This window comes from Variovorax sp. 770b2, assembly GCF_900115685.1.
GTDB lineage: Bacteria > Pseudomonadota > Gammaproteobacteria > Burkholderiales > Burkholderiaceae_C > Variovorax.
This window is the reverse complement of sequence record NZ_FOXJ01000005.1, coordinates 57672-171391: the sequence shown is the minus strand read 5'-3', so window position 1 is coordinate 171391 and position 113720 is coordinate 57672. Positions and strand designations below refer to the sequence as shown.

Sequence of the window (113720 nt, the reverse complement as noted above, 5' to 3'; positions counted from 1 at the left end):
TAGAGCTCGGCATTGCGCTTGAGTTCGGCCTGGAAGAGCGAACGCGCCATCGAGGGCTCGAGCCGGCGGCCATCGACGCAGAACAGTGGCTTCTGGCCGCCGCGCCGCGCGGTGTCACTGGCTTCGCGCAGGCCTTCGAGCACGCCCACGAGGTAGTAGCTGGCGTAGGCCTTGCCCTCTTTCTTTTCCTTGACCTCGAGCGTGTGGAACTCGCGGAGGGTCATGGCCTGCGCACCGGTGCCGGCCGCGAGTGCCAGCACGAATCCCAGCATCGACAGACGGGCGGTGCGCTTCTTCATGGCGTTTACTTGCGGTAGCGCGGCGGCGGTGCGTACGCGCCGTCGGCCGGGAAGGCGCTGGGCTGCGGCGGCGTGGCATCGCGGCGCGGACGGCGCGCCTGGGGCTGCTCGAGTTCGAACAGCGCCGCGCCGATCACGCCGATGTTGCGCACGTCGCCGGCCTCGGTGTTCGCCGCGTAGGCGCGGCCCGGCGTGGCGAAGCGGAAGGCCGCGACCTCGCTCTGGCTCTTGCGGAAGCCCTCGATGTTTATCGTCTCCTGCGGACGCAGCACGTAGCCGCCGTTGCGCAGGCTGCCGGACTTGCCGGTGAGCACATCCAGGCCGTCGACGGTGGCGATCACCTCGTAGCTGCGGTCGCTCAGGTTGCGAAAGCGCAGCGTGTAGCGCGCGCCTTCGACGCCGGCGAGGCGGAACATGTCGCTGCTGCTACTGCCGCGGCGGGCGCGCTGCAACGGCAGCGGGCGGTTGCTCTCGTCGAGCACCGACCATTCGACGTCGCCCTGGGCCAACTGCAGGTTGAGGCGGCGTTCGGGGTTGTTGCCCACGTCGCGGCGCACGGCGGACGCTTCGTTGTAGCCCACCGAAGCCACTTCGTCGGGCTGCTCGGACAGCCGCTGGGTCACGATGGTGCGGGTCTTCGACTCGATGCCCTCGCCCCATTGCGTGCCCAGTTGCGCCGGTGCGGGCGCCGGGGATGCGGCGCTGGGCGTTGCGGTCACCGCGGCCGTCTCGGCGCGGTTCTGCGGCATCTGCGAACAGGCGGCCAGCAAGGCGGCACCTGCCACGAGGCCGGTGGCGAAACGGAAAAATCGCGAACGATAGAGACGTTGAATCATCTGGCGTGCTCCTCCCTGAAGCGGGGTTGTTGGAGCCTCAGATCTTACGCAAGCGCATGCGGGCGGCTTCGGCGTGCGCCTGCAGCCCTTCTCCTTCGGCCAGCGTGATGGCAATGGGGCCGAGCACCTGCGCGCCGGCTTCGCTCACCTCGATCAGGCTGGAGCGCTTCTGGAAGTCGTAGACGCCCAACGGGCTCGAGAAACGCGCCGTGCCGCTCGTGGGCAGCACGTGGTTCGGGCCGGCGCAGTAGTCGCCCAGGCTCTCGCTGGTGAAGGCGCCCAGGAAGATCGCGCCGGCGTGGCGCAAGAGCGGTTCCCAGCGCTGCGGCTCGCTGCTGCTGACTTCCAGGTGTTCGGGCGCGATGCGGTTGCTGATCTCGCAGGCCTCTTGCATGCTCTTCGTGTGGATCAGCGCGCCGCGGCCGTTGAGCGAAGCGGCGATGATTTCCGCGCGCGGCAGGGCGGGCAGGAGGCGGTCGATTTCGGCCTGCACGCGGTCGATGTAGGCGGCGTCGGGGCACAGCAGGATGCTCTGGGCCAGTTCGTCGTGCTCGGCCTGGCTGAACAGATCCATCGCCACCCACTCGGGCGGCGTGGTGCCATCGGCCAGCACCAGAATTTCGCTCGGGCCCGCGATCATGTCGATGCCCACGGTGCCGAACACGCGGCGCTTGGCGGCCGCCACGTAGGCGTTGCCGGGGCCGGTGATCTTGTCGACCGCGGGGATGGTGGCGGTGCCGTAGGCGAGCGCCGCCACGGCCTGCGCGCCGCCGACGGTGAAGCCGCGCGTCACGCCGGCCACGTAGGCGGCGGCGAGCACGAGCTGGTTCTTTTCCCCCCTGGGCGTCGGCACGACCATGATGATCTCGGCCACGCCTGCGACGTGCGCCGGAATCGCATTCATCAGCACGCTCGACGGATACGCCGCCTTGCCGCCCGGCACGTAGATGCCCACACGGTCCAGCGGCGTGACCTTCTGGCCGAGCAGCGTGCCGTCGGCGTCGCGGTAGCTCCAGCTCTCGCCGCTCGCCTTCTTCTGGGCCTCGTGATAGCTGCGCACGCGGCGCGCGGCGGCTTCGAGCGCGTCGCGCTGGCCGGCGGGCAAGGCTTCGAAGGCGGCCTTCAGTTCGGCTTGCGTCAGCTCCAGCTCGGGCAGCGTCTTCGCGTCCAGCTTGTCGAAGCGGTTGGTGTACCCGAGCACCGCGTCGTCGCCGCGCTTTTGCACATCGGCCAGGATGTCGGCCACCACTTTTTCGATCGCAGCGTCGGCGTCCGCGGACCAATGCAGCCGCGCCTTGAATTCAGCGTCGAAGCTGGCTGAAGTCGTGGAGAGACGGGCGGGGGCTGCTTTCAGAGTCATGGGGCGGGAGATTGGGCGGGAGGAATGGCTGACGCGAACGCGTCGATGATGCGGCGGATGGGTTCGCGCTTGAGCTTGAGCGCGGCCTGGTTGACGACCAGCCGGGCGCTGATGTCCATGATGCGTTCCACCTCGACCAGGTGGTTGGCCTTGAGCGTGTTGCCGGTGGAGACCAGGTCGACGATGGCGTCGGCCAGGCCCGTGAGCGGCGCGAGCTCCATGCTGCCGTAGAGCTTGATGAGGTCCACGTGCACGCCCTTGCTCGCGAAGAACTCGCGCGAGAGGCCCACGTACTTGGTCGCCACGCGCAGGCGCGAGCCCTGGCGCACGGCCGAGGCGTAGTCGTAGTCGGCGCGCACGGCCACGCTCAGGCGGCAGGCCGCGATGCGCAGGTCCAGCGGCTGGTACATGCCCTGGTTGCCGTTTTCCAGCAGCACGTCCAGGCCGGTCACGCCCAGGTCGGCGCCGCCGTACTGCACGTAAGTGGGCACGTCGGAGGCGCGCACCAGCACCACGCGCACGTCGGGGCGGGTGGTGTCCAGGATCAGCTTGCGCGACTTCTCGGGGTCTTCGGTGACCTGGATGCCGGCGGCGGCCAGGAGAGGCATCGTCTCTTCGAAGATGCGGCCTTTGGAAAGCGCCAGGGTGATCATGCGGCGGCCCCGGTCACGCGTTCGATGTCGGCTCCGAGGCCGCGCAGCTTGGCTTCCATGCGGTCGTAGCCGCGGTCCAGGTGGTAGATGCGGTCGACCAGCGTCTCGCCCTCGGCCACGAGGCCGGCGATCACCAGGCTGGCCGAGGCGCGCAGGTCGGTGGCCATCACGGTGGCGCCCGAGAGCTGGGGCACGCCCTCGACCATCGCGACCTTGCCTTCGACGTGGATGGTCGCGCCCAGGCGCACCATCTCGTTCACGTGCATGAAGCGGTTCTCGAAGATGGTCTCGGTGACCATCGAGGCGCCGCGCGCGATCACGTTCAGCGCCATGAACTGGGCCTGCATGTCGGTCGGGAAGCCCGGGTATTCGGTGGTGCTGAAGCTCTGCGCCTTCAGGTGCTCGCTGGCCGGGGCCTGGGAGCTGATGCGCACGCCGCCCTCTTCCGGCGCGACCGTGCAGCCGGCGTCGCGCAGCTTGTCGATCACCGCGTCCATGTGGTCGGCGCGCGCGTGGCGCAGGAACACGTCGCCGCCCGTGGCCGCGACGGCGCAGAGGAAGGTGCCGGCCTCGATGCGGTCGGCCACCACGGCGTGCTCGCAGCCGTGCAGCTTCTCCACGCCCTGGATGCGGATGTGGCTGGTGCCGTGGCCTTGGATCTTCGCGCCCATGCGAATCAGCATTTCTGCCAGATCGACGATCTCGGGCTCCTGCGCGGCGTTTTCCAGCAGCGTCTCGCCTTCGGCCAGCGCGGCGGCCATGAGGAAGTTCTCGGTGCCGGTGACGGTGACCATGTCGGTCAGGATGCGCGCGCCCTTCAGGCGGGTGCGGCCCGCGGGCAGGCTGGCGATCATGTAGCCGTGCTCGACCACGATCTCGGCGCCCATCGCCTGCAGGCCCTTGATGTGCTGGTCGACGGGCCGTGAACCGATGGCGCAGCCGCCCGGCAGCGACACCTTGGCGTGGCCGAAGCGCGCGAGCAGCGGGCCCAGGGCCAGCACGGAGGCGCGCATGGTCTTCACCAGTTCGTAGGGGGCCTCGGGGTTGGTGAGGTCGCCGGCGTTCAGTTGCACGGTGCCGTTGTCGTCGCGCTCGGCCACGACGCCCATGTTCCGCACCAGCTTGAGCATGGTCGACACGTCCTGCAGGCGGGGCACGTTGTGCAGCGTCACGGGCTGGTCGGTCAGCAGCGCCGCGCACAGTTCGGGCAGCGCGGCGTTCTTGGCGCCGGAAATGAGCACCTCGCCGCGAAGCTGGCGCCCGCCGCGAATCAGAAGTTTGTCCATCGAGGATCCAGCGAAATGGGGTGGCCCGGGGGCCGGAAAGTTACTTTTCCACCGCCGCCCATTCGGCCGGCGTGTAGGTTTTCATCGAGAGCGCATGCACTTCGTCGGTGTGCATTTTCGCACCGAGGGTGGCGTAGACCCGCTGGTGGCGCTGGATGGCGCGCCTGCCCTCGAATTCGGCCGAGACGATGGTGGCGTACCAATGTCGGCCATCGCCCTCCAGCGAGATGTGCTCGCAGGGGAGGTGGGAGGCGATGATGGCTTGAAGTTCTTCTGCGGTCATGGGGTACGTATTCATCGGGAAACACCGCGGAACCGGCTTTGCCGGGCCGCCGTTGTGGCCCCCGGAAGGAGGTTGGCGAAGCGACACGAAGTGCGCGAAGACGGGGGGAGCGCCATGTTAGCCCCGGATCTTGTAGCCGATGCGCAGCAAATGGACAGCGATGGCGCTCACCACCAGCCAGGCGGTGCCGACGATGCCCAGGCTCAGCCAGGGCGAGGCGTCGCTCACGCCGAAGAAGCCGTAGCGGAAGCCGTCGATCATGTAGAAGAACGGGTTCAGGTGGCTCACGCCCTGCCAGAACGGCGGCAGCGATCCGATCGAATAGAACACGCCCGACAGGAAGGTCATGGGCATGATCAGGAAATTCTGGAACACGGCCATCTGGTCGAACTTCTCGGCCCAGAGACCGGCGATGAGGCCCAGCGTGCCCAGCATCGCCGCACCCAGCAGCGCGAAGATCACGATCCAGGCCGGCGCCACGAAATTGGGCATCGCGAAGAAGATGGTGACCACGAACACGCCCAGCCCCACCGCCAGCCCGCGGATGATCGACGAGCCCACGTAGGCGAAGAACCAGCCCCAATGCGACAGCGGCGTGAGCAGCACGAACACCAGGTTGCCCATGATCTTGCTCTGGATGATCGAGGACGAACTGTTGGCGAACGAGTTCTGCAGCACGCTCATCATCACGAGGCCGGGCACCAGGAAGGCCGTGTAGCCGACCGAGCCGTAGACCTTCACGTGGTCTTCGAGCACGTGGCCGAACACCATCAAATACAGCAGCGCGGTGAGCACAGGCGCACCAACGGTCTGGAAGCCGACCTTCCAGAAGCGCAGCGTCTCCTTGTAGAGCAGCGCGCGCCAACCCGTGACAGCCATCATCGTGCAACCTCCAGCGGCGTCTGCTCGCCCGCCATCAGGTCGATGAACACGTCTTCCAGATCGGCCTTGCGCATTTCCACGTCTTCCACCGCGACGCCGGCCTCGCGGATCGCGGCCAGCAGTTGTTCGACTTCATGGGCGTTCTGCGCCGGCAGTTGCACGATGCGCCCGGTGATGCGCGCGTGCTGGGCAATGGCCCAGGGCAGCATCGCGTCGGTCTTGAAGCGCAGCACGTTGCTTGCGGCGGACTTCAGCAGTTCGCTGGTGCGGTCCAGGGCGATCACGCGGCCCTGCTTGAGCATCGCGATGCGGTTGCACAGCGCCTCGGCTTCTTCCAGGTAATGGGTGGTGAGCAGCACGGTGCTGCCCTGCTTGTTGAGCCTGGCGACGAACTGCCAAAGGGTCTGGCGCAGTTCGACGTCGACACCGGCGGTGGGCTCGTCGAGCACGATGACGGGCGGCTTGTGCACCAGCGCCTGCGCCACCAGCACGCGGCGCTTCATGCCGCCCGAGAGCTGGCGCATGTTGGCCGTGGCCTTGTCGGTGAGGCCGAGGCTGTGCAGCAGCTCGTCGATCCAGTCGTCGTTGTTCTTGATGCCGAAGTAGCCCGACTGGATGCGCAACGACTCGCGCACGTTGAAGAACGGGTCGAACACCAGCTCCTGCGGCACGATGCCCAGCTGGCGGCGCGCCTGGGCATAGTCGCGCTGCACGTCGAAGCCATGCACGCTGATGGCGCCGGACGTGGGCCGCGAGAGGCCCGCGAGCATGCTGATCAGGGTGGTCTTGCCCGCGCCGTTGGGGCCGAGCAGGCCGAAGAACTCGCCCGGCTCGATCTGGAAGGAAACCTCGTCGACCGCGCGCAAGCCTTGTTTGCCTTGGGCTTTCTGCTGTCTGGAGGGGGGATAGGTCTTGGAGACCGATTGGAATGAGATCGCGGGCATGGGAGCCCGCGATTTTAAGGGGCGACCCCGTGAGCTGCCGTGCAGCGGCTCGATTGCCCTCATGCCGCCGCCGGGCCGCCCCAAGGCGGGCCGCGCCTCACCCTCGGGGGGTGGCGAATTGCACGCAACGAAGCGGAGTGAAAAGCCGGGGGCTAATTAGTCAGGGCGCGGCGGGCAAAAGGCCCGCGATGCCGTACAGCGCGGCCAGTTCGCGCAGCCGCGGCGAGAGCCCTTTGACCGAGAAGCCGCGGCCCAGCGCGCTGGACTCGCGGCGGCACTCGAGCAGCACCGCCAGTGCCGACGAATCGAACTGGGCCAGCGCGGTGGCATCGACCACCGTGGACGACGAATCCGTCTGGCCCTTGAGCCCCTGCTGCAGCATGCGCATGCAGGCGGGGGCCTCGTCGTGGGTGAGCTTGGTGGGCAGGACCAGCATGTGCGTTGCCGTGGGCCGGTCAGCCCTTGGTGTTGCTCTTGTTGCGGCTGGCCAGCGCGGCAATCAGGCCGTCGATGCCGCTCTTGTTGATTTCCTGCGCGAACTGCGTGCGGTAGGTATCGACCAGCCAGACGCCCAGCACATTGAGGTTGTAGACCTTCCAGCCCGCGCCCTGGCCCGGCGTCTTCTCCAGGCGGTAGTCCAGTTGCACGGGCTCGCCGCGGCCCTGGATCTCGGTGCGGACCAGCACTTCCTTGTCGTCGGCCGAACCGCGGAACGGACGGACGGTGACGGTCTGGTCGACCACCTGGTCGAGCGCGCCGGCGTAGGTGCGAACCAGGAGGGCCTTGAATTCTTCCTGCAGGCGCTTTTGCTGCTCGGGGGTGGCCTGGCGCCAGGCCGGGCCGACGGCCGAGGCCGTCATGCGCTGGAAGTTGACGTTGGGCATGATCTTGCTGTCGACCAGCAGCATGATCTTGTTGACGTCGCCGGCCTTGATCGACGAGTCGGCCTTGATCGTCTCGAGCACGTCGCTCGACAGGCGCTTGACCAGCGCGTCGGGCGCCTCGTCGGCAGCGTAGGCCGGGCGGACGAAGGCGACGGCGGCGCCGAACAGCAGGGCGCCAGCCAGAACCAGCCGGCCCACATCGCGTCGTTGCAAGATCTTGTTGTTCATGGAGAGTCCCTCGAAGTTTTGAAAATGGACGAAGCACCGGAGTCGCGCAAGGCGCCTGAGGTGCTGCGACAAGAACGGATTCGACAGGCCCGAAGCCGACCGGGTTCCTGAAGCGCAGGTGAAGCCTTGCAACCGGATGCAAGCGGCTTCATCGTCCACCGCCGCGCTTTTTACTTGCTTTCCGCGCCGTCGTCGGCCGGGCTGTTGCCCGCACCGTCGTCCGGTGGATTGCCGTCGTAGACCTGGCTGCGGCGGCGCTGCAGGAACGCATCGCGCGTGAACGAATACTTGTCGAGCGCGGCTTCACCGAGCAGGCGGCTCGCGCGCAGGTACTGCGAACGCGTGTCGACGACGCGCAGCACCGAGAGCGAATTGCGCCAGGCCACGTCGTCCATCTGGGAGACCGGGTCGCCAAAACGGTCCACCGGCAGTGCGGCCGTGTCGCGCAGCGTCGAAGACCCGAGCAGCGGCAGCACGACATAGGGACCGGCGCCCACGCCCCAGTGGCCCAGCGTCTGGCCGAAGTCTTCTTCGTGCCGCGGAATGCCCGCCTCGGTGGCCACGTCGAGCAATCCGCCGAGCCCGAAGAAGGTGTTGACGTTGAGCCGCATGAAGGTCTCGGCGCTGTTTTGCACCTTCAGCTGCACCACGTTGTTGGCAAGGTTCCAGACGTCGCCCAGGTTGCCGAAGAAGTTGTTCACGCCCGTGCGCACCATCTGGGGCAATGCACGCTGGTAGGCCGTGGCCACTGGCACGAACACGGCGTCGTCCACCGTGTCGTTGAAGCGCGAAACGCCGCGATTGAAAGGCTCGAACGGATCGGCCGGATTGGCATTGGGCCCGGTGGCACATCCGGCGACGATCGCCAAGGCGGCTGCCGCGATCGCCCAACGGGCACTATTAGCTATGCTTTTCATAGCATTCGACGCAAAGAATCGTGATTTCATTTTTTGTTGGCTGTTGCCGGCGCCGTATTCGAGCCCCCTTCGGCCGCCTTGCTGTAGAGGAACTGGCTGATCAGGTTCTCCAGCACCACGGCCGATTGGGTCGAAGTGATGGTGTCGCCGGCTTGCAAGTTCTTCTCCTCGGCGCCCGCTTCGATGCCGATGTACTGCTCGCCGAGCAGGCCACTGGTCAGGATCTTGAGCGAGCTGTCCTTGGGAAAACTGTAACGGTTTTGCAGGGCCAGCGTGACGTCGGCCTGAAAGGCCTTGTCGTTGAACGCGATGGATTCCACACGTCCGACCACCACGCCTGCACTCTTGACCGCGGTTTGTGGCTTCAAACCACCAATGTTGTCGAACCGCGCGGTGACCGCGTAGGTCTTCTGGAAATTCAGGCTCAGCAGGTTGGCCGACTGCAGCGCGAGGAACAGCAGTGCGGCCGCGCCGATCAGCACGAACAGGCCGACCCAGATGTCGTTGTTGGAACGTTGCATGGTTTGCACTCTCTAGAACGATTGGAGCGATGCCCCTTTAAATACTGAACATCATGGCGGTGAGCAGGAAGTCGAGCCCCAGCACCGCGAGCGATGCCGTCACGACCGTGCGCGTCGTCGCGCGCGACACGCCTTCGGGCGTGGGCTGGGCCTCGTAGCCCTGCAGCAGCGCGATGAAAGTCACGGTGAAGCCGAAGACGATGCTCTTGATCACGCCGTTGCCGACGTCGCGCCACACATCGACGCCGCCCTGCATCTGGCCCCAGAACGCACCCGGATCGACCCCCAGCATCAGCACGCCCACCACGTAGCCGCCCATGATGCCGACCGCGCTGAACACGGCCGCCAGCAGCGGCATGGTGATGACGCCTGCCCAGAAGCGCGGCGCAAGAATGCGCTGCACCGGGTCGACCGCCATCATTTCCATGGCGCTCAATTGCTCGTCGGCCTTCATGAGCCCGATCTCGGCGGTGAGCGATGTGCCGGCCCGGCCGGTGAAAAGCAGTGCCGCCACCACGGGCCCGAGCTCGCGCACCAGGCTCAGCGTCACCAGCAGGCCGAGCGCCTCGGACGAGCCGTAGCGCTGCAGCGCGTAGTACATCTGCAGCCCCAGCACGAAGCCGACGAACAGCCCCGACACGCCGATGATCGCGAGCGAGTAGTTGCCCAGGAAATGAATCTGGTCGCGCACGAGGCTGAAGCGACGCATGATCTGCGCGCCGGGGCCCACGAGGCGCATGAAGAGCTTGGCGCCATGGCCAAGATTCGCCAGATGGCTGCGCACGGCAAAGCCGACGTCGGCGGGCTTCCACCAGGTCATATTTGCCCCCACGTTCGGCACTTCGTGTCCTCACTGCCGCCCGAGGGGGGCTTCGCTTGCTCGGGGCGGCCCAGCGCTGCGCTCATGAGCGCCCTCCTTCGACATTGCCGAAGTCGTCTTCGATGCTGACGCCGGGGTAGTGGAATCGCACGGGTCCGTCAGGCAGCGCATTGACGAACTGATGCACCAGCGGATCGGTGCTTTCGCGCACCTCGGCCGGCGTGCCCTGCGCGGCGATGCTGCCGTTGGCCAGGACGATCACGTGATCGGCGATGCGGAAGGTTTCTTCGAGATCGTGCGACACGATGATGCTGGTCAGCCCGAGCGTGTCGTTGAGCTGGCGAATCAGCCGCGCCGCGGTGCCGAGCGAAATCGGATCGAGGCCGGCGAAGGGTTCGTCGTACATCACGAGGTCGGGGTCGAGCGCGATCGCACGCGCCAGCGCCACCCGCCGCGCCATGCCACCCGACACCTCGCTGGGCATCAGGTCGCGCGCACCGCGCAGGCCGACCGCATCGAGCTTCATGAGCACCACGTCGCGCACCAGGGCCTCGGACAACTGGGTGTGCTCGCGCAGCGGGAACGCCACGTTGTCGAACACGGTCATGTCGGTGAACAACGCGCCCGACTGGAAGAGCATGCCCATGCGGCGCCTGGCCACATAGAGGGTCGCGTTGTCGAACTTGCCGACGTCATGGCCATCGAAAAGCACTTCGCCGCGCTGAGCCCGCTGCTGTCCGCCGATCAATCGCAACGCAGTGGTCTTGCCACCGCCCGAAGCGCCCATGAGGGCCGTGACCTTGCCGCGCGGGACGGCGAAAGAGACGCCGTCCAGGATCGCGCGCGCGCCGTAGCCGAACGTGACGTCGCGGAACTCTACGAAGGGTTGTGGCTGTGCGGCTGGGTCCATCTCAATAAAAAAGCCGGGCGCCTTTTCAGGCATCCCGGCATGCGGTTTCCGCGAATGATAGCGGGGCCGTGACGGCCCCCGCGAAATTGAAACAAAAATCAGCGCGGCAAATCACTGAATCCCATGAGGAATTCATCCACCGAGCGCGCGGCTTGACGGCCCTCGCGCCGTGCGGCCGGCAGGCTGCACGTCACGGAAACGCCCGAAGGGCGATTCGCTCGCTCAACGGGGCAAGTCGCTGAACCCCATCAGGAACTCGTCCACCGAGCGCGCGGCCTGACGCCCCTCGCGAATCGCCCACACCACCAGCGACTGGCCGCGGCGGATATCGCCGGCCGCGAACACCTTCGGCACGTTGGTGGCATAGCCGCCGATGAAGTCGACCGTCGCACGGGCGTTGCCACGTGCGTCCTTCTCGACGCCGAAAGCGTCGAGCACGGTGGCCACGGGGCTGATGAAGCCCATGGCCAGCAGCACGAGGTCGGCCTTGAGGATCTGCTCGCTGCCGGCCACTTCCTGCATGCGGCCGTCCTTCCACTCGACGCGCACGGTCTTCAAGCCGGTGACCTTGCCCTTTTCGCCAATGAACTCCTTGGTGGAGATGGCGAACTCGCGTTCGCAGCCTTCTTCGTGGCTGGAACTGGTGCGCAGCTTGATCGGCCAGTAGGGCCAGGTCAGCGGGCGGTTCTCTTCCTCGGGCGGCTGGGGCATCAGCTCGAACTGCGTGACGCTGGCCGCGCCGTGGCGGTTGCTGGTGCCCACGCAATCGGAGCCGGTGTCGCCGCCACCGATGACGATGACGTGCTTGCCGTCGGCGCGCAGCTGGCCCTTGACCTTGTCGCCCGCGTTGACGCGGTTCTGTTGCGGCAGGAACTCCATCGCGAAATGGATGCCGTCCAGGTCGCGCCCAGGCACCGGCAGGTCGCGCGATTGCTCGGCACCACCGGTGAGCACCACGGCGTCGAAGTCTTTTTGCAGTTGCTCGGGCGTGATGGTTTCCTTGGCGAGATTGGTCACCTTGGAGCCCTTGCCCAGCGGGTCTTTCGCGGCGCCGATCATCACGCCGGTGCGGAAAGCGACGCCCTCGGCCTTCATCTGCTCGACGCGGCGGTCGATGTGGGTCTTCTCCATCTTGAAGTCGGGGATGCCGTAGCGCAGCAAGCCGCCGATGCGGTCGTTCTTCTCGAACAGCGTCACGTCGTGGCCGGCGCGCGCCAGCTGCTGCGCAGCCGCCATGCCGGCCGGGCCTGCGCCCACCACGGCCACCTTCTTGCCGGTCTTGTGCTTGGCCACGCGCGGCGCGACCCAGCCTTCGTCCCAGGCGCGGTCGATGATCGCGTGCTCGATCGACTTGATGCCGATCGCGTCGTCGTTCACGTTGAGCACGCAGGCAGCCTCGCAGGGCGCGGGGCAGATGCGGCCGGTGAACTCGGGGAAGTTGTTGGTCGAGTCGAGCACCGCGAAGGCGTTCTGCCAGTCGTCGCGGTACACGAGGTCGTTGAAGTCCGGAATGATGTTGTTGACCGGGCAGCCGCTGTTGCAGAACGGCGTGCCGCAGTCCATGCAGCGCGCGCCCTGCACCTTGGCCTGCTCGGGGCTCAGGCCGACGACGAATTCCTTGTAGTGCTTGACGCGCTCGTCGATGGGCTTGTAGCCCTCCTCGATGCGCTCATGCTCCATGAAGCCGGTGATTTTTCCCATCGTGCTGTCCTCTGTTCTTCGTGTGTCGTTGCCGCTCAGACTGCGGCGGGTGCAGCCAGTGCGTGCGGCTCGAGGCCGGCGTGCGCGTCGTTGCCGCTGCTGGCCAGTTCGACCTTGCGATCGTGCAGCTCGGCGAGCGCCCGCTTGTATTCGTTCGGGAACACCTTCACGAACCTCGTGCGCGAGACGGCCCAGTTGTCGAGCAACTCGCGCGCGCGCTTGCTGCCGGTCCAGCGGTGGTGCTCTTCGAGCAGCTTCTTGAGCTGGGCCTCGTCGGTTTCGCCGCCGTGCCAGATCTTGCGATGCACGCTCGCCGTTTGCTCGGCCGAGGTCAGCACCTTGTCGAGCGACACCATCGACAGGTTGCAGCGCGTGGCGAACTGGCCGTCTTCGTCATAGACGAAGGCCACGCCGCCGCTCATGCCGGCCGCGAAGTTGCGGCCGGTCTTGCCGAGCACGGCCACGGTGCCGCCGGTCATGTATTCGCAACCGTGGTCGCCCGTGCCTTCGATGACGGCCGTGGCGCCCGAGAGGCGCACCGCGAAGCGTTCGCCGGCCACGCCGCACAGATACGCCTCGCCGGTGGTCGCGCCATACAACGCGGTGTTGCCGACGATGGTGTTGCGCACCGCTTCGCCGCGGAAGTCCAGGCTCGGACGCACCACCACGCGGCCGCCCGAGAGGCCCTTGCCCGTGTAGTCGTTGGCGTCGCCAATCAGGTACAGCGTGATGCCGCGTGCCAGGAATGCACCGAACGACTGCCCGCCTGTGCCTTCGAGCTGGATGCGGATCGAGTCGTCGGGAAGGCCCTGCGGATGCACCTTGGTCAGCGCACCCGAGAGCATCGCGCCCACCGAGCGGTTGACGTTGCGCGCCACCTCGATGAACTGCACCTTCTCGCCCTTGTCGATGGCCGGACGCGACTTCTCGATGAGCTTGACGTCCAGCGCACGCTCCAGGCCGTGGTCCTGGTTCTCGACATGGAAGCGCGGCACGTCGGCCGGCACGTTCGGCAGCGCGAACAGGCGGCTGAAGTCCAGGCCCGAAGCCTTCCAGTGTTCGATGCCCTTGCGGGTGTCCAGCAGGTCGGCGCGGCCGATCAGGTCGTCGAACTTGCGGATGCCCAGCTGGGCCATGATCTGGCGCACCTCCTCGGCGACGAAGAAGAAGTAGTTGACGACGTGCTCGGGCTTGCCCGAGAACTTCTTGCGCAGGATCGGGTCCTGCGTCGCCACGCCCACCGGGCAGGTGTTCAGGTGGCACTTGCGCATCATGATGCAGCCCTCGACCACCAGCGGCGCGGTGGCGAAGCCGAACTCGTCGGCGCCCAGCAGCGCACCGATGGCGACGTCGCGGCCGGTCTTCATCTGGCCGTCGGCCTGCACGCGGATGCGGCTGCGCAGGCGGTTGAGCACCAGCGTCTGCTGCGTCTCGGCCAGGCCGATTTCCCACGGGCTGCCCGCGTGCTTGATCGACGACCAGGGCGAGGCGCCCGTGCCGCCGTCATGGCCCGCGATCACCACGTGGTCGCTCTTGCACTTGGCAACGCCCGCTGCGATGGTGCCGACGCCGATTTCGCTCACCAGCTTCACGCTGATGCTGGCGTGCGGTGCGGCGTTCTTCAGGTCGTGGATGAGCTGCGCCAGGTCTTCGATCGAGTAGATGTCGTGGTGCGGCGGGGGCGAGATGAGGCCCACGCCCGGCACCGCATAGCGCTGCTTGCCGATGTACTCGGTGACCTTGCCGCCCGGGAGCTGGCCGCCCTCGCCCGGCTTGGCGCCCTGCGCCATCTTGATCTGGATCTGGTCGGCCGAGTGCAGGTACTCGGCGGTAACGCCGAAGCGGCCCGACGCGACCTGCTTGATGCGCGAGCGCAGCGAGTCGCCATCCTTCAGGGGCAGGTCGACCTCGACGTTGGCCGCGCCGATCACGCTCTTGAGCGTGTCGCCCTGCTTGATCGGAATGCCCTTGAGCTCGTTGCGGTAGCGCGCGGGGTCTTCACCGCCTTCGCCCGTGTTGCTCTTGCCGCCGATGCGGTTCATGGCAATGGCGAGCGTGGCGTGCGCCTCGGTGCTGATCGAGCCCAGCGACATCGCGCCGGTGGCGAAGCGCTTGACGATGTCGGCCGCCGCCTCGACCTCGTCCACCGGAATGGCCTTGGCCGGATCGATCTTGAACTCGAACAGGCCGCGCAGCGTGAGGTGGCGGCGGTTCTGGTCGTTGATGAGCTGCGCGTATTCCTTGTACGTGTTCCAGTTGTTGGAGCGCGTGCTGTGCTGCAGCTTGGCGATGGCGTCGGGCGTCCACATGTGCTCTTCGCCGCGCGTGCGCCAGGCGTATTCGCCGCCGGCGTCCAGCATGTGGGCGAGCACCGGGTCGTCGCTGAACGCGGCCTTGTGCATGCGGATGGCTTCCTCGGCGATCTCGAAGACGCCGATGCCTTCCACGCGGCTGGCCGTGCCGGTGAAGTACTTGTTGACGGTCTCGGTGTTCAGGCCGATGGCCTCGAACAGCTGCGCGCCGCAGTAGCTCATGTAGGTGCTGACACCCATCTTCGACATGATCTTGGACAGGCCCTTGCCGATGGCCTTGACGTAGTTGTAGACCGCCTTGTCGGCACTCAGGTCGCCCGGCAGGTCGGCGTGCATGGCCGCCAGTGTTTCCATCGCGAGGTACGGGTGCACGGCTTCGGCGCCGTAGCCGGCGAGCACGCCGAAGTGATGCACTTCGCGGGCCGAACCGGTTTCGACGACCAGGCCGGCGGTGGTGCGCAGGCCTTCCCGCACGAGGTACTGGTGCACGGCCGAGAGGGCCAGCACGGCGGGAATCGCCACTTGCGTCGGGCTCACGCCGCGGTCGCTCACGATCAGGATGTTGTGGCCGCCCTTGATGGCATCGACCGCTTCGGCGCAGAGCGACGCCAGCTTGGCTTCGACGCCCTCGTCGCCCCAGGCGAGTGGATAGGTGATGTCGAGCGCGTAGCTCTTGAACTTGCCCTGCGTGTACTTGCCGATGTCGCGCAGCTTGGCCATGTCGGCGAAGTCCAGGATCGGCTGGCTCACTTCGAGCCGCATCGGCGGGTTGACCTGGTTGATGTCCAGGAGGTTGGGCTTGGGGCCGATGAAGGACACCAGCGACATCACGATCGCCTCGCGGATCGGGTCGATCGGCGGGTTGGTCACCTGGGCGAACAACTGCTTGAAGTAGTTGTAGAGCGGCTTGTTCTTGTTGGAGAGCACGGCCAGCGGGCTGTCGTTGCCCATGGAGCCGATGCCCTCTTCGCCGGCCTGCGCCATCGGGCTCATCAGGAACTTGATGTCTTCCTGGGTGTAGCCGAAGGCCTGCTGGCGGTCGAGCAGCGCGACCTGGCTGATCGGCGCCGCGACCGGTTCGGCCTTGACGCTGTCCAGCTTGATGCGCAGGTTCTCGATCCACTGCTTGTAGGGCTTGCTGTTGGCGAGGGTGGCCTTGACCTCCTCGTCGTCGATCATGCGGCCCTGCTCCAGGTCGATGAGGAACATCTTGCCGGGCTGCAGGCGCCACTTGCGCACGATCTTCTGCTCGGGCACGGGCAGCACGCCCGACTCCGACGCCATGATGACCAGGTCGTCGTCGGTCACGCAGTAGCGGGAGGGGCGCAGGCCGTTGCGGTCGAGCGTGGCGCCGATCTGGCGGCCGTCGGTGAACACGATGGAGGCCGGGCCGTCCCAGGGCTCCAGCATGGCGGCGTGGTATTCATAGAACGCGCGGCGGCGCGGGTCCATGGTGGCGTGCTGTTCCCAGGGCTCGGGAATCATCATCATCACGGCCTGGCTGATGGGGTAGCCGGCCATCGTCAGCAGTTCCAGGCAGTTGTCGAAGGTGGCGGTGTCGGACTGGCCGGCGAAGCTGATCGGGTAGAGCTTCTGCAGGTCGGCGCCCAGCACGGGCGAGGACATGACGCCCTCGCGTGCCTTCATCCAGTTGTAGTTGCCCTTGACCGTGTTGATTTCGCCGTTGTGGGCGACGTAGCGGTACGGGTGGGCCAGCGGCCACTCGGGGAAGGTGTTGGTCGAGAAGCGCTGGTGCACCAGGCCCAGGGCCGAGACGCAGCGCTTGTCCTGCAGGTCCAGGTAGTAGGTGCCGACTTGATCGGCCAGCAGCAGGCCTTTGTAGACCACCGTGCGGCTGGACATGCTCGGAACGTAATATTCCTTGCTGTGCTTGAGCTTCAGGCGCTGGATGTTGGCGCTGGCGGTCTTGCGGATCACGTAGAGCTTGCGTTCCAGCGCGTCCTGCACGATCACGTCGTTGCCGCGGCCGATGAACACCTGGCGCAGCAGCGGTTCCTTTTCGCGCACCGTGGGCGACATGGGCATGTCGCGGTTGACCGGCACGTCGCGCCAGCCGAGCAGCACCTGGCCTTCGGCCTTGATGGCGCGTTCCATTTCCTGTTCGCAGGCTTCGCGGGAGGCGTGTTCCTTCGGCAGGAAGATCATGCCGACGCCGTATTCGCCCGGCGGGGGCAGCGTGACGCCCTGCTTGGCCATCTCCTCGCGGTAGAGGTGATCGGGCAGCTGGATCAGGATGCCGGCGCCGTCGCCCATCAGCTTGTCAGCGCCCACTGCGCCGCGATGGTCCAGGTTCTCGAGGATCTTCAAGCCCTGCAGCACGATGGCGTGGCTTTTTTCGCCCTTGATATGGGCCACGAAGCCGACGCCGCAGGCATCGTGCTCGTCGGCACCGGAATACAGACCGTGTTTTTGGAGATGTTCGATCTCGGCAGCCGTCGTCATGGCGCACTCCTTCAGTTTTCGCAGGGAAAGGGAGCATATTGCGATGCACAAAGAATGCCAAACACTTTAATTGGGGTCAGATTCTTATTAAAAACCGAGTTTTCTGATCGGAATTAAATTGGGGACACATCAAAAACGGTAGCAGAAGAGGCAAATGACACGCCGCGAAGCCGGCGCTTTCAGCTCAGGAATTGGAAGCGGATGGTGGCCGGCCCGCCTTGGCCTTGACCACGCGGCGCTCGGTGGATTTCTGCAACGAGTCCAGAAAATCGCCGTCGCCCGCCGCCCAGCCACGCAACGTGGCCTCGGTAATCGCAGTCTGGTCGGCCGCCCGCACCCCGCCGCGCACCAACTCGACATACGCCGCCTCGCGCGCGAACGGCGTGTTGCCCAGCTCCCAGTACAGCGGATGCGGCGTCAACAGTTTGTCGCGACGCAGGCCTGCATAGTGCCCATGGCTCGACCACGGGTAGTCGCGGGCATCGGCCGCCATGCCTGCACGCACCGGGTTCAGGTCGATGTAGGTCATGCAGGTCATCAGGTAGCGGTCGGTCTGGATCAGCGTCGACCTGTAGCGTCCTTCCCACAAGGTGCCGCTGCGGCCATGGCGGTCGTTGAAGTAGCGCACGTAGCTGCGCCCCACCGACTGCATGAACTGCGGCAGGCCGGTGGTGCTGTCGGGCGTGGCCAGCAGGTGGAAATGGTTGTCCATCAACACGTAGGCGTGCAGCGCGATGCCAAAGCGCGCTGCGTTGTCGGCCAAGAGGCCGAGCAGGCGCTCGTGATCCGCGCGATCGACAAAGATCGGCTGGCGGTTGTTGCCGCGCTGGATCACGTGGTGCGGCATGTCGGCCAGCGTGAGACGGGGGAGTCGGGCCATGGTGGCGCCTATCCTAAGCCGCACGTGCGGCAGCCTGGGCCCGGCAAGCGCTCAGGCCAGGCGAAACCGCGTGTCGCCCAGCGCGTCGAGCCCGAACTGCGACAACAACTCGCCCAGCCGCGTCGCCGCGCTGGCCTTGCGCTGGCCGGTGTAGCGCGCCAGGATGAGTTCGTTCTTCATGCTGTGCTCCCAGCCGACCAGTTCGGTGACCGTGACGCTGTAGCCGTTGGCTTCGAGGTACAGGCAACGCAGCACGTTGGTCAGCTGGCTGCCTATTTCGCGCGTGTGCAGCGGATGGCGCCACAGTTCCGCGAGCGGCGTGCGCGACAGGGCCAGCGCCTTGGTTTCGCGCAGGCACGCGGCCACTTCCGCCTGGCAGCACGGCACCAGCACCATGCAGCGCGCCTTCTTCGCCAGGCCGAAGGCGATGGCGTCGTCGGTCGCGGTGTCGCAGGCGTGCAGCGCGGTGACCACGTCGATCTGCGCCGGCAGTTCACTCGCACTCGCCGATTCGGCCACCGTGAGGTTGAGGAACGACATGCGGCCGAAGCCCAGGTGTTCGGCCAGCTTGCGCGAACGCTCGACCAGCTCGCCGCGCGTCTCGATGCCGTAGACATGTCCGCCCTGGCGCGCGCTGAAGAACAGGTCGTAGATGATGAAGCCGAGGTACGACTTGCCCGCGCCATGGTCGGCCAGCGTGGCCTCGGCGCCCTCGTCCGGCAGCTCGCGCAGCAGTTGCTCGATGAACTGGAACAGGTGATAGACCTGCTTGAGCTTGCGCCGCGAGTCCTGGTTGAGCCGGCCCTCGCGCGTGAGGATGTGCAGCTCCTTGAGCAGTTCGATGGACTGCCCGGGGCGCAGCACCTCGGCCAGTTCGGCATCGGCCTTGGCGGCCTTGTTCGTCTTCGTGGCCTTGGCGGCGTGTGCATTCATGGTCGGGCGCTCCCTGGGCCCACGTCGAGCGCTGCCCAGCCGTCGGGGCCCAGCGCTTCGAGCGTCTCGATGTTGCGTTCGAAGATGGCCTCGGCTTCCGGGAACGCCTGGACCGCGCGGCTCACGCTGTCTTCGCGCAGCAGGTGCAGCGTGGGGTACGGCGCCCGGTTGGTCGCGTTCTCTATATCGTGCGGCCCAGTGCCCGCGAACTGGAACTGCGGGTGAAAGCTCGCGAGCTGGAACACGCCCTCGAAGCCGGCCCGGGAGAGCTTGCGTTCGGCGCGCGCCAGAAAATCGTTGAAGTCCAGAAAATCCGCCAAGGTGTTGGGTGCAATCAGAAGGGTGGTGTCGCGCACGGCGGCGTCGACGGCTGCGAGGTCGTGGGCTTCGGCAAGAAGCGCGTCCATCAGGCCGGCCTCCTCGGTGGGCAGGTGTACGGCGTAGTGGATCTGCGCCTTCACATGCACCGCCTTGGCGAAGGGACACAGGTTCAGGCCGATCACCGCCCGTTCGAGCCAGCGCCGCGTGTCGGCTTCGGCCTGAATGGCGTCGATTGTCGCCGGGCCGGTCATGCCACCTCCGCTGCAGGGCGTATTCGGCCCAGGCGCCGTGCGATGGCCATGCCGGCCAGCGAACAGGCCAGCGTCGCCGTCCACGTCCAGTGCCAGCCGCCGACGCGATGCGCCATCCACGCCACCGCGGGCGGCGCCAGGAACTGTCCGAGCGAAGAGGCTTGCTGCATGAGCCCCACCGTCGTGGAGACGGTGGTGGGGTTGGGCGCCAGCCGGACGCCGAGCAGGAACAGCGTGGCCGGCACCATCCCGCCACCGAGCGAGAAGGCACAGACCGCGACGTAGCGCAGCGCGGGCGGCAAGCCCAGCGCATCCGCGCCCTGCCCCACCTGGGCAAACGCGGCCACGCCGCCCAGCGCCATCGCCAGGAAGCCCCATTGCAGCAACCGCTCGGGCGCCACGCCGCGCTGCAGCCAGCGGCCGCCCGCGACATTGCCGACGATGTTCATTGCGGCCGCGATCGCGGTGAGCACCGCATTCCAGCCAGCCGGCACGCCGGCGCCGGCGTAGATGGCGGGCAGGAAGCCGATCACGGCCATCCACTGGGCCGAATAGACGGCGAAGGTCAACGCGGTCAGCCAGGGTGCGCGCGCGCCGACGGTGGCGCGCAGGCGCGCAGACCATTCGCCGTTTGCGTCGTTTGCGCCGTGTGCGCCACCTACGCCGCCCGTCGCCGCCAGGCGAACCCGGTCCGCCGGCACGGCCGACCACACCCACAGCGCCGCCGCGGCCGAAACGACCGACAGCGCCCACCACCAGTCGGCCCATCCGCCCCAGGCGATCAACGCGGGCCCCAGCAGCAGCGCGAGGGCCACGCCGAGCGGCATGTAGGCGCCCCAGAGGCCGAGGGCGGCCTTGTCCGCGCCCGATGGCGTCAGGGCGCGGATCAATCCGGGACCCGGCATCACCGCCAGCAGGAAACCGATGCCTTCGACCGCGCGCAAGACCAGCAACCATTGCACGGCATGCGCCCCGCCCACCAGGCCGGCGCCGACCGCGCCGCCGAGCAGGCTGGCCGCTGTCAGCACGAGGAGCCCCGTCAGCATGCTGCGGCGCAAGCCGATGGTGTCGGCCGCGAGGCCGGCCACCAGGCCCAGCGTCATGCTCGCCACCTGCACGAGCGAGAGCAGGAATCCCGCCTCGACCAGTCCGATGCCGAGCGAGGCCTGCAGCGCCGGCACCGCCGGCGGCAGCTTGCCCAGGTGCAATGCGGCGCTGACACCGCCCAGCATGACGGCGAAAGCCGCGAGAGGAACGCGCGGCGCCCGGTCCGGACTCATGCGATGCCCCGCCGGCCGGTCAGCCGTTCATGCTCGCGCATCGCAAAGCGGTCGGTCATGCCGGCGATGTAGTCGGCCACGGCGCGGTGCCGGTCGCGGCGCTCGGCATAGGAATCGGGCATTTCGGCATCGCGTTCGAGATAGGCCTCGAACAGCTCGCGCACCACCTGCTGGGCCTGGTCGGTGGTCTGCGTCACCTGCGGGTGGCGATAGAGGTTGCGGAACAGGAAACGCTTGAGCTCGTCCGACTGGGCCTGCATGGTCTGGCTGAAGGCGACGATGGGTGCGGCGTTGCGCACGCCGTCCGCATCGGCGGGTGCCAGCGCCTGCAGCGCCGCGCGCGTGGCGTCGATCACGTCGTAGACCTGGGCGCTCAGCATGCGCCGGATGGTCTCGTAGAGCACGCGGCGCCCCTGCAACCCGGGATATTCGGACAGCGCCTCGCGGCGATAGCGCTCGAAGAGCTCCACCTCGGCCAGCTGCTCGACGCCGATGAGGCCCGAGCGCACGCCGTCGTCGATGTCGTGGGCGTTGTAGGCGATCGCATCGGCCAGGTTGCACAGCTGCGCCTCGAGGCCGGGCTGCGCGCGATCGAGGAAGCGCCGGGCCACACCATTCGGCTCGGCCAGCTCCAGGCGCTCGGCATTCGCGCGCGAGCAGTGCTTGAGGATGCCCTCGCGGGTTTCGAAGCTCAGGTTCAGGCCGTCGTATTGCGGATAGCGGTGCTCCAGGGCATCCACCACGCGCAGGCTCTGCAGGTTGTGCTCGAAGCCGCCGTGGTCGGCCATGCAGGCGTTCAGCGCGTCCTGCCCGGCATGGCCGAAGGGTGTGTGACCCAGGTCGTGCGCCAGGGCAATCGCTTCGACCAGGTCTTCGTTCAGGCGAAGGGCCCGTGCGATCGAGCGGCCCAGCTGCGCGACCTCCAGCGAATGCGTGAGCCGGGTGCGGAACAGGTCGCCCTCGTGGTTCAGGAAAACCTGCGTCTTGTAGACCAGCCGGCGGAACGCGGTGGAATGCACGATGCGATCGCGGTCGCGCTGGAAGGCATCGCGCGTGGGCGCGGGCGGCTCGGCATGACGGCGGCCGCGCGACTGCGCGGGGTGGCAGGCGTAGGCCGCGAGACTCATGAACGGACCCCGGCGACTCGCGCTGCGGTGCACGCTTGCCCGGAGCGGCCCGGCGCTGCGCTCATCCCGCGCAGCACTGCGCGAGCACTTCGCGCACCAGCGCATCGGGCGCACGGCTGACCGCGGCGGAACCGGGCTTGTCGATGACCACGAAGCGGATCTCGCCGGCTTCCGATTTCTTGTCGACGCGCATGAGTTCGAGATAGCGGTCGGCACCCAGCGCCGGACCGACGATCGGCAGGCCGGCGCGCTCGATGAGGCGCGTGAGCCGCGCCACGAAAGCCGCATCGACGCCGCCCAGCCGCTGCGACAGGTGCGCCGCCATGACCATCCCGCAGCCGACCGCTTCGCCATGCAGCCATTCGCCATAGCCGAGGCCCGATTCGATCGCGTGACCGAAGGTGTGACCGAAATTCAGGATGGCGCGCAGGCCCGTCTCGCGCTCGTCCTGGCCGACCACCAGCGCCTTGATCTCGCAGCTGCGCTTGACGGCGTAGGCCAGCGCGGCCGGGTCGCGCGCGACCAGCGCGTCGATGTTCGTCTCGATCCAGTCGAAGAAGGCCATGTCGTGGATCGGCCCGTACTTGATCACTTCGGCCAGGCCCGCGCTGAGCTCGCGCGGGGGCAGCGTCTGCAGCGTGCCCAGGTCGCACACCACGAGCTGCGGCTGGTAGAACGCGCCGATCATGTTCTTGCCCAGCGGATGGTTGATGGCCGTTTTGCCCCCGACCGACGAATCGACCTGCGCCAGCAGCGTGGTCGGCACCTGGACGAACGGCACGCCGCGCATGTAGCTCGCGGCGGCAAAGCCGGTCATGTCGCCCACCACGCCGCCGCCCAGGGCGAACAGCACGGTCTTGCGGTCGCTGCCGTGGCCCAGCAGCGCGTCGAAGATCAGGTTCAGCGTCTCGAGGTTCTTGTACACCTCGCCGTCGGGAAGCTCCAGCAGGTGCACGGTGCGAAAGCGGTTCGCCAGCGCGGCCCGAAGGGCCTTGGCGTAGAGCGGGGCGACCGTGGTGTTGCTGACGATCAACGCACTGGCAGCCGCTGGTGTGGCAGCGAAGCTCGCCGGATCGTCCAGCAGGCCGGCGCCGATCAGGATGGGGTAGCTGCGCTCGCCGAGCTGGATGTCGACGCGTGCTGGCGGTGCGGAAAGTACGGGCTGTGCTGACAATGGCATGGCGGCGAGTTTAGGCGCTGCGGCCGGGACCGGCTCAGGCGGCGGGCTCTTCCGGATGGGCGCCCGGCGCGACGAGTCCGGCGAGTTCGAGCTGCATCACGATGATGTTGACCAGCATGGCGATCGAGGGACGGCCGGTGTCCACCACATCGTGGGCCGTCTCGCGGTAGAGCGGGTCGCGCGCGTCGTGCAGCTCGCGAAGCCGGCCCAGCGGGTCGGCCACCTGCAAGAGCGGCCTCTTGACGTCGTGACGCAGGCGCCGAAACAGGTCTTCAGGAGAGGAGCGCAGGTAGATCACGTGGAAGTGACCGCGCAGCTGGCCTCGGTTGGCCTCGCGCAGCACGGCGCCGCCACCGGTGGCCAGCACGCCCTGGGCGTTGGCGGCCAGATCGGCGATGACGGTCTGCTCGAGATCCCGGAAGACCGTTTCGCCTTCGCGTTCGAAGTAATCACGGATCGAGCAGCCGATGCGCTGTTCGATCACGTGATCGGTGTCGATGAATGGAGTGTTCAGCCGCGCCCCCAGGCGCCGGCCCACTGCGGATTTTCCGGCGCCGGGCAAGCCGACGAGTGCGACCGCCACGCGGTGGCTGCTACGCCCGCGCGTCAGCGCGCGGCGTTGCGGTCGGTAATCATCTTTGGAGTGATAAAGACGAGCATTTCGGTCTTGTTGGCAACGCGTTCGCGCTTGCGGAACAGTGCACCCAGGTAGGGCACTTCACCCAGCACCGGCACGCGCGACTCGTCATTGGTTTCGGTAAGTTCGAAGATACCACCGATGACAACCGTGCCGCCGTTCTCGACCAGCACCTCGGTCTGCACGTGCTTGGTGTTGATGGCCGGACCTGCCGACGTGTTGACGCCGCGGGCGTCCTTGCTCACGTCCAGGGTCAGGATGATGTTGCCCTCTGGCGTGATCTGCGGAGTCACTTCCAGCTTCAGCACCGCCTTGCGGAACGAGATGGAGGTGGCACCGCTGGACGTTGCCTGCTGATAGGGGATTTCTTCACCCTGCTCGATCAGCGCCTTGGTCTGGTCGGCCGTGATGACGCGGGGGCTGGAAACCAGCTTGCCTTTGCCGTCGGCTTCGAGCGCGGAGATTTCGAGGTTCAGCATGCGCGACAAGCTCGAGTTGAACAGCGAGATCGCGAAGGCACCAGGCGTATTGCCGGTGCCGCCGGCATCGCCTGCGGGCAGGTTGATGAAGTTGGAGTTGGTCCAGGTGGCTGCTGCGCCGCCGACGCCGCCGGCGTTGGTGGTGACAGGCATGACGCCTATAGTGCCGAATGCCGGATTGCCGCTGGACGACGCGACGCGTTCGCGGGAGATCCCGCCGCCCAGCCGCACGCCGAGCGATTTGCCGAAAGTATCGGACGCTTCGACGATACGAGCCTCGATCAGCACCTGCCGGACAGGAATATCGAGCTTTTGGATCAACTCGGTCACTTGTGCCAGGCGCGACGGAATATCGGACACGAAGAGCTGGTTGGTACGCGATTCGGCAATCACGCTGCCACGGGGACTCAGGATGCGAGTCGTAGTACCGCCACCACCGCCACCACCACTGCCTGCGCCAGTGCCGGTCAGGCCCTGTGCAATGGCAATCGCCTTCGTGTAGTTCAACTGGAACGATTGCGTCCGCAGCGGCTCCAGGTTCTCGATCGCGGCCTTCGCCTCGAACTCAAGCTTTTCCTTGGCGTTGATTTCGTCCTTCGGCGCAATCCACAGCACGCTGCCGTTCTTGCGCATGCCCAGGTTCTTCGCCTGCATGATGATGTCCAGCGCCTGGTCCCACGGCACGTCCTTCAGACGCAGCGTCAGGGCACCGGTCACCGAGTCCGAGGTCACGATGTTGAAGTTCGTGAAGTCGGCAATCACCTGCAGCAGCGAGCGAATCTCGATGTTCTGGAAGTTCAGCGAGAGCTTCTCGCCGTTGTAGCCGACACCTTGCGTGAGCTTGGTCGGGTCCACCTTGCGGGCGCGGACTTCCACCACGAACTGGTTTTCGCTCTGGTAGGCGCTGTGCTCCCAGTCGCCCTTGGCTTCGATCGTCATGCGAACACGGTCGCCCGATTGCTGCGATGTGATCAGCTGGACCGGCGTTCCGAAGTCGCCCACGTCGAGGCGGCGGCGCAGGCCTTCAGGCAGCGTCGACTTGGTGAATTCCACGACAAGGTTCTTGCCTTGCTGCTTGACATCGACGCCCACCTGGTTGTTCGGCAGGTCGACGATGACGCGGCCCGTGCTGTCGGCGCCGAGACGGAAGTCGACGTCGCGCAGCGGCAGCGTGTCGCGATTCCGGTTCTCGGCAAAAACGGTGGCCGAGGATGCGGCCAATGCGGTACCGGCGACCGGCTCCAGAATGACCAGCAGCGACTTGCCCTGGATTTCGGTCTTGTAGGCCGTGGCTTGCTTCAGGTTCAACACCACCCGGCTTCGCTCGCCGGCCTGCACCACGTTGACCGAACGCAGGTTGCCCTGGTTCACCTCAATGGCGGAGCGCCCGATGGCATTCGTCACGCCCGGAAAGTCAAGCGCGATCCGCGCCGGCGTCTGGACGGCGAATCCGGCCGGCACCGCGGTGAGCGGCTGGGCCAGATCGATCCGGATCACCTCGGCGCCCGATTGCGTCGAGCTGGTGACAGCCTCGATCGCGTTTTGCGCATGGGCGACGGCAAGTGCACCGAAGGCCAGCAGACCCAGCCCGGCGGCGCGCAGCCACTGTGCCATCGTTGATTTTTTTTGGTTCATTTCGCACTCTCTTGCAGCTGCAATGTCGCCACGCGTTCGATCCATTCACCGGCGGCGTCTTGCACGATTTCACGCAAGCCGACTTCGGTTTCGTTGATACGGGTAATGCGCCCGTAGTTCAGGCCCAGATATTCGCCGACGCGCACCTTGTAGAGCAGCTTGTCGACACGAACCAGCGCCACCGGCTGGCCGTTGCGATTCATGCTGCCGACCATGGCCATCGAATCGAGCGGGAAGGCTTCGAGCGACTCCTTGCGGCGCGCCAGTTCAGGCGCGATCAGCTCCGAAGTGCTCGGCTGGTTCGATTCGCGGCGCAGCGCCTGCGTCAGCTTCAGCATGTTGAAGGGCTCGAAAGACGAGCCTTCGGTGTAGGCCTGCGGCGTGAATTTCTTGGGCTCGGCGATCGGGGGCACCGACGGCTTCACCTGGGCGCGCTGCTCGACCATCCAGCGCTGCAGGTCTTCCTGGCCGGAATCGCAGGCGCTCAGGCCCGCCGTGGCCAGCATCAGCCACAGGACTTTGCTTGCTGCCCTCATTTCTTCGCCTTCGGCGCCGTGGCGCGTTTCTGGGCGGCCCGCTCGTCTTCATCGAGGTAGCGGAAGGTGCGCGCGGTGGCGTCCATCGTCAGCACGTCCTTGTCCTTTTGCGGCGTGATCGTCACGTTGTTGAGCGTCACGATGCGCGACAGGCTGGCAACGTCGGCCGCGAAGGCGCCCATGTCGTGATAGCGCCCCGTGACGCGAACGGCGATCGGAAGCTCCGCGTAGTAGTCCTTCACCGAGATGGAACCCGGGCGGAACAGCTCGAACTGCAGGCTGCGGCCGAGGCCGGCTTGGTTGATGTCCGAGAGCAGCGCGTCCATCTCGGCCTTGCTGGGCAACTGTTTCTCCAGCAGGGTCACGTATTGCTGCACCTGTTCGCGCTGCTTCTTCAGCAGGTCGAGGTTGGCCGCCTGGGCGACCTTCTTCTGGTAATCGGCCTTGAGCGTCACTTCCTTGGCGCGCTCGCTTTCCAGCTGGTCGTTGGAGTTGGTGAGCCAGACGAACCACAGCGCCACGAGCACCAGCGCGGTCACGGCCAGGCACAGCGCATAGCGCGGCACCGATGGCCACATCGATGGATCGTTCGGATTGAGTCCGCGGAACTGATCGCCGACGTTCCGCAGTGCGGCGCCGACGTCTACTTTTTGGGAGGGGCGATTGCTTGCCATGATCGGTTACCCCTTGGACTGCGCTGCTGCTGCGGCCAGTGCCTTTTCGGCAGCCGCCTTCTGGGCATCGGTCGGTCGCTTCAGGCCGATGCGCATCGTGAAGCTTGCAACGCGACGCTGGTCGCGCTGGCTCAGGTTCACATTGGCCGAGGTGATCTCGACCAGCTCGGGCTTCACCAGCCAGGGACTGTTGTTGCCCAGGTTGCGCAGCAGTTCCGACACGCGTTCGTTGGACTGAGCCATGCCTTGCAAGGTGACGGTCTGGTTGTCCTGCTTCATGCTGCTCAGATAGACACCGTCAGGCAGTTGCCGGACCAGTTCATTGAACAGATGCACGGGCAGGTTGCGGTCGCCCTGAAGGTCTTCGACCGCCTGTTGGCGCGCGCGCAGCGCTGCAATTTCGTCCTGCAGCGTCGAGATCTCCTTGATCTCGACTTCGAGCTTCTTGATCTCGGCCTGCAGGAAAGTGTTTTTCGATTGCTGGCTCGAGATCTGCGCCTCGAACCAGAGATAGCCGAGGCCTGCGATCAAGCCACCCAGCAGCGCAGCGCCGCCAAGGGTTCCATAGAAGGCTTCGCGACGCCGCTTGCGTGCGGCTTCGCGATGCGGAAGAAGATTGATGAGGATCACTGCAGGAACCTCCGCATGGCAAGGCCGCAAGAGGTCAGGTACGAGGGCGCTTCGCGCCGCACCTTCTTCTCGCGGATGCTCGGCCCGAAGTCCATGCCGTCGAACGGATTGACGAGCGAGCAGGCAAAAGAGGTCTGGCGGGTCACGGCACTGGTCAGCCCCGGCAGCGACGACGAACCGCCGGCCAGCAGCACATAGTCCACGCGGTTGTGCGGCGTGCTCGTGAAGAAGAACTGCAGCGCACGCGCGATTTCCTGCGCGATGCTTTCCACGAAGGGCTTGAGCACGCCCGAGCCGTAGTCGTCGGGCAGGTCGCCGCTGCGCTTCTTGGCTTCGGCTTCCTCGGCGGAAAAACCGTACTGCCGCACGATCAGCTGGGTCAGCTGGGCGCCACCGAAGGCCTGGTCGCGGTCATACAACACTTCCTGGTTGCGCAACACCTGCATGCTGGTGGTGAAAGCGCCCACCTCGAACAGCGCCACGATCGAGTCCACGCCCTTGCCGGGCAATTGCTCGATCAGGCGTGCGGTCGCCAGGCGCGAAGCATAGGACTCGACGTCCAGGATCATGGCCTTCAGCCCGGCCGCTTCGGCCAGGCCTTCGCGGTCCTGGACCTTTTCCTTGCGGGACGCGGCGATCAGCACCTCCACATCGCCGGCGGAGCTGGTGCTCGGGCCGGTGACGCAGAAGTCGAGGCTCACCTCGTCCAGCGAGAAAGGGATGTACTGGTTGGCTTCGGACTCGACCTGGATCTCGAGCTCCTGCTCGCTCATGCCACCGGGAAGAATGATCTTCTTGGTGATCACCGCCGATGGCGGCAGCGCGAGCGCGACGTTGCGCGTCTTGGTGCCGCTCTTGCGCACGACACGCCGGACGGCCTCGGCCACCTCGTCGAATTTCTCGACGTTGCCGTCAGTGATCCAGCCGCGTTCGAGCGGCTCGATGGCGCAACGCTCCAGAACCAGCTTTCCGCTGGCTTCACGGCCGAGCTCGACCAGCTTGACGCTGGACGAGCTGACATCCAGCCCGAGCAGGGGGGCATTCTGACGACGAAACAATGTTCCAAGAGCAGCCAAGTTAGGTCCCTCTCCCCCTGTATTTGTAACCAATGGAAAAATATGCGTTCGGTTGCACTCTAGCAGCAGGCGTAACGCCAACCAAGCAACGCAGGGGGACAAAACGGACAACCGTTGTCAAAACCTGACGTCAAAGCCGCATTCTGTAACTTTTGGATTAGGACTGCACAGGGAAACAAAGATCGGATCGCGCTGAAGGGACGGCTTTTTATAATGTCCGGTGACTCTCCGGCCCTCCATGCAAGAAACTTCACGCCCCAAAGGGCCCGCCAAGACCCCTCCCCCCGCACGCCCAGCCTGGCTCCGATGGCTGTTGCGCTTCGTGTTCTGGGGGTTCGGCATTGCCGCGGCCGGCGTGCTGTCGGTCCTCTGCGTGGTGGCGGTGGCCCTGGCGGTCGCCTATCCGAACCTGCCGGACATCTCGGAACTCTCCGATTACCGGCCCAAGCTGCCGCTGCGGGTTTTTTCCGCCGAAGGCACGCTGATCGGTGAATTCGGCGAAGAACGCCGCAACCTCACGCCGATCGACGCCATTCCCAAGGTAGTGAAGGACGCAGTGCTTGCCGCCGAAGACACGCGCTTCTACGACCATGGCGGCGTCGACTACAAGGGCATGGTCCGCGCGGGCCTGGCCAACCTGAACCGGGTGAAGAGCCAGGGCGCCTCGACCATCACGATGCAGGTGGCGCGCAACGTCTACCTGAGCTCGGAGAAGACGCTGACCCGCAAGGTCTACGAGGTGCTGCTGACCTTCAAGCTGGAGCACCTGCTGAGCAAGGACCAGATCTTCGAGATCTACCTGAACCAGATCTATCTGGGCAACCGCGCCTACGGTTTCGCCGCCGCGTCGGACGCGTATTTCGGCAAGCCCCTGCAGGAATTGACGATCGCGCAGGCCGCCATGCTGGCCGGCCTGCCCAAGGCGCCGGGCGCGAACAATCCGGTCAACAACCCGCAACGCGCGCGCGGCCGCCAGTTCTATGTGATCGACCGCATGCAGGAAGCCGGCTTCATCACCGCCGAACAAGCGGCCGAAGCCAAGAAGGAAGAACTGCATCTGCGCGATGCCGCCGACCCGAACCGCCTGCATGCCGAGTACGTGGCCGAAACCGTGCGCCAGTTGATGTATGCGCAATACGGCGACAGCACCTACACGCGCGGCCTCAAGGTCTACACCTCGCTGGTCGCGGCCGACCAGGCGGCAGCCTACAAGGCGCTGCGCAAGGGCATCATGGATTACGAACGCCGCCAGATCTACCGCGGCCCCGAGAAGTTCGTCGACCTGCCGGCCGACAACAAGGACCTGGACGAAGCCGTCGACGACGCGCTCACCGACCACCCCGACAACGGCGACGTGATGGCGGCCGTGGTGCTCAAGGCCAATGCCAAGGAAATCACGGCGGTGCGCGGCAACGGCGACCCGGTCCAGATCGTCGGCGAGGGCCTCAAGCCCGCGCAGTCCGGCCTCTCCGACAAGGCGCCGCCCAACATCAAGATCCGCCGCGGCGCGGTGATCCGCGTGGTGAAGACGCCCAAGAACACCTGGGAGATCACCCAACTGCCTGAAGTGGAAGGCGCCTTCATCGCCATGGACCCGCGCGACGGCGCGATCAAGGCGCTGGTGGGCGGCTTCGATTTCGGCAAGAACAAGTTCAACCACGTCACACAGGCCTGGCGCCAGCCGGGCTCGAGCTTCAAGCCCTTCATCTATTCGGCGGCGCTCGAAAAGGGGTTCACCCCCGCCACGGTCATCAACGACGGCCCGCTCTTCTTCGATGCCGCCACCACCGGCGGCCAGCCGTGGGAGCCCAAGAACTACGGCGGCGGCTACGACGGCCCGATGTCGATGCGCACGGCGCTCATGAAATCGAAGAACCTGGTGTCGATCCGCATCCTGCAGTCCATCGGCACCCGCTACGCGCAGGAGTGGATCACCAACTTCGGCTTCGACAAGGACAAGCACCCCGCCTACCTGCCGATGGCGCTGGGCGCAGGCGCCGTCACGCCGATGCAGATGGCGGTGGGTTACTCGGTGTTCGCCAATGGCGGGTACCGCGTCAATCCTTACCTCGTGACCCGCATCACCGACCACAAGGACAAGCTCCTGGTCGACAAGCAGCCCTCGCTGCTCAACGAGGCGAACCGCGCCATTCCCCAGCGCAACGCCTTCATCATGGACACGCTGCTCAATTCCGTGGCCCGCGCCGGCACTGCCGCGAAGGCCCAGGCCACGCTCAAGCGGGTCGACCTCTACGGCAAGACCGGCACCACCAACGACTCGCTCGATGCGTGGTTCGCGGGCTTCCAGCCTACGATGACGGCCATTTCGTGGATCGGCTACGACACGCCGCGCAACCTGGGCGACCGCGAAACCGGCGGCGGCCTGAGCCTGCCGATCTGGATCAACTACATGGAGACCGCCATCAAGGGCGTGCCCGTGACCGACCTGTCGACCACGCCGCCTTCGGGCATCGTGAACGTGGGCGGCGAGTGGTACTACGACGACTACGCGCCGGGCCGCGGCGTGGCGAGCCTGGGCGTGGAAGCGGCAGCGCCCGTGGCGCCGGTCGAAGCCCTGACCGGCGCGCCGGTGAGCCCGCCGGCGCCGCCGGAAGAGCGCAACCGCATCCTCGACCTCTTCCGGAACTGACGACGCTGACCGGGGGGCGGATCAGCCGGCCGCGAACGCCAGCGGCTGGCCCGCCTGCAGCGTGGCCTCGCGCGAGAGGTTGCCGAAAAACTCCTCGCCCGTCTTGGTGTCGACCCAGGCCCGGCCATCGTGTCGGTAGTGATAGCCACCGGACCTCGCAGCCAGCCAGATCTCCTGCAGCGGCTTCTGCAGGTTCACGATCAATTGGCTCCCGTTCTGGAAGGACATCGTGATCATCCCGCCCACCCGCTGGTTGTCGATGTCGGCGTCGGTCGCGTCGTTGATGCGATCGCAGCCTTGCTCGATCGCAGCGAGCGCTGATTCGGCGCGGTCCATGTACTCGGTGTCGGTCATTACAATTTCGTCATGTTGAATGTTCGCCAAATTCTAGTGACCGCCCGCGGCCGCACTGTGCTCATGGTTTGCATCGCCGCTGCGGCAGCCGGGCTCGCCGCCTGCGGCCAGCGCGGTGCGTTGTACCTGCCGAACGATCCGGCAGCCGCCCAACGGGCCACCCTGCCGCAATTGATCACCCCCGGCGGCTCCGGCGCTTCCAGCAACGAAGCGGCACCCAAGCCTGCGGCCGCCAGCAGCGCGCCGGCCGCAGCCACCACCGGCAGCGGAGCGCCCAAGTGACGAACGCTTCCCTCCCCGGCCACCCCCACATCGCCCACCGCGACGGCGCCCTTCATGTCGAAGGGCTGGCCCTCGATGCATTGGCGCGCGAGCACGGCACGCCGCTGTTCGTCTATTCGAAGCAATGGATGCTGGACGCCCTGGCCGCCTACCAGCGTGGCTTCGAGGGCCGCGATGCCCTGATCTGCTACGCGATGAAAGCCAATTCGTCGCTTGGCGTGCTGCGCGTATTCGCCGAGGCGGGTTGCGGCTTCGACATCGTCTCGGGCGGCGAACTCGCCCGCGTGCTGGCCGTCGGCGCCGATCCGAAGAAGATCATCTTCTCGGGCGTCGGCAAGACCCGCGCGGAAATGCGCCAGGCCCTGGCGGCCGGCATCGCCTGTTTCAACGTCGAGAGCGAGGCCGAGCTCGACGTGCTGAACGAGGTGGCGCTGGCCGAAAGCCGCCGCGCACCGATCAGCATCCGCATCAATCCGAACGTCGATCCCAAGACGCATCCCTATATTTCCACCGGCCTCAAGGGCAACAAGTTCGGGATTGCCCACGACCGCGCGGTCCAGGCGTACCAACACGCTGCGAAGTTGCCGGGCCTCGAGGTGATCGGCATCGATTGCCACATCGGCTCGCAGATCACCGAAGCCTCGCCGTATCTGGACGCCTGCGATCGCGTGCTCGACCTGGTCGAGGCCATCGAGGCGGCCGGCGTGCCGATCCATCACCTGGACTTCGGCGGCGGCCTGGGCATCGACTACAACGGCGAAGTGCCGCCCAAGGCCGATGCCCTCTGGCAGCAATTGCTCGCCAAGCTCGACGCGCGCGGCTTCGGGCAGCGCAAGCTGGTCATCGAACCCGGCCGTTCGCTGGTGGGCAACGCGGGCGTGTGCGTGACCGAGGTGCTCTACACCAAGCCTGGCGAAGACAAGAATTTCTGCATCGTCGATGCGGCGATGAACGACCTGCCGCGCCCCGCGATGTACCAGGCCTTCCAGAAGATCGTGCCGCTGCGCATCCGCGCGGGCGATGCGCCGACCTATGACGTGGTCGGCCCGGTCTGCGAGAGCGGCGACTGGATCGGCCGCGACCGTGCGCTCAACGTGCTGGCCGGCGACCTGCTGGCCGTGCTGTCGGCGGGTGCGTATTGCATGAGCATGGCGAGCAACTACAACACGCGTCCGCGTGCGGCCGAAGTGCTGGTGAGCGGCCAGGGCGCCACGCTGATCCGTCGCCGCGAGACGATGCAAGACCAGCTGCGCAACGAACAGATCTAGACAGATCTAGGTGGTGCTGCGCAGCGGCTTCTCGCCACCGCGCGCACCGGCGATCGCCTTCGCCCGCCGCTTGCTCGCGTAGTTCCACACGCGCCATCCGAGCAGCACCGCGATGATCGCGGCATAGACGAACACTTCGGCGAAGTTGTTCTTGCCAGCGCGCATCCAGAAGAAGTGCAAGAGGCCCAGCCCGGCAATCACGTACACCAGCTTGTGCAGCATCTGCCAGCGCTTGGCCCCCATCGCCTTGATCGCGCGATTGAACGACGTGGCCGCCAGCGGCGTCAGCAGCACGAAGGCCGAGAACCCCACCAGGATGAACGGCCGCTTGGCGATGTCCTTGGCGATGTCGCCCCATTCGAAGCCCATGTCGAACCAGCTGTAGCACAAGAGGTGCAGCACCACGTAGAAGTACGCGAACAGGCCCAGCATGCGGCGAAAGCGCGCGAGCGCGTTCCATTTGGTTGTCACGCGCAGCGGCGTCACCGCCAGCACGATGCAGATGAAGCGCAGCGTCCAGTCGCCCGTGGCGCGGATCAAGAATTCAGCCGGATTCGCGCCCAGCCCATCGGTGAACGCGCCGTACGTCAGTCGCGCAAACGGCAGCAGGCACAGCAGGAAAATGACCGGCTTGGTCGCCGGGTGCATGAGCAGCTTGTTCATGGGATGGTGACCGGGCGGCGAAGCGCGCTCAGTAATTTTTCTTCAAGTCCATGCCCGCATAGAGCTGGCCGACCTGCGCTTCGTAGCCGTTGAACATCAACGTCTTGTTGCGCTTGGCGAACAGGCCACCGCCGTCGCCGATGCGGCGCTCGGTGGCCTGGCTCCAGCGCGGATGGTCGACGTTCGGGTTCACGTTCGAATAGAAGCCGTACTCCTGCGCCGCCGATTTGTTCCAGGCCGTGCTCGGCTCCTTCTCGACGAAGCGGATCTTGACGATCGACTTGGCCGACTTGAAGCCGTACTTCCATGGCACCACGAGGCGCACCGGCGCGCCATTCTGGTTGGGCAGCACCTCGCCGTACATGCCGAAGGCCAGCAGCGTGAGCGGATGCATCGCCTCGTCCATGCGCAGGCCTTCGGTGTAGGGCCAGTCGAGGATGCGCGCGTTGCCGACATAGGGCATGGTCTTCGGATCGGCCAGCGTCACGAACTCGATGAACTTGGCGTTGCCCTGCGGCTCGACCTTCTTGATCAGTTCGGCCAGCGAATAACCGACCCACGGAATGACCATCGACCAGCCTTCGACACAGCGCAGGCGGTAGATGCGCTCTTCCTGCGCGCTGAGCTTGAGCAGGTCTTCGATGCCGTACTTGCCCGGTTTCTTGACCAGCCCCTCGACCTCGACGGTCCACGGGCGCGTCTTCAGCGTGCCGGCGTTCTTGACAGGATCGCCCTTGTCGGTGCCGAACTCGTAGAAGTTGTTGTAGCTCGACGCGTCCTTGTAGTCGGTGAGCTTTTCCATGGTCTGCGCGCCGGGCACCGTCGATTTGACGGCAGGCAGCAGCGCCAGCTTGTGCGGACCCGCGGCTTGCGCGAAAGCCTCGCGCCCGGCAAAGCTCGCCAGCGCCGCGCCTGCAACCCCGCCTGCCATCAGCTTGAGCATGTCGCGGCGGCCTTCGTAGGCAGCGCGCGGCGTGATTTCACTGGACAGCGGGTGAATGAATCCGCTGTGGTCGCGGCGGTGCGGACGGGATGGGAACGACATGACAGGCCTTTCGCGTGAATCGTTGGTCTCAGGGTAGTTCGTGGCATGCCCTGGTTTGGTTACGCGCCATGGCGGCGCGTGGTTTCAATTCTTCGCGAAAGGCGCGCAGCCTGCGCCTACAACGTGCCGTAGCTGTGCAGCCCGCTCAGGAACATGTTGACGCCCAGGAATGCAAAGGTCGTGACCGCCAGCCCGCCCAGCGCCCACCACGCAGCCACGGTGCCGCGCAGGCCCTTCACGAGCCGCATGTGCAGCCAGGCCGCGTAGTTGAGCCAGACGATCAGCGCCCAGGTCTCCTTCGGGTCCCAGCTCCAGTAGCCGCCCCAGGCATCGGCGGCCCACAGGGCGCCGAGCACGGTGGCGATGGTGAAGAAGGCGAAGCCGACGGTGATCGACTTGTACATGACGTCGTCGAGCACCTCGTTGGCCGGCAGGCGTGCCGCGATGCGCTTGCGCCCGAGCAGGATGCCCGCGGCGATCAGCGCCGAGATGCCCGCGTAGATCACCCAGTAGCTGCCGCCGGCTTCCTGCACGCGCTGGCGGAACGCCACCGGCACGAAGCACAGCGCCACGCCCAGGAGCCAGATCGGCGTGAGCTTGTACCAGCGCTTTTCCTCGGCCTGCTCCTTGATGAGGTAGGCGAAGGCCACCATCGCCGCGAGCGAGAAGGTGCCGTAGCCGATGAAGTTGGCCGGTACGTGCAGCTTCATCCACCAGCTCTGCAGCGCGGGCACCAGCGGCTGGATTTCGTGCGCCTCGCGCACGATCGTGTACCAGAGCAGGAAGCCGACCGCGGCGCTCACCACCAGCATCACGAAGGCGCCGAGCGCACGCGTGTTGTAGCGCTCCTCGAAGTAGAGGTAGAACGCGGCCGTCAGCCAGCAGAACAGCACGAACACTTCGTACAGGTTGCTCACCGGGATGTGGCCGATGTCCGGGCCGAGCTGGTGGCTTTCGTACCAGCGCACCATCGTGCCGATCAGCGCCATCGTCACGGCCGCCCAGGCCAGGCGCGAAGCGATCGCGTCGAAGGTGTCGGCCTGCTTGCCGCCGAAGAAGCCGAGCCAGTAGAACATCGTGCTCATGAAGAACAGCACGCTCATCCAGAGGATGGCCGACTGGCTCGAGAGGAAGTACTTGAGCCAGAACACCGAGTCGGCGCGCGCCAGGTCGCCCTGGTACGAACTGATGGCCAGCAGCGAGGCCGCGGCCACCACGATGGCCAGCACCCGCAGCGGGCGCCAGAACCAGCCGATGGAGATCATCGCGATCGCCGCGGCGGCCAGGATCGGCTTCTCGTAATAGTCCATCGAGCCCGCATAGCGGGTGAACGCGAACAGGCCGCCGGCCAGCACCAGCGCCGCGAACACCCAGTCGAACAGGTTGCGGCGCGAGAGCCAGCTTTCATTGAGCGTGAGGGTCGTGGTGTTCATTTTGTCGCCGTTGGTTCTTTGTCCAGTGCGAGCAGCTTGTGCTTGAGATGCTCGAATTCGCGATCGCTGTCGATCGTCTTGCGGTTGACCGAGAAGGCCATCGTGGCAGTCGTTGCGTGGTCCCCGGAAGCGGTGCCATCGGGAGTGAGCCACACCCACAGCCGGCGCTCGCGCACGTACAGCATGGCAAAAATCCCGACGATCAGCAACAGGCAGCCCAGATAGACGACGTTCTTGCCAGGGGCGCGCGCCACCTGGAACACGCTGGCCTGCACCTGGGTGAAGTCGGTCATCATCATCGCGACGGGCGCCGGGTAGAAGTGCGCATCGCTGATGGCCAGCACCGCCTGGGTGAGATAGGCCTGCGATTTGTCGTCGCTCGGCAGGGCCGCAAGGCCCGCGCCTTCGCGGCTCAGGTTGAGCACTTCGAACAGCACGTCGTTGAGGATGCGCACCAGCACCGCGCCGGCGCGTTCGCGCTCGGCCTCGGGCACGTTGACTTCCATGAATTCGGCAATCGCCTGCCAGCCGCCGGCCGTGGTGGCATCGGCCCGGGCGCGCTCGCTGCCCGAGAAGAGCGCGAGCGCGCGGGTGGCCGACACGCGCAGTTGCTCGGCCATTTCAGGCCGCTTGGAATCGCTCGCCTTGGCGACGTAGCGCTCGATGGCGCGCGCGCGGGTGTCGGGGTCGCCCAGCGCGGTGCGCATGCGGACGAACCCGTCCATGGAGCCCTGCTCGTCGGCCGGCACGCGCAGGTAGCGGAAGGGGTCCTCGGGCTTCTCGCGCATGCCCAGCAGGAACACCGGTTGGCCGTCGCCGGTGTCGACCGGCACCATGTAGTTCTGGTATTCGCGCGCCTGGCCCGCGGCATCGCGCAGCTTGTAGCCGATGCTCGGGCCGATGTTGCGCAGCACCTTCGGCTTGTTGGTCTTGTTGGCCGCGCCCAGGCGCGACTCGAGGCTGTGGCGCAGGTCGACCTTGCGCACGTCGGCACCGCTGCCCAATGCACCATTGGCGCCGCCGTCGGCGAAGTTCTCGACGTTGATCACGCGCAGCGCGGCGTATTCGAGCGTGAGCTTGTCCTTGCCGTTGGTGATCTCGGTGTTCGGGCCGCCGATGATGCCCTCGACCTCGAAGGGCTTGGCCGCGGCCGCCATCGGCACCGCCTTGAGCTTCACCTTGGAGCCGCCGTCGTCGAAGCTGGACTGGTAGATCTCCACGCCCTTGTAGCTGGCCGGATGGTTCACCTCGATGCGCGCGGGCACCTGCGCGCCGGTCTCGCGGTCGTGCAATATCACCTCGCTCGCGAACAGCTTGGGCATGCCGGTCGAGTAGTAGTCGACGATGAACTTCTTCAGCTCGATGGAGAACGGCAGCTCCTGCAGCAGCACGCCGTCGGCCTGGTTCAGGATGGCCACGCTGCCCTGCCCGCCTTCAGGCACGAGGATGTTGCCGCGAAAGGTCGGGTTGTTGACCGAGAGCCGGTGCTCGGGGGCCACGTCGGCGATCATGCCGCCGCCGGTGAACACGCTCTTGCCGTTGAACCAGGTCTGCGCGCGCACCACGAGGTCGCCGTCCAGCAGGCCGCCGATGCACACCAGCACGATGGCACTGTGCGCCGCGATGTAGCCCAGCTTGTGCGCGCCACCGGCGCGCGCGGCGACCATCCAGCCCGGGGCGGCCTTGCCGTCGCCGGAGCCCTCGCGCTGCTGCAGCTTGACCTTCCAGCCACCGCTCACCAGCAGTTGGCCGATGCGGTTGGCGGCTGCGTCCGGCGTTTCGGCAAGCGTGTTCTCGGCGCGCTGGCCGAAGGCCTTCAGGCTCTGCGCGCGGATGTCTTCCTTGAAGGTCTTCAAATCGACCAGGATGCGCGGCGTGTTTCGCGCGATGCACAGCGTGGTGCTGATCACCAGGAACAGCAGGATCAGCAGGAACCACCAGGCGCTGTAGATCGAATCGAGCCGCGCCGCCCTGAAGAACTCCGCCCAGAAAGGCCCGAACTGGTTGATGTAGTTGTTGATCGGCTCGTGCTGCTTGATGACCGTGCCGATGATCGAGGCGATGCAGATGACGGTGAGCAGCGCGATCGCGAAGCGCATCGACGAGAACAGCTCCACCGCCGCGCGAAGCACTTGCGGGCCGCGATGAACGCGAAGGCCATGGGTGGAGACTGACATCGGGTGGGGCGCTGGAAAAAGGAGAAAAAAGCAAAAGGGCGGGCCATCCTCCTGGATCGGCCCGCCCTTTGTTTGGGGTTGTTGTCGGCGGTTAGTTCACGCTGGAAAGCGCGGAATCAGCGCAGGCCGGCAATGTAGTCGGCCACGGCCTTGATTTCGCGGTCGTTGAGCTTGGCGGCAACGCCGGTCATCGGAATGCTGTTGTTGCGCACGTTCTCACGGAAGGCCGTGAGTTGGGCGATGGTGTATTCGGCGTTCTGGCCACCCAGGCGCGGGTACTGGGCGGGAATGCCGGCGCCGTTCGGGCTGTGGCAGCCTGCGCAAGCCGGGATCTGCCGATCGCCGATGCCGCCGCGGTAGATCTTCTCGCCCAGGGCGATGGTGTCCTTGTCCTTCGAGAAGCCCGTCTTGACCTTCTTGGAGCCGACGAACCAGGCGATGTTGCGCATGTCTTCGTCGGACAGCGCCGAAGCCAGCGGCTTCATGATCGCGCTCTTGCGGGCACCGGACTTGAAGTCCTGCAGCTGCTTGAGGATGTATTCGGGATGTTGTTGCGCCAGCTTCGGGTTGGCCGCGATGGCCGAATTGCCGTCGGCGTTGTGGCACGAGGCGCAGCTCTGGCTGTTGGCCGGCGTTGCGTTGAACACCGTGTCGCCCTTGGCGGGATCGGGCTTGGCCGGCTTGGCGACAGCTGCTGCGGGGGCAGCGGCATGCTCATCGGCTGCAAAACTCGCGCTGGCTACGACGCCCATGAGGGCCGCAAGCAGAATATTGGCAAACAACTTCATATCGGGGGCTTAGATTTATGGCGCAAAACCCCGCGATTCTACAATGGCGCCCCGTTCCGAAAGCCCATTGATGACCTCCCCGCGCGCCAAGTCCGCCGCTTATCCTCCCCGCGCGGCCCCCGCCGCGGACCCGCAGGTCGCCGAACGCGAGCGCGTGGCACTGGGTTGGCTGCACACCGCCCACTTCCTTACCAGCGCTCCACAGCTGGAACACCTGCCTCCGGTCGACCTGCCCGAGATCGCTTTCGTCGGCCGCTCGAACGCCGGCAAGTCGACCGCCATCAACACGCTCACACAGCAGACGCGCCTGGCTTTTGCCTCGAAGACACCAGGCCGCACGCAGCACATCAACCTGTTCGGCATCGGCAAGCAGAAGGTCGACGATGCGGTGCTGGCCGACCTCCCCGGCTACGGCTACGCGGCCGTGCCGAAGGAGGCCAAGCTGCGCTGGCAGCGCGTGATGGGCAACTACCTCATGACGCGCGAAAGCCTGCGAGGGGTTGTCCTGATGTGCGATCCGCGCCACGGCCTGACCGAGCTGGACGAGATCCTGCTCGATGTGATCCGCCCGCGCGTGCAGCAAGGCCTCAAGTTCCTCATCCTGCTGACCAAGTCGGACAAGCTCACGCGCAGCGAGGGCGCCAAGGTGCTGTCGATCACGCGACTCCAGGCCGGCGGCGGCGAGGTCAAACTGTTCTCGGCGCTGAAGAAGCAGGGCGTCGGCGACGCGGCCCAACTGCTGTGGCAGTGGGTGCACCCCGAAGGCAGCACTGCGCCGGCCGAACCGCAGGAGACACCGGAGCCACCGGAAGAAACCTGAGGCCGAACGGCTGCATTGACCGTCCTGCCTGCTTCATTCACTATCAAAACAATAGCGACAGTCAACCCAAGGAGACGAGAAGCATGACCGAGACCTTCCAACGCAGCCTGCCCAACGGCACCACCCTGAGCTGCCGCGCGAGCGGCAAGCCGGGCCAGCCGCTGATGGTGTTCCTGCACGGCTTTCCCGAGGCCGCGTTCATCTGGGACGAGCTGCTCGACTACTTCGCGGACCCCGCCCACGGCGGCTACCGCTGCGTGGCGCCCAACCTGCGCGGCTTCGAGAAATCCAGTTCGCCGACCGAGGTGGCCGAGTACAAGGCGCATCTGCTGATCCAGGACATCCAGCAGCTCGTGGCCACCGAAAGCACTGACGGCGCGATGGCCGCGCTGGTCGCCCACGACTGGGGCGGCGCCTTCGCCTGGGGCTACGCCAACGCGTTCCCCGAGCAGGTCGGCAAGCTGGTCATCATCAATTCGCCGCACCCCGGCACCTTCACCCGCGAGCTGCGCAACAGTCCAGCGCAGCAGCAGGCCAGTGCGTACATGCACTTCCTCGCCAGGCCTGATGCAGAAGCGCTGCTCGCGGCCGACGACTTCAAGCGCATGTGGCCCTTCTTCACGCTGATGAAGGCCGGCCCCGATGGCTTCGGCTGGCTGACCGAAGAAGTGAAGCAGCAGTACCGCGAGGTCTGGAGCGCGGGCCTCACCGGCGCCTGCAACCTCTACCGCGTGACGCCGATGAAGCCGCCGCTGCCGGGCCAGACCATCGACAGCATCCCGGTGCTGCCGCGCGAACGCTTCACGGTGAACGTGCCGACCTTCGTGTTCTGGGCGCTGGATGACGCGGCGCTGCTGCCCGGCCTGCTCGAAGGGCTCGAGGAATACGTGCCGAAGCTCGAGGTGAAGAAGGTGCCCAACGCGACCCACTGGATCGTGCACGAGCAACCGCAGCTGGTCGCGCGAGAGATCGAGGCCTTCCTGCAGCGGAACTGATTCCTGAAAACCGTTCGGGCTGCGCCAGTCGAAGCCTTGCGCGGCGCTTCGACAAGCGCAGCGTGAACGGGTTTGCCGCTGCCAGCCCAGTCCCGGCGCCTTCAGTAAATTTTCGGCTCGCCCTCGGGGCGGGTCTTGAAGCGGCGATGCACCCAGTAGTACTGGGACGGCATCGCGTCGATGTACCCCTGCAGCCGCTCGTTCATGAGCGCGGTGTCGGCCTCGACGTCGTCGGTGGGGAAGTTCTGCCACGCCGACTTCACCTCGATCTCGTAGCCGCCAGGCGTGAGCTTCGCCACCACCGGCACCACCTTGGCCTTGCCCAGCCGCGCGAAGCGCGACAGCGAGGGCACGGTCGCGGCCTGCACGCCGTAGAACGGCACGAAGATCGTCTGGTCGCGGCCGAAGTCCATGTCGGGCAACAGGTACAGCAGGCCGCCCTTGCGCAGGCCCGAGAGCACGGGCTTGATGCCGTCCACCCGGTTGAGCGCCGCCACGTCGCCGAAGCGCGTGCGGCCTTCGCGGATCCAGGCATCGACCATCGGGTCGCGCTGGGTCGTGTAGATCGTGGCCGAGGGACGTGCCGTGTGCATGGTCAACGCGGTCGCCGCCGCATCGAGGCCGTAGAAGTGCGGCGCAAACAGGATCATCGGCGCGTCGCCCTCGGCGATTTCGGCGATCTCGGATGCCGAGCCCACGATCTTCAGCCGGCTGGCCACGACCTTCTCGGGCGCATGCCAGAGCCAGCTGCGGTCCAGCCACGACTGCGCGACGAAGACGAAGGTCTCGCGCGCGATGGCGCGGCGCTCGGCCTCCGATTTCTGCGGAAAACAGAGGGCCAGGTTCCTGTCGACCACGCGCCGCCGCGGCACGGCGATGGTGTGCAGCAAGCGTCCGAGGATCTTGCTGAAGCCGCGCACGAGCGGCAGGGGCAGCGGCGCCAGCACGCGCATGAATCCGATGCCCAGGCGAGAGCTGAGGCTCATGGCGTCTGCTCCCCGGTGGCGGCCGCGACGGCCCGGTCGGCGCGCGGTTCCTTGTAGCGCGCGTAGTCCCAGACGTACTGGCCGGGCAGGCTGCGGATCAGGCGGCCGATGCCGTCGTTCATCGCCGTGGCCGCGTCTTCGACGGTGGCCTTCGGATCGGTCAGCGCCGTGTCCACGAGGGGCTCGAAGCGGATCACGTAGCCCGCGCCGCGCGGCAGCCGCTCGCACACGCTGAGGAAACAGGCCGCGCCGGTCTGCTGCGCGAGGCGCGGGAGCAAGGTCATGGTGTAGGCCGGCCGACCGAGAAAGGGCACCCAGACGCCCTGCCCCTGCGGCGGCACCTGGTCGGGCAGGATGCCGGTGTAGCCGCCGCTTCGCAGCGTGCGGATCAGGCCGCGCACGCCGGTGTTGTTGGTCGGCAGCGTCTGCAGGCCGGGCCGGTCGCGCGAGCCCGCGGCGATCAGGTCGGCCATCCATTTCTTGCGCGCCGGACGGAACAGCGCGGTGATCGGCCCGAAGGCCTCGAAGAAGCGCTCGCCGATCGCCTGGCCGCACATCTCCCAGCTGCCCAGGTGCGGCGCCACCAGGATCACGCCTTTTTTCGCCCGCATGGCCGCCTCGAAGGCCTCCACGCCCTCCCAGCGCACCACGCGCGGCAGCACGCTCTCGCCCTGCGGGCGCAGCCACAGCCAGGGCAGCTCGGACGCCATGTGGCCGGCGGCGGCGATGGCGGGGCGGTATTGGCCGGGGGCGAAACCCGCGCTTTCGGCATTGGCCTTGAATCGGCGGCGGTAGTCCGGCGCGCAGAACCAGACCAGCCAGCCCAGCATGGCGCCCAGGCGATGCATCAACGGCATCGGCACGCGGGCAAGCAGGCGGAACAGGGTGATCATTGAAACGGGAGGGGAGTCAAAAAACGGACGCGCGCGCATGGTATTGCGCGGCTCGAATAGAATGCAAATTGTCGCTGAGTTACGGAACAACTTGCAGGGCGACAAACACAAGCGCGAAGCGATTGTGCCCCGCCGATTCTCGGCGCCTCTGCTAAAGCGTTCGCCAGGGCTCCGCAGAGTTGGCAACGCGCCAAACCACTTCAAGGAGCTTTGAAAAAATGGCGAACGATTTCCTCTTCACTTCCGAATCTGTCTCCGAAGGCCACCCCGACAAGGTCGCCGATCAGATCTCGGACGCCATCCTGGACGCGATCTTCGAGCAGGACCCCCGAAGCCGCGTGGCCGCCGAGACGCTGACCAACACCGGCCTCGTGGTGCTCGCCGGCGAAATCACCACCAACGCGCACGTCGACTACATCCAGGTCGCGCGCGACACCATCAAGCGCATCGGCTACGACAACACCGAGTACGGCATCGACTACAAGGGCTGCGCGGTGATGGTCTGCTACGACAAGCAGTCCAACGACATCGCCCAGGGCGTGGACCATGCCTCCGACGACCACCTGAACACCGGCGCCGGCGACCAGGGCCTGATGTTCGGCTACGCCTGCGACGAAACGCCCGAGCTGATGCCCGCGCCCATCTACTACGCGCACCGCCTCGTGGAGCGCCAGGCCCAGTTGCGCAAGGACGGCCGCCTGCCGTTCCTGCGCCCCGACGCCAAGAGCCAGGTCACGATGCGCTACGTGGACGGCAAGCCGCACAGCATCGACACCGTGGTGCTCTCCACCCAGCACAGCCCCGACCAGAGCGAAACCTCCACCAAGATGAAGGCCTCGTTCAACGAAGCCATCATCGAGGAGATCATCAAGCCCGTGCTGCCCAAGGAGTGGCTCAAGGACACGCGCTACCTGATCAACCCGACCGGCCGCTTCGTCATCGGCGGCCCGCAAGGCGACTGCGGTCTCACCGGCCGCAAGATCATCGTGGACACCTACGGCGGCGCCTGCCCGCACGGCGGCGGCGCGTTCTCGGGCAAGGACCCGTCCAAGGTCGACCGCTCGGCTGCCTACGCCGCGCGCTACGTGGCCAAGAACATCGTGGCCGCCGGCATCGCGCGCCAGTGCCAGATCCAGGTGGCCTACGCGATCGGCGTGGCCGAGCCGATGAACATCACGGTCTACACCGAAGGCACGGGCGTGATCCCCGACGAGAAGATCGCCGAACTCGTGCGCGAGCACTTCGACCTGCGCCCCAAGGGCATCATCCAGATGCTCGACCTGCTGCGCCCGATCTACCAGAAGACCGCCGCCTACGGCCACTTCGGCCGTGAAGAGCCCGAGTTCACCTGGGAAGCGACGACGCAGGCCCCCGCACTGCGCGCGGCAGCCGGCCTCAAGTAAGCAGAAAAAGACGGTGGGTCGTCAGAAGCGGTACGCACCGCCGAGGCCCACCGTCCAGTTACGGCCCGGCGCAGGTTCGTAATAGCGCGCATTGCCCTCGTTGACGATGACCGAGCCCATGTAGCGCCGGTCGAACAGGTTGTCGACACGCGCGAAGGCGTTGAATTCCCAACGCTCCCATTTCTTCAGATAGCCCGCATACAGCGCCGCGACGGCATAGCCCGGCGCGCTCGCCGTGTTGACGTCGTTCGCCTGGATGCGCCCGAGCGCACGCATCTCGACGCCGGCGCGCCAGCCCTCGGGCGGCACCCAGCCCAGCGACGCGAACAGCGACTGCCGCGCGATGCCCGGAATGCGGTTGCCGCCGGCCACCGTGTTGGCCGCGGCGCAGGGCGACGGCGAGCAGAAGGCATCGCGGTACGTCGCATCGAGCCAGGTGTAGGCCAGTTGCGTGCGCCAGTGGTTCGCCGTCTCGTGCTGCCAACCCAGCTCGAAGCCGTTGCGCCGCGTGCGCCCTGCGTTCTGGAAGGTGGCGCGGCCGCCCACGTTGGTGTCGGTCACGATCTCGTCGCGCGTGCGAGTCTGGAACAGCGCGGCCGTCAGCAGTCCGCCCGCGAGCCGCGCCTTGGCGCCCAGCTCGATGCTGTCGTTCACCGACGGCCGCAACGCGAAGTTGAGGCCGCTCGCGCCGCCCGAGCGGTACGAGAGCTCGTTGAGCGTCGGCGTCTCGAACCCTCGTCCGATGGAAGCATAGAGCGCCAGATCCGGCGTGGCCTGGTAGCGCAGCGAAGCTACGGGCAGCGTCTTGCCGTAGCGCGCGGTGCCGCTGTCGTCGCGGTTCGCGCCCACGATGTAGCGGTCGTTCGAGGCGAAGTGCACGCTGCTGCGGCGCACGCCGGCCTCGAGCGTCCAGCGGTCGGTGAAGCGCCAGGTGGCCTGCGCGTAGGGGTCCAGGTTCCACACCTCGTTGCGCTCGCTGCGGCGAAGGCGCCCCTGCACGCCCAGCACCGGGTTCGCGACGCTGCCCAGGTAGTTTTCGTAGCCGCGGCGGCGTTCGCGCAGGCTGTCGTAGGCGAGGCCCGCCACCACGTCGAGTGGCCGGCCGGCCAGTTGCAGCGCGGCGGTCCAGCGCGCATCGACGCCACCGTACTGCCGCGAGAGATCGATCACGCCGCCCGCGTGCAACGGGTTCTGCTGCGCCGAGGGCGGGATCGACTGGTACTGCGTGGTCTTGCGCTCGCCGCCGTAGACCATGAGGCGCAGCCCCTGCGTCGCGTCGATGCGCCGCTCGTAGAGCAGGCCCACCTGCGTCTGCTCAACCGTCTTGCGCGTGTCGTACTGCGTGGCGAGCGGCGCGTTGCGGGGGGCCAGCGCGTACTGGTCGGCGGTCAGGCCCAACGGGTCCTGCGCGTCGATGCGCACGCTGTTGAGCACGAGCGTGAGCTTGTCGCCGTTGTCCAGCGCAATGCCCAGCTTGCCGTTGGCAATGTCGCGCCGCGCGGCGCTGTGCTCGCGCCAGCCGTCGGTGTGGAAGCGGCTCGCGCCCAGCAGGTAGTCCACAGCGCCCTGCGACCCGCTCGACTGCAGCGACTGCCGCCAGGTGCCGAAGCTGCCGCCGGCCGCGGAAGACGAAAGGCGCGGCGCGCCCTCCCCCGATGCAGTGAAGGCCTGCAGCACCCCGCCCGACGAGTTGCCGTAGAGCGCTGAGAACGGCCCGCGCAAGATCTCGACGCGATCGACCGAGCCGATGTCGATGTTCGACGTCTGCCCCTGCCCGTCGGGCAGCGTGGCCGGAATGCCGTCGACATAGAGCCGCACCCCGCGCACGCCGAACGTCGAGCGCGCCCCGAAGCCGCGGATCGACAGCTGCAGGTCCTGCGCGTAGTTCAGCCGGTTCTGCACCTGCAGCCCCGGCACCGCGACCAGGCTTTCGGAGAGGTTCACCTGCAGGCGGCCCTCGCGCATCTCGTTGCCGTCGACCCGGTCGACCGAGCCGGGCACGTTGAACGGCGCGACCTGCCCGCGCGGCGTGGAGACCGTGATGTCGGGCAGTCGGCCCGTCGCCGCCTGGATCGGCGGCTCCTGCTGCGCCTGCACGGCGAACGGAATGCCCAGCATCAGCAGAAGGACGGCGGTGGCGGATGCAGCGTTCATCGCACCGATTCTGCGTTGGTGCGCCGATGCCCTCGCCTAGCGGGAACCCGACGAGGGCGAGGGGACCTCGGCTATCTCGCCTGTCGTCGCCAGCCGTACCAGCCGCACACGACGACCGGGATGCCGAGCGCGACCCAGGCCAGCATGTCGCCGAACCCACCGTCGCTGAACAGCGCCGAGATCAGTCCGATGGCCGTCAGCACGCCGAGCGCGATCGGCCAGCCCCACATGCGCCGGAAGGACTGGTGCGGCGTCTTGTGGTGCGCCGTCATGCCTGCACCTTCATGGCCGGTGCCGGGTCGGGCTGCGGGCCCGATGCCGTGGGTGGCGCGCGCTCCGTGGCAGGCGCGGTCGAGCTCGCCTTGGCCGGCACGGTGTTGCCGCGCTTGAGCCAGAGGTAGAGCCCGCTGCCCAGCACGATGATGGTGGCGATGTCCAGCAACGCCCAGAGGATCTGCATCGGCATGCCGCCGTAGTCGCCGAAGTGCAGCGGCTGCGACACCAGGAGCGCCGTGAGGTACCAGGGCATCTTCGGCGCCGCCGTCACTTCCGCGGTCTTGGCGTCGACCAGCACCGGCTGCAGGAGCTTGGAGGTGAAGGGCTCGTTGCCGCGCATGAAGAAGGTGTTGTGGTGCGGGCTGGAGAACGAGGTGCCGGGGAACGCGATGAACGACAGCTTCATGCCGGGCGTGCGCTGCATGGCCTCGTCCATCGACCGCTGCACCGAGCCGCGTTCGGCCGCGGGCACGATCGGCTCGTTCTTGTAGGGCGTGAGCAGCGCGCTGAGCTGGTCGTACTGCCAGTACTTGATGACCAGATCGGCCCACGTGTTGATCATGCCGGTGGAACCCACCACGAACAGCCACACCAGCGTGACCACGCCCAGCAGGTTGTGCAGGTCGAGCCACTTCAGGCGCGGGCGCTTCTCGCGCCGCACGGTGCCGAAGTCCAGCTTGCGCATGAAGGGCGAATACAGCACCACGCCCGAGACGATGGCCACCAGCAGCAAGAGGCCCATGAAGCCCAGGAAGAGCTTGCCCGCCAGCCCCGCGAACAGGTCCACGTGCAGCTTGAACATCACGTACATGAAGCCCTCGTCGAACTTGGGCTGGGCCAGCACGACGCCGGTGCGCGCATCGACCGCGACCGACTTGAAGTCGTCGGTGGGCTCGGGCGTGGGCGTGAGCGTGACGAACCACAGGCCGTCGTCGTCCTCGGGCTGCGAGGCGAACTGCACCACGCGGTCGGGGTGCTTGGCCTTGGCGATCTCCAGCACCTTGTCCAGGCTGATGCGCGGCGTGTTGGCCGGCATCTTGGGCGCCTCGACCTCGGTGCCCAGCAGGTGGCCGATCTCGTGGTGGAAGATCAGCGGCAGCCCGGTGATGCACAGGAGCAGCATGAACACCGTGCACACGAGGCTGCTCCACTTGTGCACCCAGGCCCAGGTCTTGATCTTTCGGCTGTTCATGTCGTCGTGGCTCTGTTTGGTTGAAGGCGCAGTTTAGAAGCGGTAGGTGGCGCTCGCGACGACGTTGCGGCGCGAGCCGTACCAGCAGTCGCCGCGCGACAGGCAGGTGCTGAAGTACACCTTGTCCGTCACGTTGTTGATGTTGAGCGCGTAGCGCCAGTTGGCGGTGTCATAGGCGAACACGAGGTCTGCCAGCGCGATGCCCGGCACGCGCGGGCCGACGCCGAACTGCGTGTCGCGGAACGAGCTCATCAGGCGCACGCCGGCGCCGGCCGAGAAGCCGTTCACGCCACCGATGGAGAACCTGTACTTCGCCCAGACGCTGGCCTGGTGCTTGGGCAGGCCCTCGATCTGCGCGTCGGCGTCGGTGTAGTTGTAGTGGGCGACCAGGTCCAGGTCGCGGCCGATCGAGCCCTTGGCTTCGAGCTCGACGCCCTTGGTCTTGGTGAGGCCGCGCTGCGAGAACACGTTCGGCTGTTCCTCGACGATCTGGTTCTTCTCGCGCAGGTCGTACACCGCGGCACTGAAGGCCAGGGCACGGTCCTTGGGTTCGTACTTGACGCCCACTTCCCATTGCTCGCCGCGCAGCGGCGTGAAGATGCGCCCCTGGCGCGGCGACTGCGGCGTGAACGACTCGCTGTAGCTCACGTAGGGCGACCAGCCCGAGGGCGAGGCGTACATCAGGCCCAAGCGCTTGGTGGTGGCGCTGCTCTTCTGCTCGTCGCTGCCCGCGGCACTGGACACAGCCTTGTCGTGGCGCAGGCCCGCCACCAGGATCCAGTTGTCCAGCTTGATCTGGTCCTGCAGGTACAGGCCGGTCTGGCGCTGGCGGGTGCGCGGCAGCGCGACGGCGTCGGGCACGTCGCGATGGCCGTAGACCGGCGCGTAGACGTCGATGGTGTCGACGGTCGTGCCGCTCCAGACGTTCTCGCGCTGGCGCGCGAAATCCGCGCCCACCAGCAGCGTGTGCTTGAGGGCGCCCGTCTGGAAATGGCCTTCGACGTGGTTGTCCAGCGTCTGGGTGCGGTTGAGGGTCAGCTGGTTGTCGAAGTAGCGGCCCAGCACGCGCTTGGAGACCGGGTCGCTGGACCAGCTGTCGAACCCGCTGAACGCGGCGCCATAGTGGTACTGGTTGGCGTTTTCGTTCTGCGCGTAGCGGAAGTTCTGCCGCACGGTCCAGTTGTCGTTGAACTTGTGCTCGAACAGCCAGCCGAAGGTCTTGCGCTCGCTGTTGTAGAAATCGCCCGGCTCGCCGATGAAACGGCTGCCCGGCAGGCGTCCGTTCGGGTTCGGCAGCAAGGTGCCCTCCCAGGGCAGGAACTGCGAGCTGCTGCCGCTCTTGTCTTTTTGCCACAGGCCCTGCAGCGTGAGCGAGGTCGCCGCGTTGGGCCGCCAGGTGAGCGAAGGGGCGATCAGGCTGCGGTCGTCGGGCACGTAGTCGACCTGGGTGTCGGACTTGCGCTCCACGGCGATCAGCCGGTACGACAGGGAGCCGTCGGCGTTGAGCGGGCCGGTCAGGTCGGCCTGGATCTGCCTGCGGCCGAAGCTGCCGAACTGCACACCCACTTCGCGCTGGGCCTCCTGCAGCGGCCGCTTGCTGACCATGTTGACCACGCCCGCGGCCGTGCCCGCGCCAAACAGCATGCCCGAGGGGCCGCGCAGCACTTCGAGCCGCTCCAGCGTGTAGGGCTCGGTGCGGGTGGTGCTGGTGTAGTAGCCGTAGGCTTGGCGCAGGCCGTCCAGATAGATGTCGGGATAGGCGCCGCGCACGCGCACCGAGTCGGTCCGGGAGTCGAGGCCGTAGGCATCGGAGCGCACGCCGGCAGCGTAGTTGAGCGCGTCCTGCAGGTTGGTCGCGCCCTGGTCGACGATCTGGTCGCGCGTCACGACGGTCACGGATTGGGGCGTCTCGGACAGCGGCGTGTCGGTCTTGGTGGCGGTGACGGCGTTCTTCGCGCGGTAGCCGATGACGGGCGTCGTGGCGGTTTCGGGGGCGGCGTTCGCGTCGACCCGTATTTCAGACAGCGAACTCTGGGCTGCGTCCTGGGCCAACACCTGGTGCTGCACAGAGATCGCCATGCATCCCACCAGTACCGAAGCGGCCCTGCGCCGCACCAACGTCCTCTTCATTCCTGCTCCACTCCAATTGTCAATTAAGAATTATTCTCATTTTAATAGTCACAAAGTCTCAATCGGCCCAATCCCCAACGCGGCGAAGGGAGTTGCGTTGCGAATTCGCGTCCTCGGCCCGAAGCAGAGCGGCTACGATGCCGCGGGCACGTTTTTCCGTGCTTGCAGGCCTCATGCACAAGCTCATTGCCCTTCTGTTTCCTGCGCTGCGCGCCCCGGCCCTGCTGCTGATTGCGCTTGTGCTGACCGGCTGCGCCGGGCTCCCGCCGCGCACGCCCGAGCCGCCGGCCCAGGCCATCGCGGCCTCCCCCGCCACCGCGCTCGGCCGCGCGGCCATCCGCCTGAACACGCCGCCCGACGGGCTCTCCAGCCTCCGGCCGCTGATCGAGGCTTCCTATGCACTCGACGCGCGGCTGGAACTCATCCGGCGCGCCCAGTCCTCGCTCGACGTGCAGACCTACCAGCTGGGCAACGACAAGACCGGCCGGCTCCTGCTGCGCGAATTGCGCGATGCCGCGCGGCGCGGCGTGCGCGTGCGCCTGCTGCTCGACGACTTCTATACGGCCGGCATGGACCGCCTCCTGCTGGGCCTGGCCGTCGAGCCCAACGCCGAAGTCCGGCTCTTCAACCCGTTCGTGAACATGCGCGACCACTCGTCCGGGCGATGGCTGGAGTTCTTCGGCGACTTCCGGCGGCTCAACCACCGCATGCACAACAAGCTGTTCGTGGCCGATGGCGCCATGGCCATCGCCGGAGGCCGCAACCTGGCCGACGAGTATTTCCTGCGCAGCGAGAGCGCGAACTTCATCGACTTCGAAGTGCTCATGGCCGGCCCGGTGGTTCCGGAGTCGGCAGCCATCTTCGACACCTACTGGAACAGCGACGTGGTCTACCCGCTGCAGCGGGTCGCCGGCACGAGCCGCACGGCCGACGAGCTGAAGTCCGCATTCGACGCCGACACCTCCTCGCCGTACGCCCCGCCACCCGACCCGCTGCCCGCCACCGACCTGCTGGGCGATCCGCCGCTGGCTGCGCAGCTTGCGAACATCGACGAGGCGAAGTGGATGCGCGCGGAAGCGAATGCCACGGCCGACAGCCCCAACAAGGCCCTGGGCGTCATGGCGCACCCGACCGAATCGCTCGCGCAGCGCTTCCACGAGATGCTGGCCACCGCGCAGTCGAACGTGGTGGTGATCTCGCCCTACTTCATCCCGGGCGACGAGGGCATGGCCCGCATCCGCATGGGGCGGGAGCACGGAATCAATATCACGGTCATCACCAACTCGCTCGCCGACAGCGACGAGCCGCTGGTCAACATCAACTACAACCGCTACCGCGTCGACATGCTCAAGCTGGGCGTGAACCTGTACGAGGTCAGCACGCAGCAGCTCAAGCGCAGCGGCCAGTTCCGCGACCTGCTCAAGAAGGCGCGCGGCCGCCTGCACGCCAAGCTGGCGCTGGTCGACCGCCAATGGGTGCTGCTCGGCTCCATGAACCTTGACCCGCGCTCGGCCCGGCTGAACACCGAGTTCGGCGTGCGCGTGCGCAGCTTCGACCTGACGCAGGCGCTGCTTTTCGCCTACCAGCTGGACGACATCGAAGGCGTTTACCGCGTGGTGCTCAAGCCCGATGGCCAGAACGTAGAGTGGATCGGCACCGGCGACGTCAACAACGAGGTGCTCGACAGCGAGCCCGATTCGAGCATGCTGACCCGGCTGCAATTGCTGCTTTTCTCGTGGTTCGTGCCCACGGACCAGTTGTAAGCAACCGGCCGCCGGCAACCCCCGGGCCTTGAAAGGCCATCGATTGCCCTTATGATTAGCACTCGCTGATGATGAGTGCTAACAGAGAGCCCTCGCACCCAGTCGATGGGTCGCCAACCTCCGGGTCCGGCGCCCGACCACAAAACCCGTTTCTTATCCATATCCAGGAGATGCAATGAAACTTCGTCCTTTGGCCGATCGCGTGATCGTCAAGCGTATCGACAGCGAAACCAAGACCGCCTCTGGCATCGTCATCCCCGACGCAGCCGCCGAAAAGCCCGATCAGGGTGAAGTCCTGGCCGTGGGCCCGGGCAAGCGCACCGACAAGGGCGAACTGACCGCACTGACCGTCAAGGTCGGCGACCGCGTCCTGTTCGGCAAGTACAGCGGCCAGACCGTCAAGGTCGACGGCGACGAACTGCTCGTGATGAAGGAAGACGACCTGTTCGCAGTCGTCGAGAAGTAAGTCTTCTCCCTTTCGATCCATTCAAATCCAATCCATTCGGAGTTAATTCATCATGGCAGCAAAAGACGTAGTCTTCGGCGGAGAAGCCCGCGCACGCATGGTCGAGGGTGTCAACATCCTGGCCAACGCAGTCAAAGTGACCCTGGGCCCCAAGGGCCGCAACGTGGTGCTCGAACGCTCGTTCGGCGCCCCCACCGTCACCAAGGACGGTGTGTCGGTCGCCAAGGAAATCGAACTCAAGGACAAGCTGCAGAACATGGGCGCCCAGCTCGTGAAGGAAGTGGCTTCCAAGACTTCGGACAACGCCGGTGACGGCACCACCACCGCGACCGTGCTGGCACAAGCCATCGTTCGCGAAGGTTTCAAGCTGGTGGCTGCCGGCATGAACCCGATGGACCTGAAGCGCGGCATCGACAAGGCTGTCACGGCCCTGGTCGCCGAGCTGAAGAAGGCTTCCAAGCCCACCACCACCTCCAAGGAAATCGCGCAAGTCGGCTCCATCTCGGCCAACAGCGACGAAACCATCGGCAAGCTCATCGCTGACGCGATGGACAAGGTCGGCAAGGAAGGCGTGATCACCGTGGAAGACGGCAAGTCGCTGGACAGCGAACTGGACGTCGTCGAAGGCATGCAGTTCGACCGCGGCTACCTGTCGCCCTACTTCATCAACAACCCCGAGAAGCAATCGGCGCTGTTGGACAACCCCTTCGTGCTGCTGTTCGACAAGAAGATCAGCAACATCCGTGACCTGCTGCCGGTGCTGGAGCAAGTCGCCAAGGCTGGCCGTCCCCTGCTGATCATTGCCGAAGAAGTCGAAGGCGAAGCCCTGGCGACCCTGGTCGTGAACACGATCCGCGGCATCCTGAAGGTCGTGGCTGTCAAGGCGCCTGGCTTCGGCGACCGCCGCAAGGCCATGCTCGAAGACATCGCCATCCTCACGGGCGGCAAGGTCATCGCTGAAGAAGTGGGCCTGACGCTCGAAAAGGTGACGCTGGCCGACCTGGGCCAAGCCAAGCGCATCGAAGTGGGCAAGGAAAACACGATCATCATCGACGGCGCCGGCGCTGCTGGTGACATCGAAGCCCGCGTGAAGCAAGTGCGCGTTCAGATCGAAGAAGCGACCAGCGACTACGACCGTGAAAAGCTGCAAGAGCGCGTGGCCAAGCTGGCCGGCGGCGTTGCAGTGATCAAGGTCGGCGCTGCCACCGAAGTCGAAATGAAGGAAAAGAAGGCCCGCGTCGAAGACGCACTGCACGCCACCCGCGCTGCAGTGGAAGAAGGCGTCGTGGCTGGCGGCGGCGTGGCTCTGCTGCGTGCCAAGCAAGCTGTGGGCGACTCGGTCAAGGGCGACAACGCCGATCAAGAAGCCGGCATCAAGCTGGTGCTCAAGGCCATCGAAGCGCCCCTGCGCGAAATCGTGAACAACGCCGGCGGCGAAGCCTCGGTGGTGGTGAACGCTGTGTTGGCCGGTTCGGGCAACTACGGCTTCAACGCTGCGAACGACACGTACGGCGACATGCTCGAGCTGGGCATCCTGGACCCGACGAAGGTCACCCGCACCGCACTGCAGAACGCCGCATCGGTGTCCTCGCTGCTGCTGACGACCGAAGCCATGGTTGCTGATGCACCCAAGGACGAGTCCGGCGCTGGCGGCGGCATGCCCGATATGGGCGGCATGGGTGGCATGGGCGGCATGGGCATGTAATGCCCGGCTGAGCACTGCTCACCAAAACAAAAAGGGCCGCGCAAGCGGCCCTTTTTCATTGCGCGTGCGGTTCAGCGGAACTGGTCGCGCAACGCCATGTACAGCACCTGGAAGCGTGCGTGCCGCGTCTTGTGCCCATCGATCCCTTCGGACGAAGGCGTCAGCTTCTGCCTGACCGGCGGCAGCGCGCACACCTCGGCCACCGCACCGCCATCGGCCAGCCATGCAAGCCGCGCCGCGCCGAGCGCGCCGCCCGTCTCGCTGCCCGCATAGAGCGTGAGCGGCACCTGGAAGATGTCGGCTAGCAACTGGCCCCACCAGATGCTGCGCGCACCGCCGCCCACCAGGGCGACTTCGCGCAGCGGCATGTCGGCCGGCAGGCGCAGGGTGTCGAAGCCATCGCGCAATCCGAAGCTCACCCCTTCCACCACGGCATAGGCGATTTCCGCGGGACCGTGCGCATGCGTCAGGCCGAACAGCGCGCCCTGCGCATTCGGGTTGTTGTGCGGCGAGCGCTCGCCCGACAGGTACGGTAGGAACAGCGGGCAGCGCGCCCGGTCCGCGAGCGCGACCGATGCCGCCGCTTCGAGCAGCGCAGCCTCGTCGGCGAACCTGAATGTCTTCGCGGCCCAGCTCACCGCGCTCGCGGCCGAGAGCATCACCGACATCTGGTGCCAGCGCTTGGGCAGTGCGTGGCAGAAGGCATGCATCGCCTGCGCGGGGTTCGGAAGAAAGCGATCGGTCGAGACGAACACCACGCCCGACGTGCCGAGCGACACGAAGCCCTGCCCCGGCTCGACCAGCCCCATGCCGACCGCGCTCGCCGCGTTGTCGCCCGCGCCACCGGCGATGAGCACGGCACGCACGGCACCACTGCCCACGCCCCAACGCGCCGCCAGCTCGGGCTTGAGCTTCGCCGACACCTCGCTGCCCTCGACCAGCCGCGGCATGTGATCGCGCGTCAGACCCGTGGCCGCGAGCAGCTCGTCGGACCAGTCGCGCGCGCCCACGTCGAGCCACAGCGTGCCGGCCGCATCCGACATCTCGCTGACGGCCTCGCCGCTGAGCATGAAGCGCAGCCAGTCCTTGGGCAACAGCACGCGTGCCGTGCGCTTGAATATTTCAGGCTCGTGCTCGCGCACCCACAGCAGCTTGGGCGCGGTGAAGCCTGGCATCGCGAGGTTGCCCGCGATCTCGCCCAGGCGCGGCACGGCGCGCGTGAGTTCCTCGCACTGCACGCCGCTGCGCCCGTCGTTCCAGAGAATGGCAGGACGCAACACCTCGCCCGCCGCATCGAGCAGCGTCGCGCCGTGCATCTGGCCCGACAGGCCAATGGCGCGCACGGCAGCCAGCGCTTCTGGATGCGAGTCCAGAAGCTGTGCCATGACCTCTTCGAGCGCCTGCCACCACTGGCTGGGCGCCTGCTCCGACCAGAGCGGTTGCGGCCGATCGACCGTGAGTGCCGCGCGCGCCACGCCGACGATGCGGTGATCCTCGGCGAGCAACAGCGCCTTGAGCTCGGACGTGCCGAGGTCGAGTCCCAGATACAAGATGAACTCCCTGCTTTTTCTGACTACGAAGAAGAAATGCCCGAGCCGAAACGGGTGTCGGCCTGGCGCCGGAATTCGCTGGGCGTCATGCCCTTGATCTCCAGAAAGCGCCGATTGAAATTCGCCACGTTGTTGAAGCCGACCTGATAGCAGATGTCGGTCACATAGTGATCGGTCTGCATCAGCAGGTGGCAGGCGCTGTTGATGCGCACGCGGTTGACGAAGTCGGTGAAGCTGTTGCCGGTGGAGCGCCGGAAGAAGCGGCTGAAGCGGCTCTCGCTCATGCCCAGCTCGGCCGCCACGTCCGACATCGCGATCGGCTCGGCCATGTTGTTGGTGATGCGGTTGACGACCTCGTTGATCTGGTCGACCTGCGCATCGCCGTCGCTGCCCTGCGCGCCCTGCATCTGCACGCTCGAGAGCAGCCGGTAGTCGGTGCATTGCGCCAGGTCGGCCATGAACTCGAGGAACAGGCCGAGTCGGCGCACGCCGCGCGCTGCCTTGATGTTGTCCCAGTGCGTCTGCGCCTGCTGCGACATGCCGAAGAACTCGATGCCGTGGCGCGCGCGCTCCAGCAACTGCATCACTTCGCGCAGCTCGGGGATCTCGGCGGCCGCCCGTTCGATGGGCTCGTGGCGGAACTGGATCACCCGGTCGCGCCCCGCGGCACCGCCTTCGGGCACATCGAGCGAGATCCAGTTGTGAGGCAGCCGCGGCCCGCAGAGCACCAGGTGCCCGGGCTGGAACGGCCCGATCCAGTCGCCGATGAAGGCCTTGCCCGAGGTCTCGGTGATCAGGTGCAGTTCGTAGTCTTCATGGAAGTGCCAGCGCACCAGCGGGCTCGGAAAGCCGTGCGCCAGGCAGCGCACCAGGCCGGTTTCTTCGGGCGCCTCGTAGCCCAGCGAGGGCGAGCGCGCAAAGTCGCGCTCCAGCTCGGGTTGGCGCTGACGGGGGACCGAACGTTTGCGTGTGGACGTCGTCATGGCGGCAGAAAGGCGAAACCTGTAGGCGCCCTCAATTGTCGGCCTGGGCGAGCGCGTTGTGAACGGCTTCCAGCGTGGGTGGGTCCGCGCCCTCGCGGGTGCAGTTCAGGGCAGCGGCAGTGGCAGCGAAGCGCATCACTTCGGTCCAGGCCTCGTCGCCGAGTTCGCCGAGCTCGGCCGGGTGCTCCACGCCGTGCGCGAGCAGCGACACCGAAAGCCCTGCCGTGAAGGTGTCGCCCGCGCCGATGGTGTCGACCACGGTGATGCGCGGCGCGGCCACGGCCAGCGGCTCGCGCCCCGTGCGCCAGAGCGTGGCACCCGCGCCGCCCCGCGTGACGATCACGGCGCGCGCGCCCGCCTTCAGGCAGTCGGCGGCCAGTGCATCGACCGGCTGGCCGGGGGCGAGCAGCTCGGCGTCTTCGTCGCTGAGCTTGACCAGGTCTGCCATCGCGAGCCAGTTCGTCACGCGGTTGCGGAACGCGGCCATGTCCGGGATCAGGCTGGGCCGCACGTTGGGGTCGAACACGATCACGCAGCGCCCGGCGTTCGCGGTGATGAGGTCGGCGATGCGCGTTGCCGCCGGCTCCTGCAGCAGCGAGATCGAACCGAAGTGCAGGAAGCGGCAGTCCGCCGGCAGCTGCGGCAGCGGCTCGGGCGACCACGTCGCATCGGCGCTGCCGCGCGTGTAGAACGCATAGCGGTTGGTCTCCGGCGTGCGTTCGACGAAGGCCAGCGTCGAAGGCGCGTTGCTGCGCAGGATGAAGCTGGTGTCCACGCCGTTGCCTGCCAGGAAGCCCATCAGCCGTTCGCCGAACAGGTCGGTGGACAGCTGCGTGAAAAACCCCGTGTGCACCCCCAGGCGCGCGCAGGCCACGGCCGTGTTGAGCGGCGAGCCGCCCTCGTGGCCGAGGAATGCCAGGGTCCCCGCCTGGCTGGCGGTGAAATCGATCAGGGCTTCGCCCGTGAGTGCAATTCGCATGGTTCTTGAGTCGTGTGGGTCAGCTCAGCTCGCCGGCATCGGCCAGGAAGCCGCGCTCGGCGGCCAGCGTGGCCGGATGGTCCAGCAGTTCGGCAAAAAGGCGCGGAGGGATCGTGATGGCGCCCACGCCCAGCGCGAGCAGCGACAGGTAGGCCTCGCGCGACCGGATGCTCGCCACCAGGAGGCGCGTGCGGGGCGAAGGCCGCTGCGCGACCAGCGACTGCATCTGTGCGATCAGCCCCAGTCCGTCGACACCGGCGTCTTCGAGCCGGCCCAGATACGGCGCCGCATAGGCCCCGCCCAGCTGCGCCGCGAAGTGCGCCTGCTCGGGTGCGTACACGGCCGTCCACGTCACGGGCACGCCCTCGGCAATGAGCCGCGCGCCGGCATCGAAGCCCTGGCGCGTGGCGGGAATCTTCACGACCAGCTGGCCGCGGTCGAAGTGCGAGAGCAGCGCCCGCGCGTCTTCGAGCATGCCGTCGACATCGCTCGAATACACCTGCGCCTGTACCTGCCGCGCGCCCAGGTCGAGGCAGCGCCTGAGCAGGCCGGGCACCTCGCCGCGAGCGACACCCGCGCGCTTGAGCAGCGTCGGGTTGGTCGTCACGCCGTGGACCACCGGATGCGGCAGGCAGGTCCGCAGTTCGGCGAGGTCGGCGCTGTCGAGGTAGAGATGGAAATCTTCGTTCATGGACCGCATGCTGCAAAGGAAACTGATCTTCTCACCGAGCCGGGCGCGATTCACCGCGCAAAAGGGGCGCTTGCCGATACTTTCTTATCCAGCGCATCTCAGCTCAGCTCAGCTCATGACGTTGCCGCCATCGACATTCAGCGTCTGCGCCGTGATGTAGCGCGCCTCGTCGCTGGCGAGAAAAACTGCGGCGCCCGCGACGTCGCTGGGCACACCCATGCGGCCCAATGGCACTTCGAGCCCCACGCGCCGCTTCTTCTCGCCGGGCGCGAGCCCTTCCGCCTTCGCGAACAGGCTGTCGACATGGTCCCACATCGGCGTATCGACCACGCCCGGCGCAATGCCGTTGACGCGGATGCCGTGCGGCGCCATGGCGAGCGCCGCGCTCTGCGTGTAGCTGATGACGGCCGCCTTGGTCGCGCAGTAGTGCGACACCAGCGCCTCGCCGCGGCGCCCCGCCTGCGAGGCCATGTTAATGACCGACGCGCCCTGCGTGCCGGCCTCCACCATATGCCGCAGCACCGCCTGCATCACGAAGAACATGCCCTTCACGTTGACGGCGAAGAGCTTGTCGAACGAGGCCTCGTCGCTCTCGAGCAGCGGGGCGAGATCGAACACGGCCGCGTTGTTGAAGAGCGTGTGGACGGGGCCGAACGCGGCAATCGCCTCGGCCAGCAAGCGTTGAATGTCTTGCGTGCGCGTGACGTCGGCCGCGATATAGACAAGGCGGTCGGGGTGCCGCTGCTGCACCGCGCGCACTGCGTCGGGCGCGTTGCCCGAACGATCGATCGCGCTGCAGCGCGCACCCTCGGCGATGCAGGCCTCGGCCACCGCAAGACCGATGCCGCCGCCCGCACCGGTCAGCAGCACATGGCGGTCTTGCAGCCGGCCGCTCATCTCACGTCGCCTTCGACGAAGCGCACCACGCGCGCGCAGGCCTTGCGCACGGCCTCGACCAGCCGTGCATCGCCCGCAAGATCGCCCCACAGGCCCGCGTCGGCGCACAGCGCCGCCACCGGATCGGCCGCATCGCAGATCGCGTGCGCCACCGCCTCGTCCATGCCCTGGTCCTGGTAGGCGTAGGGCAGCGCCCCGCGGTGCCAGCGCTGCAGGAAGGCGAGGAACAGCGCCGGCAGCATCGCCACGCTGTCGATGCCCTGCCCCGCGGCCAGGCGCTCGCGCACGGTCGGCGCGATGAAGCCGGGGATCTTGGAGAAGCCGTCCGCCGCCACGCGCTGGTTGGTATCGCGGATCGCGGGGTTGCCGAAGCGGTCGAGCACCACGTCGCGGTAGGCCGCCAGGTCGATGGGGCTGGGGCTCAGGCACGGGATCACGTCGTCGGTCACGTAGTCGTGGGCCATCTTGCGGATGGCCGCATCGTGCGTGCCTTCGTGGATGAACTCCAGCCCGATCAGCGTGCCGGCCCAGGCGATGCAGCTGTGGGTCGCGTTGAGGATGCGGATCTTGGCTTCCTCATACGGCTGCACCGACGCGACCAGTTCCACGCCCACGCGCCCCCAGTCAGGCCGCCCGGCGATGAAGTTGTCCTCGATGACCCACTGGATGAAGCTCTCGCCCGTGATCGGCGCGGCATCGTCGCGGCCCGTCGCGGCGAGCACGCGCGCGCGCAGCTCGGGCGGCGGCCGCGGCGTGATGCGGTCGACCATCGCGTTCGGGCAGCGGGTATTGGCCACGGTCCAGGCCAGCAGGTCGGCATCGCCCGCGCGCTCGATGAACTCCAGCAAGCCGCCATGGAAGCGGTCGCCGTTGTGGCGCAGGTTGTCGCAGTTCAGGAGCGTGACCGGGCCGGCGCCCGCCGCCTTGCGCGCGCGCAGGATCGCGCACACCGCGCCGTAGATCGTCTCTCCCGCTTCACCGCGCCGCGCGCGTTCGATGTCCGCGGCCAGGTCGGCGAACGACAGGTCCAGCTTGTTGTCCTTCGCATCGAGGTAGTAGCCCGCCTCGGTCACGGTGAAGGAGACGATGCGCGTGGACGGCGCCGCGCCGCGCGCGATCACTGCGGCCAGCGAAGGCTCGCAGGGCAGCACCTCGCGGATGGCATCGATCTGCTCGTAGCGGTACTCGCCCGCAGGTGACACGGTCTCCAGCGTGTAGCGGCCGCCTTGCGCCTGCAGGGCCGCGACGATCTCGGCCATGTCGGGCCGGATGTTGGCGCCCGACAGCGACCAGCGGGTGTCGCCCGTCTCGATCAGCCGCTGCAGGTAGACGGCCTGGTGGGCGCGATGGAACGAACCCAGGCCCAGGTGAAGCACCGTGAACTCCGAAGGAGCCGGTGGTGTGTGCGCGGTAGACGCTGCTGCGAGAGTCACGGGAAATGTCCGGAAAGAGAAGGAGGAATCAAGCGGAGACCGAACGGCCTTCGCGGTTGAAGAGATGCAGCACGCTGGGGTCGAGCTCGACCGCCACGTCGTCGCCCGCCTGCAGCGGCGTGCGGTCGTTCTGCCGCGCGATGAGCGGCACGCCGCCCACATCGACGTGGATCAGCGTGTCCGCGCCGAGCGCTTCGATCAGCTCGACCCGGCCCACCACGTCCGACACCGGCGCGCCCTGCTTCGGATGCACGCGCAGGCCCTCGGGGCGCACGCCCAGGAAGCCGTCGTTCGGCAGGCGTCCGCCGGTGGCTGCAGAGAAACTCGGGATCGCACTCGCCGACACCATGTTCATCGACGGCATGCCGATGAACTGCGCGACGAACTGGTTGGCCGGGTGGTCGTACAGCTCCAGGGGCGTGCCGACCTGCTCGATCAGCCCGTCTTTCAGCACCACCACGCGGTCGGCCAGCGTCATGGCCTCGACCTGGTCGTGCGTCACGTAGATCGTGGTCGCGCCGAGCGCACGGTGCAGCTTGTGGATCTCCACGCGCGTGTTGCCGCGCAGCGCCGCATCGAGGTTCGACAGCGGCTCGTCGAACAGGAACACCTTCGGCGCGCGCACGATCGCGCGGCCGATGGCCACGCGCTGGCGCTGGCCGCCCGACAGGTCCTTGGGCGTGCGGTCCAGGTACTGCGTGAGGTTCAAGGTCTTGGCCGCGTGCTCGACCTTCGTCCTGATCTCTTCCTTGGCCACGCCCGCGAGCTTGAGCGCGAAGGACATGTTGTCGTACACGCTCATGTGCGGATAGAGCGCATAGCTCTGGAACACCATCGCGAGATCTCGCTTGCCCGAAGGCGTCCAGGTGATGTCCTTGCCGTCGAGCAGCAGGTTGCCGCTGGTGATGGGTTCGAGCCCCGCGATCAGGCGCAGCAGCGTCGACTTGCCGCAGCCCGAGGGCCCGACGAAGACGATGAACTCGCCCTTGCGGATTTCGAGGTCGACGCCCTTGATGATGTTGACGTCACCAAAGCTCTTCTTGATGTTCTTGAGTTCGAGGTAGGCCATGAGATGTCTCCCTTTTCTTTACTTGACGGCGCCGAAGGTCAGGCCCTGCACCAGTTGCTTCTGGCTGAACCAGCCGAACACGACGATGGGCGCGATGGCCATCAGCGAGGCGGCCGACAACTTGGCCCAGAACAGGCCCTCGGGGCTGGAGTACGAGGCGATCAGCGTCGCCAGCGTGCCGGCCTTGGCGGAGGTGAGGTTCAGCGCCCAGAAGGCCTCGTTCCAGCTCAGCACCAGGCACAGGAGCCCGGTCGATGCGAGCCCGCCGACCGACAACGGCATCACGACATGGCGGAACTCGGTCCACAGGCTCGCGCCGTCCATGCGCGCGGCTTCCAGGATCTCGTTCGGAATGTCCTTGTAGGCGCTGTAGAGCATCCACACCATGATCGGCAGGTTCGACAGCGTGAACACGATGGTGAGCGCGGTGAGCGAGTCCAGCATGCCCGCGGTCTGCGCGAGCACGTAGATCGGCACCAGCGCACCCACGGCCGGCATCATCTTGGTGGAGAGCATCCACATCAGGATGTCGCGCGTCTTCTTCGTGCGGAAAAAGGCCATCGAGTACGCGGCCGGCGCCGCGATCAGGAGGCCCAGGATGGTCGAGCCCAGGCTGGTGATGAGCGAGTTGCGCGCGTACAGCAGGTAGTCGCTGCGGCGCTGCACTTCGCCGAAGTTGTCCAGCGTGGGTTCGAAGATGAAAAGCGGCGGCACGTGGATCGCCTGCAGCTCCGTCTTGAAGGCCGTGAGGAACAGCCAGCCGAGCGGAAAGAACAGGAGCAGCGCCACGGCCCACGCACCGACGGTGCGCAAGAGTTGCGGAAGGAAATTGCTGGGTTGCATGGTCGTTCCTTCAATCCAGGTTCTTGCCGATGATGCGGATGAGGAACACCGCCACGATGTTGGCCAGCACCACCGCGAACAGCGCACCGGCGGAGGCCACGCCCACGTCGAAATTCATCAGCGACTGCTTGAAGATGAGGTAGGTCATGTTCGTGCTCTCGTTGCCCGGGCCGCCATTGGTGGTGATGGCGATCTCTGCGAACACGCTGAGCAGGAAGATCATCTCGATCATGATCACCACCGCCATCGGGCGGCCCAGGTGCGGAATGGTGAGATAGAAAAAGCGCTGGAACGAACTCGCCCCGTCCATGCGCGCGGCTTCCATCTGCTCGCGGTCCAGCGACTGCAGCGAGGTGATGAAGATCAGGCACGCGAAGGGCAGCCACTGCCAGGCCACCATGATGATCACCGAGAGCAGCGGCACGTCGGTGAGCCAGTCGACGGGCTGCGCGCCGAAGAAGCGCCACACGTCGGCGAGCACGCCGTAGATGGGGTTCATCATCATGTGCTTCCACAGCAGCGCGTTGACCGCGGGCATGACGAAGAACGGGGAGATGAGCAGCACCCGGACGATGCCGCGGCCCGGGAAGGGCTCGTTCACCAGGAGCGCGAGCAGCACCCCGAACACCACCGTGATGACGATGACGCTGCCGATCAGCAGCAGCGTGTTCCACGTCGCGGGCCAGAAGTCCGGGTCGGTGACGAAGTAGTGAAAGTTCTCCAGCCCCGCGAACGTGCGTTCGCCTGGCTGCATGAGGTTGTAGTTCACGAAGGAGAAGTACAACGTCATCAGGAGCGGCACGATCATCCAGAGGAAGAGCGTGAGCACGGCGGGCGCCATGAGGGCCCGGGGCAGGAGTCTTTTCATGAGGAGGTCCCTTCTTGTTGTCTCTGGCTCCTTCCCCCTGGGGGGAAGGCGGGGATGGGGGCTCCCTGATCGAACACGAACTCCGCGGCAATCGATGCGCCGCGCGCCCCCACCCCTACCCTCCCCCGGAAGGGAGGGTGTAAAGCCCAGGCTTACTTGTACTGACCCGACTTCTTGATCTCGCGCTCGGCCAGCGTCTGCGAGGTCTTCAGCGCCTGGTCGACCGTGACCTTGCCCGACAGCGCCGCGCTCATCTGCTGGCCCACGCCGGTGCCGATGGCCTGGAACTCGGGAATGGCCGCGTACTGAACGCCGACGTAAGGCGACTTGGGCAGCGTGCTGTCGCTCAGGTTGGCGCTGTCGATGGCCTTCTTCTCGGCGGCAGCGAACTTGGCCACCTTCTGGAACTCGGGGTTCGCGTAGGTCGACTTGCGCGTGCCGGTGGGCACCGCGCCCCATCCGGCTTCCTTGGCGACGAGGTTCACGTACTCCTTGGAGGTCGCCCACTTCACGAAGGTCTGCGCGGCGGCGCCCTTGGTCGAGCTGGAGGGAATCGCCAGGTTCCAGGTCCACAGCCAGTTCGCGCCCTTGGGCGTCACGGCGATGGGGGCCTGTGCGAACGCGACCTTGTCGGCCACTTTCGACTGCTTCGGATCGCTGACGAAAGATGCCGCGATGGTCGCGTCCACCCACATGCCGCACTTGCCTTCGTTGAACAGCGCGAGGTTCTCGTTGAAGCTGTTGGCCGAGGCGCCCGGCGGGCCGTAGGCCTTCATCAGGTCGACGTAGAAGGTGATCGCGTCCTTCCAGGGCTTGGTGTCGATCTGCGGCTTCCACTGCATGTCGAACCACTGGCCGCCGTTGGTGTTGACCATCGTGGTGAGGAAGGCCATGTTGTCGCCCCAGCCCGGCTTGCCGCGCAGGCACATGCCGTAGACGCCGGCCTTGGGGTCGTGGATCTTGCCGGCCAGTTCCTTCACCTGCGCCCAGGTGGGCTGCTCGGGCATCTTGAAGCCGACCTTGTCGGCCAGGTCCTTGCGGTACATGAGCATCGAGCTCTCGCCGTAGAAGGGGGCCGCGTAGAGCTTGCCTTCGTACGAGAGGCCCGCGCGAATGGCGGGCAGCAGGTCGTCCGCGTCATAGGCGGCATCGGTGGCGATGGGCTGCAGCCAGCCCTTCTTCGACCAGATCGGCGCTTCGTACAGGCCGATGGTCATCACGTCGAACTGGCCGCCCTTGGTGGCGATGTCGGTGGTCACGCGCTGGCGCAGCGTGCCTTCTTCCAGCGTGACCCACTTGAGCTTGATGTCGGGGTTGGCTTTCTCGAAGAAGGGCGTGAGCTTCTGCATCTCGATCATGTGGCCGTTGTTCACGGTCGCGATCACGAGTTCGGTGGCGGCCTGGGACACGAGCCCCGTGCCGAGAAGTGCGAGGACGAGGCCCGCTTTCAGAAAACGCTTCATGTTGTCTCCTAGAGGTGAGCGACGCCCTGTTGTGCCTGTCGGGTCGCCGTGGGGGGATTCTGGAGAAACTCAATTGCAGTTTTGGTACTTCCACGGTTACCTCCAGTACTTTCATGCACTGGTTGGCTAGTGAATTCCCTAATTGGTGCAACACAGCATGGAAAACCGCAAGCCAAAGGCCTCAGGCGAAATTCAGGTACCGCCGCCCAGCAATTGGCGCCGGAACTGCGCGGCCGCCGGCGAGAGCGCCCGGTCCTCGCGGGTGATGAGGCAGATGGGCGGCACGCGCACCGGCAGCTCCACCGGCACGGTGCGCAATACGCCCAGCCGGGCGTAGTGATTGGCCTGCGAGGCCGGCATCACCGCGGCCATGTCGGAGTTTTCCAGCAGCGCCGTGATGGCGATGGGCGATGCCGTTTCGATGATGTCCAGCCGCGCCTGGATGCCTGCTTCCCACATCGCCGCCTCGAAGCGCCCGCGCTGCGGCGAGCCCGGCGGCTGCAGCACCCACGACCAGCCCGCCATCTCGGCCAGCGTGACCGGAGCGGTGCGCTCGAACACCGGGTGCGCCGCGCGCACCACCACCACCTGCGATTCGCCCAGCAGCGGCACGCTCGCGTACTTCGCCTCGTCGTGCCCGTCGGTGAGCCGGCCCAGCACGAGGTCGACGTCGCCCTGCTCCAGCTGCGCCTGCATCACGTCGCTGGTCTCCACCACCACCGACACGGCCACCTGCGGATGGCGGCGGTGGTACTCCACGAGCGCCGGCGCCAGCAACTCGGGCACCGCGCCCGGCACGCTGCCCACGCGCAGCGCGCCGCTCAGGCCCGAGCGCAGCGCGAGCATTTCCTCGCGCGCGGTGCCGAAGTCGCTGAGCACGCGGCGGGCGTAGCGGATGAGGATCTCGCCGTAGGGCGTGGGCTCCATGCCGCGCGCGAGACGTTCGAAGAGCTTTTCGCCCAGCGAATCTTCCAATTGCTGCAGCAGCTTGGTGGCGGCGGGCTGGCTGATGTTCATGGCTTCGGCCGCGCGCCCCAAGTGACGGTGAGCGTCGAGCCGGGCCAGCAGCAGCAGTTGACGAGGCCGCACAAGGAGCATCAGCGAGGCGTCGGTCAGGCCCTGGGTCGCATTGGTCATGCACAAAAGTATATGGACCTTCGGACTTTTACGATTGGATTGCGAGGGTGAAGCTCCGTAGGCTCGGGCCAAACAGAACAGGAGACAACCCGATGAGCCTTTCTTCCCTGGCCCGCGCGGCCGGCATCGCCGCATGGGCGCTGGCCGCAACGGCAGCCGGCGCCCAGCCCAACTACCCCGACAAGCCCCTTCGCATCATGGTCGGCGCCTCGCCCGGCGGCGGCACCGACATCCTCGCGCGCGTGCTGGCCGACAAGTTCTCGCCAGTGTTGAAGCAACCCGTGACGGTGGAGAACCGCCCCGGCGCCTCCAACACCATCGCCGGCGAACTCACGGCACGCGCGGCGGCCGATGGCGCCACGCTGCTCCTGGCCACCAACACCGCGCAGGCGGTGGCGCCGCACATCCTCAAGCTGAAGTACGACCCGCTGAAAGACCTGACGCCCATCGGCCTCGTGGCCGTGATGCCCAACGTGCTGGTGGTGTCGGCCAATTCGCCCTACAGGTCGGTGAAGGACCTCGTGGCCGCCATGGCCGCGAAGCCCGGCGGCTTCAAGTACGCGTCGTCGGGCATCGGCAGCACGCAGCACGTGGGCGGCGAGGCCTTCAACCTGGCCACGGGCATGAAGTCGATCCACGTGCCCTACAAGGGCAGCTCGCAGGCGCACATCGACATCATCTCGGGCGAGGTCGACATGATGTTCGACAGCACCTCCTCGGCCATGGGCCAGATCAAGGCCGGCAAGTTCCGCGCGCTGGCCGTGAGCGCGCCGCAGCGCTCGCCCGAACTGCCCGACGTGCCCACGCTGGCCGAGCAGGGCGTCAAGGGCGCCGACGTGTCCACCTGGTACGGCCTCTACGTGACGGCCGGAACGCCCCGCCCCGCGGTCGACAGGCTGAACGCCGAGCTCGTGCGCACGCTCAAGCTGGCCGACGTGCAGGCGCGCATCAAGGCCCTGGGCGGCGAGCCCGGCGCGCTGACCGGCGACCCCTTCGCGGCGATGAACAGGCAGGAGTTCGACCACTACGGCCAGCTCGTGCGCGACGCCAACATCAAGGCCGAATGAGGCCGCCCTCCATCTCACTCACTCCAACTTCCCTCCCGACCATGTCAACGCAAACCAAAACCCCGAGCGTGATCGCCGCCAAGCCCCGCATCGTCGTGCTGCTGGGCGACCCCAGCGGCGTCGGCCCCGAGATGGCCGTGAAGCTGCTGGCGCGCCAGCGCAACCTGGACGCCGCGCGCGTGCTGCTGATCGCCGACCCGATCGTGCTGGCCGAGGGCGAGCGCGTGGCCGGCGTGAAGCTGGCCCCGCTGCAGGTCGACGGCCTCAACGATCTTCGCTTCGAGGACGGCCGCCTCAGCCTGTACCTGCGCGACTGGATGGAAGGCGAGGCGCCGGTGCTGGGCGAATCGAACGAGCGCTCGGGCCGGGCCTCGTTCGAGGCGCTCGAATACGCGACGGTGACGGTGCGACGCGGGCAGGCCGACGCGATCGTCTTCGCGCCGCTCAACAAGCATTCGCTGCGCCTGGGCGGCCTCACGCACGAGGACGAGCTGCGCTACATGCAGGAGCGCTTCGCGGTGACGGGCTTCGTCTGCGAGTTCAACCTCACCGGGTCGCTCTGGACCTCGCGCGTGACCTCGCACATTCCGCTGAAGGACGTGGCGAGCCACATCACGGTCCAGGGTGTGGGCGACGCGGTGAAGATCATCGCGCAGGCGCTGCGCCGCGCGGGCGTGGCGCAGCCGCGCATCGCGGTGACGGGGCTCAACCCGCACGCGGGCGACGGCGGCTCCATCGGCATGGAAGAGATCGAGATCATCGCGCCGGCCATCGCGCAGCTGCGCGCCGAAGGCTACGACGCGCGCGGCCCGTTCTCGCCCGACACGGTGTTCATCGGCGCGCGCCGCGGCGACGTGGATGCGGTGGTGTCGATGTACCACGACCAGGGCCAGATCGCGATGAAGCTCATGGGCTTCGAGCAGGGCGTGACGCTGCACGGCGGGCTGCCCGTGCCCGTGGCCACGTCGGCCAGCGGCAGCGCCTTCGACATTGCCGGCAAAGGCATCGCGCAGATCGAAGGGCTGCAGCAGGCCTTCGACCTGTGCGTGCGCATGGCGAGCGGCGCGCCTGCGCGGGCGCCCGCGGAGACGGCTGCGGCCTGAAGTTCTTCAGGCGCCGAGGCGCTTGAGCAGACCCGCCGTCGAAGCGTCGAGCCCCGTGACATCGCCCGAGGCGAGGCGCGGCTCGATGTCCCTGGCCAGCACCTTGCCCAGCTCCACGCCCCACTGGTCGAAGCTGTTGATGCCCCACAGCGCGCCGCTGGTGAACACGCGGTGCTCGTACATCGCGAGGAAGGCACCCAGCGCTTCAGGCGTGAGCTTTTCGAACACGAAGAAGGTGCTCGGGCGGTTGCCCGGGAAGTTCTTGTGGCCGCCCTCGTCCAGCTTGCCGACCATCAGCGCCTGCGCCTGCGCGAGCGCGTTGGCCAGGAGCTTGGGGTGGTGGCCTTCCAGGTCGTGCGCCGCATCGCGCACCGCCACGAATTCGAGCGGGGTCACGTCCGTGCCCTGGTGCAGCATCTGGAAGTAGGCATGCTGGCCGTTGGTGCCGGGCTCGCCCCAGAGCACGGGCGAGGTGCCGAACGCCACGGGCTTGCCGCTCGCATCGACCTGCTTGCCGTTGCTCTCCATCTCCAGCTGCTGCAGGTAGGCCGGCACGCGCTTCAAGGCGCTGTGATAGGGCGCGATGCTGCGGCTCGTGAACTTGTGGAAATTGCGGTACCAGACGTCCAGCAGGCCCAGGCGCACCGGCAGGTTCTTTTCGAGCGGCGCGGTGCGAAAGTGCTCGTCCATCGCATGCGCGCCCGCGAGCAGCCGGCGGAAACCGTCGGCGCCGATGGCCAGCGCGATCGGCAGGCCGATGGCAGACCACAGCGAATAGCGGCCGCCCACCCAGTCCCAGAAACCGAAGGTCGTCTCGATGCCGAACTTGTTCGCCGCTTCCACGTTGGTGGTGAGCGCGGCGAAGTGGCCGGCGATGTCGGTGCCGCCCGACTGCTCGTACCAGCGCTTGGCCGAGAGCGCGTTCGTCATGGTCTCGGCGGTGGTGAAGGTCTTGGAGGCAATCAGGAACAGCGTGTGCTCCGGCGCCAGGTCGCGCAGCACGCCGGCCAGTTCGTGGCCGTCGACGTTCGAGACGAAGTGAAAGCGCTTGCCGGGTGCCGCGAACTCCGCGAGCGCCAGCACCGCCATCTGCGGGCCGAGGTCGGAGCCGCCGATGCCGATGTTGACCACGTCGGTGATCGTGTGGTCGCCGCGCACCTTCTGGGCATAGGCCAACATCGCGTCGAGCGTTTCATGCACCTCGCGCAGCTTGTCGGCCGTCTTGCCCACATTCGCATCCGCCGGCGCGCGCAGCAGCGTGTGCAGCACGGCGCGGTCTTCGGTGTTGTTGATGTGCTCGCCCGCGAACATCGCGTCGCGGTGTGCCTCCAGGCCGCACTCGCGGGCCAGCGTGAGCAGCAACTCTTCGGTGCGCGCGTCGATCAGGTTCTTGGAAAGGTCCGCGAAGACGAAGGGCGCCTCCTGGCTGAAGCGCTCGAAGCGCCCCGCGTCGTCCACGAAGGCATGGCGCACGTCGAACTGGCGGCCCGCCGTCTCGAAGGCGGTCTGCAGTTGCGCCCAGGCCGGCGCACGGTCGCAGCGTTGGGTCACGTGGGTCATGACCATGTTTACTTGCCGCTTTCCTGCATGAGCTTCTCGAGCTTCACGGCATCGGCCGCGAAGGCGCGGATGCCTTCGGCGAGCTTCTCGGTGGCCATCGCGTCTTCGTTGAGCGCGAAGCGGAAACCGGCTTCGTCGTAGCTCACCTTCTTGGCATCGCCCTTGGTGGCAGCCTTGGCATCGAGCGCGTGTTCCAGCGGCTCGTTGCTCGCGGCCAGCTCGGCCAGCAGCTCGGGGCTGATGGTCAGCAGGTCGCAGCCGGCCAGCGCCTGGATCTGTCCCACATTGCGAAAGCTCGCACCCATCACCTCGGTCTTGATGCCGTTCTGCTTGTAGTAGTTGAAGATTTCGTGCACCGACTTCACGCCCGGATCGTTGGCGCCCGCGCTGGCCGTTTCGTCCCACTTCGCGCCGGCCGACTTCTTGTACCAGTCGTAGATGCGGCCCACGAAGGGCGAGATCAGCTGCACCTTCGCGGCGCCGCAGGCCACGGCCTGCGCGAACGAGAACAGCAGCGTGAGGTTGGTGCGGATGCCCTTCAGCTCGAGCTGGCGCGCGGCCTCGATGCCTTCCCAGGTGGAGGCCACCTTGATGAGCAGGCGCTTCTCGGTGTCGATGCCTTCGGCCTTGTAGAGCGCCACGATGCGCTCGCCGCGGGCGATGGTGGCGGCGGTGTCGAACGAGAGGCGCGCGTCGACTTCGGTGGAGACGCGGCCCGGGATGATCTGAAGGATTTCGGTGCCGAAGTTCACCAGCAGGCGGTCGATGACTTCGTCCAGCGGCTTGCCCGCGTGCTTCTTGACGGTCTCGTCGAGCAGGGGGCGGTATTCGGGCTTCTGAACGGCCTTCAGGATCAGCGACGGGTTGGTGGTCGCGTCCTGCGGCTTGGAAATGCTGAGCTGCTTGAAGTCGCCGGTGTCGGCGACGACGGTGGTCCACTGGCGGAGGGCATCGAGTTGGTTCATGAAATCATTATCCTGTGCGGGTTGTGACAAGTCCTGCACGCAGTTGCGCGTCGGCCGATGTTTTCATGCGCACCGTAGCACGGGTTTTCGCGCCGTTCCATCGGCCTTCTGCCCGCAGGGTTGTCGGCCGCCCTGCCCCTACAGGGGCTGTGGTCCGTGACTGACGGCACGGGGCCATCGGCGAGGGCTACCCTGATCGTTACGAGCGATTTACGCCGAACGTCTTACCTTCAGGAGTCCCCCATGTCCCCTCGCCAACGACGCCCCGCCGCAGCCCCCGCCGGCCCCGCTTTCGACGACCGCCGCACCAGCCAGGCGATCGGCGCGATGGCCACGGCCTTCGTCGTGGGCGGCGTCGCCACTTGGCTCGCGCTGGGCGCGGCGCGCAACGCCCGCGTCCGGCCGGCCGGCCCGGCCGACGGCGCACCGCTGATGCGCGCGCCGCTTCAGGTGGTGGCACCCGTGGACCTGCAGCGCTATGCCGGCATCTGGCACGAGCAGGCCCGGCTGCCCAACCGTTTCCAGAAGACCTGTTCGGGTCCCGTCACGGCCGAGTACACGCCGCAGCCCGACGGCACGGTGCAGGTGGTCAACCGCTGCGTGCGGGCCGACGGCAATTTCAACGAGGCCATCGGCACGGCGCGCGTGGCGCCGGTGGCCGGCCAGCCGGGCGCGGGCCGCCTCGAAGTGCGCTTTGCGCCGGCGTGGCTCGGCTGGCTGCCGATGGTGTGGGCGGACTACTGGATCCTGAAGCTCGACCGCGACTACCAGGTGGCGCTGGTCGGTACGCCCGACCGCGAATACCTCTGGGTGCTGTCGCGCGCGCCGCGCCTGGACGACGCCGCGCTGCAGGTCGAGCTGGACTACGCGCGCAGCCTGGGCTTCGACGCCGACAAGGTCGTGCTGACAGGCAGGTAGCGCGCAAGCTGCGCCGGCAGCATGTCCGGCGCGGTGCAGTGGATCGCCTGCCAGCCGAAGGCGCGTGCCGCCTCGACGTTGGCGGCCGAATCGTCGATGAACACGGTCTCTGCCGGGTCGAGCGCATGGCGCACCGCCAGCACTTCGAAGATTTCACGATCCGGTTTGATGAACTTCACGTCACCCGAAAACACGCCGCCGTCGAAGCGCCGCATGAACGCGTGCCGACGCTCGACCGCGCGCGCATACGGCGCGGGCATGTTCGAGAGGTAATAGAGCCGCAGCGGTTGCCCGGCTTCGCGGTGGGCGAACAGTTGCTCGAGCATGTCGACGGTGACCTCGATGGCTTCGAGGCGCTCGCCCAGGTTGCCGAGCATGGCATCGAGTCGATCCGCCGGCAGCGAGAGCCGCGCCGCCATGCGGGCGATGGCATCGTCCAGCGTGCGGGTGCCGCAATCGAAGCTGGTCCAGTCGTCGTGGTGGAAAAGCGCCCGGCCCAGCGCCGCGGCGGCAGCGTCAGTCGGTGCGTGGGGGGCGAGATGGGCCTGTACCAGCCGTGTGGGCTCCCATGCGAGGAGCACGGCGCCAAGATCGAAAACCACGTTCATGGCGCCATTGTTTCATGCGCCCGGCACCACGCTCACGCCGTGGGTTCGCAGCGACAGCGTGGTCTGCGCGCCCGCGGCCAAGGGTTGCGCGAGGTCGGTCGAAACCACGAAGACCGGGCCCAGCGTGGTGTCGAAGCCGTATTCGTAGAAGCTGCCGAGGTACGCGGCCTTGCGCAGGGTCGCAGGCAACCCGTCGGCCGCACCGATCTCCCACGCCTCGGGCCGCACCGCCACCTTCACCGTGCCGGGCGCGACCGCGTGGCGCGGCTTGAGGCGCAGCGGGCCGAGCGTGACGCTGCCGTCGGCCTCTGCCACGCCGGAGAACACCATCGCCTCGCCCATGAAGCCGGCGACGAACTCGCTCTCGGGCCGGCCGTAGAGTTGCTCGGGCGTGCCGCGCTGGGCGATCACGCCGTGGTCCATCACGATGATCTGGTCGCTCACGGCCAGCGCCTCGCTCTGGTCGTGCGTGACGTAGGCGACGGTGAGCTTCAGGCGCTGCTGCAGCGCACGGATTTCTTCCCGCATCTCGCGGCGCAGGCGCGCGTCCAGGTTGGAGAGCGGCTCGTCGAACAGCAGCACCGCGGGTTCGAGCACCAGCGCGCGCGCCAACGCCACGCGCTGCTGCTGGCCGCCCGAGAGTTCGCTGGGCAGTCGCTCGTCGAAACCGACCAGGCCCACGCCCCTGAGCGCTTCACGCGCCCTCGAGGTGGCCTCGTCCTTCTTCACGCCGCTCATGCGCAGGCCATAGCCCACGTTCTCGATCACGTTCATGTGCGGGAACAGCGCGTAGCTCTGGAACATCATGCTCACGTTGCGCTCGCCGGGGCCGAGCGTCGTCACATCGCGTCCGCCCATGAAGATGGACCCCGAGGTCGGCGATTCGAGGCCCGCGATCATGCGCAGCGTGGTCGTCTTGCCGCAGCCCGAGGGACCGAGGATCGTCGTGAGCGTGCCCACGGGCACCTCGAAGCTGATGCCCTTGACGGCCATCGGCGCGTTCCTGTCGGTGCCGTAGCGCTTGGCGACGTTGCGGAATTCGATGCCGTTGCTCATGTGCTGCGCCTTTGCTCGGCAAGAAATTGGATATCGCGCTCGTATTGGGCATCGGCATCCGCGCGCGTCACGTCGCCGATGCGCAACCACAGGTGCGCCGTCTGCCAGGTCTTCATGGTCCCGAATTCGTTCAGGACGAAGGAGATGTCGTCGATCTGCGCAATCTCGCCAATGAAGGTGATCGATGAATTGGAGTTCTCGGTCATCACATTCACATAACCGAAAGCTTTGTGGATCGACTCGAGGACCGAGCGTGTCGATTCGAGATCGAGCTCGGGCACTGTGGGCCTCGACGCCTTGGCATCGATCAAGGCCTGGATGGAGAGCAGCGCATTGCCCTGCCACCTGATCCTGGTGACGTCGCCCAGGTGGACCACGCTGATGCCGTTGGGCAACCCGTCCTCGCTGAACAGGCTCAAGTAGACGAACGTGTCGGTGAACCCGGAAACGACGCCGGTGAGCGAATCCTGGCTCAAACGGTCGCGATACAGGTCGATCAGCGTTTGCTCCGTCTGGAGCTGACGCAAGAGGTCTGCATGAACACTCATCTTTTTTTCCTCAATGCACGGGTGCGGGCACCACCGGCGCCACCTTGCGCCGCCCCAGCTTGCGCTCCCCGACCACGAACTGCACCAGCGCAATGGCCAGCGACATCAGGATCATGAGCACCGTGCAATATGCCAGCGCAATGCCGTAGTCGCCGTTGCCCACGCGGCCGATGATGTACGTGGTGGCGAGCTCGTTCTCGGCAGTGACCAGGAAGATCACCGCGCTCACCGTCGTCATCGCGCGCACGAAGCTGTAGACCAGCGCGGCCACCAGCGCGGGCTTGAGCAGCGGCAACACCACCTTGAACAAGGTCTGCGAAGTCGATGCACGCAGCATCAGCGAGGCTTCGTCGAGCGAGCGGTCCAGCTGCTTGAAGGCCGCCGTGCCGGCGCGCACGCCCACCGGCAGGTTCCGGAACATGAAGCACAGCACGATGATGAGCCCGGTGCCCGTGAGCTCCAGCGGCGGCACGTTGAAGGCCAGGATGTAGCTCACGCCGAGCACCGTGCCCGGAATGGCGAAGGCCAGCAGCGCGCCGAACTCGAAGATGCCCTGCCCCTTGAACTCGTTGCGCGCCAGGAGCCAGGCGATCAGCAAGCCCAGCGCCGCGGTGATCGGCGCCGAGATGCCCGCGAGCTTGAGCGTGGTGATGAGCGAATTCCACGCCGTGCCCGCCCACACCAGCCCGAACTGGCCCCACTCCAGCGCGAACGCGTTCTTGAAGTGGTTGAGCGTGAAGCTGTAGTCGCGGCCCCAGGTCTGCACGAAACCGCCCGCGAAGGCGAAGAGGTAGACCACCGCGGTGAACGCGATCCACGGCAGCGCGATGCAGTGGATGGTGCGGCGCACGCCGTCGGGCAGCGCCATCGCGATGCCCGCGTCGCCCTTGCCGCTCACGGTGGTGTAGTTCTGCTTGCCCAGCAGGCCGCGCTGCAGCGCGAACACGCCCAGCGCGAACAGCGTGAGCACCCAGGCCAGCGAGGCCGCGCGGCCCTGGTCGTACTGCGCACCCACGATGGCGAAGAAGATGTCGGTCGAGAGCACCGAGAACTGCCCGCCCACCACCACCGGGTTGCCGAAGTCGGCAATGCTCTCGATGAAGCCGACCAGGAAGGCGTTGGCCAGCCCGGGTTTCAGGAGCGGCAGCGTCACGGTGAAGAAGGTGCGGCGCCGGTCGGCGCGCAGCATCTGCGCGGCCTCTTCGAGGCTGGGCGCGATGCCCTGCACCACGCCGCGCATGATCATGAAGGCGATGGGCGTGAAGGCAAAGAGCTGCGCCACCAGCACGCCCGGCATGCCGTAGAACCAGCGCGTCGGCTCGATGCCGAACAGGTTCTCCAGCAGCTGGTTGACGATGCCCGCGCGGCCGAACAGCAGGATGAGGCCCAGGCCCACCACGAACGGCGGCGTGATGATCGGCAGCAGCGCCAGCACCCGCAGCACGCCCTGCCCGCGCCTGCTGCCGCGCTCGGCCATCAGCGCCATCAGCGTGCCGAGGAAGGTGGTGCCTGCCGCGGTGAGCAGCGCCAGCACCAGCGTGTTCCACGCCACGCCGCAGCGCACACCGCCCGCCAGGCACCCCAGGCCCCAGATGCGCTCGGTGAACACACGCGCGACGAAGGCGCCGATCGACCATTGCCCGTCTTCGTTGAAGAACGCGCCCGACAGCGCCTTGCTCACCGGATAGGCAATGAACAGCGCCATCAGCACGCCGCAGCCGATGACCGCGGCCGCCACGAACAGGTCGCCCTTGAAGAGACCGAGCCGCGCAATGCCGAAGGCCGCCAGCAGCACGAGTGCCGTGAGCGCCACGAAGCCGCCCGCGCCGATGCCGAACTGGTTGATCGCCAACTCGCCGAACTGCGTGTTGAGCGCCGCGAAGCTCCAGCCCCGCGCGCCGATGGTGAAGCCCGCGACCGACAGGCCGACGGCGCCGATCGCGCCCCCCGCCAGCAGCCAGCGCCCCTGGGCGCGGCCCGGCGGCAGCCACGCGCCGACCGCGCACATGAAGAGGCCCGCCAGGCCGATGAAGAGCCAGCCGCGCCCCTGCGTCGCGGCCTGCATCAGGCCGTTGGCGCCCTCGGCCTGGCCGAAAACCTGCGGAACGGCTTCGTACCAGGTCGCGTCCTGGATCGCATACCAGGGCAGCAGCAGATACGCCGCAAAGCCCAGCGCGACCCACGCCCAGATCCAGCGCTGCGAACGCCGGGCGGCTGCCACGGACGCCGGGTTGACCGGCGCGCCGCCGATGGAAGCAGCTTCCGCTTCCACTTAGCGGGGCAGCGAGTTGACGTCCTTTTCCCAGCGCGCGATCAGGCGCCGGCGCTCGGCGCTGGCGCCGTACTTGGCGTAGTCGTAGTTGATGAACTTGATCTTCTTGAAATCGGGGATGCGCGAATCGAGCTTGGCGCCCACGTTGCTGGGCAGCTGGAACTGCTTGTTGGCCGCGCCCAGTTCCTGCGCGGCGGGCGTGAGGGCCCATTCGTAGAACTTCTTGGCCGCATCGAGGTTGCGCGCGCCCTTGATGATGCTCATGGAGCCGATCTCGGCGCCGGTGCCGTCGCTGGGCGTGATGGTCTCGACCGGAAAGCCCTGCATCTTCTCGCCCGGGCCGTCGTGCACGAAGCTGATGGAGATCGCCGTCTCGCCGCGCGCCACCGCCTTGATCGGGCCGGTGCCCGAGCGGGTGTACTGGCCCACGCTCTTATGCAGCGCCTTCAGGTACTCGAAGGCCTTGTCCTCGCCCATCATCTGCACCAGCGTGGCGATCATGGTGTAGGCCGTACCGCTGGATGCGGGGTTGGCCACCTGGATGTCGCCCTTGTACTCGGGCTTGAGCAGGTCGGCCCAGGTCTTGGGCACGGGCAGCTTCTTCTTGGCGAGCAGCTCGGGGTTGTAGCCGAAGCCCAGCGGCCCCGAATAGATGCCCACGGTCTTGTAGCCCGATTGCTTGGCCTGCTGCTGGGCCCAGGGGTGCAGCTGGGCGAGCGTGGGCGATTTGTATTCGAGCGTGAGGCCCTGCTCGGCCGCCTGCAGGTGCGGATCGCCCGTGCCGCCGAACCAGACGTCGGTCTTGGGGTTGTCCTTCTCGGCGATCAGCTGGGCCAGCGCCTCGCCCGAGCCCTTCAGGGCCATGTTGATGCGAACGCCCGTGGTGCGGGCATAGACGGTGGAGATCACGTTGCACCATTCGGCCTGGACCGAGCAGATCACGTTCACGGTCTGTGCCGATGCGGCGGCCGACAGGCCCAGGAGCGCGGCTGCGCAAAAAAGCTTCTTCATTTGGTATTTCCCTGCCTCGTGCATAAAAAAAGGCCTTGCGGCCTGGGGGCAGCGTAGCTTTAGTACAGGTCGGGGGAATCGGTACAAGTACCATCGCGACTGGCGCGCCGGCAGGCCCGGACGTCTCCAGGCACTCAGACAAAGGAAAGTTTTTCATGAGCTTCGATCTCGTTCTGTTCGGCGGTACTGGCGATCTTGCGTGGCGCAAATTGATGCCCGCGCTGTTCCAGGCCTTCCGGCACGGCAGCCTCCCCCAGGACGGTCGCATCGTCGGGGTGGCGCGGGATGACCTCTCGGACGACCAGTACCGCGAGCTGATCCAGTCGCGCTTCAGCGCGGTCGAAGGCGCCAAGCGCCCCTCGCCCGAGGAGTTCAAGAAGTTCGCCTCGATGCTGTACTACCTGCGCATGGACCTGTCCAAGCCGGACGACTACGCCAGGCTGGCCGACCTGCTCAAGCAGCGCGACGCTTCGACGGTGGTGATGTACGTGGCCACGGCGCCCGCCCTCTTCACCCAGGTGGTCGAGCAGATCGCAGCGGCCGGCCTCAACGGCCCCAGGACCCGCATCGTGCTGGAGAAGCCGCTCGGCCACGACCTCGCATCGAACCGCGCCATCAATGCCGCGGTGGGCAAGGTGCTCGAGGAGAAGCAGGTCTTTCGCATCGACCATTACCTGGGCAAGCCCTCGGTGCAGAACCTGTTCGCGATGCGCTTCGGCAACGCGCTCTTCGAGCCCATCTGGCGCCGCGAGCACATCGCCAACATCCAGATCACCATCGCCGAAGACCTGGGCGTGGAGAAGCGCGGCGCCTTCTACGACCAGACCGGCGCGCTGCGCGACATGGTGCAGAACCACGCGCTGCAGCTCTTGTGCGCGATCGGCATGGAGCCGCCGATCAACTCCCACGCCGACGCGATCCGCGACGAAAAACTGAAGGTGTTGCGCGCCCTCAAACCCTGGACGCCCGAGAGCCTGAGCCTGCACGCGATCCGCGGCCAGTACACCGCCGGCACCGCCTACGGCGAGCGGGTGCAGGGCTACCGCGACGAGCCCGGCGTCGACCCCGACAGCCGCACCGAGACCTTCGTGGCACTGCGCACCGAAATCGCCAACTGGCGCTGGGCCGGCGTGCCGTTCTACATCCGCACCGGCAAGCGCCTGGCATCGCGCGATGCGCGCATCGAGGTCAACTTCCGCCCGACGCCGCATGCGATCTACCGCGCACCGGCGGGCAGCGTCAACAAGCTGGTGATCAACCTGCAGCCCAAGGACGGGCTGGAGCTGCACATGCTTGCGCAGGCACAGGACAACCGCCAGCGCACCAACGGCAACCAGAGCGCCGCCGCGCAACTGGCGCCGGTGCAGCTGGATCTGGACTTCGACAAGCGCTTCGGCGTCGAGCGCGTGGGCGCCTACGAGCGCCTGCTGCTCGACGTGATCGACGGGCGACTGAACCTGTTCGTGCGCAGCGACGAGCAGGAAGAGGCATGGCGCTGGGTGGAGCCGCTGATCGACAGCTGGGAATCCGACGGCGGCCCGCGTCCCTACGCGGCCGGCACCTGGGGCCCGAGCGCATCGAGCGCGATGATTGCGCGCGACGGCTTCTCGTGGGGCGAAGAGCAGTAACTCAGGCCCTGAAGGCGCGACGGTTCCTTCGCGCCTTCAGCCGAACTGCACGCAGCGCATGCTGAGCGTGCCGGACTGGAACCCCTCGTAGACCGTCTTCGCACGCTCGCCCGCACCGGCGGCGCCCAGGGCGTAGAGAAACGGGAAGTAGTGATCGGGCATTGCCACGGCAGTGGACGCGCCCTCCAGCTTTTCATAGCCGATCAACGCGCGGTCGTCGCGGCCGGCGAGCGCCGACTTCACCGCATCGTCGAACGACTGCGCCCAGGGGCGGCTCGCCTTCGGCCCGTCGGCGGTGCCGCGGTCGGTGGCGCGCAGGTTGTGCACCACGTTGCCGCTGCCCATCACCAGCACCCCCTTGTCGCGCAACGCGGCCAGGTCGCGCCCCACCGCGTAGTGGAAGGCGGCCGGCTTGTCGTAGTCGATGCTGAGCTGGAAGACGGGAACGTCGGCCTTCGGGTAGAGGTGCCTGAGCACCGACCAGGTGCCATGGTCCAGGCCCCATTGCTCGGTGGCGATCACCGGCGCCTGCTTCACCACGCCGACGGTTTCGCGGGCCAGCGCCGGATGGCCGGGCGCGGGGTAGTCGACATCGAACAGCGCCTGCGGGAACCCGCCGAAGTCGTGGATCGTCCTGGGCCTGGCCTGCATGCCGACGCCGGTCGCGCCGCGGCTCAGCCAGTGCGCCGACACGCTGAGGATGGCCGTCGGCGGCGGCAGTTCCCTGCCCCATGCGGACAGGCGGCGCGTGAATGCGTTGTCGGCGAGGGCGTTCATCGGCGTGCCGTGGCCGATGAAGATGACCGGCATCCGCCGCGAGGGCGCACCGGCTGCATGCGCGAGCGATGCCATGGCGGCCAGCGCGGTGGTGGCGCCGAGCGCAGACCCCATGAGAAAGCCGCGCCGGCCCCAGCCTGCGGAAATCGTTGTTGCCGTCGTCATTGCCATGGCGCGACTCTGCCGCAGATTCCGGCACCGGGCGGTGCCTTTGCGCACACTTTCGGAAAGCCGGCCGGATTCGGATCAGGGCCTGTTCACGCTACTTCCCGCGCAGCACGGGCGCCTCTCGCAACGGAGCGCCCTTGACCACCAGCTGCACCACCACGGCCACGACGATGTTGAGCACCAGCGCGGTCAACCCGGTATAGAGCGTGTAGCTGCCGTCGCCGATCACGAAGGTGTGGACCGGCTTGATGCCGTCCGAAAAGGCGATCCAGCTGCCGCCGACGAGGCCCACGAGCCAGCCGGCGAGCAGCGCCGGCGCCCGGAACCAGCCGAAGAACAGACCGAACACCACGGCCGGGAAGGTCTGCAGGATCCACAGTCCACCGAGCAGCTGCAGGTCGAGCGCGAACTGCGTCGGCAGGAACAGGATGAACACCAGCGCCCCCACCTTGACCACCAGCGACACGATCTTGGCGACCTTGGCCTCGCCGGCGGGCGTCACGTCGGGCCGCACATAGGCCTTCCAGAAATTGCGCGTGAACAGGTTGGCCGCACCGATCGACATCACCGCCGCCGGCACCAGCGCACCGATGGCGATGGCGGCGAACGCGAAGCCCGCGAACCACGACGGGAACAGCGCATTGAAGAGCGCGGGCACCACGTCGTTGTTGCTCTTGACCGTGAGGTGGGCTGCATAGGCCATGTAGCCCAGCAGCGCGATCAGGCCCAGCAGCACCGTGTACGCCGGCAGGAAGACCGCGTTCTTGCGGATGGTGTTGGCGCTCCTGGCCGCGAAGATGCCCGTGAGCGTGTGCGGGTACATGAAGGCCGCCAGCGCCGAGCCCAGCGCCAGGCTCGCATACGGCAGGTATTGCGCCGGCTTGAGCGTGAGGCCGGTCGCGCCGCCCTTGGCCGCGAAGGCATCGCCGGCCGCGTGGAACACGCTGCTGTAGCCGCCCAGCTTCAGGGGCACCAGCACCACCGCCACCAGCACCACGATGTAGATCATCAGGTCCTTGACGAAGGCGATCAGCGCGGGCGCGCGCAGCCCGGCCGAGTAGGTGTAGAGCGCCAGGATCACGAAGGCCGCGGCCAGCGGCAGCTCGCCCGTCAGGCCCAGCGCCTTGATGACGACCTCCATGCCCACGAGCTGCAGTGCGATGTAGGGCATGGTCGCGACCACGCCGGTCACGGCCACGGCCAGCTCGAGCGCGCGGGAACCGTAGCGGCCATAGACCACGTCGGCCGCCGTCACATGGCCCGCGCGATGCGCCGCATGCCAGAGCCTGGGCATGATGATGAAGACGATCGGGTAGACGAGGATGGTGTAGGGCAGCGCGAAGAAACCGTATGCGCCCACGGCGTAGACCAGCGCGGGCACGGCGATCACGGTGTAGGCGGTGTAGAAGTCGCCGCCCACGAGGAACCAGGTGATCCAGGTGCCGAAGTTGCGGCCGCCCAGCCCCCATTCATCCAGGTGGGCGCCCTTGCTGTTCTTGCCGCCGGTCTGCCAGCGCGAGGCGGCAAAGCCCATCACGGTGACCAGCACGAAGAAGAAGATGAAGACCGACAGCGCGGTCCAGTTGATCTGGCCGCTCATCATTCGTCTCCCTCTTCATACCCGCTGCGGTACACGATCCAGATCAGGAGCGCCGTGATCGGCACCCACAGCAACTGGTACCAGTAGAAGAAGGGAAAGCCGAACAATTCGGGCAACGGGCTGTTGTAGAACGGAAGCCACAACAAACCCACGAAGGGCAACAAGAGCAGGGCCCACATGTGCTGTTCTCCTTGGTGTGATTTTTACGAAAGCACCAAGGGGTTATAGATCGAAAGCCGAACACGCGGCGCCGACCCGGATTAGGGCCAGGTGCTAGATGCGCCCTTCCTCCACCGCGTGGCAGGCCACCTGCACGCCCTGGATGCCCAGCAGCTTCGGCCGCTCCGCGGAGCAGCGCGCATTGGCATGCGGACAGCGTGGATGGAAGGCACACCCCGTCGGCGGGTTCAGCGGATTCGGCACCTCGCCCTGCACCGGCGTGCGCTGGCGCCCCGTGTGCTTCATCTGCGGAATCGCGTCCAGCAGCATGCGGGTGTACGGATGCTGCGGATCGGCAAAGAGCTTCTGCTTGTCCGCCACCTCTACCAGGCGGCCCAGGTACATCACGCCGACCTGGTCGGCCACGTGGCGCACCACAGCGAGGTTGTGCGAGATGAAGAGGTAGGTCAGGCCCTGCTCGCGCTGCAGATCCTTCATGATGTTGAGCACCTGCGCCTGCACGCTCACGTCCAGCGCGGAGGTGGGCTCGTCGCACACCAGGAACTCGGGCTGCGTGGCGAGCGCGCGCGCGATCGAGATGCGCTGGCGCTGGCCGCCCGAGAACTGGTGCGGGTACTTGCTCATGTCCAGCGGCGAGAGGCCGACCGACTTGAGCAGTTCGCCCACGCGCTCGCGCAGTTCGGCCTTGCCGCTCAGGATGCCGTGCTCGCGCAGCGGCTCGCCGATGATGTCTTCCACGATCCAGCGCGGGTTCAGGCTCGCGTAGGGGTCCTGGAAGATCATCTGGATGCGGCGGCGCAGCTTGCGGCCTTCGGGGGTCTTGAATGCGGCGTGCGCGTCCTGCCCGTCGAACTGCAGGCCGCCGCGCGTGGGCGCGTAGAGGCCGACCAGGAGGCGCGCGACGGTGCTTTTGCCGCAGCCCGATTCGCCGACCAGCGCGAGCGTCTTGCCGCGCTCGATCGAAAAGCTCACGCCGTCCACCGCATGCAGCAGCACGCGCGGCTTGCGCTCGAGCACGCGGTTGAGCCAGGGCGGCGAAACGTCGAAGGTGCGTGCCAGGTCGTGCGCGACGACCAGGGGCTCGCCGGTTGTTTCCTTGCGGGGTTCGATCACGGCGTTCATCGCGTCACCTCCGCGATGGGTTCGGCCGCTTCGGGCGTGGCGCGTTCGCCGGCCGCCAGGGCGTCGTGATGCCTTGCCGCGATCTCGGCCTGGCCGGCGTGCGGGTCGGCCGCATCGTGCAGCCAGCAGGCCGCGCGCGTGGCGCCCGCGTGCAGCAGTTCGGGCCGCTCCGTGAGGCAGCGCGCGAAGGTGCGCGGGCAGCGCGGGTTGTAGGCGCAGCCCGTCGGAATGGCGTTCAGGCGCGGCATCGCGCCGTCGATCTGGTTGAGCCGTTCGCGGTCGCTCGCCATGTCCGGAATCGAGGCCATCAGGCCCGAGGTGTAGGGGTGCGCGGGCTGGTGGATCACCTCGTGCACCGGGCCGATCTCGGCGACGCGGCCCGCGTACATCACGGCCACGCGGTCGCAGGTCTCGGCGATCACGCCCATGTCGTGCGTGATCAGCATCACGGCCGCGCCGCGCTCCTTGCAGATGCGCTTGAGGAGCTGAATGATCTGCGCCTGGATCGACACGTCCAGCGCGGTGGTCGGCTCGTCGGCCACGATGAGCTTGGGCTCGGCCGCGAGCGCCAGCGCAATCACCACGCGCTGCCGCATGCCGCCCGAGAACTGGTGCGGGAAGTGGTCGATGCGCTGCTCGGCGGCGGGAATGCCGGTGTCCTGCAAGAGGCCGATGGCGCGCTTGCGGGCTTCCGATTCGTTCACGGGCAGGTGCGCGCGGATGGTCTCGATGAGTTGCCGGCCCACGGTGTAGAGCGGGTTCAGCGAGGTCAGCGGGTCCTGGAAGATCGCGCCGATCTTGCGGCCGCGGATGGGGCGCATCGCATCGAAACTCAGGTTGTCGATGCGCTGGCCCTCCAGCAGGATCTGGCCGCTGGCCACGCGGCCCGGCGGTTCGAGCAGCCCGATGATGGCCGCGCCCGTGAGCGACTTGCCGGCGCCCGATTCGCCCACCACGCCGAGGATTTCCCCGGGCGCGATGTCGAAGGAAATGCGGTCGATCGCGCGCAGCGTGCCGCGGCGATGCGGAAATTCGACGACGAGGTCCTGGACCTGGAGCAGCGTCATGGTGGCGTTCTCCTTTTCTCTTCAGCGCAGGCGCGGATTGAGCGCGTCGCGCAGCCAGTCACCGAGCAGGTTCACGCTGAGTGCAATGAGCACCAGCATCAGGCCCGGGAACACCGTGATCCACCATTCGCCCGAGAACAGGTACTGGTTGCCGATGCTGATGAGCGTGCCCAGCGAGGGCGAGGTCGGCGGCACGCCCACGCCCAGGAACGAGAGCGTGGCCTCGGTGATGATCGCGGTCGCGACCTGGATGGTGGCCAGCACCATCACCGGCCCCATCACGTTGGGCAGCACGTGGCGCAGCATGATGCGGATCGGCGCGACGCCGGTGACGCGCGCGGCCTGCACGTATTCCTTGTTGCGCTCCACCAGCGTGGAGCCGCGCACCGTGCGCGCGTACTGCACCCAGCCCGTGAGCGAGATCGAGATGATGAGCACGCCGAACGCGAGCGACTCGTGCGCGCCGGGAAAGAGCGCGCGGCCGACGCCGGCGATGAGCAGCGCGACCAGGATGGGCGGGAACGACAGCATCACGTCGCACACGCGCATGAGGAACGAATCGAGCCAGCCGCCGAGAAAACCTGCCAGGAGGCCGAACACCACGCCGACGACGACCGAGAGCACGACCGAGACGACGCCCACGATCATCGAGATGCGCGCGCCGTAGATGACGGCCGAGAGGATGTCGCGGCCCTGGTCGTCGGTGCCGAGCAGGTATTTGGAGGAACCCTCCGCGCTCCACGCGGGCGGGAGACGGGCGTCGCCGAGTTCGAGCGTCGCGAGGTCGAAGGGGTTGTGCGGCGACACCCATCCGGCGAACGCCGCGCAGAACAGGCAGGCCAGCGCGATCAGTGCCGCCACCATCGCCACGGGCGAGGTGCGGAAGCTGTAGCCGACATCGCTGTCGAGCCAGCGGGCCAAAGTTTTTTTCATCGCCGGGCCGCCCCAAGATGAGAAGCGGCTTCCTCGGAGGGCAGCGGACCTTGCGCAGCAAGGGGAGCGTGGGGGTTATTTTTCATCGCGGAGCAAAAGGAATGGGCCCGCAAGAAGCGGGCCCATGGTCGGGCCATCAGGCCGCCCGGGGAGCGGCCGGGGAAATCACTTGATGCTCATCCACTTGAAGTACATGAAGTTGTCGGCCAGTTGCACCAGCTCGACCTTCTTGCTCACGCCCCACGCCAGCGACTGCTGGTGCAGGGGCAGCGTGCCGATGTCGTCCGCGTGCAGCTTGAAGGCTTCCTTGATGAGCTCGTTGCGCTTGGTCTTGTCGGTCTCGGACTGGATCTTCTTGGTCAGCTCGTCCAGCTTGGGATTGCAGTACGCGCCCAGGTTGAACTGGCCCGTGCCCTTGTCGTCCGGGCAGGCGGTCAGCGAGCTCAGCGCGTTGTGCGCGTCGTAGGTGGTCGGGGTCCAGCCCAGCATGTAGAAGCTGGTGTCGCGGCGCAGGATCTTGGGGAAGTAGGTGCCCTTGGTCTCGGCGGCCAGGTTGATCTTGACGTTGATGCGCGCGAGGTTGGCGGCCACGCTCTGGCAGATCTGGCCGTCGTTCACGTAGCGGTCGTTCGGGCAGTTCATCGTCACTTCGAAGCCGCTCGGGTAGCCGGCTTCGGCCATGAGCTTCTTGGCTGCTTCGACGTCGTAGGGCAGGCGCTTGTCCTGCTCGGCGGTCCAGCCGTTGATGCCGGGGCCGACCAGAAGGCCCGTGGGCCGCGAGGCGCCGCGCATCACGGTGCGCTGGATGCCGGCGATGTCGATGGCCTGGTAGAAGGCCTGGCGAACGCGCTTGTCCTTGAACGGGTTCTTGCCCTTGATGTTGGAGTACAGCAGCTCGTCGCGCTTCTGGTCCATGCCCAGGAAGATGGTGCGCAGCTCGGGGCCGGTGATGACGCGGGCCGTGGGCGCCGCGTTGATGCGGGCGATGTCCTGCACGGGCACCGGCTCCATCACGTCGACTTCGCCGGACACCAGTGCGGCCACGCGGGTGGCGGGGTTGGCGATGGGCGTGAAGACGATCTCTTGCGCGTTGCCTTCGATCTTGCCCCAGTAGGTGCCGTTGCGCGTGAACACGGTGCGCACGTTCGGCTGGCGCTCGCGCACGCGGAACGGGCCGGTGCCGTTGGCCTTGAACGAGGCGGTGTTCTCGATGCCCTTGCGGCGGTCCACGGGCTTGGTGGCCTGGTTTTCCTCGCACCACTTCTTGCTCATGATCATGGTGAGCGAGATCACGTCGGGCAGGATCGGGAAGGGGCCGTTGGTCTCGATCTCGATGGCGAGGTCGCCCACCTTGCGCACGGCCTTGATGTCGCTCAGCGTGGCGCGCATGTCGGAGCCGTCGCCCTGGGCGCGCGCGAAGCTGAACACCACGTCGTCGGCGGTGAACGGCGTGCCGTCATGGAACACCACGCCCTTGCGCAGTTCGAAGCGCCAGACGTTGGGCGAGGTCTGTTTCCAGCTGGTGGCCAGGAGCGGCGCGAGGCTCAGGTCCTTGTTGCGCCCCACGAGGGTTTCATAGACGTTGGCGGTGACGCTCAATTGCAGCGACTCGTTGAGCGAGTGCGGATCGAGCGACAGCGCATCGCCCTGGTTCGCGATCCGGATGGTCTGCGCGCTCGCGACCAGGCTGACGGCGCCAAGGGCACACACGGCGGCGGCCGCGGCCACTTTTTTCTTGAAACTCATGGGGACACTCCTCGGGTTGAAATCGAACACATCACGATGCCGCGGTGGCGGCTGCTTTCCCTGGCTGCGTGCTGCGGGTAGCGGCAAGCGGCATGCCCTGCTCGATGAGGCCCGCATGCAGCGCGGCGCCCAGCGGCAGGATCTCGTCGTTGAAGTCGTAGCGGCTGTTGTGCAGGAAGGCGCCTTCGCGCACGTCCTGGCCGATGCGCAGGTAGGCACCCGCCTTTTTCTGCAGCATGAAGGAAAAGTCCTCGGCGCCCATGCTGGGCTCCATGCTGCGATCGACGTTCTTGGCACCGACCAGCGACTCGGCCACGTCGGCCGCGAACATCGCCTCGGGGGCGGTGTTGATGGTGGCCGGGTAGATGCGCTCGTACCTGATGGTGGCGGTGGCGCCGAAGCCGCCAGCGATCGCCGTGCACAGCTCGGTCAGGCGCTGCTCGACCTGGGCCTGCACCCGCGCGCTGAAGGTGCGCACCGTGCCGACCAGCGTGGCCTCGCCCGGGATCACGCTCATCGCGCCGAGGTCGCCCGCCTGCACGGCGCAGATGCTGACGACGGCCGCGTCGATGGGACGCACGTTGCGCGACACGATGGTCTGCGCCGCGGTGATGATGTGCGCGGCGACCACCACCGGGTCGATGGTCTGGTAGGCATGCGCGCCGTGGCCGCCCTTGCCCTTGATCTGGATGGTGATGCGGTCGGCCGCGGCCATCATCGCCCCGCGGTTGATGCCCACGGTGCCGGCGGGCATCGCGGGCCAGTTGTGCATCGCGTAGACGGCGTTGACCGGGAAGCGGTCGAAGAGGCCGTCCTCGATCATCACGCGCGCGCCGGCGAAGCCTTCCTCGCCGGGCTGGAAGATCAGCACGGCGGTGCCGTCGAAGTCGCGCGTCTCGGCCAGGTAGCGCGCGGCGCCGACCAGCATGGTGGTGTGGCCGTCGTGGCCGCAGCCGTGCATGAGGCCGTCGTTGGCGGAGCGCCAGCCGAAATCGTTGTCCTCGCGCATGGGGAGGGCGTCCATGTCGGCGCGCAGGCCGATCATGCGGCCGCTGGCGGTGGACTTGCCGCGGATCACGCCGACCACGCCGGTCTTGCCGATGCCTTCGTGGATCTCGTCGACGCCGCAGGCGCGCAGCGCCTCGCGCACGCGGCCGGCGGTGTAGACCTCTTCGAAGCCGAGTTCGGGGTGCGCATGCAGGTCGCGGCGAAAGGCCGTGATCTCGGGATAGAAGCGCGCGATGTGCGCGAAAGCCCTTCCGGATGCGGTGAGGCGCGGAGCCGATGCCGTCATGTTCAATGCCCTCCGGCCTTGCCGACGCGCAGACGCGGATCGACCACGAAGTACAGCAGGTCGACCACGAGGTTGATCACGACGAAGATCAAGGCGATGAGGCACAGGTACGCCGCCATCACCGGAACATCGGCGAAGGTCACGGCCTGGATGAACAGCAGGCCCATGCCCGGCCACTGGAAGACCGACTCGGTGATGATGGCGAAGGCGATCAGGCCGCCCAGCTGCAGGCCGGTGATGGTCATCACCGGCACCAGCGTGTTCTTGAGCGCATGGCCGAAATGGATGGCGCGGTTCGACAGGCCCCGTGCGCGCGCGAACTTGATGTAGTCGGTGCGCAGCACCTCGAGCATCTCGGCGCGCACCAGCCGCATGATCAGCGTGAGCTGGAAGATCGCGAGCGTCACCGCCGGCAGCACGATGTGGTGCCAGCCGTCGGCGCTGAAGAGGCCGCTGGTCCACCAGCCGAACTTCACGGTGTCGCCTCGGCCGAAGCTCGGGAACCAGCCCAGCGTGACCGCGAAGACGAGGATCAGCAGGATGCCGATCAGGAAAGTGGGCAGCGACACGCCGAGCAGCGACACGGTCATGAACACCTGGCTCATGAAGGTGCCACGGCGCAGGGCGGTGTAGACGCCCATCGGGATGCCGATGAAGAGAGCCAGCACGGCCGCGACGAGGGCAAGCTCCAGCGTGGCCGGGAACCGTTCGCCGATCAGGCGCGACACCTTGGCGCCCTGGCGCAGGCTCAGGCCGAACTCGCCCTGCGATGCATTGACGAGAAAGTGCCAGAACTGCACGAAGAAGGGCCGGTCGAGCCCCAAGGCGGCGCGCATTTCACGGATCTGCTCGGGCTTGGCATCCTGACCCAGCAGGAAGACGACGGGGTCGCCGACGTATTGAAACAAGAGGAAGGCAATGAACGCGACCGCGATCATCACGATCACGGCCTGGATCAGGCGGCGCAGTACAAAGGCAATCATTAGCAAACAAAGTGATCGGGCATGCTAGCAGTGCAAGGTACGTGCCCGCACGGTGGTTCCCCGGGGGTGCACACACATGGTGCCCGTTGCCAACACTCTGTTCTTTGTAGCGCCAAAACGAAAAAAGCCACTCGACTTGCGTCGAGTGGCTTTTGAGCTTTTAGCTTCGAAGCTGGCTTACGCCAGCGTCAAATCAGAAAGCGTGACGGATACCGAAGTCGTAGCCGGTAGCGGTCTTCGGGGTCAGGCCGCCGGTGGTCACGAAGGCAGGGCCAGCGCCCGTGGTCAGAGCTGCACCGTTCTTGTTGCTCACGCGAGCGATCGTTGCGTACAGAGCCGTGCGCTTCGACAGGTTGTGCACGTAGCCGATTGCCAGCTTGTTGGCCTTCTTGTCGGCGGGGATCGCTGCGAACGGGTTGAGCGGGTCTGCAGCGAGGTTCTCGTCGTACTTGACAGCCGAGTACGAAGCGCGGATCAAGCCAGCACCGACCGGCACGGTCACGCCGAGCAGGTAACCGGTCAGGTCGATGTCAGGACGGCCGCCCAGGAAGGGTTCGGTTTCGTAGTCCAGCTTGTTCTTCGAGCGCGACACTTCACCGAAGAGCTTCACAGGACCGAAGTCGTACGAAGCGCCGAGGTTGAAGGTGTTGACCTTGTTGGTCGTGCCGACGTAGAACTGGTCACCAACGGTGCTGCTGCCGTAAGCGGCGGCGATGTCCAGAGGACCGTTCGCGTAGCCGAAGCGGCCACCAACGTAACGACCGGTGCGCGAGTTGTTCGCGACATCAGGCGTAGCGGTGCCAGGGCTGTACTTGGTCTTTTCGCTGAACGAGTACTGCACTTGGCCGTAGAAACCACCCAGGTTCGGCGGCAGGAAGTAGGCGACGCTGTTGCTGGTGCGGGTGTAGTTGCTGCCACCGACGTCCGTGATCTGGGGCGTGTTCACCAGCGTCGACTTTGCAGCGCCGTAGCCGTTGAAAGCTGCGAAGCTCGACGAAGCCGTGAAGACCAGGTTGGTGCCAACGCCGTTGGTGCCGAACGGATCGAACACGGTGTCGTTCCAGAACGTGGCGGAGTAGTCACGACCCAGGCGAATTTCACCGAAACCACCCGACAGGCTCACGGTCGAACGACGAGCGAACGTCGAAACACCGCCTTGGCCGTCGTCATTGGTGATCGGGGCTTCGAGCCAGAAGCTGGCTGCCAGGCCACCACCGAGGTCTTCCGTACCACGGAAGCCCAGACGGCTGGAGTTGTAGCCCGAATTAGCCAGTTCACGACGGCTTGCCTTGATGCTGCCCTTGTTCACGTAGAACGGGTTCAGGAACGTAGCACCGTTCAGGTCACGCGAGGTGGCCGAATAGCCGCTGATCGACGCGTCGACCACACCGAACAGAGTGACGGACGACTGAGCCGAGGCAACACCGGCAACAGCCAGGGCAGCCAGAGCAACTAGAGATTTTTTCATTGCAAGTTTCTCCAAGGTTAAACATAGGGCTCCGGTGCGAAGGGCTCACCGTGACTGGCACTTTGTGCTCCCACCGGACCCCGGGCCAACCTCCTTTTGGGAAGTTGTTGCTATTGCACCAGAGCCGCTGCAGCAGGGCAAAACAAATCGCCCGAAATCTCGGATGGCCACGGCGTTTCGTTGCAGTCCTGCAACAAAGGACTTAGCCCGTCCGCCACACCACAATGCGGAACAAAACCGTAACTTTTTGCAGCCCTGTCGAGGTGCTGTCAAATAGGTGCATGTCGCTCTTGCTAGACCCCGTCCTGACCGCCGCAGATGCGGCATTGCGCACCCTTTTTGCCCGTCCTCACGCAACCCGGCCCAGGCCCGTCCCGACCCAGGCGCCCGGCGAAATGGACGAACAACAGCGCCGCGATGCCGGCGCGTTGATGCGAGTCAACCATGTCGGGGAAGTCTGCGCGCAGGCGCTTTACACCGCCCAGGCCGCCGTGGCGCGCGATCCGGCCCTGCGCGCCCAATTCGTTGAAGCCGCGCATGAGGAGACCGATCATCTGGCCTGGACCCGGCAGCGCCTGGACGAACTGGGCGCTCGGCCGTCGCTGCTGAATCCGCTCTGGTATGCCGGCGCTTTCGGCCTCGGCCTTGTCGCCGGACGCCTGGGGGACCCCCTGAGCCTGGGTTTCGTCGCGGAAACCGAGCGTCAGGTGGAAGCCCATCTCGACAGCCACCTGGACCGGCTTCCGCCGGCAGACAGCGCTTCCAGGGCCGTGGTCGAGCAGATGAAACTCGACGAAGCGCGCCATGCGGCGCAAGCCATCGACGCGGGCGCCGCAGAACTCCCGGCTCCGGTCAAGGCACTGATGCGCCTGGCCTCTCGCGTGATGACCACCCTGGCGCACCGCATCTAGAGGCGCAAGCGCGCTGCCTCAGGTTTCGACGATGTCGAAACTGGTGGTGATCTCGGCGGTCTTCGCCAGCATGATGCTGGCCGAGCAATAGGTTTCGTGGCTCAGCGCGATCGCGCGCTCCACTGCGGAGGCCGGGATTCCCTTGCCGGCCACGGTGAAATGCATGTGGATCTTGGTAAAGACCTTGGGGTCCTTTTCCGCTCGCTCGCTGGTCAGCTTGACGCTGCAGCGCTCGACGCGATGGCGGCCCCTCTTCAATATCAGCACGACATCGTAGGCAGTGCAGCCGCCCGTCCCCGCAAGCACCGTTTCCATCGGCCTGGCCGCGAGGTTCTGGCCACCGTTCTCTGGCTTGGCCGCATCAGGCGCGCCATCCATCATCAGGACGTGGCCGCTGCCCGTTTCGGCGACAAAGCCCATGGCCGAACGCGTTCCCGCGTCGCCGGTCCAACTTACTGTGCATTCCATGATTCTTCCGATTCCAGTCGGGATGCCCGGCAAAAACGCACGGTGGCATCGATTTGTGTGGGAAATTTGTGTGAGAAAAGCACCACTCGCTTGTTGCAACGCAACAAACAGTCGATATACTTTATTTCATCGCGCATACGTTTGCGCCCACAGTTGTCTCCTCCACCCTTCCAATTGGTGGATTTAGCCCCGAGTTGCAAAACTCGGGGCTTTTTTCTTTCCGGGCCCGGCCCCAAGGCCGACGCACCACTCTAGTTTTCGCTCCGAAAGGGCAACTGCTCTGGCTGCCCTGGCTGTTGCCGGTGTTGCCTCGGCTCAGTCGTCCGTCACTCTGTTCGGTGTGGTCGACGCGTCGATCAGCGGCTATTCGGCCACCTCGCGTGACCTGAAGTCCACCGTCCTGCCGAACCCCTTCGGCGTCGACACTTACACGAACAAGGGCAGCGTCAAAGTCAGCCGCAGGGCTCTGGCCAATTCCGGCTACAACTCCAGCCGCCTGGGTTTCCGCGGCACGGAAGACCTGGGTGGTGGCCTGGCGGCCAGCTTCTGGCTCGAAGCACCAATCAGCAACGATGACGGCGCAACCGGCGTCGCGTCATTCAAGCGCCGTTCGACCGTGAGCCTGTCGGGTGCCTTCGGCGAGGCTCGCCTGGGTCGCGACTACACCCCGACGTTCTGGAACGACACCGTGTTCGATCCGTTCGGCACCAACGGCGTCGGCAGCAACCTGATCAACACGGCCAACGGCTTCAACGTCGACACCGGTGGCGCCAAGGATACCGGCGGCTTTGGCGGCAATCAGAACTACGATCGCGCGAGCAATTCGATCGGCTACTTCCTGCCCCCGAACCTGGGTGGGTTCTACGGCCAGGTGATGTACGCGTTCCACGAGAACGACAAATACAGCAATGGCAATTTCACCCCGAAAGACAGCCTGACCTCGAAGAGCCGCGCAGGCCGATACATCGGCGGCCGCTTCGGCTACGCGAACGGCCCGCTCGACCTGGCGCTGGCCTATGGCAACAGCACCGTGGGCGATCAGTACTACGCGGGCACGACCGATTCGGTCAAGACGTTCAACCTCGGCGCCTCGTATGACTTCGGTCCCGCGAAGCTCTTCGGCGAACTGTCGCGAGCCAAGAACTCGCGTGACTACGAGAACCAGCCACTCAGCGGGGTCCGTCCGGACGTCGACCTGAAGGGCTATCTCATTGGCGTGACCGTGCCGGTCGGCGCAGGTTTGATCCGCGCTTCCTACTCGGCCGTGAAGTACGACTACAACAGCCCTGCAACCTTTTTCACGCCGCGCGCGGCCGATCCGAAGGCCAACAAGTTGGCTATCGGCTATGTGCACAACCTGTCCAAGCGCACGGCCCTGTACGCGACGGCAGCTCGCGTGAGCAACAAGAACGGCGCGGCGCTGACCGTGGGCGGCCCGGCCTTCTATAGCGCCGCAGGCGGTGTCTTCACACCGAAGACCTCGACAGGCTACGACTTCGGCATCCGCCACGCGTTCTGACCGAAATTGATCCCGATGCTGGCTCTCGCCAGTTCGAATCAACAACACCCCAAGTCGCCCAGTTCAAGCTGGGCGGCTTTTTTTCCTTTTTCAGCTCATCCGGCCGCGTCTGCTTTGCAGCAGCCCCACATTCATTTCTCCGCTCAGCACCGATGCGTAGAAGCGTTCGATCATGTTGACGCTCGTTCGCGCATTACGCGCCAAGGTCAACATGTCGATGCCTTGTCCGTACAAAAGCCGCAACGTGATCGCGGTATGGCGCAGGCAATACAGCGTCCTCGATTGACCCAGCGGCCCCTTGTCGAGCCGCGTCATCTCGAGCACCCAATGAAAGAAGAAATTGAGCACCGCAAGGGCGTGTTCGCGATTCTTCAAATGAGGCAGAAACAGATAGTCGTTCGATTCGCCAGCACCACGTTCGCGGCGATAGGCAAGCAGACATTCATACACACGCACGGCCGGCCGCAAGCTCACGATCGGCTGGCTGTGCCGCTTGGTTTCCGGCAGGTTCATCCGCAGGTAGACGTGCTTTCCCCGCACGACCTCGATGTGCTTGTGCTTCATGAGCTTGATGTCGCTCGGACGAACAAAGGTGTTCACCATCCAGCGGATCAGCCAAGGCAGCTCGTCGGGCATCACCAGAAGATCGCGCGCAATCCAGAACCGGTCGCCTGCGCCCAACTCATCGAGCACCGGATGCGAGATTCCGCGCAGGCTGCGTGCAGCCGAAACGATCTTGCGGTACTCCGAAACACTGAAGCTTCCGCGCGGCTGGCTGCGCACCTTCACTTTGGGAAACAGCGGCGCTTCGCGCAGTACACCGGTGTGCACACCGTGCATCACCACCTTTCGCAGCAGCACCAGGTACTGCGCAATCGTCGTACTGGTGAAGCCCTGTTCGCCGAGGTGATCGATGAGCCGCTGCGCATCGGGCGTAGCGAACGCATGAGCGGGCAAGGCACCGAGCAACGGAACGATGTGCGCACGCAATCTGTTGCCCATTACCTGCCATGTCGCACGTCCTATTTCTCCTCGCTGAACGCGCGCTGCCTCGGCTTGCATCAGTCCCGTCGAAAGGTCACTGACAAATATTGATAACAAATTTGGTTCGAACGTAATTTGATTGGCGGGTGCATGAACCGCGGGGAAAGTGCGCTCAAAAAAACCGGAATCATTGGCTGCCGGCACGCGACTGAAGAGGTTTATGACATTTGTGTCCATGTCATTTCTCGCAAGCAATCCCGATGCCTCTTATCATCGTCGGTAATCAAATGAAAACTCCCCTGGAAAAAACTGTGCGCATTGCACCTGTACCGGCGCAATTAACGCCCGCTGACTATCTCAGAAAAATTCTCAACGCCCGCGTGTACGACGTTGCTGTCGAGTCGGCGTTAGAGAAAGCGCGCGCGCTCAGCGAGCGGCTCGGCAACACCGTGCTGCTCAAGCGCGAAGACCAGCAACCCGTGTTCAGCTTCAAATTGCGCGGTGCATATAACAAGATGGCGCATTTGAGTGCTGCGCAATTGGCAAGCGGTGTGATCTGCGCCTCGGCCGGCAATCACGCGCAAGGCGTTGCGCTCGGCGCACGAAAGCTCGGCACGCGCGCGGTGATCGTCATGCCGGTGACCACGCCCCGATTGAAGATCGATGCCGTGCGCGGATTCGGCGGCGAAATCGTTCTGCATGGCGACAGCTATTCCGATGCTTATCTGCACGCGCTCGAATTGCAAAAGCAGCAGGGCCTGACATTCGTCCACCCCTTCGATGATCCGGACGTCATTGCAGGCCAGGGCACCATTGCCATGGAAATCCTGCGGCAGCACCAAGGTCCGCTCGACGCGGTCTTCGTCGCGATCGGCGGCGGCGGACTGATCTCCGGCGTGGCCAACTACATCAAGGCCGTGCGTCCAGAGATCAAGGTGATCGGCGTGCAGATGAACGACTCCGACGCGATGATGCAATCGGTCGCGGCCCGCCAGCGCGTGAACCTGCCCGACGTGGGCCTGTTCTCCGACGGCACCGCCGTCAAGCTGGTCGGCGAGGAAACCTTTCGCATCGCCAGCGAACTGGTCGACGAATACATCGCTGTCGATACCGACGCGGTCTGCGCCGCCATCAAGGACGTCTTCGTCGACACGCGCAGCATCGTGGAGCCCGCAGGCGCGCTGGCCGTGGCGGCGATCAAGCAGTACGTGGCCGGACATGGCCGCCACGGCGAAACCTACGCGGCCATCCTCTGCGGTGCCAACATGAACTTCGACCGGCTGCGCTTCGTGGCCGAACGCGCCGAGGTCGGCGAGGAGCGCGAGGCGCTCTTCGCCGTCACGATTCCCGAGGAGCGCGGCAGCTTCCGCCGCTTCTGCGAACTGGTCGGCGAACTGCCTGCGAGCGACGCCAAGGAATCCGGATCGACCGGCGGCGCGCTGCGCAACGTGACCGAGTTCAACTACCGCATCAGCGACGCGGCCACGGCGCACGTGTTCGTCGGCCTCACGACGTCGGCGCGCGGCGAATCGGCCACCATCGCCCAGAGCTTCATCGACCACGGCTTCGATGCGCTGGACCTCACGCACGACGAGCTCGCCAAGGAGCATCTGCGGCACCTGGTCGGCGGGCGCACCGGCCTGGCGCACGACGAGCGCCTGATGCGCTTCGTGTTCCCCGAGCGTCCCGGCGCGCTGCTCAAGTTCCTGAGCCTGATGCGGCCGAACTGGAACATCAGCCTCTTCCACTACCGCAACCAGGGCGCCGACTACGGCCGCATCCTGGTCGGGCTGCAGGTGCCGGCCGGCGACGCCGCGGCCTTCGATGCGTTCCTCGAGAACCTGGGCTACCCCTACGTCGAGGAGACGGCCAATCCGGCCTACCGGCTGTTCCTGCAAGCCTGAGGCGCGCCCCTCGCAAAGCCATGAAAAAAGCCGGCACGCAGCCGGCTTTTTTTATTCATTCGCGCATCGCGCTATTGCGCCGACGCCTGCCCTTGCGGCTGTTGTTGTTGCGCCGTCTCGGGCTGCGGCGTCGGGGGCGGCATCACCACGGCAGGCATGGTGGACGGCAACACCCCAGCCGACCGCTGTGCCGGCACCGGCGCGGGCGACACACCGGAGATCGGCGGCGGCAGCCCCACGCTGATCGGCGCGCGCACCGGCAGTTGCAGCGTGAAGGCTGGTGGTCCGTCGACCTGCGCACCGAGCGTTGCCGCACGCACGCCCACCGACTGCAGCACGTAGTTGTCGCCAACGCGCGAGCCGACGCGGAATGGCTTGGGCGGCTTGCCGTCGATGGCGATCAGTGCCGCACCCTGGTTCGACGGATCGGCCACCACGCCCACCAGCGCGAAGCGGCTGGCCGCCTCGGGGGCTGCAGGCGCAGCGGTCTGTGCGGACACCACGCCGAGCAAGCGCCCGACCGCCTCGGCATCCGCCGTGACCGAGGGTCGCGGCATCGCGGCCGCCGCAGCCACGGCATCGGCCGGCGAGGACAGGCGCAAGGCCCAGAACACCGCAGCGCCGGCGGCCAGCGCCCAAAGCCCCGTTGTTGCAAGTGGGGCATGCCAGCGGGCGGCGGAGTAAGGACTTGTCATGGGCGCGGATTATCATGCAGCGCGCTTTCCGAATCATGTCGCCCAACCTATGAACAAATTCCTTCGTGCCGCTTCCCGCACCGCCCAGCGCGGCTTCACGCTGATCGAACTGATGGTGGTGCTGGTCATCATCGGCGTGCTCGCCGCGCTGATCGTGCCGAACGTGATCGAGCGTGCCGACGACGCCCGCGTGACGGCCGCCCGCACCGACATCAACAACCTGATGCAGGCGCTCAAGCTCTACCGCCTGGACAACCAGCGCTACCCGACCGCCGAGCAGGGCCTGCAGTCGCTGCTCACGCGCCCCACCGTGGGCCCGGCCGCCCCGAACTGGAAGCCCTACGTCGAGAAGCTGCCCAACGATCCCTGGGGCCACCCCTACCAATACATGAACCCGGGCATCAAGGGCGAAATCGACGTGCTCTCGTTCGGCGCCGATGGACAGAACGGCGGCGAGGGCAAGAATGCCGACATCGGCAGCTGGCAATAGCGGCAACGCCACGGCGCGCGGCTTCACGCTGCTCGAGCTGATCATCGTGATCGCGATCATCGCGATCGCCACCGCCAGCGTGAGTTTTGCCATGCGCGACAGCAGCGCTGCCAAGCTCGACCGCGAAGCCGACCGGCTCGCCGCCCTCCTCGAATCCGCCCGCGCCCAGTCGCGGGCCAGCGGCGTCGCGGTGCGGTGGCGCCCTGTCGAAGGCAGCTTCGTCTTCGATGGCCTCCCGGCCGATGCGATCCCCAGCGGATGGGTCGCCGAAGGCATCACCGCCCAGGCCGCGCTCGGCAACGGCACGCTGGTTCCCGTGCTGCAACTGGGGCCCGATCCGATCATCGCGGCGCAGCAGATCACGCTCTATTCGGCCGGCCCACCCGCGCGCGCATTGCGCATCGCCACCGACGGGCTGCGCCCCTTCACCGTCTTCCCCGTGCCATGAGGCTGCGGCGCATGTCGGCCTGCAGCGGTTTCACGCTGATCGAAGTGCTGATCGCGCTGGGCATCGTCGCGCTCGCGCTGGCCGCGGGCTCGCAGGCCACCATGTCGCTCACGCGCAACGCGCAGCGCCAGTCCGACCTGGTGCTGGCCGAACTGTGCGCCGAGAACGAACTCGCCAAGGCCCGCCTCGCACGGCAGATGCCGGCCGTGGGCGACTCGGGCTCCATCTGCGTGCAGGCCGGCGCCTCGTTCAACGTGACGACCTCGACCGTGCCCACGCTCAATCCGAACTTCCGGCGCGTGGACGTGCAGGTGCACGACGAAGGCGATTCGCCGATCCTGCGCATCTCGACCGTGGTGGGGCGCTTCTGATGAAGACGAAGACGTCGCGCGGCTTCACGCTGATCGAGCTGCTCGTGGCCATCTCGGTGATGGCGCTCCTCTCGCTCGTGAGCTGGCGCGGCCTGGACAGCATGTCGCGCGCCACCACGCAGAACCAGCAGCGCGCCGACGCCATCCTGACCCTGCAGGCCACGCTCGCCCAATGGGGCGCCGACCTCGACGCGGTGACCTCGATCGCGCAGACCCGCCCCATCGACTGGGACGGCAACGTGCTGCGGCTCACGCGCCGCGGCAGCGATCCGATGGCGCCCAGCATGCAGGTGGTGGCCTGGACCCTCAGGCCCGGCACCGAGGGCCCGCGCTGGCAGCGCTGGCAGTCGCAGGCCTTCACCACGCGCGGCGAATGGCAGCAGGCCTGGAACCTCGCGGCCTCCTGGGCGCAGGACGGCGGCACCCAGGCCGGCGGCTACAACGACGTGGTGCTGATGCCCGCCACCGGCTGGCAGCTCTATTACTTCCGCGACAACACCTGGACGCCCGCGGGCTCGCTGCCCACGGCGCCGGCCAATCCGGCCAACCCCGCCAGCCCCGTGGGCCCGATCGTCAACATGCCCGATGGCGTGCGCCTGGTGATCAGCCTGCCGCCGGGCGATGGGCTGTCGGGCACGCTCACGCGCGACTGGGTCAAGCCGATCGTGGGGGGGGCGCGGTCATGACGAAACGCGCGCCTGCATTCATGCGCCGTGCACGCGGTACACACGGTGCAGGCGGTGCACGCGGTGCACGCCGCCAGTCCGGCGCCGCACTGCTCGCCGCGATGCTGACGGTGATGCTCGTGGCCACCTTCTCCGCGGCCGCGCTGTGGCAGCAATGGCGTGCAGCCGAAGTCGAAGGCGCCGAGCGCGCGCGCGTGCAGGCGGCCTGGGTGCTGATCGGTGCGCTCGACTGGTCGCGGCTGATCCTCGCCGAAGACGGCCGCGCCGGCGGGCCCGACCACCTGGGCGAGCCGTGGGCCGTGCCGCTCGAAGAGGCGCGGCTCACCAGCTTCCTTTCGGCCGAGAAGAACGTGGCGAGCGACAACCTCGAGGGCCTGCCCGACGCCTTTCTTTCGGGCCGCATCGTCGATGCCCAGTCCAAGCTCAACGTGCTGTCGCTGGTCGACGCGGGCAAGCCGGTGCCGGCGAGCGTCGCCACCTTCACCCGGCTCTTCAACCTGCTGGGCCTGCCGGCCTCGGAGCTCGCCCAGATGACGACCGGGCTCGCCAGAGCGCTGTCCACCGGCACCGACGAGGCCTCCGGCGGCGGCGATGCGGGCAACGCGCCATTGATGCCGCAGGAGGTCTCGCAGCTGGTGTGGCTCGGGCTCTCGCCCTCGACCGCCGCGGCCATCGAGCCCTACGTGACGATCCTGCCGGTGAAGACCACCCTGAATCTCAACACCGCGAGTGCCGAGGCCATCAGCGCCAGCATGGAAAACCTGCCGATCGCCAGCGCGCGGCAGCTGGTGGAAAAGCGCACCCGCTCCTATTTCAAGACCATCGACGAGGCCAACGCCGGCCTGCCCAGCGGCGGCTCCCGCTTCAACGCGGCCCAGCACGGCGTGGGCACCCAGTACTTCGAGGTCTACGGGCGCCTGCGCCTGGACCGCACATGGGTCGAAGAGCACTCGCTCCTGCAGCGCAACGGTGTCACGGTGACGACGGTCTGGCGCACCCGCGGCGCCGGCGCAACAACCACTCCGGTCAAACCCTGAGTGTTGCTTACATATATTGATCAAAAAGCCTTATAACGCCCGTCACATCTGTCAACTACGCTATTTAAATAATAGCAATCGACTGTCAGACGCCCTCCTACAATCACCGGCTTTTCCGACACCCCTCCATGACCCCGCTGCTGCTCATTGCCCCCCTCCCTCCGGCCGACGCCGCGGGTGAGTACGACTGGGCCCAGGCCGGCGACGACGGCATTGCATTGCGCAACCAGGGCCGCGCGCTGCTGGCGCTCCTGCCCTCGGGCAGCGAAGTCACGCTGGGCATTCCTTCGGCGGCGCTGTCGTGGCACCGCGTCACGCTGCCCAAGGGCAGCATGGGCAGCGCCTCGAAGCTGCGCGCCGTGCTCGACGGCCTGCTCGAAGAGCACCTGCTCGACGACCCCGAGGCCCTGCACTTCGCGCTCGAACCCGACGCGAAGGCCGGCGGGCCGGTGTGGGTGGCGGCCTGCAACCGCATCTGGCTGCGCAGCATCGTGCAGGGGCTCGAAGCGGCCGGGCGCCGCGTCGTGCGCATCGTCCCCGAATTCGCACCGCAGACGGCCGATGGCCCGCCGCTGCTGCAGATCACCGGCGAGCCCGAGGCCCCGCAGCTCACCGTGAGCGATGCCGACGGCGTGGTCTCGCTGCCGCTGGCCGGTGCCGGGCTCGCGCTGTCGGGCGGCCTGCCGCTGGACACCGCCGTCATCACCACCGAACCCGCGGTCGCCGAGGCGGCCGAGCACCTGCTGGAGCGCCGCGTGCCGATCGTGCAGGCGCCGCAGCGCTGGCTCAACGCCGCGCGCACGCCGTGGGAGCTCGCGCAGTTCGACCTTGCCGCAACGGGCCGCGCGCGCGCCGGCAAGAAATTCGCCTCCGTGCTGCAGACGCTGCGCTACGCACCCGAATGGCGCGCCGCACGCTGGGGCGTCGTCGTGCTGCTGCTGACCCAGCTCATCGGCCTCAATGCCTGGGCCTGGAAGGAGCGCAATGCGCTCGAGTCCAAGCGGCAAGCCGCCAAGACCGTCCTCACGCAGACCTTTCCCTCGGTGAAGATCGTGATCGACCCGCAACTGCAGATGACGCGCGAAGTCGCGGCGCTGCAGCAGGCCGTGGGCGACGTGGCCGCGACGGATTTCGAACCCATGGTCGGCGCGCTCGCCACCAACCTTCCGCCCGGCCGCACGCCTTCGGCCGTCGACTACAGCGGCGGCCAGCTGCGCCTGCGCGGCCTCGGGCTGCAGCCGTCGGAGGTCTCGCAGATCACCGGCGCGATGGCGCCGCGCGGCTACAACGTGCGCACCGAGGGCGACCTGCTGCTCGTGCAGGCCGAGGCCACCCGATGAACTTCAGCGAACAACTCAAGGCCCGCTGGGCCGCCCTCGCGATGCGCGAGCGCCAGATGGTCGGCGCGGCCATCGCGCTCGTGGCCCTCGTCTTGCTCTGGTGGGTTGCGCTCGCTCCCGCGTTGCGCACGCTGGCCGCGGCACCGGCCGAACACGCGCAGCTCGATGCGCAATTGCAGCAGATGACCACCTTGCAGAACCGCGCGAAGGCGCTGCAGTCGCAGCCCCGGCTCGCCCGCGACGACGCGCTGCGCTCGCTGGAGACCTCGGTGCGCGAGGGCTTGGGCGTCAACAACGCGCAGCTCATGACGGCCGGCGGCGATGGCGCCACCGTCACGCTGCGCGCCACGCCCGCCAGCACGGTCGCCCAGTGGCTCGCGCAGGCGCGCGGCAACGCCCATGCGGTGCCGCGCGAAGTGCACCTGACACGCGCCCCCGCCACTCCGCCGGCGCCGGGCAGCAAGGACGCCCCGCAGCTCCCGCAGGTCCGCTGGGAGGGCACCGTCGTCATGGCACTGCCCGCCCCCCGATGAACAGCCCGGCATGGTGACGCGCGCCCCCCTCTCCTCGCTCTCGGAGCCCAGGCCGCGACGCGGCTGGCGCTGGGCCCTCGTCGGCATCGTGATCGGTGCGGCGCTCGCGGTGGTGCTGTTCGCACCCGCGCGCTGGCTCGCCTCGGCGCTGTCCAGTTGGAGCCAGGGCCGGCTGCTGCTGGTCAATCCGCGCGGCACGGTCTGGAACGGCGCGGCCGCCGTGGTGTTCGCCAGCGGCTCCGGCAGCGCGCAGGCCATCTCGCTGCCCGGCCTCCTGCACTGGCGTCTGCGGCCGGGCTTCAGCGGCGTCTTCGCCTCGCTCGACCTGCCCTGCTGCGCGCCCCGCCCGCTCGAACTCAAGGCCAGCCCGCGCGGCAACGGCGTGAAGGTCGACTGGCAGGACGGCCGCTCGCGCTGGCCCGCCACGATGCTCACGGGCCTGGGCGCGCCGTGGAACACGCTCAAGCTCGACGGCGCGCTCGACCTCTCCACCAAGGCCTTCTCGCTGCAGTGGGAGGGCCCGGTGCTCCGCATCGCGGGCCAGGCCACGCTGGATGCCACCGATGTTTCCTCCAGCCTGTCGACCCTCAAGCCGATGGGCAGCTACCGGCTCTCGCTCGAAGGCGGCAACAGCCCCACGCTGCTGCTGAGCACGCGCGAAGGCAGCCTGCAGCTGAACGGCAGCGGCAGCTGGAGCGGCACCGCTTTCCGCTTCAACGGCGAAGCCAGTGCCGCGGCCGGCCGCGAAGACGCTCTTTCCAATTTGTTGAACATCATCGGACGACGCGACAACGCACGTTCGATCATCACCCTGGGTTGACCATGATGAAGCCACTGTCCACACCCGGCGCACGCTTGGGCATCGTCGCACTCGCGGCGCGCCTGCTGATCGCGGCGTCCTTCCTGCAGGTGCTGCCGCCCGCCTTCGCGCAGGGCGACGCGCCGCGGCGCGGCGAACCGATCACGCTCAACTTTTCCAACGCCGACATCGAGGCCGTGGCCCGCACCATGGCGGTGGTCACCGGGCGCGACGTGGTGGTCGATCCGCGCGTGAAGGGCACGATGAACCTGGTCACCGACCGCGCGATCCAGCCGGCCGCTGCCTTCAACCAGTTCGCCTCGGCGCTGCGCCTGCAGGGCTTTGCGGTGGTGGAGGCCGACGGCCTCTACAAGGTGGTGCCCGAGGCCGACGCCAAGCTGCAGAGCAGCACCGTGAACACCTCGATCGGCGCCACGGCGTCCTCGGGAAGCAACCAGATCGTCACGCAGATCTTCCGGCTCAATTACGAGTCGCCCAACAGCCTGCTGCCGGTGCTGCGCCCGCTGATTCCGCCGAACAACACCATCAACGTGAACCCGGGCAACAACTCGCTCGTGATCACCGACTACGCCGACAACATGCGCCGCCTGGCGCGCATCATCGCGGCGCTCGACGTGCCCAATGCGTCGGACATCGAGATCATCCAGCTCAAGCACTCGGTCGCGAGCGACCTGCTGCCGCTGGTGCAGCGGCTGGTCGACGGCAGCGGTTCGGGCGCGGCACCCGGTGCTGCGCCTGGCGCGGTCGATGCGTCGTTCCGCACCACGCTCCTGGCCGACCCGCGCAGCAACGCGCTGATCCTGCGCGCGGCCAACCCGGCGCGCGCGCAACTGGTGCGCACGCTGGTCGAGAAGCTCGATCGTCCGCCCGTGGACAGCAGCAACGGCCTGGCCGGCAACATCTACGTGGTCTACCTGAAGAACGCCGATGCGGTGCGCCTGGCGGCCACGCTGCGCGCCGCGATGGCGGCGAACCAGCAGTCCACGCCGGGCACGCCCGGTGCCACCGGCGGCGGTGGCGGCAGCCCCGCGCCGCAGCAGGCCAGCTTCCAGCAAAACAACCAGAACAGCCTGAGCGGCAGCGGGCAAAGCGGCTCGCCGGCCGCCAATGCGCCGCTCAACAACGCCAACCAGCCGTCCACCGGCGGCCAGATCCAGGCCGACCCGTCGACCAACTCGCTGATCATCACGGCGCCCGAGCCGCAATACCGCCAGATGCGCGCGGTGATCGACAAGCTCGACGGCCGGCGCGCGCAGGTCATGATCGAGGCGCTGATCGTCGAGGTGAGCGCGAACAAGGCCGCGAACTTCGGTGTCCAGTGGCAAAGCGCGTTGGGCAACAACGCGGTCATCGGCACCAACTCCAGCCTGAACAAGATGAACATCCTGGCGCTGACCCAGGCGCTGGCCACCCGGAATGCCGCGGGCCTGGCGACGTCGATCCAGCCGGGCCTGAACCTGGGCATCGCCGGCAAGATCGGCGGCCAGTACATCCTGGGCGCGATCGCCAACTTCTTCAACAGCGACGGCGATGCCAACGTGCTCTCCACGCCCAACCTGCTGACGCTGGACAACGAAGAAGCCAAGATCATCATCGGCCAGAACGTGCCCTTCCCCACCGGCTCCTACGCCAGCACCTCGGGCTCGGTGGGCGTGAACCCGTTCACCACCGTGGAGCGCAAGGACGTGGGCCTCACGCTGCGCGTGCGCCCGACCATCAACGAGAACGGCACCGTGCGGATGACGATCTTCCAGGAGACCTCGACCGTCGACCAGAACTCGCTGAGCAACCCCAACGGCCCGACCACCAACAAGCGCTCGATCGAGTCGAGCGTGCTGGTGGAAGACGGCGGGCTGGTCATGCTGGGCGGCCTGCTGTCGGACACCTACAACAACAACATCGAGAAGGTGCCGCTGGCCGGCGACATCCCGGTGCTGGGCAACCTGTTCAAGAACGAGAACCGCACGCGCAGCAAGAGCAACCTCATGATGTTCCTGCGCCCCGCGGTGATGCGCGACGGCGCCTCGACCGAGGCCTTCGCCTACGACCGCTACGACGAGATCCGTGGCCAGCAGATACAGACGCAGCCGAACACCGACAACGTCATGCTGCGCGGTGTGGACGCCGCCCCCGTGCTGCCCGACTCGGCGCTGCAGCGCTCGAACAACCGCGGCAGCGGCAGCACCCGCATGGAAGGCACGCAGCTCATTCCGCCGCCGCAGCCGCTGTCCGATACCCGCAAGCTCGCGCCTAGCCCGCTGCGCGGCGCCCTGCCTCCCACGGCCGACCCGGTCAGCGCGCGCGAACTGCCTTGATGTCCATGCGCTACCCGCTCCCCTACGCATTCGCACGCAGCCAGCAACTCCTGCTCGAAGCCGCCGACGACGGCCGCTACACGCTGTGGATGTCGTCGCACCCCGCGCGCAGCGCGGTCGGCGAGGTGGCGCGCAAGTACGGCGTGCAGGCCTTTGAGGTGCTGGCCGACGGCGCGCTCGCGCAGCGCATCAGCGCGGCCTACGCACAGGGCGAATCCAGTGCCGCCGCGGTGGTGAGCGAAGTGCAGAACGACGCCGACCTCTCGCGCATGATGCAGGAGCTGCCCGCGGTCGAGGACTTGCTGGCCAGCGCGGGCGACGCGCCCATCATCCGCATGCTCAACGCGCTGCTCACGCAGGCCGCGCGCGACGGCGCGAGCGACATCCACATCGAGCCCTACGAGCGCACCTCGTCCGTGCGCTTTCGCATCGACGGCACGCTGCGCGAGGTGGTGCAGCCCAACCGCGCGCTGCACGCCGCGCTGATCTCGCGGCTGAAGATCATGGCCGACCTGGACATCTCCGAGAAGCGGCTGCCGCAGGACGGGCGCATCTCCTTGCGCATCGGCACGCGCGCGGTCGACGTGCGCGTCTCCACGCTGCCCAGCGCGCACGGCGAACGCGCGGTGCTGCGTTTGCTGGACAAGAGCGAATCGAAACTCACGCTCGAATCGGTGGGCATGCAGGGCGACACGCTGCAGCGCTTCGAGAAACTCATCACGCAGCCGCACGGCATCATCCTGGTGACCGGGCCCACCGGCTCGGGCAAGACCACCACGCTGTATGCCGCGCTCGCCCGCCTGGACGCGAGCCGCAGCAACATCATGACGGTGGAAGACCCCATCGAGTACGAGCTGCCGGGCGTGGGCCAGACGCAGATCAACGCCAAGATCGAGCTCACCTTCGCCAAGGCGCTGCGCGCCATCCTGCGGCAGGACCCGGACGTGATCATGATCGGCGAAATCCGCGACTTCGAGACCGCGCAGATCGCCATCCAGGCCTCGCTCACCGGTCACCTGGTGCTCGCGACGCTGCACACCAACGATTCGGTCAGCGCCGTCACGCGCCTGACCGACATGGGCGTCGAGCCGTTCCTCTTGAGCTCGTCGCTGCTGGGCGTGCTCGCGCAGCGCCTGGTGCGCAAGGTCTGCACGAGCTGCGGCGGCGCGGGCTGCGACGTCTGCGGCCAGACGGGTTACCAGGGCCGCACGGGCATCTTCGAACTGCTCGTGGCCGACGAAACGGTGCAGGGCCTCATCCACAGCAAGGCGGCCGAGAGCGACCTGCTCAAGGCCGGCGCGCGCGGCGGCCTGCGGCTCATGCGCGAGGACGGCGAGCGGCTGGTGCAGGCCGGCATCACTTCGCGCGCCGAACTCCTGCGCGTCACGCGCGACTAGCGCCGCGGTCTCGCCATGCCCGCCTATTCCTTCGAAGCCATCGACGCCAGCGGCCAGTCGCGCGAAGGCGTGCTGGAGGCCGACACCGCGCGCAGCGCTCGCAGCCTCTTGCGCGCGCAGGCGCTGATTCCGCTGTCGGTCACGCCGGTCGGCAGCGACCACATCAACGGCACCGGCCAGCGCAGCGGCCTCAGCCGCTGGCTGGGCGGCGGCAAGCGCGTGTTCAATTCCACGGGCCTTGCCGTGTGGACCCGGCAGCTCGCGGGCCTCGTCTCCTCGGGCCTGCCGCTCGAACGCGCGCTCACGGCGCTCACCGACGAAGCCGAGTCCGAACCGCAGCGCAACCTCGTCGCCTCGCTGCGCGCCGAGGTCAACGCGGGCTCGCCCTTCGCGCGCGCGCTGTCGGCGCACTCGCGCGAGTTCTCGCCCATCTATACCGCCGTGATCGGCGCCGGCGAGCAGAGCGGCAACCTCGGCCTCGTGCTCGACCGCCTGGCCGACGACCTGGAAGAACGCCAGGCGCTGCAGCAGAAGCTGATCGGCGCGGCGCTCTATCCGGCCATCGTCACGCTGGTGGCGATCGTGATCGTGATCTTTCTCGTGAGCTACGTGGTGCCGCAGGTGGCGCAGGTGTTCGCGGGCACCAAGCGCTCGCTGCCCTTCCTCACCACCGTGATGCTGTCGCTGAGCGCGGGCGTGCGCAACTACGGCTGGTGGATGCTGGGCGGCGTGGTGCTCGTCGCCGTCGGCGTGCGACTGGCCTTGGCGCAGGAGGCCTTCCGCCTGAAATTCGATGCCGCATGGCTCAAGCTGCCGCTGGTCGGCAAGCTCGCGCGCGGCTACAACGCGGCGCGCTTCGCCAGCACGCTGGCCATGCTCGCCACCGCCGGCGTGCCGATCCTGCGCGCGCTGCAAGCGGCCTCCGAAACGCTGGGCAACCGCGCGATGCGCGCCGACGCGCTCGATGCGCTGGTGCTGGTGCGCGAAGGTGCGCCGCTGGCCTCCGCGCTCGCGCAGAAGAAACGCTTTCCGGGCCTGGTGTCGATGTTCGCGCGCCTGGGCGAGCAGACCGGCACCCTGCCGCTGATGCTGCAGCGCGCAGCCAACCAGCTGGGCGCCGAAGTGCAGCGCCGCGCGATGCACCTGGCCACCATCCTGGAGCCGCTCTTGATCGTGGCGATGGGCGGCGTGGTGATGCTGATCGTGCTGGCCGTGATGCTGCCGATCATCCAGCTGAACCAGTTCGTCAAATAACCCGGGGGCCTTGCCACCATGGCCAATCGAAGCTACCTGTTCGCCAGCCCGTTCGTGCCGGGGCCCGACCCCGCGAAGGACGATCCACGGCAGGTCAAGGGCATCTCGGAGCGCAACTACGACATACCGCTGGTCTACCAGCTGCTGGTGTCCGCGGACGTGCAGCTGTGCCGCTCGACGATCTGGACCCGCCTGGAGGAACCCACCGCGCTGGCAGGCCGCGCCGGCGCGGGCATCGACCGGCTCCAACGGTTCCTGGCCCGCATCGACCACCCTTCGGTCGGGCCGCTGCGGGACGAGGCCCTCGGCTTCCTGAACCGCCACGCCGACCGCAACGGCTACTTCGTGCTGGAGTGCGCCGAGATCCTCGACATGGGCGACGAGCCGCTGGGCGAGCAGGCCGCGAGCCTGCTGCGCGACGTGCAGGACATCGACGCGGAGATCGAAGCCGCCATCGCCCGGCTCGCTCCGAAGAAAAAGAACTTCTGGGAGCGCATCTTCACGCCGTCGCAGGAGAGCATCGAGGCGCCCCTGCGCGAGTTGGGCCTGGGCTACTGGTCGGATACGCTCTACTACGCGCCCAATGACGCGCCCAACGACGCGAACTGAATCACCCCATGCCAGTCACCCTCGAAGACAAACTCGTGGTCGCGATTTCCTCGCGGGCGCTGTTCAACCTCGAAGAAGAGAACCGCATCTTCGAGGCCGGCGACAACGAGGGCTACATGAAGCTGCAGCTGGACCGGCTCGACGTGCCGGCCGCCCCCGGCATCGCGTACTCGCTGATCCGCAAGCTCCTGCGCTTCAACGACGACGGCGTGCAGCGCGTGGAGGTGGTGATCCTTTCGCGCAACGACCCGGTCTCGGGCATGCGCATCTTCAAGTCGAGCGCGGCGGCCGACATCAAGCTGCAGCGCGGCGTGTTCACGCAGGGCCGCCCGCCCTTCGGCTACCTGCGGCCGCTGCGCGCGCACCTCTTTCTCTCGGTCAATGCGCAGGACGTGCGCGAGGCGCTCGGCGCGGGTTTTCCGGCCGCGCGGGTGCTGGTCGAATCGGTGAAGGCGAGCGACGCCTGGCCCAACGAAGTGCGCATCGCCTTCGACGGTGACGCGGTGCTGTTCTCCGACGAAGCCGAGCGCGTGTTCCAGGCCGAGGGGCTGGACGCCTTCCAGGCCCACGAACTCAGCAAGGCCGACCTGCCGCTGCCCGAAGGCCCGTTCAAGCCGCTGCTGATGGCGCTGCACCGGCTGCAGATGGCGGGCAACGCGCAGATGCGCATCCGCACCGCGCTGGTCACCGCACGCAGCGCACCGGCGCACGAGCGCGCGATCCGCACGCTGATGAACTGGAACATCCGCGTCGACGAAGCGATGTTCCTCGGCGGCCTGCCCAAGGGCGAGTTCCTGCGCGAGTTCGAGCCCGATTTTTTCTTCGACGACCAGACCGGTCACGTCGATGCGGCCTCGCGGCACGTGCCCGCGGGCCATGTGTCCAGCGGCATCAGCAACGAAGGCTGACCCCCGGGCTGCGCGCACTTCGTGCCGCTTCGCCTGACCCCTTGCAGGGGGCAATACCAGCGGCCCGGCAAAGCCGGTTCCGCGGTATTCCTGGAACGAGATCCCATCCCTCTTCTTTTGAAGCGTTGACCTCGCGCGCCGTCACGCGCACGACTTCGCTCTGTCATCGCGCATTCATTGCCGCGTAACGCGCGCTTCTTAGCCTCGCTGTCTGTTCGGTGCGCAGTGCCCTTGTGGCACTTTTTTTTTGCCGCGCCGGCTTCCATCCCTCCGACAGACAGACCCACCGGCTTACTCCGATGCGCCCGACCACACCTTCGCACGCCCCGTTTTCCACGCGCTGGCTCCTGCCCCTTGCCACGTCCATCGTGCTTGCCGCCTGCGGCGGTGGCGGTGGCGCCGCGTTCCCGCTCGTCAACGTGCCTCCCGTCGGCAACGGTGGTGGCGGCGGCGGCAATCCGCCGGCGCCCGGCACGAACCAGGGCAAGAGCGGCCCCAAGGCCCTTGTCGTCGAGATCGACGGCCTCACGCACGCCGCGTTGCGCGATGCCATCGCACAGAACAAGGTGCCCGCGCTGCAGTCATTGCGCATCGCACCGGCATGGACCGGCGGCGCCAACGGCACGCCGAGCGAACAGCGCACCACCGACGGCCCGGGCTGGGCCGCGCTGCTCACGGGCACCTGGGTGCCGCGCCACGGCGTGCGCTGGGACACGACCGACCAGCGCATCGATGCGAAGCTCGCGCCGTCGGTCTTCGCGCTCGCCAAGCAGAACAAGGCGGCCGGCTACAAGACCGCGTCGGTCACGGCCAACGCGCTCTATCCGCTGCTGCTGGCCAACGAGAGCGGCACCGTCGACGGCGCCGTCGATTGCGCGGGCGCCGATGCCTGCGTGACCGAACGCACCGCGCAGTTCATCGACGCCGGCTACGACCTCACGCTCGCGCAGTACAGCGCACCGGCCGCGGCCGTCGGCAACGGCCTGAAGAGCGACGCCTACCAGCGCGCGATCGCCGACACCTCGGCCGCCGTCGGCAAATTGCTCGCACGCATCGCGCAACGCACCGCCAACGATGCGAAGGAAGACTGGCTGGTCATCCTCACGACCGGCCACGGCCTGGATGCCTTCGGCACCGCCACCGGCCTGCAGGCCATCGACAGCAAGACCGTCTTCATCGCCAGCAACAAGACGCTGGCGGCGCTGCCCGGCACGGGCGCGGCCGCGCCGGCCGATGCCGCGCTGCTGCAGTTCGCCGCGGCGACCGACATCGCGCCCACCGTGCTGCGGCACCTCGGCGCCCTGCCGGCCGCGCAGGCCTACACCTTCAACGGACAGGCGCTGCAGGCCGCCACCTCGCTGCGCAATCTCTCGGCCAAGGCGGGCGCCGACAAGACCAGCATCGAACTCGCATGGACGCTCTCGGGCGACGCGAGCGCGCCGGTGCTGGTGCTGCGCGACGGCAAGCTGGTGGCCACGCTGCCGGCCGGCTCGACCGCCTACAGCGATTCCATCGTGGCCGACGCCGACGGCGTCTACACCTACCAGTACACCGTCGTCGCCGGCGAAGCCAGCGTCGCACTTGCTGCGCAGCTGGCCTACGTGAAACCCGCGACGCTCGCGCCCACGCTGGCGAACGGCCTCGTCAACTACTACCCGCTGGACACGCTGCCGGCCGCGGACCTGAAGAACGCCTCCACCCTCGCGCCGTGGGCGGCCGATGCCAACGGCGGCACGGTGGTCGACGACGGTTTCAAGATTCCCTACAAGGTCAAGGCGCTGCGCGTGGACAGCACCATGAAGAACGCGGGCGGCTCGGCCGGCTACCGCCTGCTGCAGACCACCGACGTGGCGACCAACCCGGCCGTCACTGCCTACACCCTCGGCTTCTGGGTGCGCACCGACGACACCTGCAGCCAGGGCGTGAGCAACGGCGCCTCGATGCTCGCCAACAAGAACTACACCACCGGCGCGAACGCGGGCCTGGCCATCGGTCTCTTCGGCAGCTGCGAGATCCGCTTCAACGTGGGCACCGGCGGCGCGCGCGCCGACAGCAACGGCTACGGCCTCACCGCGGGCCAGTGGGCCTACGTGGCGGTCGTGATCGACAAGGCCAACCTCAAGCTCACGGGCTACGTGTTCGATTCGGCCCGCGCCATGCAGACCGGCAGCGCCACGCTCACGAGCGCGCTGGTCGCGCAACTAGGGGGCCTGAAGAACGGCATCGGCCTCAACGAAGACGGCACCGGCCAGTACTACCAGCGCGAGACCAGCTCGCCGCGCGGCGCAATGGACTTCAACGAGTTCGCGATCTGGAACCGCGCGCTCACCACCGACGAGCTCACCAGCATCTTCAAGTCGGGCCAGCCGCTGATGTTGCTGCCCTGAACCGTCCCCTGATCACCCACCGAAAACAAACGACCCGAGAGGATCCCCATCATGCGAATTCCATTCCTTGCCACGCGCTTCGTGCCCGTGCTGTCCACGCTGATCGTGGCCTGCGTCCTGTCCGCCTGCGGTGGCGGCAGCGATGGCGGCGGCGGCGGCGGTGGCTTTTTCGGCGGCCTGCCCGGCGCCGGCACGCCGCCCACCACCACCCCGCCCACGACGACCCCGCCCGCCACCGGCGTCGCCCCCGTGAAGAGCTGCGCGCCCTGAGCGCCCGCGACATGAACCCGCAGAACGACAAGCCCATGAAGAACTCGCGCCGCAACTTCCTCACGAGCACCGCCACCACCGGCGCTGCCGCCCTCGCGCTCTCGGCCTTTCCGCCCGCCATCCGCCGCGCGCTGGCCATTCCGGCCAACAACAAGACCGGCACCATCCAGGACGTCGAGCACATCGTGATCCTGATGCAGGAGAACCGATCGTTCGACCACTACTTCGGCACGCTCATGGGCGTGCGCGGCTTCGGCGATCGCTTCACCATTCCGCTGCCCAAGGGGCTGAACGTGTGGCAGCAGAGCGATGCCACCGGCAAGCCGATCCTGCCCTACCACCTGGACAGCCGCAAAGGCAATGCGCAGCGCGTGAGCGGCACGCCGCACTCGTGGGGCGATGGCCAGAACGCCTGGGACGGCGGGCGCGCCTACCAGTGGCCGCGCTACAAGACCAACGCGTCGATGGGCTACTTCAAGGAGACCGAGGTCGCCTTCCAGTTCGCGCTGGCCAACGCCTTCACGCTGTGCGACGACTACCACTGCAGCATGCACACGGGCACCAACTCGAACCGCATGTTCCACTGGACCGGCACCAATGGCCCGGGCGGCCAGTTGGGCAGCAGCGTCGCCGGCGTGGCCTCGGTCAACAACGAGTGGGACTCCATTGACAGCTCGGCCACCGGCTACGAATGGAAGACCTACCCCGAGCGCCTGCAGGAGGCCAAGGTCAGCTGGATCGTCTACCAGAACATGCCCGAGAACTTCGGCGACAACCCGATGGCGGGCTTCAAGCAGTACCGCCTGGCCAACGAGGCCTCGGGCAAGCCGGTGAGCAACGGCGCGATCTCGCCCGTGTACGACCCGGCGAGCGACGACGCGGGCAACCCGCTCTACAAGGGCATCGCCAACACGATGGGCGACGGCGGCTTCCTGGAGCAATTCCGCCAGGACATCAAGGGCGGCAAGCTGCCGCAGGTGTCGTGGATCATCGCGCCGGCCACCTACTCCGAGCACCCCGGCCCGTCGAGCCCGGTGCAGGGCGGCTGGTACATCCAGGAAACGCTGGACGCGCTCACCGCCGTGCCCGACGTGTGGAGCAAGACCGTGCTGCTCATCAACTTCGATGAGAACGACGGCTACTTCGACCACTATCCGTCGCCGGCCGCACCCTCGCTCAACCCCGACAACTCGATGGCCGGCAAGACCACGCTGCCCGAGGCGGACCTGGCGGTGGAGCGCTTCACGCATCCCAAGCCGCCGGGCACCACCGGCCAGCCGGCGCCCGACGGCCGCGTCTACGGACCCGGCGTGCGCGTGCCGATGTACGTCGTCTCGCCGTGGAGCCGCGGCGGCTGGGTGAACTCGCAGGCCTTCGACCACACCTCGGTCATCCGCTTCATCGAGACGCGCTTCGGCGTGAAGGAGCCCAACATCTCGCCGTTCCGGCGCGCGGTGTGCGGCGACCTCACGAGCGCCTTCAATTTCGTGACGCCCAACACCGAGGCGCTGCCCACGCTCGGGGGCCGCACGACCCGCACCGGCGCCGACAAGACGCGCAGCGACCAGGAGGCGCTCGCGCAGGTGCCGCTGCCGCTGGACCCGCAGCTGCCGCGCCAGGCCACCGGCACGCGCCCCTCGCGCGCGCTCCCCTACGAACTGCATGCGAGCGCGCGCGCCGATTCGATCGGCGGCAAGGTGCAGCTGCTGTTCGCCAACAGCGGCAAGGCCGCGGCCGTGTTCCACGTCTACGACAAGCTGAACCTGGACCGCCTGCCGCGCCGCTACATGGTGGAGCCCGGCAAGTCGCTGGACGACGCCTGGGCCGCCGCGACCGACAACAGCGGCTTCTACGACCTGTGGGTGCTCGGGCCGAACGGCTTTCACCGCCACTTCAAGGGCGACCTCAACGCGCTGCGCACGAGCGGTGCGAACCCCGAGGTGCGCGTGTGCTACGACATCGCCAACGGCAACGTCTACCTGGAGATGCTCAACGCCGGCACGAAC

The 113720-nt window shown here is 67.0% G+C and carries 103 protein-coding genes (2 of these 103 cut by a window edge); 32 read left to right on the top strand and 71 right to left on the bottom strand.

The window, feature by feature from the left end:
• The 28 genes from BM133_RS24725 to BM133_RS24590 form a co-directional block, all read right to left on the bottom strand.
• On the bottom strand, window positions 1–299 hold the 5' portion of the coding sequence (locus BM133_RS24725) for a hypothetical protein (protein ID WP_093439754.1). Its footprint begins 70 nt before the window's first position; the window shows 299 of its 369 coding nt (coding positions 1–299); its start codon is at window positions 297–299; the stop codon falls past the left edge of the window.
• Window positions 300–304: 5 nt separating this feature from the next.
• Window positions 305–1135, bottom strand: a complete 831-nt coding sequence (locus BM133_RS24720; RefSeq protein ID WP_093439751.1) for a hypothetical protein — start codon at window positions 1133–1135, stop codon at window positions 305–307.
• Between the two features lie 37 nt (window positions 1136–1172).
• Window positions 1173–2495, bottom strand: a complete 1323-nt coding sequence (gene hisD / locus BM133_RS24715; protein WP_093439749.1) for a histidinol dehydrogenase — start codon at window positions 2493–2495, stop codon at window positions 1173–1175.
• Window positions 2492–3148 (bottom strand): ATP phosphoribosyltransferase, encoded by a 657-nt coding sequence (hisG, locus tag BM133_RS24710; RefSeq protein WP_093439746.1) that lies wholly within the window; start codon window positions 3146–3148, stop codon window positions 2492–2494. Before hisG ends, hisD begins: the two co-directional genes overlap by 4 nt.
• Window positions 3145–4434, bottom strand: coding sequence for a UDP-N-acetylglucosamine 1-carboxyvinyltransferase (gene murA, locus BM133_RS24705; RefSeq protein WP_093439744.1), 1290 nt, complete (start codon window positions 4432–4434; stop codon window positions 3145–3147). The genes hisG and murA overlap by 4 nt, the downstream gene beginning before the upstream one ends.
• A gap of 40 nt (window positions 4435–4474) precedes the next feature.
• Window positions 4475–4717 (bottom strand): BolA family protein, encoded by a 243-nt coding sequence (locus BM133_RS24700; protein WP_093439741.1) that lies wholly within the window; start codon window positions 4715–4717, stop codon window positions 4475–4477.
• Window positions 4718–4834: 117 nt separating this feature from the next.
• On the bottom strand, window positions 4835–5599 hold the full coding sequence (locus BM133_RS24695; protein ID WP_093439739.1) for an ABC transporter permease: 765 nt from the start codon (window positions 5597–5599) through the stop codon (window positions 4835–4837).
• On the bottom strand, window positions 5596–6543 hold the full coding sequence (locus BM133_RS24690; protein WP_093439736.1) for an ABC transporter ATP-binding protein: 948 nt from the start codon (window positions 6541–6543) through the stop codon (window positions 5596–5598). The genes BM133_RS24695 and BM133_RS24690 overlap by 4 nt, the downstream gene beginning before the upstream one ends.
• A gap of 160 nt (window positions 6544–6703) precedes the next feature.
• Window positions 6704–6979, bottom strand: a complete 276-nt coding sequence (locus tag BM133_RS24685; protein WP_013539706.1) for an STAS domain-containing protein — start codon at window positions 6977–6979, stop codon at window positions 6704–6706.
• 19 nt (window positions 6980–6998) lie between these two features.
• Window positions 6999–7655, bottom strand: a complete 657-nt coding sequence (locus BM133_RS24680; RefSeq protein ID WP_093439734.1) for an MlaC/ttg2D family ABC transporter substrate-binding protein — start codon at window positions 7653–7655, stop codon at window positions 6999–7001.
• A gap of 170 nt (window positions 7656–7825) precedes the next feature.
• Entirely contained in the window at window positions 7826–8572 is a 747-nt protein-coding gene (locus tag BM133_RS24675; RefSeq protein ID WP_093439731.1) for an MlaA family lipoprotein, read from the bottom strand.
• Window positions 8573–8598: 26 nt separating this feature from the next.
• Window positions 8599–9093: an outer membrane lipid asymmetry maintenance protein MlaD gene (mlaD, locus tag BM133_RS24670; protein WP_093439730.1), complete on the bottom strand. Its 495-nt coding sequence runs from the start codon at window positions 9091–9093 to the stop codon at window positions 8599–8601.
• A 37-nt stretch (window positions 9094–9130) separates the two neighbouring features.
• Window positions 9131–9913: a lipid asymmetry maintenance ABC transporter permease subunit MlaE gene (gene mlaE, locus BM133_RS24665; protein ID WP_093439727.1), complete on the bottom strand. Its 783-nt coding sequence runs from the start codon at window positions 9911–9913 to the stop codon at window positions 9131–9133.
• Window positions 9914–9995: 82 nt separating this feature from the next.
• Window positions 9996–10823 carry an ABC transporter ATP-binding protein gene (locus tag BM133_RS24660; protein ID WP_256219347.1) on the bottom strand — a complete coding sequence of 276 codons (828 nt, stop codon included), beginning with the start codon at window positions 10821–10823 and terminating at the stop codon, window positions 9996–9998.
• A 222-nt stretch (window positions 10824–11045) separates the two neighbouring features.
• A complete protein-coding gene (locus tag BM133_RS24655) occupies window positions 11046–12524 on the bottom strand; it encodes a glutamate synthase subunit beta (RefSeq protein WP_093439722.1) in 1479 nt (492 codons plus the stop codon).
• A gap of 35 nt (window positions 12525–12559) precedes the next feature.
• On the bottom strand, window positions 12560–17299 hold the full coding sequence (locus BM133_RS24650) for a glutamate synthase-related protein (RefSeq protein WP_093439719.1): 4740 nt from the start codon (window positions 17297–17299) through the stop codon (window positions 12560–12562).
• Window positions 17300–17483: 184 nt separating this feature from the next.
• Window positions 17484–18179 (bottom strand): transposase, encoded by a 696-nt coding sequence (locus BM133_RS24645; protein ID WP_093439717.1) that lies wholly within the window; start codon window positions 18177–18179, stop codon window positions 17484–17486.
• Between the two features lie 51 nt (window positions 18180–18230).
• A complete protein-coding gene (locus BM133_RS24640) occupies window positions 18231–19112 on the bottom strand; it encodes a class I SAM-dependent methyltransferase (RefSeq protein WP_093439714.1) in 882 nt (293 codons plus the stop codon).
• Complete coding sequence (locus tag BM133_RS24635; RefSeq protein ID WP_093439712.1) at window positions 19109–19684, bottom strand: DUF1415 domain-containing protein; 576 nt, start codon at window positions 19682–19684, stop codon at window positions 19109–19111. The genes BM133_RS24640 and BM133_RS24635 overlap by 4 nt, the downstream gene beginning before the upstream one ends.
• Window positions 19681–20964 carry an MFS transporter gene (locus BM133_RS24630; RefSeq protein ID WP_093439709.1) on the bottom strand — a complete coding sequence of 428 codons (1284 nt, stop codon included), beginning with the start codon at window positions 20962–20964 and terminating at the stop codon, window positions 19681–19683. The genes BM133_RS24635 and BM133_RS24630 overlap by 4 nt, the downstream gene beginning before the upstream one ends.
• Window positions 20961–22091 carry a deoxyguanosinetriphosphate triphosphohydrolase gene (locus tag BM133_RS24625; protein WP_093439707.1) on the bottom strand — a complete coding sequence of 377 codons (1131 nt, stop codon included), beginning with the start codon at window positions 22089–22091 and terminating at the stop codon, window positions 20961–20963. Before BM133_RS24625 ends, BM133_RS24630 begins: the two co-directional genes overlap by 4 nt.
• A 61-nt stretch (window positions 22092–22152) precedes the next feature.
• Complete coding sequence (aroB, locus tag BM133_RS24620) at window positions 22153–23271, bottom strand: 3-dehydroquinate synthase (protein WP_093439704.1); 1119 nt, start codon at window positions 23269–23271, stop codon at window positions 22153–22155.
• 34 nt (window positions 23272–23305) lie between these two features.
• Window positions 23306–23854, bottom strand: coding sequence for a shikimate kinase (locus tag BM133_RS24615; RefSeq protein ID WP_093439701.1), 549 nt, complete (start codon window positions 23852–23854; stop codon window positions 23306–23308).
• A gap of 23 nt (window positions 23855–23877) precedes the next feature.
• Window positions 23878–26022 (bottom strand): type IV pilus secretin PilQ, encoded by a 2145-nt coding sequence (gene pilQ, locus BM133_RS24610; protein WP_093439699.1) that lies wholly within the window; start codon window positions 26020–26022, stop codon window positions 23878–23880.
• Entirely contained in the window at window positions 26019–26558 is a 540-nt protein-coding gene (locus BM133_RS24605; RefSeq protein WP_093439696.1) for a pilus assembly protein PilP, read from the bottom strand. Before BM133_RS24605 ends, pilQ begins: the two co-directional genes overlap by 4 nt.
• Window positions 26555–27232 carry a type IV pilus inner membrane component PilO gene (locus BM133_RS24600; protein WP_093439693.1) on the bottom strand — a complete coding sequence of 226 codons (678 nt, stop codon included), beginning with the start codon at window positions 27230–27232 and terminating at the stop codon, window positions 26555–26557. The genes BM133_RS24605 and BM133_RS24600 overlap by 4 nt, the downstream gene beginning before the upstream one ends.
• A gap of 6 nt (window positions 27233–27238) precedes the next feature.
• Window positions 27239–27862 (bottom strand): PilN domain-containing protein, encoded by a 624-nt coding sequence (locus BM133_RS24595; protein WP_093439691.1) that lies wholly within the window; start codon window positions 27860–27862, stop codon window positions 27239–27241.
• Entirely contained in the window at window positions 27859–28938 is a 1080-nt protein-coding gene (locus tag BM133_RS24590; RefSeq protein WP_093439688.1) for a pilus assembly protein PilM, read from the bottom strand. Before BM133_RS24590 ends, BM133_RS24595 begins: the two co-directional genes overlap by 4 nt.
• Window positions 28939–29176: 238 nt before the next feature.
• Between BM133_RS24590 and BM133_RS24585 the strand changes: the two genes are divergently transcribed.
• Entirely contained in the window at window positions 29177–31588 is a 2412-nt protein-coding gene (locus BM133_RS24585) for a penicillin-binding protein 1A (protein ID WP_177224931.1), read from the top strand.
• A 21-nt stretch (window positions 31589–31609) separates the two neighbouring features.
• On the opposite strand, the gene cyaY is transcribed toward BM133_RS24585, so the two are convergent.
• A complete protein-coding gene (gene cyaY / locus BM133_RS24580) occupies window positions 31610–31942 on the bottom strand; it encodes an iron donor protein CyaY (RefSeq protein WP_093439684.1) in 333 nt (110 codons plus the stop codon).
• Between the two features lie 63 nt (window positions 31943–32005).
• On the opposite strand from cyaY, the gene BM133_RS24575 reads away from it, so the two are divergent.
• Window positions 32006–32224 carry an LPS translocon maturation chaperone LptM gene (locus BM133_RS24575; RefSeq protein ID WP_233102075.1) on the top strand — a complete coding sequence of 73 codons (219 nt, stop codon included), beginning with the start codon at window positions 32006–32008 and terminating at the stop codon, window positions 32222–32224.
• On the top strand, window positions 32221–33492 hold the full coding sequence (gene lysA / locus BM133_RS24570) for a diaminopimelate decarboxylase (RefSeq protein ID WP_093439680.1): 1272 nt from the start codon (window positions 32221–32223) through the stop codon (window positions 33490–33492). The genes BM133_RS24575 and lysA overlap by 4 nt, the downstream gene beginning before the upstream one ends.
• Before the next feature lie 6 nt (window positions 33493–33498).
• On the opposite strand, the gene BM133_RS24565 is transcribed toward lysA, so the two are convergent.
• The 5 genes from BM133_RS24565 to BM133_RS24545 all read right to left on the bottom strand — a co-directional run bounded on the left by BM133_RS24565 (window position 33499) and on the right by BM133_RS24545 (window position 39598).
• On the bottom strand, window positions 33499–34155 hold the full coding sequence (locus BM133_RS24565) for a protein-methionine-sulfoxide reductase heme-binding subunit MsrQ (protein ID WP_093439678.1): 657 nt from the start codon (window positions 34153–34155) through the stop codon (window positions 33499–33501).
• Between the two features lie 28 nt (window positions 34156–34183).
• The gene (msrP, locus tag BM133_RS24560; RefSeq protein ID WP_093439674.1) at window positions 34184–35200 is read right to left on the bottom strand and encodes a protein-methionine-sulfoxide reductase catalytic subunit MsrP; all 1017 of its coding nucleotides are present in this window, start codon (window positions 35198–35200) and stop codon (window positions 34184–34186) included.
• 116 nt (window positions 35201–35316) lie between these two features.
• Window positions 35317–36633 (bottom strand): c-type cytochrome biogenesis protein CcsB, encoded by a 1317-nt coding sequence (gene ccsB / locus BM133_RS24555; protein WP_093439672.1) that lies wholly within the window; start codon window positions 36631–36633, stop codon window positions 35317–35319.
• Window positions 36630–38810 (bottom strand): cytochrome c biogenesis protein ResB, encoded by a 2181-nt coding sequence (locus tag BM133_RS24550; RefSeq protein WP_093439669.1) that lies wholly within the window; start codon window positions 38808–38810, stop codon window positions 36630–36632. Before BM133_RS24550 ends, ccsB begins: the two co-directional genes overlap by 4 nt.
• A 116-nt stretch (window positions 38811–38926) precedes the next feature.
• Window positions 38927–39598, bottom strand: coding sequence for a c-type cytochrome (locus BM133_RS24545; RefSeq protein ID WP_093439667.1), 672 nt, complete (start codon window positions 39596–39598; stop codon window positions 38927–38929).
• A gap of 70 nt (window positions 39599–39668) precedes the next feature.
• Here BM133_RS24545 and yihA point away from each other — a divergent pair, with 70 nt between their 5' ends.
• Together yihA and BM133_RS24535 are read left to right on the top strand one after the other, a co-directional pair.
• Window positions 39669–40418 (top strand): ribosome biogenesis GTP-binding protein YihA/YsxC, encoded by a 750-nt coding sequence (yihA, locus tag BM133_RS24540; protein ID WP_093439664.1) that lies wholly within the window; start codon window positions 39669–39671, stop codon window positions 40416–40418.
• 83 nt (window positions 40419–40501) lie between these two features.
• Window positions 40502–41413 carry an alpha/beta fold hydrolase gene (locus BM133_RS24535; protein ID WP_093439662.1) on the top strand — a complete coding sequence of 304 codons (912 nt, stop codon included), beginning with the start codon at window positions 40502–40504 and terminating at the stop codon, window positions 41411–41413.
• 101 nt (window positions 41414–41514) lie between these two features.
• On the opposite strand, the gene BM133_RS24530 is transcribed toward BM133_RS24535, so the two are convergent.
• Window positions 41515–42399, bottom strand: coding sequence for an LpxL/LpxP family acyltransferase (locus BM133_RS24530; protein WP_093439659.1), 885 nt, complete (start codon window positions 42397–42399; stop codon window positions 41515–41517).
• A complete protein-coding gene (locus BM133_RS24525) occupies window positions 42396–43292 on the bottom strand; it encodes a lysophospholipid acyltransferase family protein (RefSeq protein WP_093439657.1) in 897 nt (298 codons plus the stop codon). Before BM133_RS24525 ends, BM133_RS24530 begins: the two co-directional genes overlap by 4 nt.
• Before the next feature lie 218 nt (window positions 43293–43510).
• On the opposite strand from BM133_RS24525, the gene metK reads away from it, so the two are divergent.
• Window positions 43511–44695, top strand: coding sequence for a methionine adenosyltransferase (gene metK / locus BM133_RS24520; RefSeq protein WP_093439654.1), 1185 nt, complete (start codon window positions 43511–43513; stop codon window positions 44693–44695).
• A 21-nt stretch (window positions 44696–44716) separates the two neighbouring features.
• Here metK and BM133_RS24515 read toward each other — a convergent pair whose 3' ends face one another.
• The 4 genes from BM133_RS24515 to BM133_RS24500 form a co-directional block, all read right to left on the bottom strand.
• Window positions 44717–46849, bottom strand: coding sequence for a TonB-dependent receptor (locus BM133_RS24515; protein ID WP_093439651.1), 2133 nt, complete (start codon window positions 46847–46849; stop codon window positions 44717–44719).
• Between the two features lie 71 nt (window positions 46850–46920).
• Window positions 46921–47121 (bottom strand): hypothetical protein, encoded by a 201-nt coding sequence (locus BM133_RS24510; RefSeq protein ID WP_093439649.1) that lies wholly within the window; start codon window positions 47119–47121, stop codon window positions 46921–46923.
• Window positions 47118–48317: a PepSY-associated TM helix domain-containing protein gene (locus BM133_RS24505; protein ID WP_093439646.1), complete on the bottom strand. Its 1200-nt coding sequence runs from the start codon at window positions 48315–48317 to the stop codon at window positions 47118–47120. Before BM133_RS24505 ends, BM133_RS24510 begins: the two co-directional genes overlap by 4 nt.
• Window positions 48318–48350: 33 nt before the next feature.
• Window positions 48351–50447: a TonB-dependent siderophore receptor gene (locus BM133_RS24500; RefSeq protein WP_093439644.1), complete on the bottom strand. Its 2097-nt coding sequence runs from the start codon at window positions 50445–50447 to the stop codon at window positions 48351–48353.
• Between the two features lie 173 nt (window positions 50448–50620).
• Between BM133_RS24500 and BM133_RS24495 the strand changes: the two genes are divergently transcribed.
• From BM133_RS24495 to groL, 3 genes are all read left to right on the top strand, one after another.
• A complete protein-coding gene (locus BM133_RS24495; RefSeq protein ID WP_093439641.1) occupies window positions 50621–52210 on the top strand; it encodes a phospholipase D family protein in 1590 nt (529 codons plus the stop codon).
• 175 nt (window positions 52211–52385) lie between these two features.
• Window positions 52386–52676 carry a co-chaperone GroES gene (gene groES, locus BM133_RS24490; RefSeq protein ID WP_042579050.1) on the top strand — a complete coding sequence of 97 codons (291 nt, stop codon included), beginning with the start codon at window positions 52386–52388 and terminating at the stop codon, window positions 52674–52676.
• 52 nt (window positions 52677–52728) lie between these two features.
• On the top strand, window positions 52729–54381 hold the full coding sequence (groL, locus tag BM133_RS24485) for a chaperonin GroEL (RefSeq protein ID WP_093125515.1): 1653 nt from the start codon (window positions 52729–52731) through the stop codon (window positions 54379–54381).
• A 71-nt stretch (window positions 54382–54452) separates the two neighbouring features.
• Here the strand turns inward: groL and xylB are convergent, their stop codons facing one another.
• The 11 genes from xylB to BM133_RS24430 form a co-directional block, all read right to left on the bottom strand.
• Window positions 54453–55931 (bottom strand): xylulokinase, encoded by a 1479-nt coding sequence (xylB, locus tag BM133_RS24480; RefSeq protein ID WP_093439640.1) that lies wholly within the window; start codon window positions 55929–55931, stop codon window positions 54453–54455.
• A 23-nt stretch (window positions 55932–55954) separates the two neighbouring features.
• A complete protein-coding gene (locus BM133_RS24475; RefSeq protein WP_093439636.1) occupies window positions 55955–56914 on the bottom strand; it encodes an AraC family transcriptional regulator in 960 nt (319 codons plus the stop codon).
• Between the two features lie 31 nt (window positions 56915–56945).
• Window positions 56946–57893, bottom strand: coding sequence for a carbohydrate kinase family protein (locus BM133_RS24470; RefSeq protein WP_093439634.1), 948 nt, complete (start codon window positions 57891–57893; stop codon window positions 56946–56948).
• 19 nt (window positions 57894–57912) lie between these two features.
• Window positions 57913–58584, bottom strand: coding sequence for a transaldolase family protein (locus BM133_RS24465; protein ID WP_093439631.1), 672 nt, complete (start codon window positions 58582–58584; stop codon window positions 57913–57915).
• 108 nt (window positions 58585–58692) lie between these two features.
• A complete protein-coding gene (locus BM133_RS24460; RefSeq protein WP_093439629.1) occupies window positions 58693–59481 on the bottom strand; it encodes an L-iditol 2-dehydrogenase in 789 nt (262 codons plus the stop codon).
• On the bottom strand, window positions 59478–60857 hold the full coding sequence (dalD, locus tag BM133_RS24455; protein WP_093439626.1) for a D-arabinitol 4-dehydrogenase: 1380 nt from the start codon (window positions 60855–60857) through the stop codon (window positions 59478–59480). Before dalD ends, BM133_RS24460 begins: the two co-directional genes overlap by 4 nt.
• Before the next feature lie 85 nt (window positions 60858–60942).
• Entirely contained in the window at window positions 60943–61983 is a 1041-nt protein-coding gene (locus BM133_RS24450) for an ABC transporter ATP-binding protein (RefSeq protein ID WP_093439625.1), read from the bottom strand.
• Window positions 61984–62001: 18 nt separating this feature from the next.
• Window positions 62002–62826, bottom strand: coding sequence for a carbohydrate ABC transporter permease (locus tag BM133_RS24445; RefSeq protein WP_013539656.1), 825 nt, complete (start codon window positions 62824–62826; stop codon window positions 62002–62004).
• 10 nt (window positions 62827–62836) lie between these two features.
• Window positions 62837–63694, bottom strand: a complete 858-nt coding sequence (locus BM133_RS24440; RefSeq protein ID WP_093439622.1) for a carbohydrate ABC transporter permease — start codon at window positions 63692–63694, stop codon at window positions 62837–62839.
• A 152-nt stretch (window positions 63695–63846) separates the two neighbouring features.
• A complete protein-coding gene (locus BM133_RS24435) occupies window positions 63847–65157 on the bottom strand; it encodes an ABC transporter substrate-binding protein (protein ID WP_093439620.1) in 1311 nt (436 codons plus the stop codon).
• Window positions 65158–65349: 192 nt separating this feature from the next.
• Window positions 65350–66294, bottom strand: a complete 945-nt coding sequence (locus tag BM133_RS24430; protein WP_256219346.1) for a LysR family transcriptional regulator — start codon at window positions 66292–66294, stop codon at window positions 65350–65352.
• 92 nt (window positions 66295–66386) lie between these two features.
• Between BM133_RS24430 and BM133_RS24425 the strand changes: the two genes are divergently transcribed.
• On the top strand, window positions 66387–67361 hold the full coding sequence (locus BM133_RS24425; RefSeq protein WP_093439617.1) for a Bug family tripartite tricarboxylate transporter substrate binding protein: 975 nt from the start codon (window positions 66387–66389) through the stop codon (window positions 67359–67361).
• Between the two features lie 41 nt (window positions 67362–67402).
• On the top strand, window positions 67403–68464 hold the full coding sequence (locus BM133_RS24420; protein WP_093439615.1) for a 4-hydroxythreonine-4-phosphate dehydrogenase PdxA: 1062 nt from the start codon (window positions 67403–67405) through the stop codon (window positions 68462–68464).
• 6 nt (window positions 68465–68470) lie between these two features.
• On the opposite strand, the gene pgi is transcribed toward BM133_RS24420, so the two are convergent.
• Both pgi and tal read right to left on the bottom strand, forming a co-directional pair.
• Complete coding sequence (gene pgi, locus BM133_RS24415; RefSeq protein WP_093439612.1) at window positions 68471–70030, bottom strand: glucose-6-phosphate isomerase; 1560 nt, start codon at window positions 70028–70030, stop codon at window positions 68471–68473.
• 2 nt (window positions 70031–70032) lie between these two features.
• Window positions 70033–70989 carry a transaldolase gene (gene tal / locus BM133_RS24410; RefSeq protein WP_093439609.1) on the bottom strand — a complete coding sequence of 319 codons (957 nt, stop codon included), beginning with the start codon at window positions 70987–70989 and terminating at the stop codon, window positions 70033–70035.
• A gap of 243 nt (window positions 70990–71232) precedes the next feature.
• Between tal and BM133_RS24405 the strand changes: the two genes are divergently transcribed.
• Window positions 71233–71907 carry a lipocalin family protein gene (locus tag BM133_RS24405; protein ID WP_093439607.1) on the top strand — a complete coding sequence of 225 codons (675 nt, stop codon included), beginning with the start codon at window positions 71233–71235 and terminating at the stop codon, window positions 71905–71907.
• Here BM133_RS24405 and BM133_RS24400 read toward each other — a convergent pair.
• From BM133_RS24400 to BM133_RS24380, 5 genes are read right to left on the bottom strand one after another with little or no spacing between them, the layout of a single operon-like run.
• A complete protein-coding gene (locus BM133_RS24400; RefSeq protein WP_093439604.1) occupies window positions 71853–72515 on the bottom strand; it encodes an HAD family hydrolase in 663 nt (220 codons plus the stop codon). The two genes, BM133_RS24405 and BM133_RS24400, sit on opposite strands and share 55 nt — an antisense overlap.
• A 12-nt stretch (window positions 72516–72527) precedes the next feature.
• Window positions 72528–73571, bottom strand: a complete 1044-nt coding sequence (locus BM133_RS24395) for an ABC transporter ATP-binding protein (RefSeq protein ID WP_093439602.1) — start codon at window positions 73569–73571, stop codon at window positions 72528–72530.
• Window positions 73568–74119 (bottom strand): hypothetical protein, encoded by a 552-nt coding sequence (locus BM133_RS24390; RefSeq protein ID WP_143100212.1) that lies wholly within the window; start codon window positions 74117–74119, stop codon window positions 73568–73570. The genes BM133_RS24395 and BM133_RS24390 overlap by 4 nt, the downstream gene beginning before the upstream one ends.
• 10 nt (window positions 74120–74129) lie before the next feature.
• The gene (locus tag BM133_RS24385) at window positions 74130–76391 is read right to left on the bottom strand and encodes an ABC transporter permease (protein WP_093439597.1); all 2262 of its coding nucleotides are present in this window, start codon (window positions 76389–76391) and stop codon (window positions 74130–74132) included.
• Window positions 76392–77402 carry an ABC transporter substrate-binding protein gene (locus BM133_RS24380; protein ID WP_093439594.1) on the bottom strand — a complete coding sequence of 337 codons (1011 nt, stop codon included), beginning with the start codon at window positions 77400–77402 and terminating at the stop codon, window positions 76392–76394.
• A 155-nt stretch (window positions 77403–77557) separates the two neighbouring features.
• On the opposite strand from BM133_RS24380, the gene zwf reads away from it, so the two are divergent.
• Complete coding sequence (gene zwf, locus BM133_RS24375) at window positions 77558–79030, top strand: glucose-6-phosphate dehydrogenase (RefSeq protein WP_093439592.1); 1473 nt, start codon at window positions 77558–77560, stop codon at window positions 79028–79030.
• Window positions 79031–79066: 36 nt separating this feature from the next.
• Here zwf and ygiD read toward each other — a convergent pair whose 3' ends face one another.
• From ygiD to BM133_RS24325, 10 genes are all read right to left on the bottom strand, one after another.
• Window positions 79067–79978 (bottom strand): 4,5-DOPA-extradiol-dioxygenase, encoded by a 912-nt coding sequence (gene ygiD, locus BM133_RS24370; protein WP_093439589.1) that lies wholly within the window; start codon window positions 79976–79978, stop codon window positions 79067–79069.
• A 91-nt stretch (window positions 79979–80069) separates the two neighbouring features.
• Window positions 80070–81575, bottom strand: coding sequence for a monocarboxylate uptake permease MctP (gene mctP / locus BM133_RS24365; RefSeq protein WP_093440369.1), 1506 nt, complete (start codon window positions 81573–81575; stop codon window positions 80070–80072).
• Window positions 81575–81754, bottom strand: coding sequence for a DUF3311 domain-containing protein (locus BM133_RS24360; RefSeq protein WP_093439587.1), 180 nt, complete (start codon window positions 81752–81754; stop codon window positions 81575–81577). The genes mctP and BM133_RS24360 overlap by 1 nt, the downstream gene beginning before the upstream one ends.
• A 94-nt stretch (window positions 81755–81848) precedes the next feature.
• On the bottom strand, window positions 81849–82877 hold the full coding sequence (locus tag BM133_RS24355) for an ABC transporter ATP-binding protein (protein WP_093439584.1): 1029 nt from the start codon (window positions 82875–82877) through the stop codon (window positions 81849–81851).
• Window positions 82874–83944, bottom strand: a complete 1071-nt coding sequence (locus BM133_RS24350; RefSeq protein WP_093439581.1) for an ABC transporter ATP-binding protein — start codon at window positions 83942–83944, stop codon at window positions 82874–82876. The genes BM133_RS24355 and BM133_RS24350 overlap by 4 nt, the downstream gene beginning before the upstream one ends.
• Window positions 83945–83965: 21 nt before the next feature.
• Window positions 83966–84877, bottom strand: a complete 912-nt coding sequence (locus tag BM133_RS24345; protein WP_093439579.1) for an ABC transporter permease — start codon at window positions 84875–84877, stop codon at window positions 83966–83968.
• A 165-nt stretch (window positions 84878–85042) separates the two neighbouring features.
• Window positions 85043–86623: an ABC transporter substrate-binding protein gene (locus BM133_RS24340; RefSeq protein ID WP_093439576.1), complete on the bottom strand. Its 1581-nt coding sequence runs from the start codon at window positions 86621–86623 to the stop codon at window positions 85043–85045.
• A 31-nt stretch (window positions 86624–86654) separates the two neighbouring features.
• A complete protein-coding gene (locus BM133_RS24335) occupies window positions 86655–87917 on the bottom strand; it encodes a M20 aminoacylase family protein (RefSeq protein WP_093439574.1) in 1263 nt (420 codons plus the stop codon).
• A gap of 2 nt (window positions 87918–87919) precedes the next feature.
• Complete coding sequence (locus BM133_RS24330) at window positions 87920–88900, bottom strand: ABC transporter permease (protein ID WP_093439571.1); 981 nt, start codon at window positions 88898–88900, stop codon at window positions 87920–87922.
• Window positions 88901–89093: 193 nt separating this feature from the next.
• Complete coding sequence (locus BM133_RS24325) at window positions 89094–90368, bottom strand: porin (protein WP_093439568.1); 1275 nt, start codon at window positions 90366–90368, stop codon at window positions 89094–89096.
• Between the two features lie 281 nt (window positions 90369–90649).
• On the opposite strand from BM133_RS24325, the gene coq7 reads away from it, so the two are divergent.
• On the top strand, window positions 90650–91279 hold the full coding sequence (coq7, locus tag BM133_RS24320; RefSeq protein WP_093439566.1) for a 2-polyprenyl-3-methyl-6-methoxy-1,4-benzoquinone monooxygenase: 630 nt from the start codon (window positions 90650–90652) through the stop codon (window positions 91277–91279).
• Between the two features lie 18 nt (window positions 91280–91297).
• On the opposite strand, the gene BM133_RS24315 is transcribed toward coq7, so the two are convergent.
• Window positions 91298–91747, bottom strand: a complete 450-nt coding sequence (locus BM133_RS24315) for an OsmC family protein (protein ID WP_093439563.1) — start codon at window positions 91745–91747, stop codon at window positions 91298–91300.
• A gap of 280 nt (window positions 91748–92027) precedes the next feature.
• On the opposite strand from BM133_RS24315, the gene BM133_RS24310 reads away from it, so the two are divergent.
• A complete protein-coding gene (locus BM133_RS24310; protein WP_093439560.1) occupies window positions 92028–93266 on the top strand; it encodes a porin in 1239 nt (412 codons plus the stop codon).
• A gap of 90 nt (window positions 93267–93356) precedes the next feature.
• On the opposite strand, the gene BM133_RS24305 is transcribed toward BM133_RS24310, so the two are convergent.
• Window positions 93357–94487: a hypothetical protein gene (locus BM133_RS24305; protein ID WP_093439558.1), complete on the bottom strand. Its 1131-nt coding sequence runs from the start codon at window positions 94485–94487 to the stop codon at window positions 93357–93359.
• 50 nt (window positions 94488–94537) lie between these two features.
• On the opposite strand from BM133_RS24305, the gene ilvA reads away from it, so the two are divergent.
• Window positions 94538–96154 carry a threonine ammonia-lyase, biosynthetic gene (gene ilvA / locus BM133_RS24300; protein WP_093439555.1) on the top strand — a complete coding sequence of 539 codons (1617 nt, stop codon included), beginning with the start codon at window positions 94538–94540 and terminating at the stop codon, window positions 96152–96154.
• 71 nt (window positions 96155–96225) lie between these two features.
• On the opposite strand, the gene BM133_RS24295 is transcribed toward ilvA, so the two are convergent.
• Window positions 96226–96849, bottom strand: a complete 624-nt coding sequence (locus BM133_RS24295) for a type II secretion system protein N (protein ID WP_093439552.1) — start codon at window positions 96847–96849, stop codon at window positions 96226–96228.
• 49 nt (window positions 96850–96898) lie between these two features.
• Here BM133_RS24295 and gspG point away from each other — a divergent pair, with 49 nt between their 5' ends.
• The 16 genes from gspG to BM133_RS24215 all read left to right on the top strand — a co-directional run.
• Entirely contained in the window at window positions 96899–97339 is a 441-nt protein-coding gene (gene gspG / locus BM133_RS24290; RefSeq protein ID WP_013539627.1) for a type II secretion system major pseudopilin GspG, read from the top strand.
• Window positions 97314–97787 carry a prepilin-type N-terminal cleavage/methylation domain-containing protein gene (locus tag BM133_RS24285; RefSeq protein WP_093439550.1) on the top strand — a complete coding sequence of 158 codons (474 nt, stop codon included), beginning with the start codon at window positions 97314–97316 and terminating at the stop codon, window positions 97785–97787. Before gspG ends, BM133_RS24285 begins: the two co-directional genes overlap by 26 nt.
• Window positions 97784–98158, top strand: coding sequence for a type II secretion system minor pseudopilin GspI (gene gspI, locus BM133_RS24280; protein WP_093439547.1), 375 nt, complete (start codon window positions 97784–97786; stop codon window positions 98156–98158). The genes BM133_RS24285 and gspI overlap by 4 nt, the downstream gene beginning before the upstream one ends.
• Window positions 98158–98844 (top strand): PulJ/GspJ family protein, encoded by a 687-nt coding sequence (locus BM133_RS24275; RefSeq protein WP_093439545.1) that lies wholly within the window; start codon window positions 98158–98160, stop codon window positions 98842–98844. The genes gspI and BM133_RS24275 overlap by 1 nt, the downstream gene beginning before the upstream one ends.
• 20 nt (window positions 98845–98864) lie before the next feature.
• Window positions 98865–99881 carry a type II secretion system minor pseudopilin GspK gene (gspK, locus tag BM133_RS24270; protein ID WP_093440366.1) on the top strand — a complete coding sequence of 339 codons (1017 nt, stop codon included), beginning with the start codon at window positions 98865–98867 and terminating at the stop codon, window positions 99879–99881.
• Window positions 99882–100009: 128 nt separating this feature from the next.
• Entirely contained in the window at window positions 100010–101221 is a 1212-nt protein-coding gene (gspL, locus tag BM133_RS24265; RefSeq protein ID WP_093439542.1) for a type II secretion system protein GspL, read from the top strand.
• Window positions 101218–101754, top strand: coding sequence for a type II secretion system protein GspM (gene gspM, locus BM133_RS24260; RefSeq protein ID WP_093439540.1), 537 nt, complete (start codon window positions 101218–101220; stop codon window positions 101752–101754). The genes gspL and gspM overlap by 4 nt, the downstream gene beginning before the upstream one ends.
• Before the next feature lie 10 nt (window positions 101755–101764).
• Window positions 101765–102574 carry a type II secretion system protein N gene (gene gspN, locus BM133_RS24255; protein WP_093439537.1) on the top strand — a complete coding sequence of 270 codons (810 nt, stop codon included), beginning with the start codon at window positions 101765–101767 and terminating at the stop codon, window positions 102572–102574.
• A 2-nt stretch (window positions 102575–102576) separates the two neighbouring features.
• Entirely contained in the window at window positions 102577–104889 is a 2313-nt protein-coding gene (gene gspD, locus BM133_RS24250; RefSeq protein WP_093439534.1) for a type II secretion system secretin GspD, read from the top strand.
• A gap of 5 nt (window positions 104890–104894) precedes the next feature.
• Complete coding sequence (locus tag BM133_RS24245) at window positions 104895–106286, top strand: GspE/PulE family protein (protein ID WP_093440363.1); 1392 nt, start codon at window positions 104895–104897, stop codon at window positions 106284–106286.
• 15 nt (window positions 106287–106301) lie between these two features.
• The gene (gene gspF / locus BM133_RS24240) at window positions 106302–107540 is read left to right on the top strand and encodes a type II secretion system inner membrane protein GspF (protein WP_093439531.1); all 1239 of its coding nucleotides are present in this window, start codon (window positions 106302–106304) and stop codon (window positions 107538–107540) included.
• Window positions 107541–107558: 18 nt separating this feature from the next.
• Window positions 107559–108149 carry a DUF7822 domain-containing protein gene (locus tag BM133_RS24235; protein WP_093439528.1) on the top strand — a complete coding sequence of 197 codons (591 nt, stop codon included), beginning with the start codon at window positions 107559–107561 and terminating at the stop codon, window positions 108147–108149.
• Between the two features lie 8 nt (window positions 108150–108157).
• Window positions 108158–109057, top strand: coding sequence for a 5'-nucleotidase (locus BM133_RS24230; protein WP_093439525.1), 900 nt, complete (start codon window positions 108158–108160; stop codon window positions 109055–109057).
• 299 nt (window positions 109058–109356) lie between these two features.
• Window positions 109357–111444, top strand: coding sequence for a LamG-like jellyroll fold domain-containing protein (locus tag BM133_RS24225; protein ID WP_093439523.1), 2088 nt, complete (start codon window positions 109357–109359; stop codon window positions 111442–111444).
• Window positions 111445–111495: 51 nt separating this feature from the next.
• Window positions 111496–111714: a hypothetical protein gene (locus tag BM133_RS24220; RefSeq protein ID WP_093439520.1), complete on the top strand. Its 219-nt coding sequence runs from the start codon at window positions 111496–111498 to the stop codon at window positions 111712–111714.
• A gap of 35 nt (window positions 111715–111749) precedes the next feature.
• Window positions 111750–113720: the 5' portion of a phosphocholine-specific phospholipase C gene (locus tag BM133_RS24215; protein ID WP_093440361.1), read on the top strand. It continues 234 nt past the right edge of the window; the window shows 1971 of its 2205 coding nt (coding positions 1–1971); its start codon is at window positions 111750–111752; its stop codon lies off the right edge, out of view.

Excerpts from the sequence above, each read along its gene's own strand:
- BM133_RS24720 (WP_093439751.1), bottom strand. The coding sequence starts at position 1,135 with ATGATTCAACGTCTCTATCGTTCGCGATTTTTCCGTTTCGCCACCGGC.
- hisD (WP_093439749.1), bottom strand. The coding sequence starts at position 2,495 with ATGACTCTGAAAGCAGCCCCCGCCCGTCTCTCCACGACTTCAGCCAGC.
- hisG (WP_093439746.1), bottom strand. The coding sequence starts at position 3,148 with ATGATCACCCTGGCGCTTTCCAAAGGCCGCATCTTCGAAGAGACGATG.
- murA (WP_093439744.1), bottom strand. The coding sequence starts at position 4,434 with ATGGACAAACTTCTGATTCGCGGCGGGCGCCAGCTTCGCGGCGAGGTG.
- BM133_RS24700 (WP_093439741.1), bottom strand. The coding sequence starts at position 4,717 with ATGACCGCAGAAGAACTTCAAGCCATCATCGCCTCCCACCTCCCCTGC.
- BM133_RS24695 (WP_093439739.1), bottom strand. The coding sequence starts at position 5,599 with ATGATGGCTGTCACGGGTTGGCGCGCGCTGCTCTACAAGGAGACGCTG.
- BM133_RS24690 (WP_093439736.1), bottom strand. The coding sequence starts at position 6,543 with ATGCCCGCGATCTCATTCCAATCGGTCTCCAAGACCTATCCCCCCTCC.
- BM133_RS24685 (WP_013539706.1), bottom strand. The coding sequence starts at position 6,979 with ATGCTGGTCCTGCCCACCAAGCTCACCCACGACGAGGCCCCCGCCTGC.
- BM133_RS24680 (WP_093439734.1), bottom strand. The coding sequence starts at position 7,655 with ATGAACAACAAGATCTTGCAACGACGCGATGTGGGCCGGCTGGTTCTG.
- BM133_RS24675 (WP_093439731.1), bottom strand. The coding sequence starts at position 8,572 with ATGAAAAGCATAGCTAATAGTGCCCGTTGGGCGATCGCGGCAGCCGCC.
- mlaD (WP_093439730.1), bottom strand. The coding sequence starts at position 9,093 with ATGCAACGTTCCAACAACGACATCTGGGTCGGCCTGTTCGTGCTGATC.
- mlaE (WP_093439727.1), bottom strand. The coding sequence starts at position 9,913 with ATGACCTGGTGGAAGCCCGCCGACGTCGGCTTTGCCGTGCGCAGCCAT.
- BM133_RS24660 (WP_256219347.1), bottom strand. The coding sequence starts at position 10,823 with ATGGACCCAGCCGCACAGCCACAACCCTTCGTAGAGTTCCGCGACGTC.
- BM133_RS24655 (WP_093439722.1), bottom strand. The coding sequence starts at position 12,524 with ATGGGAAAAATCACCGGCTTCATGGAGCATGAGCGCATCGAGGAGGGC.
- BM133_RS24650 (WP_093439719.1), bottom strand. The coding sequence starts at position 17,299 with ATGACGACGGCTGCCGAGATCGAACATCTCCAAAAACACGGTCTGTAT.
- BM133_RS24645 (WP_093439717.1), bottom strand. The coding sequence starts at position 18,179 with ATGGCCCGACTCCCCCGTCTCACGCTGGCCGACATGCCGCACCACGTG.
- BM133_RS24640 (WP_093439714.1), bottom strand. The coding sequence starts at position 19,112 with ATGAATGCACACGCCGCCAAGGCCACGAAGACGAACAAGGCCGCCAAG.
- BM133_RS24635 (WP_093439712.1), bottom strand. The coding sequence starts at position 19,684 with ATGACCGGCCCGGCGACAATCGACGCCATTCAGGCCGAAGCCGACACG.
- BM133_RS24630 (WP_093439709.1), bottom strand. The coding sequence starts at position 20,964 with ATGAGTCCGGACCGGGCGCCGCGCGTTCCTCTCGCGGCTTTCGCCGTC.
- BM133_RS24625 (WP_093439707.1), bottom strand. The coding sequence starts at position 22,091 with ATGAGTCTCGCGGCCTACGCCTGCCACCCCGCGCAGTCGCGCGGCCGC.
- aroB (WP_093439704.1), bottom strand. The coding sequence starts at position 23,271 with ATGCCATTGTCAGCACAGCCCGTACTTTCCGCACCGCCAGCACGCGTC.
- pilQ (WP_093439699.1), bottom strand. The coding sequence starts at position 26,022 with ATGAACCAAAAAAAATCAACGATGGCACAGTGGCTGCGCGCCGCCGGG.
- BM133_RS24605 (WP_093439696.1), bottom strand. The coding sequence starts at position 26,558 with ATGAGGGCAGCAAGCAAAGTCCTGTGGCTGATGCTGGCCACGGCGGGC.
- BM133_RS24600 (WP_093439693.1), bottom strand. The coding sequence starts at position 27,232 with ATGGCAAGCAATCGCCCCTCCCAAAAAGTAGACGTCGGCGCCGCACTG.
- BM133_RS24585 (WP_177224931.1), top strand. The coding sequence starts at position 29,177 with ATGCAAGAAACTTCACGCCCCAAAGGGCCCGCCAAGACCCCTCCCCCC.
- cyaY (WP_093439684.1), bottom strand. The coding sequence starts at position 31,942 with ATGACCGACACCGAGTACATGGACCGCGCCGAATCAGCGCTCGCTGCG.
- BM133_RS24575 (WP_233102075.1), top strand. The coding sequence starts at position 32,006 with ATGGTTTGCATCGCCGCTGCGGCAGCCGGGCTCGCCGCCTGCGGCCAG.
- BM133_RS24565 (WP_093439678.1), bottom strand. The coding sequence starts at position 34,155 with ATGAACAAGCTGCTCATGCACCCGGCGACCAAGCCGGTCATTTTCCTG.
- msrP (WP_093439674.1), bottom strand. The coding sequence starts at position 35,200 with ATGTCGTTCCCATCCCGTCCGCACCGCCGCGACCACAGCGGATTCATT.
- ccsB (WP_093439672.1), bottom strand. The coding sequence starts at position 36,633 with ATGAACACCACGACCCTCACGCTCAATGAAAGCTGGCTCTCGCGCCGC.
- BM133_RS24550 (WP_093439669.1), bottom strand. The coding sequence starts at position 38,810 with ATGTCAGTCTCCACCCATGGCCTTCGCGTTCATCGCGGCCCGCAAGTG.
- BM133_RS24545 (WP_093439667.1), bottom strand. The coding sequence starts at position 39,598 with ATGAAGTTGTTTGCCAATATTCTGCTTGCGGCCCTCATGGGCGTCGTA.
- yihA (WP_093439664.1), top strand. The coding sequence starts at position 39,669 with ATGACCTCCCCGCGCGCCAAGTCCGCCGCTTATCCTCCCCGCGCGGCC.
- BM133_RS24535 (WP_093439662.1), top strand. The coding sequence starts at position 40,502 with ATGACCGAGACCTTCCAACGCAGCCTGCCCAACGGCACCACCCTGAGC.
- BM133_RS24530 (WP_093439659.1), bottom strand. The coding sequence starts at position 42,399 with ATGAGCCTCAGCTCTCGCCTGGGCATCGGATTCATGCGCGTGCTGGCG.
- BM133_RS24525 (WP_093439657.1), bottom strand. The coding sequence starts at position 43,292 with ATGATCACCCTGTTCCGCCTGCTTGCCCGCGTGCCGATGCCGTTGATG.
- metK (WP_093439654.1), top strand. The coding sequence starts at position 43,511 with ATGGCGAACGATTTCCTCTTCACTTCCGAATCTGTCTCCGAAGGCCAC.
- BM133_RS24515 (WP_093439651.1), bottom strand. The coding sequence starts at position 46,849 with ATGAACGCTGCATCCGCCACCGCCGTCCTTCTGCTGATGCTGGGCATT.
- BM133_RS24510 (WP_093439649.1), bottom strand. The coding sequence starts at position 47,121 with ATGACGGCGCACCACAAGACGCCGCACCAGTCCTTCCGGCGCATGTGG.
- BM133_RS24505 (WP_093439646.1), bottom strand. The coding sequence starts at position 48,317 with ATGAACAGCCGAAAGATCAAGACCTGGGCCTGGGTGCACAAGTGGAGC.
- BM133_RS24500 (WP_093439644.1), bottom strand. The coding sequence starts at position 50,447 with ATGAAGAGGACGTTGGTGCGGCGCAGGGCCGCTTCGGTACTGGTGGGA.
- BM133_RS24495 (WP_093439641.1), top strand. The coding sequence starts at position 50,621 with ATGCACAAGCTCATTGCCCTTCTGTTTCCTGCGCTGCGCGCCCCGGCC.
- groES (WP_042579050.1), top strand. The coding sequence starts at position 52,386 with ATGAAACTTCGTCCTTTGGCCGATCGCGTGATCGTCAAGCGTATCGAC.
- groL (WP_093125515.1), top strand. The coding sequence starts at position 52,729 with ATGGCAGCAAAAGACGTAGTCTTCGGCGGAGAAGCCCGCGCACGCATG.
- BM133_RS24475 (WP_093439636.1), bottom strand. The coding sequence starts at position 56,914 with ATGACGACGTCCACACGCAAACGTTCGGTCCCCCGTCAGCGCCAACCC.
- BM133_RS24470 (WP_093439634.1), bottom strand. The coding sequence starts at position 57,893 with ATGCGAATTGCACTCACGGGCGAAGCCCTGATCGATTTCACCGCCAGC.
- BM133_RS24465 (WP_093439631.1), bottom strand. The coding sequence starts at position 58,584 with ATGAACGAAGATTTCCATCTCTACCTCGACAGCGCCGACCTCGCCGAA.
- BM133_RS24460 (WP_093439629.1), bottom strand. The coding sequence starts at position 59,481 with ATGAGCGGCCGGCTGCAAGACCGCCATGTGCTGCTGACCGGTGCGGGC.
- BM133_RS24450 (WP_093439625.1), bottom strand. The coding sequence starts at position 61,983 with ATGGCCTACCTCGAACTCAAGAACATCAAGAAGAGCTTTGGTGACGTC.
- BM133_RS24445 (WP_013539656.1), bottom strand. The coding sequence starts at position 62,826 with ATGCAACCCAGCAATTTCCTTCCGCAACTCTTGCGCACCGTCGGTGCG.
- BM133_RS24440 (WP_093439622.1), bottom strand. The coding sequence starts at position 63,694 with ATGAAAAGACTCCTGCCCCGGGCCCTCATGGCGCCCGCCGTGCTCACG.
- BM133_RS24435 (WP_093439620.1), bottom strand. The coding sequence starts at position 65,157 with ATGAAGCGTTTTCTGAAAGCGGGCCTCGTCCTCGCACTTCTCGGCACG.
- BM133_RS24430 (WP_256219346.1), bottom strand. The coding sequence starts at position 66,294 with ATGACCAATGCGACCCAGGGCCTGACCGACGCCTCGCTGATGCTCCTT.
- BM133_RS24425 (WP_093439617.1), top strand. The coding sequence starts at position 66,387 with ATGAGCCTTTCTTCCCTGGCCCGCGCGGCCGGCATCGCCGCATGGGCG.
- BM133_RS24420 (WP_093439615.1), top strand. The coding sequence starts at position 67,403 with ATGTCAACGCAAACCAAAACCCCGAGCGTGATCGCCGCCAAGCCCCGC.
- pgi (WP_093439612.1), bottom strand. The coding sequence starts at position 70,030 with ATGGTCATGACCCACGTGACCCAACGCTGCGACCGTGCGCCGGCCTGG.
- tal (WP_093439609.1), bottom strand. The coding sequence starts at position 70,989 with ATGAACCAACTCGATGCCCTCCGCCAGTGGACCACCGTCGTCGCCGAC.
- BM133_RS24405 (WP_093439607.1), top strand. The coding sequence starts at position 71,233 with ATGTCCCCTCGCCAACGACGCCCCGCCGCAGCCCCCGCCGGCCCCGCT.
- BM133_RS24400 (WP_093439604.1), bottom strand. The coding sequence starts at position 72,515 with ATGAACGTGGTTTTCGATCTTGGCGCCGTGCTCCTCGCATGGGAGCCC.
- BM133_RS24395 (WP_093439602.1), bottom strand. The coding sequence starts at position 73,571 with ATGAGCAACGGCATCGAATTCCGCAACGTCGCCAAGCGCTACGGCACC.
- BM133_RS24390 (WP_143100212.1), bottom strand. The coding sequence starts at position 74,119 with ATGAGTGTTCATGCAGACCTCTTGCGTCAGCTCCAGACGGAGCAAACG.
- BM133_RS24380 (WP_093439594.1), bottom strand. The coding sequence starts at position 77,402 with ATGAAGAAGCTTTTTTGCGCAGCCGCGCTCCTGGGCCTGTCGGCCGCC.
- zwf (WP_093439592.1), top strand. The coding sequence starts at position 77,558 with ATGAGCTTCGATCTCGTTCTGTTCGGCGGTACTGGCGATCTTGCGTGG.
- ygiD (WP_093439589.1), bottom strand. The coding sequence starts at position 79,978 with ATGGCAATGACGACGGCAACAACGATTTCCGCAGGCTGGGGCCGGCGC.
- mctP (WP_093440369.1), bottom strand. The coding sequence starts at position 81,575 with ATGAGCGGCCAGATCAACTGGACCGCGCTGTCGGTCTTCATCTTCTTC.
- BM133_RS24360 (WP_093439587.1), bottom strand. The coding sequence starts at position 81,754 with ATGTGGGCCCTGCTCTTGTTGCCCTTCGTGGGTTTGTTGTGGCTTCCG.
- BM133_RS24355 (WP_093439584.1), bottom strand. The coding sequence starts at position 82,877 with ATGAACGCCGTGATCGAACCCCGCAAGGAAACAACCGGCGAGCCCCTG.
- BM133_RS24350 (WP_093439581.1), bottom strand. The coding sequence starts at position 83,944 with ATGACGCTGCTCCAGGTCCAGGACCTCGTCGTCGAATTTCCGCATCGC.
- BM133_RS24345 (WP_093439579.1), bottom strand. The coding sequence starts at position 84,877 with ATGAAAAAAACTTTGGCCCGCTGGCTCGACAGCGATGTCGGCTACAGC.
- BM133_RS24340 (WP_093439576.1), bottom strand. The coding sequence starts at position 86,623 with ATGAGTTTCAAGAAAAAAGTGGCCGCGGCCGCCGCCGTGTGTGCCCTT.
- BM133_RS24335 (WP_093439574.1), bottom strand. The coding sequence starts at position 87,917 with ATGACGGCATCGGCTCCGCGCCTCACCGCATCCGGAAGGGCTTTCGCG.
- BM133_RS24330 (WP_093439571.1), bottom strand. The coding sequence starts at position 88,900 with ATGATTGCCTTTGTACTGCGCCGCCTGATCCAGGCCGTGATCGTGATG.
- BM133_RS24325 (WP_093439568.1), bottom strand. The coding sequence starts at position 90,368 with ATGAAAAAATCTCTAGTTGCTCTGGCTGCCCTGGCTGTTGCCGGTGTT.
- coq7 (WP_093439566.1), top strand. The coding sequence starts at position 90,650 with ATGTCGCTCTTGCTAGACCCCGTCCTGACCGCCGCAGATGCGGCATTG.
- BM133_RS24315 (WP_093439563.1), bottom strand. The coding sequence starts at position 91,747 with ATGGAATGCACAGTAAGTTGGACCGGCGACGCGGGAACGCGTTCGGCC.
- BM133_RS24305 (WP_093439558.1), bottom strand. The coding sequence starts at position 94,487 with ATGGACACAAATGTCATAAACCTCTTCAGTCGCGTGCCGGCAGCCAAT.
- ilvA (WP_093439555.1), top strand. The coding sequence starts at position 94,538 with ATGAAAACTCCCCTGGAAAAAACTGTGCGCATTGCACCTGTACCGGCG.
- BM133_RS24295 (WP_093439552.1), bottom strand. The coding sequence starts at position 96,849 with ATGACAAGTCCTTACTCCGCCGCCCGCTGGCATGCCCCACTTGCAACA.
- gspG (WP_013539627.1), top strand. The coding sequence starts at position 96,899 with ATGAACAAATTCCTTCGTGCCGCTTCCCGCACCGCCCAGCGCGGCTTC.
- BM133_RS24285 (WP_093439550.1), top strand. The coding sequence starts at position 97,314 with ATGCCGACATCGGCAGCTGGCAATAGCGGCAACGCCACGGCGCGCGGC.
- gspI (WP_093439547.1), top strand. The coding sequence starts at position 97,784 with ATGAGGCTGCGGCGCATGTCGGCCTGCAGCGGTTTCACGCTGATCGAA.
- BM133_RS24275 (WP_093439545.1), top strand. The coding sequence starts at position 98,158 with ATGAAGACGAAGACGTCGCGCGGCTTCACGCTGATCGAGCTGCTCGTG.
- gspK (WP_093440366.1), top strand. The coding sequence starts at position 98,865 with ATGCGCCGTGCACGCGGTACACACGGTGCAGGCGGTGCACGCGGTGCA.
- gspL (WP_093439542.1), top strand. The coding sequence starts at position 100,010 with ATGACCCCGCTGCTGCTCATTGCCCCCCTCCCTCCGGCCGACGCCGCG.
- gspM (WP_093439540.1), top strand. The coding sequence starts at position 101,218 with ATGAACTTCAGCGAACAACTCAAGGCCCGCTGGGCCGCCCTCGCGATG.
- gspN (WP_093439537.1), top strand. The coding sequence starts at position 101,765 with ATGGTGACGCGCGCCCCCCTCTCCTCGCTCTCGGAGCCCAGGCCGCGA.
- gspD (WP_093439534.1), top strand. The coding sequence starts at position 102,577 with ATGATGAAGCCACTGTCCACACCCGGCGCACGCTTGGGCATCGTCGCA.
- BM133_RS24245 (WP_093440363.1), top strand. The coding sequence starts at position 104,895 with ATGCGCTACCCGCTCCCCTACGCATTCGCACGCAGCCAGCAACTCCTG.
- gspF (WP_093439531.1), top strand. The coding sequence starts at position 106,302 with ATGCCCGCCTATTCCTTCGAAGCCATCGACGCCAGCGGCCAGTCGCGC.
- BM133_RS24235 (WP_093439528.1), top strand. The coding sequence starts at position 107,559 with ATGGCCAATCGAAGCTACCTGTTCGCCAGCCCGTTCGTGCCGGGGCCC.
- BM133_RS24230 (WP_093439525.1), top strand. The coding sequence starts at position 108,158 with ATGCCAGTCACCCTCGAAGACAAACTCGTGGTCGCGATTTCCTCGCGG.
- BM133_RS24225 (WP_093439523.1), top strand. The coding sequence starts at position 109,357 with ATGCGCCCGACCACACCTTCGCACGCCCCGTTTTCCACGCGCTGGCTC.
- BM133_RS24220 (WP_093439520.1), top strand. The coding sequence starts at position 111,496 with ATGCGAATTCCATTCCTTGCCACGCGCTTCGTGCCCGTGCTGTCCACG.